At 59.5% G+C, this 115,343-nt stretch carries 94 protein-coding genes, 5 tRNA genes, 3 rRNA genes and 4 pseudogenes (1 of these 106 running past the window's edge); 61 read left to right on the top strand and 45 right to left on the bottom strand.

Annotation, left to right across the window (positions count from 1 at the left end; translation table 11 throughout):
* From glmM to HZ99_RS21800, 13 genes are all read left to right on the top strand, one after another.
* Positions 1-404: the final stretch of a phosphoglucosamine mutase gene (gene glmM / locus HZ99_RS21740; RefSeq protein WP_038445971.1), read on the top strand. The gene continues 934 nt to the left of window position 1, outside the view; 404 of the gene's 1,338 nt are visible here — the last part of the coding sequence; the start codon falls outside the window, past its left edge; its stop codon occupies positions 402-404.
* 66 nt (positions 405-470) lie between these two features.
* On the top strand, positions 471-1,226 hold the full coding sequence (gene tpiA, locus HZ99_RS21745) for a triose-phosphate isomerase (RefSeq protein ID WP_038445973.1): 756 nt from the start codon (positions 471-473) through the stop codon (positions 1,224-1,226).
* A 4-nt stretch (positions 1,227-1,230) separates the two neighbouring features.
* The gene (gene secG / locus HZ99_RS21750; RefSeq protein WP_038445975.1) at positions 1,231-1,614 is read left to right on the top strand and encodes a preprotein translocase subunit SecG; all 384 of its coding nucleotides are present in this window, start codon (positions 1,231-1,233) and stop codon (positions 1,612-1,614) included.
* Positions 1,615-1,635: 21 nt separating this feature from the next.
* Positions 1,636-1,721 (top strand) — tRNA-Leu (locus HZ99_RS21755).
* A gap of 96 nt (positions 1,722-1,817) precedes the next feature.
* Positions 1,818-1,894: transfer RNA gene (locus tag HZ99_RS21760), tRNA-Met, on the top strand.
* 140 nt (positions 1,895-2,034) lie between these two features.
* Positions 2,035-2,493 carry a ribosome maturation factor RimP gene (gene rimP, locus HZ99_RS21765; protein ID WP_032873230.1) on the top strand — a complete coding sequence of 153 codons (459 nt, stop codon included), beginning with the start codon at positions 2,035-2,037 and terminating at the stop codon, positions 2,491-2,493.
* Between the two features lie 59 nt (positions 2,494-2,552).
* The gene (gene nusA, locus HZ99_RS21770; RefSeq protein ID WP_038445977.1) at positions 2,553-4,034 is read left to right on the top strand and encodes a transcription termination factor NusA; all 1,482 of its coding nucleotides are present in this window, start codon (positions 2,553-2,555) and stop codon (positions 4,032-4,034) included.
* A 27-nt stretch (positions 4,035-4,061) separates the two neighbouring features.
* Positions 4,062-6,587 (top strand): translation initiation factor IF-2, encoded by a 2,526-nt coding sequence (gene infB, locus HZ99_RS21775; RefSeq protein WP_038445979.1) that lies wholly within the window; start codon positions 4,062-4,064, stop codon positions 6,585-6,587.
* A 159-nt stretch (positions 6,588-6,746) separates the two neighbouring features.
* The gene (rbfA, locus tag HZ99_RS21780) at positions 6,747-7,142 is read left to right on the top strand and encodes a 30S ribosome-binding factor RbfA (protein ID WP_029298974.1); all 396 of its coding nucleotides are present in this window, start codon (positions 6,747-6,749) and stop codon (positions 7,140-7,142) included.
* Positions 7,143-7,145: 3 nt separating this feature from the next.
* Complete coding sequence (gene truB, locus HZ99_RS21785; protein ID WP_003176136.1) at positions 7,146-8,063, top strand: tRNA pseudouridine(55) synthase TruB; 918 nt, start codon at positions 7,146-7,148, stop codon at positions 8,061-8,063.
* Positions 8,064-8,178: 115 nt separating this feature from the next.
* Positions 8,179-8,448: a 30S ribosomal protein S15 gene (gene rpsO, locus HZ99_RS21790; RefSeq protein ID WP_003177875.1), complete on the top strand. Its 270-nt coding sequence runs from the start codon at positions 8,179-8,181 to the stop codon at positions 8,446-8,448.
* A 194-nt stretch (positions 8,449-8,642) separates the two neighbouring features.
* A complete protein-coding gene (gene pnp, locus HZ99_RS21795; protein WP_038445983.1) occupies positions 8,643-10,748 on the top strand; it encodes a polyribonucleotide nucleotidyltransferase in 2,106 nt (701 codons plus the stop codon).
* Positions 10,749-11,044: 296 nt separating this feature from the next.
* A complete protein-coding gene (locus tag HZ99_RS21800; RefSeq protein ID WP_038445985.1) occupies positions 11,045-11,392 on the top strand; it encodes a BON domain-containing protein in 348 nt (115 codons plus the stop codon).
* Positions 11,393-11,608: 216 nt separating this feature from the next.
* On the opposite strand, the gene HZ99_RS21805 is transcribed toward HZ99_RS21800, so the two are convergent.
* The 14 genes from HZ99_RS21805 to dksA all read right to left on the bottom strand — a co-directional run bounded on the left by HZ99_RS21805 (position 11,609) and on the right by dksA (position 31,449).
* Positions 11,609-14,542, bottom strand: a complete 2,934-nt coding sequence (locus HZ99_RS21805) for a DUF748 domain-containing protein (RefSeq protein WP_038445987.1) — start codon at positions 14,540-14,542, stop codon at positions 11,609-11,611.
* Positions 14,543-14,649: 107 nt separating this feature from the next.
* Positions 14,650-15,666, bottom strand: a complete 1,017-nt coding sequence (locus tag HZ99_RS21810) for a class I SAM-dependent rRNA methyltransferase (protein WP_038445989.1) — start codon at positions 15,664-15,666, stop codon at positions 14,650-14,652.
* A gap of 109 nt (positions 15,667-15,775) precedes the next feature.
* Positions 15,776-16,645, bottom strand: coding sequence for an oxygenase MpaB family protein (locus tag HZ99_RS21815; RefSeq protein WP_038445991.1), 870 nt, complete (start codon positions 16,643-16,645; stop codon positions 15,776-15,778).
* 16 nt (positions 16,646-16,661) lie between these two features.
* The gene (gene acs / locus HZ99_RS21820; RefSeq protein WP_038445993.1) at positions 16,662-18,599 is read right to left on the bottom strand and encodes an acetate--CoA ligase; all 1,938 of its coding nucleotides are present in this window, start codon (positions 18,597-18,599) and stop codon (positions 16,662-16,664) included.
* Between the two features lie 181 nt (positions 18,600-18,780).
* The gene (gene pgi / locus HZ99_RS21825) at positions 18,781-20,445 is read right to left on the bottom strand and encodes a glucose-6-phosphate isomerase (RefSeq protein ID WP_038445995.1); all 1,665 of its coding nucleotides are present in this window, start codon (positions 20,443-20,445) and stop codon (positions 18,781-18,783) included.
* 356 nt (positions 20,446-20,801) lie between these two features.
* Positions 20,802-21,656 (bottom strand): pantoate--beta-alanine ligase, encoded by an 855-nt coding sequence (gene panC, locus HZ99_RS21830; RefSeq protein ID WP_038445997.1) that lies wholly within the window; start codon positions 21,654-21,656, stop codon positions 20,802-20,804.
* A complete protein-coding gene (gene panB / locus HZ99_RS21835; protein ID WP_038445999.1) occupies positions 21,653-22,453 on the bottom strand; it encodes a 3-methyl-2-oxobutanoate hydroxymethyltransferase in 801 nt (266 codons plus the stop codon). The genes panC and panB overlap by 4 nt, the downstream gene beginning before the upstream one ends.
* 362 nt (positions 22,454-22,815) lie before the next feature.
* Complete coding sequence (gene folK, locus HZ99_RS21840; RefSeq protein WP_038446001.1) at positions 22,816-23,301, bottom strand: 2-amino-4-hydroxy-6-hydroxymethyldihydropteridine diphosphokinase; 486 nt, start codon at positions 23,299-23,301, stop codon at positions 22,816-22,818.
* Positions 23,302-23,304: 3 nt separating this feature from the next.
* Positions 23,305-24,702: a polynucleotide adenylyltransferase PcnB gene (locus HZ99_RS21845; RefSeq protein WP_038446003.1), complete on the bottom strand. Its 1,398-nt coding sequence runs from the start codon at positions 24,700-24,702 to the stop codon at positions 23,305-23,307.
* Between the two features lie 713 nt (positions 24,703-25,415).
* On the bottom strand, positions 25,416-26,843 hold the full coding sequence (locus tag HZ99_RS21850) for a sigma-54-dependent transcriptional regulator (protein WP_038446005.1): 1,428 nt from the start codon (positions 26,841-26,843) through the stop codon (positions 25,416-25,418).
* Between the two features lie 22 nt (positions 26,844-26,865).
* On the bottom strand, positions 26,866-29,820 hold the full coding sequence (locus HZ99_RS21855; RefSeq protein ID WP_162473191.1) for a sensor histidine kinase: 2,955 nt from the start codon (positions 29,818-29,820) through the stop codon (positions 26,866-26,868).
* Positions 29,804-29,980: a hypothetical protein gene (locus HZ99_RS28770; RefSeq protein WP_003176118.1), complete on the bottom strand. Its 177-nt coding sequence runs from the start codon at positions 29,978-29,980 to the stop codon at positions 29,804-29,806. Before HZ99_RS28770 ends, HZ99_RS21855 begins: the two co-directional genes overlap by 17 nt.
* Positions 29,981-30,042: 62 nt before the next feature.
* Complete coding sequence (gene gluQRS, locus HZ99_RS21865; RefSeq protein WP_038446010.1) at positions 30,043-30,930, bottom strand: tRNA glutamyl-Q(34) synthetase GluQRS; 888 nt, start codon at positions 30,928-30,930, stop codon at positions 30,043-30,045.
* 84 nt (positions 30,931-31,014) lie between these two features.
* The gene (gene dksA, locus HZ99_RS21870; RefSeq protein ID WP_038446012.1) at positions 31,015-31,449 is read right to left on the bottom strand and encodes an RNA polymerase-binding protein DksA; all 435 of its coding nucleotides are present in this window, start codon (positions 31,447-31,449) and stop codon (positions 31,015-31,017) included.
* 320 nt (positions 31,450-31,769) lie between these two features.
* Here dksA and HZ99_RS21875 point away from each other — a divergent pair, with 320 nt between their 5' ends.
* Together HZ99_RS21875 and sfsA are read left to right on the top strand one after the other, a co-directional pair.
* Complete coding sequence (locus HZ99_RS21875; RefSeq protein WP_038446013.1) at positions 31,770-32,942, top strand: pyridoxal phosphate-dependent aminotransferase; 1,173 nt, start codon at positions 31,770-31,772, stop codon at positions 32,940-32,942.
* A complete protein-coding gene (gene sfsA, locus HZ99_RS21880) occupies positions 32,942-33,655 on the top strand; it encodes a DNA/RNA nuclease SfsA (RefSeq protein WP_038446015.1) in 714 nt (237 codons plus the stop codon). Before HZ99_RS21875 ends, sfsA begins: the two co-directional genes overlap by 1 nt.
* On the opposite strand, the gene HZ99_RS21885 is transcribed toward sfsA, so the two are convergent.
* On the bottom strand, positions 33,652-33,969 hold the full coding sequence (locus HZ99_RS21885; protein WP_038446017.1) for a Rieske (2Fe-2S) protein: 318 nt from the start codon (positions 33,967-33,969) through the stop codon (positions 33,652-33,654). The two genes, sfsA and HZ99_RS21885, sit on opposite strands and share 4 nt — an antisense overlap.
* Before the next feature lie 185 nt (positions 33,970-34,154).
* Here HZ99_RS21885 and HZ99_RS21890 point away from each other — a divergent pair, with 185 nt between their 5' ends.
* From HZ99_RS21890 to HZ99_RS21900, 3 genes are read left to right on the top strand one after another with little or no spacing between them, the layout of a single operon-like run.
* Complete coding sequence (locus HZ99_RS21890; protein WP_038446019.1) at positions 34,155-35,033, top strand: heme/hemin ABC transporter substrate-binding protein; 879 nt, start codon at positions 34,155-34,157, stop codon at positions 35,031-35,033.
* A complete protein-coding gene (locus HZ99_RS21895; protein WP_029298930.1) occupies positions 35,030-36,067 on the top strand; it encodes a FecCD family ABC transporter permease in 1,038 nt (345 codons plus the stop codon). The genes HZ99_RS21890 and HZ99_RS21895 overlap by 4 nt, the downstream gene beginning before the upstream one ends.
* Positions 36,067-36,834, top strand: a complete 768-nt coding sequence (locus HZ99_RS21900) for a heme ABC transporter ATP-binding protein (protein WP_038446021.1) — start codon at positions 36,067-36,069, stop codon at positions 36,832-36,834. Before HZ99_RS21895 ends, HZ99_RS21900 begins: the two co-directional genes overlap by 1 nt.
* A gap of 306 nt (positions 36,835-37,140) precedes the next feature.
* On the opposite strand, the gene HZ99_RS21905 is transcribed toward HZ99_RS21900, so the two are convergent.
* From HZ99_RS21905 to HZ99_RS21915, 3 genes are all read right to left on the bottom strand, one after another.
* A complete protein-coding gene (locus HZ99_RS21905; RefSeq protein WP_038446023.1) occupies positions 37,141-37,413 on the bottom strand; it encodes a TfoX/Sxy family protein in 273 nt (90 codons plus the stop codon).
* Positions 37,414-37,614: 201 nt separating this feature from the next.
* On the bottom strand, positions 37,615-37,959 hold the full coding sequence (locus HZ99_RS21910; protein ID WP_038446024.1) for a pentapeptide repeat-containing protein: 345 nt from the start codon (positions 37,957-37,959) through the stop codon (positions 37,615-37,617).
* Between the two features lie 91 nt (positions 37,960-38,050).
* The gene (locus HZ99_RS21915) at positions 38,051-39,607 is read right to left on the bottom strand and encodes an AAA family ATPase (RefSeq protein ID WP_038448158.1); all 1,557 of its coding nucleotides are present in this window, start codon (positions 39,605-39,607) and stop codon (positions 38,051-38,053) included.
* Positions 39,608-39,724: 117 nt separating this feature from the next.
* Here HZ99_RS21915 and mrcB point away from each other — a divergent pair, with 117 nt between their 5' ends.
* The 17 genes from mrcB (at position 39,725) to HZ99_RS22000 (ending at position 59,035) form a co-directional block, all read left to right on the top strand.
* A complete protein-coding gene (gene mrcB, locus HZ99_RS21920) occupies positions 39,725-42,046 on the top strand; it encodes a penicillin-binding protein 1B (RefSeq protein WP_038446025.1) in 2,322 nt (773 codons plus the stop codon).
* A 16-nt stretch (positions 42,047-42,062) separates the two neighbouring features.
* A complete protein-coding gene (locus tag HZ99_RS21925; protein ID WP_038446026.1) occupies positions 42,063-42,794 on the top strand; it encodes a tetratricopeptide repeat protein in 732 nt (243 codons plus the stop codon).
* Positions 42,794-43,123 carry a YqcC family protein gene (locus tag HZ99_RS21930; RefSeq protein WP_038446027.1) on the top strand — a complete coding sequence of 110 codons (330 nt, stop codon included), beginning with the start codon at positions 42,794-42,796 and terminating at the stop codon, positions 43,121-43,123. Before HZ99_RS21925 ends, HZ99_RS21930 begins: the two co-directional genes overlap by 1 nt.
* A 431-nt stretch (positions 43,124-43,554) precedes the next feature.
* On the top strand, positions 43,555-45,279 hold the full coding sequence (locus HZ99_RS21935) for an acetolactate synthase 3 large subunit (RefSeq protein ID WP_038448159.1): 1,725 nt from the start codon (positions 43,555-43,557) through the stop codon (positions 45,277-45,279).
* Positions 45,280-45,281: 2 nt separating this feature from the next.
* Positions 45,282-45,773: an acetolactate synthase small subunit gene (gene ilvN / locus HZ99_RS21940; protein ID WP_003176102.1), complete on the top strand. Its 492-nt coding sequence runs from the start codon at positions 45,282-45,284 to the stop codon at positions 45,771-45,773.
* A gap of 46 nt (positions 45,774-45,819) precedes the next feature.
* Positions 45,820-46,836 carry a ketol-acid reductoisomerase gene (gene ilvC, locus HZ99_RS21945; protein WP_003194132.1) on the top strand — a complete coding sequence of 339 codons (1,017 nt, stop codon included), beginning with the start codon at positions 45,820-45,822 and terminating at the stop codon, positions 46,834-46,836.
* Between the two features lie 143 nt (positions 46,837-46,979).
* Positions 46,980-47,837, top strand: a complete 858-nt coding sequence (gene pssA, locus HZ99_RS21950) for a CDP-diacylglycerol--serine O-phosphatidyltransferase (RefSeq protein ID WP_038446028.1) — start codon at positions 46,980-46,982, stop codon at positions 47,835-47,837.
* Positions 47,838-47,900: 63 nt separating this feature from the next.
* Positions 47,901-48,914 (top strand): protein-methionine-sulfoxide reductase catalytic subunit MsrP, encoded by a 1,014-nt coding sequence (gene msrP / locus HZ99_RS21955; RefSeq protein WP_038446029.1) that lies wholly within the window; start codon positions 47,901-47,903, stop codon positions 48,912-48,914.
* On the top strand, positions 48,914-49,534 hold the full coding sequence (msrQ, locus tag HZ99_RS21960) for a protein-methionine-sulfoxide reductase heme-binding subunit MsrQ (protein ID WP_038446030.1): 621 nt from the start codon (positions 48,914-48,916) through the stop codon (positions 49,532-49,534). The genes msrP and msrQ overlap by 1 nt, the downstream gene beginning before the upstream one ends.
* Positions 49,535-50,080: 546 nt before the next feature.
* Positions 50,081-51,617 (top strand): 16S ribosomal RNA (locus HZ99_RS21965).
* Positions 51,618-51,699: 82 nt separating this feature from the next.
* A tRNA-Ile gene (locus tag HZ99_RS21970) sits at positions 51,700-51,776 on the top strand.
* A gap of 30 nt (positions 51,777-51,806) precedes the next feature.
* Positions 51,807-51,882 (top strand) — tRNA-Ala (locus tag HZ99_RS21975).
* Between the two features lie 247 nt (positions 51,883-52,129).
* A 23S ribosomal RNA gene (locus HZ99_RS21980) occupies positions 52,130-55,023 on the top strand.
* A gap of 168 nt (positions 55,024-55,191) precedes the next feature.
* Positions 55,192-55,307, top strand: a 5S ribosomal RNA gene (gene rrf / locus HZ99_RS21985).
* Together the 16S, 23S and 5S rRNA genes with 2 tRNA genes alongside form the textbook arrangement of a ribosomal RNA operon.
* Positions 55,308-55,469: 162 nt before the next feature.
* Positions 55,470-56,129 carry a paraquat-inducible protein A gene (locus HZ99_RS21990; RefSeq protein WP_038446031.1) on the top strand — a complete coding sequence of 220 codons (660 nt, stop codon included), beginning with the start codon at positions 55,470-55,472 and terminating at the stop codon, positions 56,127-56,129.
* Entirely contained in the window at positions 56,116-56,739 is a 624-nt protein-coding gene (locus HZ99_RS21995; protein ID WP_038446032.1) for a paraquat-inducible protein A, read from the top strand. Before HZ99_RS21990 ends, HZ99_RS21995 begins: the two co-directional genes overlap by 14 nt.
* Complete coding sequence (locus HZ99_RS22000; RefSeq protein WP_038446033.1) at positions 56,732-59,035, top strand: PqiB family protein; 2,304 nt, start codon at positions 56,732-56,734, stop codon at positions 59,033-59,035. The genes HZ99_RS21995 and HZ99_RS22000 overlap by 8 nt, the downstream gene beginning before the upstream one ends.
* A 158-nt stretch (positions 59,036-59,193) precedes the next feature.
* On the opposite strand, the gene mksF is transcribed toward HZ99_RS22000, so the two are convergent.
* Genes mksF through mksB form a run of 3 tightly spaced genes read right to left on the bottom strand, consistent with a single transcriptional unit; the run spans position 59,194 to position 64,014 of the window.
* A complete protein-coding gene (mksF, locus tag HZ99_RS22005; RefSeq protein WP_038446034.1) occupies positions 59,194-62,034 on the bottom strand; it encodes an Mks condensin complex protein MksF in 2,841 nt (946 codons plus the stop codon).
* Positions 62,031-62,750, bottom strand: coding sequence for an Mks condensin complex protein MksE (mksE, locus tag HZ99_RS22010; RefSeq protein ID WP_038446035.1), 720 nt, complete (start codon positions 62,748-62,750; stop codon positions 62,031-62,033). Before mksE ends, mksF begins: the two co-directional genes overlap by 4 nt.
* A complete protein-coding gene (gene mksB / locus HZ99_RS22015; RefSeq protein WP_029295829.1) occupies positions 62,740-64,014 on the bottom strand; it encodes an Mks condensin complex protein MksB in 1,275 nt (424 codons plus the stop codon). The genes mksE and mksB overlap by 11 nt, the downstream gene beginning before the upstream one ends.
* 228 nt (positions 64,015-64,242) lie before the next feature.
* Between mksB and HZ99_RS22020 the strand changes: the two genes are divergently transcribed.
* The 3 genes from HZ99_RS22020 to can all read left to right on the top strand — a co-directional run bounded on the left by HZ99_RS22020 (position 64,243) and on the right by can (position 66,251).
* The gene (locus HZ99_RS22020) at positions 64,243-64,995 is read left to right on the top strand and encodes a hypothetical protein (RefSeq protein ID WP_051903217.1); all 753 of its coding nucleotides are present in this window, start codon (positions 64,243-64,245) and stop codon (positions 64,993-64,995) included.
* Positions 64,988-65,440: a ribosomal protein S18-alanine N-acetyltransferase gene (gene rimI / locus HZ99_RS22025; RefSeq protein ID WP_005784514.1), complete on the top strand. Its 453-nt coding sequence runs from the start codon at positions 64,988-64,990 to the stop codon at positions 65,438-65,440. The genes HZ99_RS22020 and rimI overlap by 8 nt, the downstream gene beginning before the upstream one ends.
* A gap of 166 nt (positions 65,441-65,606) precedes the next feature.
* Positions 65,607-66,251: a carbonate dehydratase gene (can, locus tag HZ99_RS22030; protein ID WP_029295821.1), complete on the top strand. Its 645-nt coding sequence runs from the start codon at positions 65,607-65,609 to the stop codon at positions 66,249-66,251.
* Here the strand turns inward: can and HZ99_RS22035 are convergent.
* From HZ99_RS22035 to HZ99_RS22045, 3 genes are all read right to left on the bottom strand, one after another.
* Complete coding sequence (locus HZ99_RS22035) at positions 66,248-66,769, bottom strand: SET domain containing protein (RefSeq protein WP_038446037.1); 522 nt, start codon at positions 66,767-66,769, stop codon at positions 66,248-66,250. The two genes, can and HZ99_RS22035, sit on opposite strands and share 4 nt — an antisense overlap.
* 170 nt (positions 66,770-66,939) lie before the next feature.
* Entirely contained in the window at positions 66,940-68,109 is a 1,170-nt protein-coding gene (locus HZ99_RS22040) for a hypothetical protein (RefSeq protein WP_038446038.1), read from the bottom strand.
* A gap of 273 nt (positions 68,110-68,382) precedes the next feature.
* Positions 68,383-69,801 carry a short-chain fatty acid transporter gene (locus HZ99_RS22045; RefSeq protein ID WP_038446039.1) on the bottom strand — a complete coding sequence of 473 codons (1,419 nt, stop codon included), beginning with the start codon at positions 69,799-69,801 and terminating at the stop codon, positions 68,383-68,385.
* 181 nt (positions 69,802-69,982) lie between these two features.
* Between HZ99_RS22045 and HZ99_RS22050 the strand changes: the two genes are divergently transcribed.
* Together HZ99_RS22050 and HZ99_RS22055 are read left to right on the top strand one after the other, a co-directional pair.
* Positions 69,983-71,266 (top strand): MFS transporter, encoded by a 1,284-nt coding sequence (locus tag HZ99_RS22050; protein WP_038446040.1) that lies wholly within the window; start codon positions 69,983-69,985, stop codon positions 71,264-71,266.
* 138 nt (positions 71,267-71,404) lie between these two features.
* Complete coding sequence (locus tag HZ99_RS22055) at positions 71,405-72,301, top strand: cation diffusion facilitator family transporter (protein ID WP_038446041.1); 897 nt, start codon at positions 71,405-71,407, stop codon at positions 72,299-72,301.
* 3 nt (positions 72,302-72,304) lie between these two features.
* Here the strand turns inward: HZ99_RS22055 and HZ99_RS22060 are convergent, their stop codons facing one another.
* The gene (locus HZ99_RS22060; protein ID WP_038446042.1) at positions 72,305-72,979 is read right to left on the bottom strand and encodes a heavy metal response regulator transcription factor; all 675 of its coding nucleotides are present in this window, start codon (positions 72,977-72,979) and stop codon (positions 72,305-72,307) included.
* Positions 72,980-73,162: 183 nt separating this feature from the next.
* On the opposite strand from HZ99_RS22060, the gene HZ99_RS22065 reads away from it, so the two are divergent.
* From HZ99_RS22065 to HZ99_RS22075, 3 genes are read left to right on the top strand one after another with little or no spacing between them, the layout of a single operon-like run.
* A complete protein-coding gene (locus HZ99_RS22065; RefSeq protein ID WP_038446043.1) occupies positions 73,163-74,386 on the top strand; it encodes a TolC family protein in 1,224 nt (407 codons plus the stop codon).
* Positions 74,387-74,403: 17 nt separating this feature from the next.
* Positions 74,404-75,582: an efflux RND transporter periplasmic adaptor subunit gene (locus tag HZ99_RS22070; protein WP_038446044.1), complete on the top strand. Its 1,179-nt coding sequence runs from the start codon at positions 74,404-74,406 to the stop codon at positions 75,580-75,582.
* 18 nt (positions 75,583-75,600) lie between these two features.
* Entirely contained in the window at positions 75,601-78,741 is a 3,141-nt protein-coding gene (locus HZ99_RS22075; RefSeq protein WP_038446045.1) for a CusA/CzcA family heavy metal efflux RND transporter, read from the top strand.
* Between the two features lie 103 nt (positions 78,742-78,844).
* Here the strand turns inward: HZ99_RS22075 and HZ99_RS22080 are convergent, their stop codons facing one another.
* The 4 genes from HZ99_RS22080 to HZ99_RS22095 form a co-directional block, all read right to left on the bottom strand.
* Positions 78,845-80,248, bottom strand: coding sequence for a heavy metal sensor histidine kinase (locus HZ99_RS22080; RefSeq protein ID WP_038446046.1), 1,404 nt, complete (start codon positions 80,246-80,248; stop codon positions 78,845-78,847).
* On the bottom strand, positions 80,245-80,919 hold the full coding sequence (locus tag HZ99_RS22085; protein ID WP_038446047.1) for a heavy metal response regulator transcription factor: 675 nt from the start codon (positions 80,917-80,919) through the stop codon (positions 80,245-80,247). The genes HZ99_RS22080 and HZ99_RS22085 overlap by 4 nt, the downstream gene beginning before the upstream one ends.
* 287 nt (positions 80,920-81,206) lie before the next feature.
* Complete coding sequence (locus HZ99_RS22090; RefSeq protein WP_038446048.1) at positions 81,207-81,401, bottom strand: hypothetical protein; 195 nt, start codon at positions 81,399-81,401, stop codon at positions 81,207-81,209.
* A gap of 186 nt (positions 81,402-81,587) precedes the next feature.
* The gene (locus HZ99_RS22095; RefSeq protein WP_038446049.1) at positions 81,588-82,916 is read right to left on the bottom strand and encodes an OprD family porin; all 1,329 of its coding nucleotides are present in this window, start codon (positions 82,914-82,916) and stop codon (positions 81,588-81,590) included.
* Between the two features lie 259 nt (positions 82,917-83,175).
* Between HZ99_RS22095 and HZ99_RS22100 the strand changes: the two genes are divergently transcribed.
* From HZ99_RS22100 to HZ99_RS29670, 3 genes and pseudogenes are all read left to right on the top strand, one after another.
* A complete protein-coding gene (locus HZ99_RS22100) occupies positions 83,176-83,508 on the top strand; it encodes a DUF2790 domain-containing protein (protein ID WP_038446050.1) in 333 nt (110 codons plus the stop codon).
* Positions 83,509-83,700: 192 nt separating this feature from the next.
* Positions 83,701-84,387: pseudogene (locus tag HZ99_RS29665) on the top strand (PAS domain-containing protein); the annotation flags it as partial.
* Positions 84,388-84,495: 108 nt separating this feature from the next.
* Positions 84,496-84,927 (top strand): annotated as a pseudogene (locus tag HZ99_RS29670) (methyl-accepting chemotaxis protein); the annotation flags it as partial.
* Positions 84,928-84,951: 24 nt separating this feature from the next.
* Here HZ99_RS29670 and HZ99_RS22110 read toward each other — a convergent pair.
* Together HZ99_RS22110 and HZ99_RS22115 are read right to left on the bottom strand one after the other, a co-directional pair.
* On the bottom strand, positions 84,952-85,467 hold the full coding sequence (locus tag HZ99_RS22110; RefSeq protein ID WP_038446052.1) for a GNAT family N-acetyltransferase: 516 nt from the start codon (positions 85,465-85,467) through the stop codon (positions 84,952-84,954).
* A gap of 188 nt (positions 85,468-85,655) precedes the next feature.
* Positions 85,656-86,465 (bottom strand): AraC family transcriptional regulator, encoded by an 810-nt coding sequence (locus tag HZ99_RS22115; protein WP_038446053.1) that lies wholly within the window; start codon positions 86,463-86,465, stop codon positions 85,656-85,658.
* 154 nt (positions 86,466-86,619) lie between these two features.
* Here HZ99_RS22115 and ddlA point away from each other — a divergent pair, with 154 nt between their 5' ends.
* Positions 86,620-87,714: a D-alanine--D-alanine ligase gene (gene ddlA / locus HZ99_RS22120; protein WP_038446054.1), complete on the top strand. Its 1,095-nt coding sequence runs from the start codon at positions 86,620-86,622 to the stop codon at positions 87,712-87,714.
* Positions 87,715-87,799: 85 nt separating this feature from the next.
* Here the strand turns inward: ddlA and ggt are convergent, their stop codons facing one another.
* Positions 87,800-89,644: a gamma-glutamyltransferase gene (ggt, locus tag HZ99_RS22125; RefSeq protein WP_051903219.1), complete on the bottom strand. Its 1,845-nt coding sequence runs from the start codon at positions 89,642-89,644 to the stop codon at positions 87,800-87,802.
* Between the two features lie 274 nt (positions 89,645-89,918).
* Between ggt and HZ99_RS22130 the strand changes: the two genes are divergently transcribed.
* Both HZ99_RS22130 and HZ99_RS22135 read left to right on the top strand, forming a co-directional pair.
* Entirely contained in the window at positions 89,919-91,973 is a 2,055-nt protein-coding gene (locus tag HZ99_RS22130) for a TonB-dependent receptor domain-containing protein (protein ID WP_038446055.1), read from the top strand.
* Positions 91,974-92,222: 249 nt separating this feature from the next.
* A pseudogene (locus tag HZ99_RS22135) lies at positions 92,223-93,119 on the top strand (LysR family transcriptional regulator).
* Here the strand turns inward: HZ99_RS22135 and HZ99_RS22140 are convergent.
* The 4 genes and pseudogenes from HZ99_RS22140 to HZ99_RS22155 all read right to left on the bottom strand — a co-directional run.
* A pseudogene (locus tag HZ99_RS22140) lies at positions 93,077-93,354 on the bottom strand (aldehyde dehydrogenase family protein); the annotation flags it as partial. The pseudogenes HZ99_RS22135 and HZ99_RS22140 sit on opposite strands and share 43 nt — an antisense overlap.
* Before the next feature lie 33 nt (positions 93,355-93,387).
* Complete coding sequence (locus HZ99_RS22145) at positions 93,388-94,581, bottom strand: iron-containing alcohol dehydrogenase (RefSeq protein ID WP_038448161.1); 1,194 nt, start codon at positions 94,579-94,581, stop codon at positions 93,388-93,390.
* Between the two features lie 60 nt (positions 94,582-94,641).
* Positions 94,642-96,120 carry an APC family permease gene (locus tag HZ99_RS22150; protein WP_038446057.1) on the bottom strand — a complete coding sequence of 493 codons (1,479 nt, stop codon included), beginning with the start codon at positions 96,118-96,120 and terminating at the stop codon, positions 94,642-94,644.
* A 601-nt stretch (positions 96,121-96,721) separates the two neighbouring features.
* A tRNA-Met gene (locus HZ99_RS22155) sits at positions 96,722-96,798 on the bottom strand.
* Between the two features lie 442 nt (positions 96,799-97,240).
* Here HZ99_RS22155 and HZ99_RS22160 point away from each other — a divergent pair.
* Complete coding sequence (locus HZ99_RS22160; RefSeq protein ID WP_038446058.1) at positions 97,241-98,458, top strand: MFS transporter; 1,218 nt, start codon at positions 97,241-97,243, stop codon at positions 98,456-98,458.
* Between the two features lie 38 nt (positions 98,459-98,496).
* Here HZ99_RS22160 and HZ99_RS22165 read toward each other — a convergent pair whose 3' ends face one another.
* Entirely contained in the window at positions 98,497-99,048 is a 552-nt protein-coding gene (locus HZ99_RS22165) for an RNA polymerase sigma factor (protein WP_038446059.1), read from the bottom strand.
* A gap of 261 nt (positions 99,049-99,309) precedes the next feature.
* Here HZ99_RS22165 and sctW point away from each other — a divergent pair, with 261 nt between their 5' ends.
* From sctW to sctU, 11 genes are all read left to right on the top strand, one after another.
* The gene (sctW, locus tag HZ99_RS22170; protein WP_038446060.1) at positions 99,310-100,401 is read left to right on the top strand and encodes a type III secretion system gatekeeper subunit SctW; all 1,092 of its coding nucleotides are present in this window, start codon (positions 99,310-99,312) and stop codon (positions 100,399-100,401) included.
* Positions 100,398-102,494: a type III secretion system export apparatus subunit SctV gene (sctV, locus tag HZ99_RS22175; RefSeq protein WP_038446061.1), complete on the top strand. Its 2,097-nt coding sequence runs from the start codon at positions 100,398-100,400 to the stop codon at positions 102,492-102,494. The genes sctW and sctV overlap by 4 nt, the downstream gene beginning before the upstream one ends.
* Before the next feature lie 69 nt (positions 102,495-102,563).
* Entirely contained in the window at positions 102,564-103,469 is a 906-nt protein-coding gene (locus tag HZ99_RS22180) for an FHA domain-containing protein (RefSeq protein ID WP_038446062.1), read from the top strand.
* Complete coding sequence (locus HZ99_RS22185) at positions 103,466-104,824, top strand: FliI/YscN family ATPase (RefSeq protein WP_038446063.1); 1,359 nt, start codon at positions 103,466-103,468, stop codon at positions 104,822-104,824. Before HZ99_RS22180 ends, HZ99_RS22185 begins: the two co-directional genes overlap by 4 nt.
* Positions 104,811-105,236: a type III secretion system stalk subunit SctO gene (gene sctO / locus HZ99_RS22190; RefSeq protein WP_038446064.1), complete on the top strand. Its 426-nt coding sequence runs from the start codon at positions 104,811-104,813 to the stop codon at positions 105,234-105,236. The genes HZ99_RS22185 and sctO overlap by 14 nt, the downstream gene beginning before the upstream one ends.
* Positions 105,233-105,691 carry a type III secretion system HrpP C-terminal domain-containing protein gene (locus HZ99_RS22195; RefSeq protein ID WP_038446065.1) on the top strand — a complete coding sequence of 153 codons (459 nt, stop codon included), beginning with the start codon at positions 105,233-105,235 and terminating at the stop codon, positions 105,689-105,691. The genes sctO and HZ99_RS22195 overlap by 4 nt, the downstream gene beginning before the upstream one ends.
* Positions 105,688-106,710, top strand: a complete 1,023-nt coding sequence (locus tag HZ99_RS22200; RefSeq protein ID WP_038446066.1) for a FliM/FliN family flagellar motor switch protein — start codon at positions 105,688-105,690, stop codon at positions 106,708-106,710. Before HZ99_RS22195 ends, HZ99_RS22200 begins: the two co-directional genes overlap by 4 nt.
* Positions 106,707-107,360, top strand: coding sequence for a type III secretion system export apparatus subunit SctR (sctR, locus tag HZ99_RS22205; RefSeq protein ID WP_038446067.1), 654 nt, complete (start codon positions 106,707-106,709; stop codon positions 107,358-107,360). The genes HZ99_RS22200 and sctR overlap by 4 nt, the downstream gene beginning before the upstream one ends.
* Before the next feature lie 7 nt (positions 107,361-107,367).
* Positions 107,368-107,631 (top strand): type III secretion system export apparatus subunit SctS, encoded by a 264-nt coding sequence (gene sctS, locus HZ99_RS22210; protein WP_038446068.1) that lies wholly within the window; start codon positions 107,368-107,370, stop codon positions 107,629-107,631.
* Between the two features lie 10 nt (positions 107,632-107,641).
* Entirely contained in the window at positions 107,642-108,433 is a 792-nt protein-coding gene (gene sctT, locus HZ99_RS22215; protein WP_038446069.1) for a type III secretion system export apparatus subunit SctT, read from the top strand.
* Positions 108,426-109,523 (top strand): type III secretion system export apparatus subunit SctU, encoded by a 1,098-nt coding sequence (sctU, locus tag HZ99_RS22220; RefSeq protein WP_038446070.1) that lies wholly within the window; start codon positions 108,426-108,428, stop codon positions 109,521-109,523. The genes sctT and sctU overlap by 8 nt, the downstream gene beginning before the upstream one ends.
* Here sctU and HZ99_RS22225 read toward each other — a convergent pair.
* The 8 genes from HZ99_RS22225 to sctJ form a co-directional block, all read right to left on the bottom strand.
* Entirely contained in the window at positions 109,520-109,891 is a 372-nt protein-coding gene (locus tag HZ99_RS22225) for a transcriptional regulator (protein ID WP_404942418.1), read from the bottom strand. The genes sctU and HZ99_RS22225 overlap by 4 nt on opposite strands.
* Positions 109,888-110,091 carry an HrpT family type III secretion system protein gene (gene hrpT / locus HZ99_RS29305; RefSeq protein WP_080727741.1) on the bottom strand — a complete coding sequence of 68 codons (204 nt, stop codon included), beginning with the start codon at positions 110,089-110,091 and terminating at the stop codon, positions 109,888-109,890. Before hrpT ends, HZ99_RS22225 begins: the two co-directional genes overlap by 4 nt.
* Positions 110,088-112,229: a type III secretion system outer membrane ring subunit SctC gene (gene sctC, locus HZ99_RS22230; RefSeq protein WP_038446072.1), complete on the bottom strand. Its 2,142-nt coding sequence runs from the start codon at positions 112,227-112,229 to the stop codon at positions 110,088-110,090. Before sctC ends, hrpT begins: the two co-directional genes overlap by 4 nt.
* 14 nt (positions 112,230-112,243) lie before the next feature.
* The gene (locus tag HZ99_RS22235; protein ID WP_038446073.1) at positions 112,244-112,636 is read right to left on the bottom strand and encodes a hypothetical protein; all 393 of its coding nucleotides are present in this window, start codon (positions 112,634-112,636) and stop codon (positions 112,244-112,246) included.
* A 1-nt stretch (position 112,637) separates the two neighbouring features.
* Positions 112,638-112,856, bottom strand: coding sequence for a hypothetical protein (locus HZ99_RS22240; protein WP_038446074.1), 219 nt, complete (start codon positions 112,854-112,856; stop codon positions 112,638-112,640).
* A gap of 88 nt (positions 112,857-112,944) precedes the next feature.
* Entirely contained in the window at positions 112,945-113,526 is a 582-nt protein-coding gene (sctL, locus tag HZ99_RS22245) for a type III secretion system stator protein SctL (RefSeq protein WP_038446075.1), read from the bottom strand.
* A 2-nt stretch (positions 113,527-113,528) separates the two neighbouring features.
* Positions 113,529-113,765 (bottom strand): hypothetical protein, encoded by a 237-nt coding sequence (locus tag HZ99_RS29310; protein ID WP_235205540.1) that lies wholly within the window; start codon positions 113,763-113,765, stop codon positions 113,529-113,531.
* Between the two features lie 337 nt (positions 113,766-114,102).
* On the bottom strand, positions 114,103-114,897 hold the full coding sequence (gene sctJ / locus HZ99_RS22255) for a type III secretion system inner membrane ring lipoprotein SctJ (RefSeq protein ID WP_038446076.1): 795 nt from the start codon (positions 114,895-114,897) through the stop codon (positions 114,103-114,105).
* Between the last annotated feature and the right edge of the window lie 446 nt (positions 114,898-115,343).

Below are 115,343 nucleotides of genomic sequence, written 5' to 3' on the forward strand. Positions count from 1 at the left end.
CTGAGTTGCTGGAGCGTAACTGGGTCGTAGGTGGGGAGAATTCGGGACATGTCGTGTGCTTCCAGCACACCACTACCGGTGATGCGATCATCGCGGCGTTGCAGGTGCTATTGGCCTTGCGTCGCCGTGAGGAAAGCCTGGCTCAGGCGCGCCAGGCGCTACGCAAGTGTCCTCAGGTTCTGCTCAATGTGCGTTTCTCGGGGGGCGAAAATCCTATCGAGCACCCGGCGATCAAAGAGGCCTGTGAGCGCGTTACTGTCGCCATGGCGGGTCGTGGGCGGGTCTTGTTGCGCAAGTCTGGGACCGAGCCTTTGGTGCGCGTCATGGTCGAGGGCGATGATGAAACACAGGTTCGTGGCTATGCCGAAGAGCTGGCAAAACTGGTAACTGAAGTTTGCGCCTGAATTCGGCTTGCCAGTGTTGATGCGGTTGGGTAACATCTGCGCCCACTTTGACCGACGAGGTACAGCATGCGTCGCACTATGGTAGCTGGTAACTGGAAGATGCACGGTACCCGCGCCAGTGTCGCTGAGCTGGTCAATGGCCTTCGTCACCTGGCCCTGCCGAGCGGTGTCGATATCGCGGTATTCCCGCCTTGCTTGCATATCAACCAGGTGGTTGATGGCTTGAAAGGCAAGTCGATCGAGGTCGGCGCACAGAATTGCGCAGTAGAAGCCATGCAGGGTGCGTTGACCGGTGAGATTTCGCCGAGTCAACTGGTTGATGCGGGTTGTTCCTATGTGCTCGTTGGGCACTCCGAGCGCCGTCAAATGATGGGCGAGCGTGATGGGACGCTCAATCGCAAGTTCGCAGCAGCGCAGGCTTGTGGTCTGATTCCAGTGTTGTGCATAGGGGAGACCCTTGAGCAGCGTGAGTCGGGCAAGACTCTTGAGGTTGTCTCGCGTCAGCTGGGCAGCATCATTGAGGAGCTGGGTGTTGGTGCATTTGCAAAGGCAGTCATTGCTTACGAGCCGGTCTGGGCCATTGGTACCGGGCTGACTGCTACACCGCAACAGGCGCAGGATGTGCACGCAGCCATCCGCGCGCAGTTGGCGGCAGAAAATTCTGAAGTCGCGCAAGGTGTGCGGCTTCTATACGGCGGCAGCGTGAAGGCGGCCAATGCGGTCGAACTGTTCGGCATGCCGGATATCGATGGGGGGCTCATTGGTGGAGCTTCCCTGAATGCAGATGAGTTCGGTGCGATTTGTCGCGCCGCGGGAAACTGAGAAAATGCTGGAAACAGTCGTAGTCGTTTTTCATCTGTTGGGTGCACTGGGCGTTGTTGCTCTGGTATTGCTGCAACAGGGCAAAGGTGCGGACGCTGGTGCGTCTTTCGGGGCAGGTGCTTCAAATACTGTGTTCGGAAGCCAAGGTTCCTCTACCTTTCTTAGTAAGTTTACTGCTATACTTGCCGCCGGTTTCTTCATAACCAGCCTGGGGTTAGGTTACTTTGCTAAAGAGAAAGCTAATGTGCTGACTCAAGCAGGTTTACCAGATCCAGCGGTGTTGGAAGTTCCAAAAGCAAAACCGGCTTCTGATGATGTCCCGGTGCTTCAAGAGCAAAAGTCGGCTACTCCAGCGACTGACGTGCCTCCAGCTCAAGAGCAGAAGTAAGAAGGTTGTAAACGCTGTATTGCCGAGGTGGTGGAATTGGTAGACACGCAACCTTGAGGTGGTTGTGCCCATAGGGTGTAGGGGTTCGAGTCCCCTTCTCGGTACCAATTATCAGAAGAGCCCGCGGTTGCGGGCTTTTTTGTAGGTGGAAGGTTACATTGACCCTGCAAGGGATCGGTCGTATACTTCCGCCCCAGCTTTGTCGCGGGGTGGAGCAGTCTGGTAGCTCGTCGGGCTCATAACCCGAAGGTCGTCGGTTCAAATCCGGCCCCCGCAACCAGTTTTAGCGGAGCCCCTTTTAAGGGGCTTTTTGTTAGCTGGACACTTTCAACGCCGCTGTTCGACGGCGTTTCAAGGATGGGCGTTTCGCCCATTTTTTTATTTTGCACAGCATGCACATACATGCACGAGGGGGTTCAGGTGTCGAGCAAGCTAGAAGAGTTGCAGGCCTTGCTGGCCCCGGTGGTCGTGGCCCTAGGCTATGAATGCTGGGGTATTGAGTTTTCGGCTCAAGGTCGCCACTCAATGTTGCGCGTTTATATCGATAAAGAGGGCGGTGTGCTGGTGGACGATTGTGCCATTGTCAGCCGTCAGATCAGCGGTGTCCTGGATGTTGAAGATCCGATTTCCGTTGAATACACCCTCGAAGTTTCCTCGCCAGGCATGGAACGCCCACTGTTCACTATTGAGCAGTTTGCTAAATATGCCGGTGAACAAGTGAAGATCAAGCTGCGATCTCCCTTTGAAGGGCGACGCAACTTTCAGGGCCTTCTGCGCGGTGTAGAAGAACAGGATGTAGTGGTGCAGGTAGAAGATCACGAGTTCCTGTTGCCGATCGATATGATCGACAAGGCCAACATTATTCCCAGTTTTGACTGAGACGTGCCAGAAACTGCGGATCCCGCGGATCCAATGGCTTGCGAAAGGCGAGGCGTACGATGAGCAAAGAAGTACTGCTGGTTGTTGAGTCGGTATCCAATGAAAAGGGCGTACCGGCAAACGTGATTTTTGAAGCGTTGGAGCTGGCCCTGGCCACTGCTACCAAAAAGCGTTTTGAAGACGAAGTTGATCTGCGTGTGGAAATCAATCGCCACACCGGGGCCTATGAGACTTTCCGTCGCTGGACGGTCGTCGAAGAAGCCGATCTTGATGATCCGGCCATCGAAACCTGGCCAAGCAAGGTTGCGCAAACGCATCCTGGTGCCCAGGTGGGGGATGTCGTCGAAGAAAAGATCGAGTCCATCGAGTTCGGTCGTATCGCTGCACAGACTGCCAAGCAAGTCATCGTGCAAAAGGTTCGCGAAGCCGAGCGCGCCCAGGTTGTTGACGCCTATCGCGAGCGCCTGGGAGAAATCATCTCCGGCACCGTGAAGAAAGTGACCCGCGATAACGTGATCGTCGATCTGGGTAACAACGCTGAAGCGTTGCTGGCCCGTGAAGACATCATTTCCCGCGAAACCTTCCGTGTTGGCGTGCGCTTGCGTGCGTTGCTCAAGGAAATCCGCACCGAGAACCGTGGCCCTCAACTGATCCTGTCGCGTACTGCACCGGAAATGTTGATCGAGCTGTTCCGCATCGAAGTGCCAGAAATTGCCGAAGGCCTGATCGAAGTCATGGCTGCGTCCCGCGACCCGGGTTCTCGCGCCAAGATCGCGGTCCGCTCCAAGGACAAGCGCATCGACCCGCAAGGTGCTTGCATTGGTATGCGCGGTTCGCGCGTCCAGGCAGTATCGGGCGAATTGGGCGGTGAGCGTGTGGATATCGTGCTGTGGGACGATAACCCGGCGCAATTCGTGATCAACGCCATGTCCCCGGCTGAAGTCGCGGCAATTATTGTTGACGAGGATGCCCATGCAATGGACATCGCCGTTGGCGCAGACAATCTGGCCCAGGCCATCGGTCGCGGTGGTCAGAACGTGCGTCTGGCCAGCCAGTTGACTGGCTGGACCCTGAACGTCATGACCGAATCGGACATCCAGGCTAAGCAGCAAGCAGAAACCGGCGATATCCTGCGCAACTTCATCGACGAGCTGGAAGTCGACGAAGACCTGGCACAGGTGCTGGTAGATGAAGGCTTTACCAGCCTGGAAGAGATTGCCTACGTACCGGTGGAGGAAATGCTCAACATCGACGGCTTTGACGAAGACACCGTCAACGAGCTTCGCGCTCGGGCCAAGGATCGCTTGTTGACTAAAGCCATCGCTACTGAGGAAAAGCTGGCAGACGCCCATCCGGCCGAAGACCTGCTCTCGCTTGAGGGTATGGACAAGGATTTGGCGATGGAACTGGCGGTGCGCGGCGTAATTACCCGCGAAGACCTGGCCGAGCAGTCTATTGACGACCTGCTCGACATCGACGGCATTGACGATGATCGTGCCGGCAAGTTGATCATGGCCGCCCGAGCCCATTGGTTCGAGTAATTAGGCGCGGCCTGAGGAGAGAAGTGCATGACGCAAGTCACGGTGAAACAACTGGCCGATGAGGTCAAAACACCGGTAGAGCGCCTGTTGCAGCAGATGCGTGAGGCAGGTCTGCCGCACACCGCCGCCGAGGAACATGTGAGCGACAGTGAGAAGCAATCGTTGCTGACTCACTTGAAAAGCAGCCACAAGGCGAAAGTGGAAGAACCGCGCAAGATTACATTGCAGCGCAAAACGACCAGCACCCTGCGGGTTGCTGGTAGCAAGAGCATCAGCGTTGAAGTGCGCAAGAAGAAAGTCTTCGTGCAGCGCAGCCCGGAAGAAATCGAAGCCGAGCGCAAACGCGAGATGGACGAACGTCGCGCAGTAGAAAATGCTGCCCGTCAGAAGGCTGAAGAAGAAGCCAAGCGTCGCGCCGAAGAAGAAGCGCGTCGCCAGCCTGCTCCTGCGCAACCTGCTGGGACTGACGCAGTCGCTGCACCTAGCGCGCCTGTAGAAGCTGTGCGTGAGGCCGCTCCGGTTGCCGCTGCACCAGCACCTGCCGCTGACGCTCGCAAGCGCGACGAACCTCGTCGTCCGGACAAACCACGTGCCGACGATAACAATCGTCGCAGTGGTGGTGGTGATGGCGAGCGCAAAAACGCTCCACATCGTGCCTCGGTCAAAGAGAAAGCGCCTGCTCCACGCGTTGCTCCACGTACTACCGACGAAGAAAGCGATGGCTTCCGTCGTGGTGGTCGCGGCAAGGCCAAGCTGAAGAAACGCAACGCCCACGGTTTCCAGAGCCCAACCGGCCCTGTCGTGCGTGAAGTGAAGATCGGCGAGACCATCACTGTGGGCGATCTGGCCCAGCAGATGTCGGTCAAGGCTGCTGAAATCATCAAGTTCATGTTCAAACTGGGCACTCCGGCGACCATCAACCAGGTACTGGACCAGGAAACTGCCCAACTGGTTGCTGAAGAACTGGGCCACAAAGTGATCCTGGTCAGCGACACCGCCCTGGAAGATTCCCTGGCCGAGTCCCTGAAGTTTGAAGGTGAAGCCGTTTCCCGTGCGCCTGTCGTGACCGTCATGGGCCACGTTGACCACGGTAAGACTTCCCTGCTCGACTACATCCGTCGTGCCAAGGTTGCAGCGGGCGAAGCCGGCGGCATTACCCAGCACATCGGTGCATACCACGTTGAAACCGACCGCGGCATGGTGACGTTCCTCGACACCCCTGGTCACGCTGCGTTTACCGCAATGCGTGCCCGTGGTGCCAAGGCGACCGACATCGTGATCCTGGTGGTTGCAGCGGACGACGGTGTGATGCCGCAAACCATCGAAGCTGTTCAGCATGCCAAGGCTGCTGGTGTGCCGCTGGTGGTTGCCGTGAACAAAATCGACAAGCCGGGCGCCGATCTTGATCGCATCCGTAGCGAACTGTCGGTTCACGGGGTGACTTCCGAAGAGTGGGGTGGCGACACTCCATTCGTACCGGTCTCGGCGAAGATGGGTACTGGCGTTGACGAACTGCTCGAAGCCGTCCTGTTGCAAGCCGAGGTCCTGGAACTGACCGCTACTCCATCGGCTCCTGGCCGTGGTGTGGTGGTTGAATCCCGCCTCGACAAGGGTCGTGGCCCGGTTGCGACCGTTCTGGTTCAAGACGGTACCCTGCGCCAAGGCGACATGGTCCTGGTCGGTTCGAACTACGGCCGTGTACGTGCCATGCTCGACGAGAACGGCAAGCCAATCAAGGAAGCAGGTCCTGCTATCCCGGTCGAGATTCTCGGCCTGGACGGTACTCCGGACGCTGGCGACGAGATGAGCGTGGTTGCCGACGAGAAGAAAGCCCGTGAAGTGGCTCTGTTCCGTCAAGGCAAGTTCCGCGAAGTCAAGCTGGCCCGTGCTCACGCCGGCAAGCTGGAAAACATCTTCGAGAACATGGGTCAGGAAGAGAAGAAGACGCTTAATATCGTCCTCAAGTCTGACGTCCGTGGCTCCCTTGAAGCGTTGAACGGCGCCTTGAACGGCCTGGGTAACGACGAAGTGCAAGTGCGTGTTGTCGGTGGCGGTGTCGGTGGTATCACCGAGTCCGACGCCAACCTGGCACTGGCTTCCAACGCTGTACTGTTCGGTTTCAACGTGCGTGCCGATGCTGGCGCGCGCAAGATCGTCGAGCAGGAAGGCCTGGACATGCGTTACTACAACGTCATCTACGACATCATCGAAGACGTCAAGAAAGCCCTTACCGGCATGCTTGGCAGTGACGTCCGGGAAAACATCCTGGGTATCGCCGAAGTGCGTGATGTGTTCCGTTCGCCGAAGTTCGGCGCGATCGCCGGTTGCATGGTTATCGAAGGTACTGTGTACCGTAACCGTCCAATCCGTGTACTGCGCGAAGACATTGTTATCTTCGAAGGCGAGCTGGAATCCCTGCGCCGCTTCAAGGATGACGCTTCCGAAGTGCGTGCCGGCATGGAATGCGGTATCGGCGTCAAGAGCTACAACGACGTCAAGCCTGGCGACAAGATCGAAGTCTACGAGAAGGTCCAGGTTGCTCGCAGCCTCTAACTCGCGCACTTCAGGAGCCACATCGCGTATGGGCATGCAAATGCCCCGCGCAGTGTCCGGACTCTAAACGCAACGCCCGGTCTGGCTTTTGTCAGGCCGGGCGTTTGCCGCTTTCAGACCCCACGGGTTTCACCGTGTGGCAGTAACAGGTAACAAGACATGGCAAAAGAATACAGCCGTACCCAGCGTATCGGCGATCAGATGCAGCGCGAGCTGGCCCAACTGATCCGTCGCGAAGTCAAAGACCCGCGCGTTGGCCTGGTCACCATCACCGCTGTTGAAGTGAGCCGTGATGTTGGTCACGCCAAGATCTTCATCACCGTGATGGGCCAGGACAACAGCGAAGAGATCGCGCAAAGCATCAAGGTGCTCAACTCTGCCGCAGGTTTCCTGCGTATGCAGTTGGCCCGTGAAATGAAGCTGCGCAGTGTTCCCCAGTTGCACTTCCACTACGACGAAAGCGTCGTGCGTGGTGCGCACCTGTCGGCACTGATCGAGCGCGCCGTGGCTGAAGACAATCAGCACCCGTCCACACCTGAAGACGCCAAGGAGTAAGCGGTGGCTCAGGTCAAACGTATCCGTCGCAACGTCAGCGGCATCATCCTGCTCGACAAGCCCATTGGTTTTACTTCCAATGCCGCGTTGCAGAAGGTCCGCTGGTTGCTCAATGCCGAAAAGGCCGGGCACACCGGCAGCCTCGATCCTTTGGCCACCGGTGTACTGCCGTTGTGTTTTGGCGAGGCCACCAAGTTCTCTCAATACCTGCTCGATTCCGACAAGGGTTACGAAACCCTGATGCAATTGGGCAAGACCACCACCACGGCTGACGCCGAAGGCGATGTTCTGCAGGTGCGCGACGTGACCGTTGGTCGTGCAGATATTGAGGCTGCCTTGCCTGCTTTTCGTGGGCAAATCAGTCAGATACCGCCGATGTACTCGGCTCTCAAGCGTGATGGACAACCTCTTTACAAGCTGGCACGTGCGGGCGAAGTAGTGGAGCGCGAACCGCGTTCTGTTACTATTGCGCGCTTGGAATTGCTCGCCTGTGAAGGTGACACCGCCCGCTTGGCCGTGGACTGCAGCAAAGGCACCTATATCCGTACCCTGGTGGAAGATATTGGTGAACAGCTCGGTTGCGGCGCGTACGTTGCAGAACTGCGGCGCACCCAGGCCGGTCCTTTCACCCTGGCCCAGACGGTCACGCTGGAAGAGTTGGAAGCCGTACACGCCGAAGGCGGCAACGAAGCAGTTGATCGCTTCCTGATGCCATCGGACAGCGGTTTGCTGGATTGGCCATTGCTGCACTTCTCGGAGCACAGCGCATTTTATTGGCTTAACGGCCAGCCGGTACGCGCCCCGGATGCCCCGAAGTTCGGCATGGTGCGGGTACAAGATCACAACGGTCGCTTTATCGGTATCGGTGAAGTGAGCGAAGACGGGCGCATCGCGCCGCGTCGGCTGATTCGGTCAGAATGACCGAACGAGTGTGGCTGTTAACAGGCACGGTCAACACTCATTTTTAGATACAGGGATTTGTCCCTGGCCTGTTGAAACTGCCCTTTGGGTGGTTTCCTGAAAAAAGGATTGCCTCATGGCTCTCGACGTTCAAGAAAAAGCACAAATCGTAGCTGACTATCAGCAAGCTGTTGGTGACACCGGTTCGCCAGAAGTGCAAGTTGCACTGCTGACCCACAACATCAACAAGCTGCAAGGTCACTTCAAGGCCAACGGTAAAGATCACCACTCCCGTCGTGGTCTGATCCGCATGGTAAACCAGCGTCGTAAGCTGCTGGACTACCTGAAAGGCAAGGATCTGGGTCGTTATCAGACTCTGATCGGTCGCCTGGGTCTGCGTCGCTAATCAGCGATCGCGCTAGAGGTTGGTTGTTTGCCGTGTGCCAGTGGGATTCCCGCTGGCCCATGGCAGGCTCCCAGCCTCAAGTTTTATCTGGATACACGTTTTACCCTGGACAAGGGTTGGGCCGATTCCCGACATTGCCCAAGAATTTCGCAAGAAGACAAGTTCCCCAAGAGCCACAAAGAAGGTAGGACACCGTGAACCCGGTAATCAAAAAATTCCAGTTCGGTCAGTCGACCGTTACCCTCGAGACAGGCCGTATCGCCCGTCAGGCCTCCGGCGCAGTGCTGGTCACCGTTGACGACGACGTCAGCGTATTGGTGACCGTTGTTGGTGCCAAGACCGCTGACCCAAGCAAAGGCTTCTTCCCTCTGTCTGTTCACTACCAGGAAAAGACTTACGCTGCCGGTAAGATCCCTGGCGGTTTCTTCAAGCGCGAAGGCCGTCCTTCCGAAAAAGAAACCCTGACTTCCCGACTGATCGACCGTCCGATCCGTCCGCTGTTCCCAGAAGGCTTCATGAACGAAGTGCAGGTCGTCTGCACCGTTCTGTCCACCAGCAAGAAAACCGATCCGGACGTCGCTGCGATGATCGGTACTTCGGCTGCCCTGGCCATCTCCGGCATTCCGTTCGATGGCCCGATCGGCGCAGCTCGCGTTGCTTTCCACGAAAGCACGGGCTACCTGCTGAACCCGACTTACGAGCAACTGAAAGCATCGAGCCTGGACATGGTCGTTGCCGGTACCTCGGAAGCTGTGTTGATGGTTGAGTCGGAAGCCAAAGAGCTGACCGAAGACCAGATGCTGGGTGCCGTACTGTTTGCTCACGACGAGTTCCAGGTTGTGATCAACGCTGTTAAAGAGCTGGCTGCCGAAGCTGCCAAGCCGACCTGGACCTGGGCTCCTCAGCCAGAAGCCACCGCACTGCTGGGTGCTATCCGCTCCGAGTTCGGCGCACAGATCTCCGACGCCTACACCATCACCATCAAGGCCGACCGTTATGCTCGCCTGGGTGAGCTGAAGGACCAGGTTGTTGCCAAGCTGTCCGGTGAAGAGGGCCAGCCTTCTTCCAGCGAAGTCAAAGCCGCATTCGGTGAAATCGAATACCGCACCGTTCGCGAAAACATCGTTAACGGCAAGCCACGTATTGACGGTCGCGACACTCGCACCGTACGTCCACTGAACATTGAAGTCGGCGTCCTGCCGAAGACCCACGGTTCGGCGCTGTTCACCCGTGGCGAAACCCAGGCCCTGGTAGTCGCGACCCTGGGCACTGCCCGTGACGCGCAGCTGCTGGACACCCTGGAAGGCGAGAAAAAAGACCCCTTCATGCTGCACTACAACTTCCCGCCGTTCTCGGTGGGCGAGTGTGGTCGCATGGGCGGTGCTGGTCGTCGTGAAATCGGTCACGGCCGCCTGGCTCGTCGTTCGGTCCAGGCCATGCTGCCTGCTGCTGACGTGTTCCCGTACACCATCCGTGTTGTATCGGAAATCACCGAGTCCAACGGTTCCAGCTCCATGGCTTCCGTCTGCGGTGCTTCCCTGGCGCTGATGGACGCTGGCGTGCCGATGAAGGCGCCGGTTGCCGGTATCGCCATGGGCTTGGTTAAAGAAGGCGAGAAGTTCGCCGTCCTGACCGACATCCTGGGTGACGAAGACCACCTGGGCGACATGGACTTCAAGGTAGCCGGTACCGCCAAAGGTGTTACCGCGCTGCAGATGGACATCAAGATCAAAGGCATCACCGAAGAAATCATGGAGATCGCCCTGGGCCAAGCCCTGGAAGCGCGCCTGAACATCCTCGGCCAGATGAACCAGATCATTGGTCAGTCCCGCACTGAGCTGTCGGAAAATGCTCCGACCATGATCGCGATGAAAATCGACACCGACAAAATCCGTGATGTTATCGGTAAAGGCGGCGCGACCATCCGTGCGATCTGTGAAGAAACCAAGGCCTCGATCGATATCGAAGACGACGGTTCGATCAAGATCTTCGGCGAAACCAAGGAAGCGGCTGAAGCGGCACGCCAGCGCGTCCTGGGCATCACCGCAGAAGCCGAGATTGGCAAGATCTACGTCGGTAAGGTTGAGCGCATCGTCGACTTCGGCGCATTCGTCAACATCCTGCCGGGCAAGGATGGCCTGGTTCACATCTCCATGCTGAGCGATGCTCGTGTAGAGAAAGTGACCGACATCCTGAAAGAAGGCCAGGAAGTGGAAGTGCTGGTACTGGACGTGGACAACCGCGGCCGTATCAAGCTGTCCATCAAGGACGTAGCAGCAGCCAAGGCTTCGGGCGTTTAATCACTCCCAGGCTTTACGCTGAAAAAGAGGACTCTTCGGAGTCCTTTTTTTATGGCGGCGGGAAAGTGAAGGTAAATCAGCTGTTTAGCCCAAGGCAAAAGCCGCAACTTGCATGCAGGCAGGGTGGGCTTCATGCAAGTTGCACGATTTCGAAAATTGGATAAATTTATAAGCTGTTGAATTTTAAAGAAAATATGTATTGTCAGAAGTTGGCACAGCGCCTGCAACAGTACTGGTAACCCTGCGGCATCAACGTTGAAACGCTGCAGACCTTCGAAAAAACAGGAGTTACTCGTATGAAGAAGTTCGCTATCGCTGCTGCAACTGCCACCGCTCTGACCCTGACCATGGCTAACGTTGCGTTCGCCCAAACTTCCCAGGCTCCAATGGTTGTAGCCGCCGGTGAAGTGACCAAGGCTAAGGAAGCGACCTCCGATACCTGGATCACCACTAAAGTCAAAGCTGATCTGGTAACCGAGAAAGGTATTCCTGGTACCGACATCAAAGTCGAAACCAACAAAGGCGTGGTTTCCCTGTCCTCCACTGTTGCGGTGACCGACGCGCAGAAGACTACGGCAGTCGCCATCGCCAAGAAAATCAAAGGCGTTAAAGCTGTATCGGCCGACGGCCTGAAAGCAGAGTAACGCGTAACAATTGGACTGGACTTAGGCAAGGCGGCCACGAGCGAGGCAGATATCCGCTCAATGCACCTTACAGGTTCATGCGACCGACCACAGGGATGTGGTCACTGCGGGCCCCGGCACTTGTGTCGGGGCCCGTTTTATTGTGGGCAGGAATACATTTTGGCGGGGTTGGCATATCAAATGTAGGAGCTGGCAAGCCAGCTCCTACAAATAGAGTTACTCGGCATCCAGGTGCATTGGCGTGACAACCCGGCCATCTTTCTCTGCCTGCCCGAGGTTGGCATCAATGAAGTACACCCGGTCATCTTCCAGCTGGCCCTTATCGACCAGATAGTCCTTGATCGCACTGGCGCGGTCCTGGCCCAGTTGGCGCAGCAGCACGTCACTGCCACTCCAGAACTTGATCACGCCGTCACGCAGCTTCGCCGAACGTTCATCGCTACCCAGGTCTTTCCACTCTGCCGGCGGCTGTTGTTTCAGTCGCGTGCGATAGATGCCTTCAAGCAGCGGGGCTTTTTCCTTCTCGGGCACTACAAGCAGCGAGGCCTGGGCTGGGACTTTATCGCCGCGGCGCTGGAGGATCTTGTAGTAGTTGTACTGGTATTCGCGCTCAAGCCGCTCAGCTGCCAGGAACGGGCCATCGCTGCTCGCCGCCGCAGTACCTTCGATCTCCAGGCGCAGGGCGGGGCGCTCCTTGAGGGCCTTGGCGAGGCTGTCCAGGGCCGACTCGGCATCTTTGCTCAAGGCGCTGGAGCCTGCGGCGAAGGACACGTTGCCAAGGTCTTCCGAGCCGCCGCCGGTGACCAGCCCGCCAATAAACTTGAATGGCGCGGTTGCCGCACGCACTACCAGGTTACGCAGGGTTTGCCAGACAATCGGCATCACGCTGAATTGCGGGTTGTTCAAGTCGCCGGTCACCGGCAACTCGATGGAGATCTTGCCGTCGGTGTCCTTGAGCAGGGCAATCGCCAGGCGAATCGGCAGGTCTACCGCATCTGCGCTGTCGACCTTCTCACCCAATTGCAGTTGCTCCACTACCACCTTGTTCTCGGCCTTCAACTGGCCCTTGGTGATCACGTAGTGCAGATCCAGGTTGAGCCGGCCCTTGCGGATACGGAACCCGGCGAACTTGCCGGAGTACGGAGTCAGGGTGGTCAGCTCTACGCGTTTGAAGCTGGTGGCGATATCCAGCGCGGCCATTGGGTCAAACGGGTTCACGCTGCCCTTGATGGTCACGGGCGCATAGCGGTCAACCTTGCCCTTGATATCGACGCTGGCCGGCTTGGCCTGGCGACTGTCGATGGTGCCGATCTGGCCATTGAGTTGCTGGATCGCCGTGGCAAAGTTCGGCGTGAGGCTGAAGTCGGCGAAATTGGCCGAGCCATCATTGATCGCGATCTGCCCGATACGGATGCCCAGGGGCTTTTCGTTGCTTGCGCTGGATTTGGCGGCTGATTTGGCGCCACTGTCGGCTGGCTGCGGGATCAGCAGGTCATCGACGTTGGTGGTGCGATCATCATTGATCATAAAGCGGGCATAGGGTTGCAGCAGGTTGATCTTGTCGATCGACAGGCTGTTGCCGTGCTGGTAATTCAAGCCTTCCACCACCAGGCGCTGCCACTTGAGGAAGTCGCGGGTCTTGAGGGTGTCCAGGGTGTGCAATTGGTCCACTTGTGCGCGGCCGGTGATCTGCAGCGCGAGGGGCTCGGTACTCTTGAGGTTCACATCCAGGTTGCTGCCCAGCATGCCGCTACGCAGTTCCAGGCGGATGAATGGGCTGATATAGGACTGGGCAACCCGCAGGTCGATATCCTTGGTGTCGACTTTCAACGTGGCGCTGACCGGGTTCAGGTTGACCTGGCCGCTCGCCTGGATCTTGCCCTGTTTGCCCAGGCCACTGTCGATCTTGAGCGTGAAGGGGCTTTGATTGAGGCTGTCGAAGTCTTGTACATCGACATTCAGCGGGCCCAGTTCCAGCGCTACCGCAGGTTTTACCTGACGATCAGCCAGGTGCACCTGGTAGTTGCGCAGTTGCACATCCTTGAGCAGCACTTGCCAAGGCTTGCTCGGCGCTGTCGGTTCGGGTTTTGGCGAGTCGGCCGTGGCGGGGGCTGTTGCTGGCTCAGGCTTGGCGGCCGGCTTGCTTGGCTGGCTGGCGAACAGTTTCTGCCAGTCCAGTTGGCCGTCGGCTTCGCGGGCGGCCCAGGTTTCGAGCTTGTTACTGCGGATCTTGCCCACAATCACCTGCTGCTTGGCCAGGTCGATCGAGGTTTCGCTGACATCCAGGCGCTCCAGGCGCGCCAGTGGCCGGCCATCCGGGGCCTTGATCGCGAAGGGGGCGATGCTCGCGGAGACGTTGGTCAGGTTCAGTTCGGTTTCTTTGGCCAGGTTCAGCTTGTAGTCGGTGCTGAAGTTGAGCACGCCATCTTCCAGGACCAGAGGCAAGGCGTCCCGCACATAGGGCCACCAGACTTTCATCTTGCCATCCGTGACCTTGAGCTTACCCTCGGAGGCGATCGGCACCAGGCTGAAATTGCCGGTCCAGTCGAGCTGGCCGCCTTCGGGCCCGGCTGCGACCAGGGTCATGTCGGCATTGTCTTCGGGCAGGGTGCTGAGGTTCTTCAGCTCGAAGTCGAGTTTGTCGTAGAGAAACTCGATAGGTTCGCTGGGGCGCACGTCTTCGAAGTGCACGTAGCCGCCCGCCAGCTTGATGCGCTCGATGCGCAGCGGGAAGGGTTTGCTCTCGGGGTCATCGGGTGTCGGTTCGCTCGGCGGCAATTTGAACAGTTGCGCCAGGTTGAGCGTGCCGGCTTTATCGAAGAGGATTTCGGTCTTCGGCTTGTCCAACTGCACATCGGCCAAGTGCAGGGCGCGGGTCCAGAGGCTGTCGATCTGCAAGTTGGCGTAGAGGCGTTCGAAACCCACCTGTTCCTTGCCGGGCTCACCGATTTTCAGGCCCCAGAGGGTCAGCTCCAGGCTGAACGGGTTGAGCTCGATACGTTCGATGCGGGCCGGCACAGTGGCGTAGTTGGCCAATTGTTGGTTGGCCACGCGAAGCGCAATACCAGGCAGAATCAGGAAGCCCAGCAAGCTGTAGAGTGCAAGGGCGGTCAGCAAGGCGCCTGCGGCGCGAATCAATCCTTTGGGCATGGGTGACGCCATCTATGTCGATCAAGAGTGCCTTGGAGTATGGCACGGGTTTACGGTTCCGAAGAACTGCGCCTTTATTACGCCAGGCCAGGCCTTTCAGGGCAATCCTACAACTGTAGGATCAGGGTTTTCAGCGGGGGCTGCTGGTCTTGTGAGGGAAAGTCGGCGCCGGGTGTCATCACTTTCCAGTCACGGACGGGCCGGCCGGCTTTTTCAGCGCAGCGCAAGACCTGCCCGCGCCAGTCATCCATGCTGACTTTTGCCAGGTTGTTGCAGCAGATCAGTACGCCATTGTCGGCAGTGGCCAGCAATGCCGGCTTGAGCAGGCTCTGGTAGTCACGCAGCAGGTCCACGGTGCCGAAGGCGCTCTTGGCCCACGCCGGCGGGTCGAGCAGCACCAGGTCATATTGACGTTGTTCCAGGCGCGGATAGCTCGGCAGTTTTTGCCCGCGACGCTGGGTAATCGGCAGCCCGGCCAACTGACGGATTGCCGGGAAGTAATCGGACTGTACAAAGCCCATGGGCGCCAGTTGCGGGTTCAACTCGCCGTTTTCACGCCCGACGGCCAGGTTGCCTTCGGCGAAGTCCAGGTTGCACACCTCGCGGGCCCCGCCGGCCGCAGCGCTGAGGCCGACGCCGCATGTGTAGGCAAACAGGTTCAGCACGCTTTTGCCGGCGCTGTGTGCCTTGACCCAGCCACGGGTATTGCGCAGGTCCAGGAACAGCAGCGGATCCTGCCCGGGGTGACGACCTCGCACACGATAGTTCAGGCCCCACTCATGGCCGACCAGGTCTTCCAGGGCTGCGGGTTCGGCGCGGTACACCGTGTCTTCGCGGTCGATACGCGAGTTGCCGCGGGAACGGTCGTTATAAACCAACAGTAATTCCAGCCCCAGGTACTGGTTGATCATCAGGTGCAATTGCAGCAGCTCATCGCTGTCCAGGGGCTGGTGAAAGCTCTGTACCATCAACTGCGGGCCGTAGCGGTCGACGGTCAAGCCACCGGCCCCTTCCTGGCTGCCATGGAACAGCCGGTAGCAATCGGTACCTTGGGCATGCAACTCGGCGAGCAGGTCTTGACGGTAATCGAGGGCGGCGCGCAGCGCCTGATTCAGGGACGACATGGAGCGCGCCTTGCTGGGGAATTTAAGCGGGCAAGTTTAACAGTTCCTGTAGGCGCCGGGGCAGGCAGGCTGTTATCGCTGGCGCCAACGCCTACAAGAAGCGGCGTTGTTACAGAAGGCCCATTCGTCTGTGGGCCCTTTGCACCGAGCCATTGCGCATTGCCCAGCGCAGCAGCGGTGCGCTACGTCTGACTCCTGCACGGATCAGTTGGCGTTGCAGCGGGCTTTGTTGTTGATCCAGCATGTCACCCGCCCAGTCCGGCAGCAGGTCGATACCGGCTTGCATCATCAGCGCGCCGAACGGCTTGGCCAGCGCGCTGGGCGCCGGGGCATCGAGCAATAGGCGCAACACTTCACGGCTGCGCTCGTCACACAGCAGTTGTGGGCGAATACGTTGCAGATAATCCGAAATCTCCTGCTTTGAGCGCGGCACATGCCGAGCCCCCAGTTGCTCGGCGACCAGTGCAATCTCGCTGTAGTAGCGGTCCTGATCCCTGGGGGATAAATCCGGGTTTTTGTAGCGCAGGTGCGCCGCGAGAAAGCTGCTGACTTCGGCGACGTGGACCCAGGTCAGCAATTCAGGGTCGCTGGCCGCGTAAGGGCGCCCGTCAGGCGCATGCCCGACCACTTGCAGGTGAATGGTGCGCACCTTTTCGATCAGCCATAACGCATCGCGACGCGAACCAAAGGTGGTACCGGAAATAAACTGCGAGGTACGGCGCAAACGCCCGAGCATGTCCTGGCGAAAGTTCGAATGGTCCCACACGCCGGCCAGCGCCAGGGGATGCAGCGCCTGCAACATCAAGGCGCTGATGCCGCCGATCAGCATGCTGCTGAAGTCTCCATGGACCTTCCAACTGACCGAGCCCGGCCCGAACAGCCCCGGGTCGCCCTTGGGGCTTTCCAGGTCCAGGTTGCCCAGGGACAGGCCCGTCAGGCTCATCAACTGGGACTCGATACGGTTGCGCAGAAATTCCATGGTGGCTTGGGGGCTCCTATCGGTTCAAGCGCTTGTCGATCAGGCCGTCGACTACGCTCGGATCGGCCAGGGTTGACGTATCGCCCAGGCTGTCCAGCTCGTTGCAGGCGATCTTGCGCAGGATTCGCCGCATGATCTTGCCTGAACGGGTTTTGGGCAAGGCTGGTGCCCATTGGATCAGCTCGGGCTTGGCGAAACTACCGATTTCCTTGCTGACCAGTTCCAGCAGGTGTTTTTTCAGCGCGTCGCTGGGCTCGACGCCCTTCATCAACGTGACAAAGGCGTAAATGCCCTGGCCCTTGAGGTCATGGGGATAGCCGACGACGGCGGCTTCGGCCACCTGGTCATGTAACACCAGTGCGCTTTCCACTTCGGCGGTGCCGATGCGATGGCCGGAGACGTTGATCACGTCATCGATACGCCCGGTGATCCAGTAGTCGCCATCCTCGTCGCGCCGTGCGCCGTCGCCGGTAAAGTAATAGCCGGGATAGGGTTTGAAGTAGGTGTCGATCATCCGCTGGGGGTCGCCATACACACTGCGGATCTGCCCTGGCCAACTGGACTTGATCGCCAGGACGCCACTGCCGGCGCCGCTGATTTCCTTGCCCTGCTCGTCGAGCAAGACCGGCTGGACCCCAAACATCGGCTGGGTGGCGCAGCCGGGTTTGATACGCCGCGCGCTGACCAGCGGGCTGAGCATGATGGCGCCGGTCTCGGTCTGCCACCAGGTATCGATAATCGGGCAGCGCTGCTCCCCTACGGCGTTGAAATACCACTCCCAGGCTTGTGGGTTGATGGGTTCGCCGACACTGCCGAGCACTCTCAGGCTGGCCCTGGACGTGTTTTCCAGCGGGCCATGGCCCTCGCGCATCAGGGCCCTCAGGGCGGTGGGCGCGGTGTAGAAAACATTCACCTGGTGCTTGTCGATGACCTGCCAGAAGCGCGAGCTGTCCGGGTAGCCTGGCACGCCCTCGAACATCAGGGAGGTGGCGCCATTGGCCAGTGGCCCGTACACGATGTAACTGTGGCCGGTAACCCAGCCGACGTCGGCGGTGCACCAGAACACCTCGCCTTGGCGATAGTCGAGTACATACTTGAAGGTCATCGCCGCTTGCAGCAGATAGCCGCCGGTGGTGTGCAGCACGCCCTTGGGCTTGCCGGTACTGCCGGAGGTATAGAGGATAAACAGCGGGTCTTCGGCGCCCATCGGTTCGGGCGGGCATTCGCCGCTGACCGCGTCCACGGCCTGTTGATACTTGAGGTCGCGCCCCTCGGTCCAGGCCACAGCGGCGCCGGTACGCGCTACCACCAACACTGTCGTGACATTCGGACAACCGGCCAGGGCTTTATCGACATTCTGTTTCAGTGCCACGGGCTTGCCGCCGCGCATACCTTCGTCAGCGGTGATCACCGTGCGGCAGTCGGCATCGAGAATGCGGTTGCGCAGGGCGTCGGGCGAGAACCCGCCAAACACCACCGAGTGCACCGCGCCAATCCGCGTGCAGGCCAGCATTGCGTAGGCGGCTTCTGCAATCATCGGCATGTAGATACACACCCGGTCGCCTTTCTTCACGCCACGGCTTTTCAGCACATTGGCCAGGCGGCTGACGTTTTGATGAAGTTGGCGGTAGGTGATTTTGGACGATTTTGCAGGATCATCGCCTTCCCAGATAAAGGCCGGCTGGTCGGCGCGTTGCGCCAGGTGACGGTCAATGCAGTTGTAGCTGACGTTCAATTGGCCGCCGGCAAACCATTGTGCGGCGCCGGTGTTGATATCGCAGTGTTGGACGATCTGCCAGGGGGTGATCCAGTCGAGCAAGGCCTTGGCCTGTTCGGCCCAGAAAGTATCGGGCTGCTCGATGGATTGTCGATAGAGGCGCTGGTAGTCCTCTTGACTCAGTTGCGCCGCACGGCGCACGGCATCGGCATGGGGAAACTGGCTGATATCGAACATACAGGGATCCCTCTTCTTGTCATGGATACAAGAGCTCAAGGCGGGGCCCTGTGGGAGCTGGCTTGCCAGCGATAGCATCATCTCGGTACTCAGTGGAGCCGAGGTGAACGCGTCGCTGCAAGCCAGCGCCTACACAGGGGCGCCTGTGCAGGTTCAGTCCCTGATTGTAGTGCCGATCACATCAACCGCGGTGGCGACCGCGGAAGTAGTTGATCAGGCCCTGGGTCGAGGCATCTTCGGCCGAGGTTTCCTCGGCACCTGTCAGGCGGTTGTAGACGCCTTTGCCCAGTTCCTTGCCCAGTTCCACGCCCCATTGGTCAAAGGCGTTGATGCCCCAGATGACGCTCTGCACGAACACCTTGTGCTCATACATCGCCACCAGTGCGCCCAGGCGACGCGGGCTGATCCGCTCGACCACCAGGGTGTTGCTCGGACGGTTGCCCGGGATCACTTTGTGCGGGGCCAGTTTCTGTACTTCGTCTTCGGCCATGCCTTTATCACGCAGTTCGGCTTCGGCTTCGCTGCGAGTCTTGCCGAGCATCAGGGCCTGGCTCTGGGACAGGCAGTTGGCATACAGCCACTGGTGATGGTCGGAGACCGGGTTGAAGCTGACGATCGGCACAATGAAGTCGGCCGGAATCAACTGGGTGCCCTGGTGCAGCAACTGATGGTAGGCGTGCTGGCCGTTGCAGCCCACGCCGCCCCAGATCACCGGGCCCGTGTCGACCGCTACCGGCTTGCCGTCCTGGCGTACGCTCTTGCCGTTGGATTCCATGTCCAGTTGTTGCAGGTGCTTGGTAATGTTGCGCAGGTAATGGTCGTACGGCAGGATCGCGTGGCTCTGCGCGCCCCAGAAGTTGCCGTACCACACCCCTAGCAGGCCCAGTAGCACAGGCATGTTCTGCTCGAACGGGGCGTTCTGGAAGTGCTGGTCCATGGAGTAGGCGCCAGACAGCAGTTCCTTGAAGTTGGACATGCCAATGGCCAGGGCGATAGGCAAGCCGATGGCCGACCACAGCGAATAACGACCGCCGACCCAATCCCACATCGGGAAGATGTTTTCTTCACGGATACCAAAGGCCACGGCCGCCGCGTTGTTGCTCGACACGGCGATGAAGTGGCGATACAGCTCGGCTTCGGAGCCACCCTGGGCCAGGTACCAGGCGCGGGCGGCCTGGGCATTTTTCAGGGTTTCCAGGGTGTTGAAGGATTTCGACGAGACGATAAACAGGGTGGTCTCGGCACGCAGCTTCTGGGTCAGTTCGTGGAACTCACTGCCGTCGATATTCGCCAGGTAGTGGCAGCGCACGCCTTTATGGGCGTAGGACAACAGTGCTTCAGAGACCAGTTCCGGGCCGAGGAACGAACCACCGATGCCGATGTTGACCACATCAGTGATCGGCTTTTCGGTGTAGCCGCGCCACAGGCCGTCATGGATGCGCCCCACCAGATCGGTGATCTGGTTCAGCACTTTATGCACGTCAGGCATGATATTGGTGCCGTTGACCGACAGCTTGTCGCCCACCGGACGGCGCAGTGCGGTGTGCAGCGCCGGACGACCTTCCGAAGAGTTGACCGGCTCGCCGTCGAACAGCGCCTTGATCGCGCCTTTGAGATCCACTTCGTTTGCCAGGCCTACCAGCAGGTCGCGGGTTTGCGGCGTAATCAGGTTTTTCGAGTAATCGAGGAACAGTCCGCAGCTGCTCAACGTGAATTGGGTAAAGCGCTGGGGATCGGCATTGAACGCGTCGCGCATGCTGAAATCCTGCATGGCTTGGCGATGTTGATTGAGCGCTTGCCAGGCGGGCAGAGCGGTAACGTCATGGGGGGTGCGGTAATACGCCATCGCTGCGGGTTTCCTTTTTATTACGGGGACTACTTTTGGGACACTTGAATGTCCGGAACGTCCGGCTTTTATCAAACAGCCACTGAGAAACGACGGGTTCCGGTCGACTGCGTCAACGCCAATGCACAGCGTAGGGCGATTACATTAAACCTAGCGTGTCGATATGTCTTGGCTTTGTCTGCGCGCAGGCCGGTACTTTTTTATACCGGGGCTTTGAGGAACGCTACAAAACCATTGTGGGAGCGGGCTTGCTCGCGATGGCGGACTGTCAGTCTCAAAGTTTTTGCCGACCCACCGCAATCGCGAACAAGCCCGCTCCCACACAAGCCTGTTCGCACATTGGAGTATCGCCAGCTTCAGGCAGGCAGATTGAGGTGCAGGTTGTCGATCAACCGGGTCGCACCCAGGTAGGCGGCGACCAGGATCACCACATCACGATCCTCGGCGGTTGCAGGGCGTAGATGTTGGCCCTGGCGAACTTCCAGATAGTCCATGCGCAGGCCGGCGGCCTCGATGTGCTGGATCTGCTCGGCACGCAGTTTGGTAAAGTCGCGGTCACCGTTCTCAATGGCAGCGGCGATATGACTGAGGCTGCGGTACAGCACCGGAGCGATGGCGCGCTGTTCTTCAGTCAGGTAACCGTTGCGCGAGGACAGCGCCAGGCCGTCCTCGGCGCGCACGGTGGGCTCGCCAATGATCTGGATCGGCATATTCAGGTCGCGCACCATGGCGCGGATCACCGCCAGTTGCTGGTAGTCCTTTTGCCCGAACACCGCGAGGTCAGGCTGGACCATGTTGAACAACTTGCTCACCACCGTCGCCACGCCCTCGAAGTGACCCGGACGGCTGGCGCCGCACAGGCCTTCGGACAATTGCGGCACGCTGACCCGGGTCTGCACGGTCATGCCGCCGGGGTACATTTCGTCAACCGTAGGGGCAAAGAGCAGGTTGCAGCCCGCCACCAGCAGCTTTTCCTGATCGGCGGCGAGGGTGCGTGGGTACTTGTCCAGGTCTTCGCCGGCGCCAAACTGCAGGGGGTTGACGAAAATACTCGCCACCACGAAGTCGGCTTGCTCGGCGGCCCGTGTCACCAGCGTGGCATGGCCGGCATGCAGGTTGCCCATGGTGGGCACGAAGCCAATGCGCTTGCCGGCGCTGCGTGCGTGCGTGACGGCGGCCCGCAGTTCGCGCAGGGTTTTTACGGTATTCATGCAGAGAATCCGTGTTCGATGCCTGGGAAGGTAACGGCTTTGACTTCGGCGACATAGGCGTTCAGTGCCGCCTGGATACTGTCCTGGCCGGCCATGAAGTTCTTCACGAATTTCGGTGCACGACCGGTGAGGTTAAGGCCGAGCATGTCGTGCAGCACCAGGACCTGTCCGTCAGTCGCGCTGCCCGCGCCAATACCGATCACCGGGATTTTAACCGCCAGGGTGATCTCTTCAGCCAGCTCGCTTGGCACGCATTCGAGCACGATCATCGCGGCGCCGGCCTGCTCCAGGGCGATGGCATCGGCACGCATCTGCCGCGCCTGGGCTTCATTGCGGCCCTGCACCTTGTAGCCGCCGAGGATATTCACCGACTGCGGCGTCAGGCCCATGTGCGCACACACCGGCACACCGCGCTCAGCCAGCAGGCGGATTGATTCGGCGAGCCACACGGCACCTTCCACCTTGATCATGTGTGCCCCGGCCTGCATCAGCTTGCCGGCATTCTGGAAGGTCTGCTCAAGCGTTGCGTAACCCATGAACGGCAGGTCGGCGATGATAAAGGCGCCTTCGTTACCGCGCTTGACGCTGGCGGTGTGGTAGGCAAGCTCGTCTGTGGTGACGGGCAGCGTGCTGTCATTCCCTTGAAGAACCATGCCCAGGGAGTCGCCCACCAGTAACACCTCGACGCCGGCCTGGCAGCAGGCCTGGGCGAAGGTGGCGTCATAGCAGGTCAGCATGGCGATTTTTTCACCTTTGAGCTTGAGGCTCTGCAAGGTGGTCAGGGTAATGTCTGGCATGAAAAGGGTCCTCGTTCAGGCGCTTGGAAACAGCGAGTAACGCGCGTGAGTCTTCGTTTATACAGGCGCACTTTCTTCAGAGCAGTGCTTATAAGGCCTGGATTGCGCCCTTCAGCGCCGGGTTGGCGGCAGCGGGACGCCTATAGTCGTGAGGAGAACTCTGGAAGTCAATTGGATGTGTTACCGCATTGTTACGAGTGGGGTGTTACCGCTGTTACTGATGCGATTCAGCAGGCTGGAACACATTTTGGCTAGCGCTGGAGATCAATGTAGGCGCTGGCTTGCCGGCGATGCGGGCGACCCGGTGTGTCAGGTGTGCCGAAGTCATGCTATCGCCGGCAAGCCGGCTCCTACAGGGGGCGTCAGGCTGTAGGGAGGCGTTCCAGGCCGACGAACGGGCATTCGGCGAGCAGGTCATTGAGTGGGCGGCTGTCAGGTAGTTGCAAAGTGGCAGGCGCCAGCTCAGCCAGCGGATACAGCACAAACGCCCTTAGATGCATCTGGTAATGCGGCACCTTCAGGCGTGGCTCATCGATCAGGCGATCGCCAAACAGCAGGATATCCAGGTCCAGGGTGCGTGGGCCCCAGCGCTCAAGGCGTTCGCGGCCTTGGTCGTTCTCGATGGCTTGCAAGGCGTCGAGCAGTTCCAGCGGTGCGAGGGTGCTGTCCAGCGCCGCCACCGCATTGGTGTAGCGTGGCTGGCCGGGCAGCAGGGAATCACTTTGATAGAAGGCAGAAACACCCACGAATGTAGTGTTCGGCAACTGCGTCAACGCCTCGATGGCATTGCGCAATTGCTGCTGCGGGGCCGCGAGGTTGCTGCCCATGCCGATGTAGATACGCTCCACCGCTTATTCGCCAGAGGTATCGGCGGCACTGCGCTTGCGTTTGCTGCCACTGCTGCGGCGGCGTTTTTTCGGCCCCTCGCCAGTGGCTTCGCCTTTGCTGCTGAGCTCACGAATCATCTCGCGACGTTCGCTGTCATTGGCGTCCTGGTAGTCGGTCCACCATTCGCCCAGGCCATCGGTCTGTTCGCCGGCGCTTTCACGCAGCAGCAGGAAGTCATAGCCGGCACGGAAGCGCGGGTTGTCCAGCAGCAGATCGGCACGTTTGCCACTGCGTCGTGGCAGACGTTCCTGCATGTCCCAGATCTCGCGGATCGGCAGGGTGAAACGCTTGGGGATCGCGATGCGCTGGCACTGTTCGGTGATCAGTTCGTGCGCGGCTTCCTGTATTGCCGGAATCGGCGGCATGCCACGGTTCTGCAGGCGCAGCACCCGGGCTGGCAAGGCAGGCCAGAGCAGGGCGGCAAACAGGAATGCCGGGGTGACCGGTTTGTTCTGTTTGATCCGCAGGTCAGTGTTGATCAACGCTTCGCTGATCAGCGTGTGGGTGTATGTCGGATTGTGCTCCAGTGCGTCGGCGCTGGCCGGGAACAGTGGGTCGAACAACTGCAAGTCCACCAGCATTTCAAACGTGTCGGCCGCATGCCCGGAAAGGAACAGCTTGAGCACTTCCTCGAACAGGCGCGCCGAGGGGATTTCCCGCAGCATCGGCGCCAGTTCGCGAATTGGCGCGGCCGTGTGTTTCTCGATACCGAAGTTCAGCTTGGCGGCAAAGCGCACGGCCCGCAGCATGCGCACCGGGTCTTCCTGGTAGCGCTGCGTAGGGTCGCCGATCAGGCGGATCAGATGATTGCGAATATCGTGCACGCCGTTGGCGTAATCGAGGATGCGTTCGCTGACCGGATCGTAATAGAGGGCATTGATGGTGAAATCGCGGCGCTGCGCGTCTTCTTCCAGGGTGCCATACACATTGTCGCGCAGGATACGTCCGCTTTCGTTGCGGGAGGACTGGTTGCTGTCTTCCTCTTCATCGTTTTGCGGGTGGCCTGCGCGGAAGGTCGCGACCTCGATGATCTCGCGGCCAAAGTGGATATGCACCAACTTGAAGCGCCGCCCGATGATCCGTGCGTTGCGAAACTCGGCGCGCACTTGTTCTGGCGTGGCGCTGGTGGCGACGTCGAAATCCTTGGGAGTGATGTTGAGCAACATGTCGCGCACGCAACCGCCGACCAGGTAGGCCTGATAGCCGGCGTTCTGCAGGCGTTCGACGATGTTCACCGCATAACGGCTGAACTGGGCGCGCTGCAGCGAATGTTGATTGCTGTTGAGCACTTCAGGCGTGCTGCGAATGTGTTGCGTACGACGCAAGGGGGAACGGAATGACTGGAACAACTTCTTCAGCATGGGATGCACTGTTTGAAGGAATGTTCGGCCATAACGAAGAATGACCGCATGATGGGCCGGGATTCTAGCATTTAGTCAGGGGATGGTGTAGGAACTAGCTGCACGCGCTGAGTCGGATGCTTAAATGAGGCCGCTTTGACGCTCAAATCGCAGAAACTACAAGGGGAGCCGAAGCTCCCCCAGAAAGTAGTTGCGTGCTCTATTTTTATTATTGGTTTCGGGCTTCTTGTTTTTGTTGATCGCCCTCGTCATGAAGTTTGACTTTCATGACACTCCCAACCGGGAGTCAAGAGCAAACGGATTGCTTTGGTCGCTGTGTTGCTATGATCGATGATCCAACCAGTTCAGGCTCTGCCTTGGGGCAGTTTTTGTTGTTCTCGGCCTGGTTGCGGGGCAAGCCCCAAATGCAACGCCTCTCCAAAAGAATCAGTTAGCTGCGCCTCCGCCGTGTTGTTTTTATTGTGCGTGAGTCGATTCGTCTTATTTTTATTGTGTGTGTACGGTGCTTTTTATTGTTTTTGTACTAAGCATATAGCAGGGGGCGTGCCAACTTTTGCGAGCCCCAGCAAAATCAGGGGGTTGACCGGTTTCTAGGTGTCTGGCGGGCGAAAAAAAGCCGGGGCTTCGTTACCGTAAGCCCCGGCTTTCTGTTACGTGAATATCTGAGGTAACAGTTTTTTCACGTTTAGGGTGTTACCCGATGTGAGTCGGCCTCAGCTTTCGCTGGCAACCCCGGTCTTGCGCCGTGGAATGCCCAGGCGCTGGCGTCGCTCCCAGAGGCACTTGCGGCTGACACCGAGTTTACGTGCCAGCTCCGTCTCGGTCATATGGTCCTGGTGCTCCAGGACGAAGTGTTGGAAGTAGTCTTCCAGTGACAAGTCTTCCGTAGGCTCGTGGCTGGTGTTACTGCCGCCCTGTTGCGGTGCAAGGCCAATGAAGTCGTCATCGTCCAGATCACTCAGTTCAATATCGATGCCCAGCAGCTCGGCAGAGATCTGCGGGCTCTCCGAGAGGATTACGGCCCGTTCAACAGCGTTTTCCAGCTCGCGCACGTTACCTGGCCATGAATAGTGGCGGATGGCCTGTTCGGCGTCGGTCGCAAACGTCAGGTCGGTACGGTTGACCCGTGCGCTCTGGCGCAACAGGAATGCATTGGCAATCTCGTTGACGTCTGCACCGCGTTCACGCAAGGCCGGCAGTTTGAGGGCGATCACGTGCAGGCGGTAATACAAGTCTTCGCGGAACTGGCCGATTTTCGCCAGGCTTTTCAGGTCGCGGTGAGTCGCTGCAATCAGGCGCACATCGACTTTTTGCGACTGTACCGAGCCGACCCGGCGTATCTCACCTTCCTGCAATACCCGCAGCAGGCGCGCCTGGGCTTCCAGGGGCAGCTCACCGATTTCGTCGAGGAACAGCGTGCCGCCGTCCGCCGCTTCCACCAGGCCTGCGCGTCCGGCGCTGGCGCCGGTAAAGGCACCTTTCTCATGACCGAACAGTTCGGACTCGATCAAGGATTCGGGAATCGCCGCGCAGTTCACCGAGATCATCGGTGCCTTGGCACGCTTGGACAGGTTGTGCAGGGCACGGGCCACCAGCTCCTTGCCGGTACCGGACTCGCCCTGGATCAGGACATTGGAGTCGGTGGGCGCAACCTTGCGGATCTTGACGTACAGTTCCTGCATGGGCGGGCAGGAGCCGATGATGCCAATCTCGCCGTTGCTGTTGTCGACCCCGGGTTTATCGCCGGCGGCCTTGCCGGCCGGGCGTTCTGCCGAGGCACTGCTGGCCGATTGGCGGTCGCGCAGGATACGGGCCACCGCCTGGAGCATTTCGTCGTGGTCGAAAGGCTTGGCGATATAGTCCACGGCGCCCATCTTCATCGAGTCGACGGCCGAGCGCAGGCTGGCATAGCTGGTCATGATCAGCACCGGCGTACCCTGGCCCAGCTTGATCAGTTCGGTGCCCGGTGCGCCAGGCAGGCGCAGGTCACTGACGATCAGGTCGAATGTGGGAACGCTGAAGCGTTCCTGGGCTTCCTGCACCGAGCCGGCTTCGCTGACCTGGTACTGATTGCGTTCAAGCAGGCGACGCAAGGCAGAGCGGATAATGGTTTCGTCTTCGACGATCAAAATGTGCGGCATTGATTCAATTCTCTCGACGGTCTCAGTTCACAGCGGACGTCGCTTCGACATGACGCGGCAAGGTCACCCGAATACGGGTGCCGCGTTGGCTTTCGGTGTCAGCCGGGCTGTCGATGGTGATTTGTCCATAATGCTCTTCAACGATGGAATAGACCAGTGCAAGGCCCAGACCGGTACCTTCACCTGGATCCTTGGTGGTGAAGAAGGGTTCGAACAATCGGTCCATGATGTTCTGTGGAATACCGCTGCCTTCGTCTTCGACGATCAGGTCGACCGTGTGCTCGAAGGCCTCGCTCTTGACCCTTACCGCACTGCCGGCCGGTGTCGCGTCGCGGGCGTTGGACAGCAGGTTGATCAGCACCTGGGCCAGGCGTTGCGAGTCGCCGACCACCCAGTGTTCCGGATCGCACAAGTTATAGAACTGTACTTCGAAATTGCGCCGATTCAAGGCCAGCAGCCCAATGGCATCTTGCGCGACTTCGGCCAGGCATACGGCTTCATCGTGATTCTGATGGCCGCCGGCGTGGGCGAAGCTCATCAGCGATTGCACGATGCGCGAGACGCGCTTGGTCTGTTCGAGGATCTGCCCGCTGATTTCGGTGATTTCGCCGTCTTCTTCGCGTTCTTCGCGCAGGTTCTGCGCCAGGCAGGCGATACCAGTGATCGGGTTGCCAATCTCATGGGCCACGCCGGCTGCCAGTCGTCCGATGCTGGCCAGTCGCTCGGAATGCACCAGCTTGTCTTCGAGCATCTGGGTTTCGGTCAGGTCTTCGACCAGCAACACCAGGCCACTGTTACCGGGAGCCAGGGGCTCGTCGATTGCGGCTTTGTGCAGGTTCAGCCAGCGGGTCTGGCCGTCGAGGGCCAAGTGCTGTTTGTGCAAGTGTTCGTCTGGCAGGTTGATAAAACCCAGCAACAGTTCTTTCCATGGATCGGCAATGGTGGTCAGTCGCGAGCCCACCACACGCTGGGCGGCGATACCGGTCAACTCTTCCATGGCCTTGTTCCACATCAGGATCTCCTGATCCTTGGCCAGGGAGCAGACGCCCATGGGCAGTTCCTGCAAGGTCTGGCGGTGGTAGCGGCGCAGGGCGTCGAGTTCGGCGGCAAGGCCGGTGAGGCGCGAGTGGTAGTCCTCCAGCCGGCTCTCGATAAAGTGGATATCTTCGGTGACATAGTTTTCGCCACCGGCCTTGTACGGCAGGAAGGTCTCCACCATGTCCTGGGACACGCTGGGGCCCATCAACCCGGACAGGTTGGCCTCGATACGATCACGCAGGCGGCGCAAGGCATAGGGGCGGCGCTCGTCGAAGGGCAGGTACAGGTCGCGTAGCGCCTGCTCCACCTCCTTTTGTGCGGCCTTGGCACCCAGGGGCTTGGCCAGTTGCGTGGCAAACTCCTGGGGCGACGCCGCATGCAGTTCGCGACGTTGCGGGCGGCGTACGTTATCCACGGCGCAGGCTTCGGCAGCGCTGGTTTCTTCGGGGCTGGCGTTGGTGAACAGGGAGATCAGGGTGAACATCAGCACGTTGGCCGCCAGCGAGGCGATGGCCGCCATGTGCCAACTGGTGTCGTCCAGCACGTAGATCATGTTCAGCAGCGGGATATAGAAGCCCTGCAGATTGCCGACCAGCGGCAACAGCATGGTCACCAGCCACACCAGGATCCCCGCCAGCAACCCGGCGATAAACCCGCGTCGATTGGCCGTCGGCCAGTACAGTACCGACAGCACGCCCGGCAAGAACTGCAAGGTGGCGACGAACGCGACAATGCCGAGGTTGGCCAGGTCCTGCTCGGCTGCCATCAGCAGGTAGAAGCCATAGCCGGCCATGATGATCGCCACGATCAGCGCGCGGCGTGTCCATTTCAGCCAACGGTAGATGTTGCCTTCAGCCGGCGGCTGGTACAGCGGTAGCACCAGGTGGTTGAGGGCCATGCCCGATAGCGCCAGGGTGGTGACGATGATCAAGCCGCTGGCTGCCGATAAGCCGCCGACGTAGGCCAGCAAGGCCAGGGATTTACTGTTGGCGGCGATGCCGATACCGAGAGTGAAATATTCCGGGTTGGTAGTGGCCCCCAGTTTCAGGCCGGCCCAGAGGATCAGCGGCACTGCCAGGCTCATCAGCAACAGGAACAGCGGCAGGCCCCAGCTGGCGCTGACCAGCGAGCGCGGGTTGAGGTTCTCGGTGAAGGTCATGTGGTACATGTGCGGCATGACAATGGCGGAGGCAAAGAACACCAGCAACAGCGTACGCCATGGGCCTTCTTGCAGCGGGGTGTGCAGGGCGGCGAGGGCGGTCTGGTTTTGCAGCAGCCACAGCTCCAACTGCTGGGGGCCGTCGAACACGCCGTACAGTGCGTACAGGCCCACACCTCCGATGGCGATCAGCTTGATCACCGACTCAAAGGCTATCGCAAACACCAGGCCTTCATGTTTTTCCCGGGTGGCGATATGTCGCGAACCGAAAAAAATCGTGAACAGGGTGATCAGCGCACAAAAGCTCAGGGCGACCCGGTGTTGCACTGGCTCATGGGTCAGAATGCCGATGGAATCGGCCACGGCCTGGATTTGCAGGGCCAGCAACGGCAGCACGCCGATCAGCATGAAAATCGTGGTCAGCGCGCCGGCCCAGGTGCTGCGAAAGCGGAAGGCAAACAGGTCGGCTAGCGAAGACAGTTGGTAGGTGCGGGTGATTTTCAGGATCGGGTACAGCAGCACTGGCGCCAGCAGGAAGGCACCAGACACCCCCAGGTAACTGGAAAGAAACCCATAACCGTATTGGTAGGCCAGGCCCACCGTGCCATAAAACGCCCAGGCGCTGGCATACACGCCCAGGGACAAGGTGTAGGTCAGTGGGTGGCGAATGATCGCCCGCGGGATCATCCCACGCTCACTGATCCAGGCCACCCCGAACAGCGCGGCCAGGTAGGCGGCGCTGATCAGCAGCATCTGGGTCAGGCTAAAGCTCATCGGCATCTTTTTGGCTCTGCAGGATGAAGGTCACGACGATCAGGATCAGCCACAGCAGATAGGGGCGATACCAGGCGCCCGTGGCGTCGATCCACCAGTCCATGATGGCGGGAGAAAACAGGTAGATCCCGACGACCAGCAGCAGGACCAAGCGATAGATGTACATGTTGGCCTCTGATTGAAAAACTGCGGCGATGTTAACGGATGGCTGGCAGGCTGCAAGCGCCTTCAGCGCAATTGCGCTTCGGCCAGGGTCTGTGTGCGTGGGATCCGGGAAGCATCCCAGTGGGCAATACCCCAATCCAGCAGTTCCCGTGGGCTGGCGTGGAGCAATTCATCCCCCGGCTGCTGGCCGAGGGCGCGCAAGGCCCTGAGTAGCAAAGGCGTGGTCTGGTCGGGCGTCAACGGCGGGGAGCGATAGGATTTGCCCAGTTTGTTACCGTCCGGCTGGATGATCAGGGGCACATGCAGGTAACGCGGCTGACGCAGGCCCAACAGCTCTTGCAGATACAGCTGGCGGGGGGTGGAGTCCAGCAGGTCGGCGCCACGCACGATATCGGTGACACCTTGCCAGGCATCGTCGAGCACCACCGCCAACTGATAGGCATATAGGCCGTCACGGCGGCGGATGATGAAGTCGCCGACATCGCGCCCCAGGTGTTGTCGGAATTCGCCTTGTACACGGTCGGTGAAATGGTATTCCAGCTCAGGAACACGTAGACGAACAGCCGCATCCTCCAGCGCGTGGCCGGCATTGCGGCACAGGCCAGGGTAAATACCGTTATACGGTTCCAATTGCTTGCGTGAGCAGGTGCAGGCGTAGGCCAGGCCGTGGTTGAACATGTCGTTCAACACTTTGGCGTAGGCATCATGCCGATCGCTTTGTCGGACCAGTTCCCCGTCCCACTCAAAGCCATAGCTTTCCAGGGCATGCAGGATCGCTGCCTGGGCGCCGGGCGCCTCACGGGGTGGGTCGAGGTCTTCCATGCGCATCAGCCAGCGGCCTTGATTGGCGCGGGCGTCGAGATAGGAAGCGAGGGCTGCAACCAGGGAGCCGAAGTGCAAATGGCCGCTGGGCGTGGGGGCGAAACGCCCGATATAGGTAGAGGCTGTCATGGCCTGGATATTACGGGAAAACCGCCAAACCCCAGAAACAAAAATGGAGCGTTTGCACGCCCCATTCGTTCAGCTCGGCAGTGATTACTTACCGACCTGTTTTTCCTTGATTTCGGCCAAGGTCTTGCAGTCTACGCACATGTCTGCGGTAGGACGGGCTTCCAGGCGGCGAATGCCGATCTCGACGCCGCAGGATTCACACCAGCCGTATTCTTCGTCTTCGATCAGTTGCAGCGTCTTGTCGATTTTCTTGATCAGTTTGCGCTCGCGATCACGGGCGCGCAGTTCAAGGCTGAACTCTTCTTCCTGGCTGGCACGGTCGGCCGGGTCAGGGAAGTTGGCTGCTTCGTCCTTCATGTGGTCAACGGTACGGTCGACCTCCTGCATCAAGTCCTGTTTCCATTTCTGCAGGATCTTGGTGAAGTGTTTGCGCATGGGCTCGCCCATGTACTCTTCGCCTTTCGCCTCGATGTAGGGTTCGAAGCCGCTGATGCTCTGTTGCTTTGCTTGGGTGGACATGAATAGACCGCCTCTCACTCTTCTAATCCATTGCGCAGGATTGCAACATCACCGACACCTGCCGGCCCTGCGGCTGCAAGCGGGCGAACTTACCAGATAGATTCGGGGTGCGCTACTCCCGGCTGTCGAGGCTCATCGAGCGCGGGGCTGCAAACTGCTGCGACCCGCCGTGGCCGGGCATACACCGTCTGGAAAGATGATTTTAGTCTTTTTGCAGGCCCTTGCCTGGCTCATCATCGCCGCCAGGCGGGCAATAGAACATGTTTTACCTCACGGGTTCGGTAGAATCCCGATTTTGTCCTCATTGTTAAGGAAGGCTAATGGCTCAGCCCTACAGTGCTCGCAGTCGTGCTATCGAACCTTTTCATGTCATGGCGTTGCTGGCGCGGGCCAATGAGCTGCAGGCCGCCGGCCATGATGTGATTCACCTGGAAATCGGCGAGCCGGATTTCACCACCGCCGAGCCGATCATCCAGGCCGGCCAGGCCGCATTGGCCAGCGGCAAGACCCGCTACACCGCCGCCCGCGGCCTGCCGGAATTGCGCGAGGCCATCAGTGGTTTCTACCGGCAACGCTATGACTTGACTATCGACCCCGAGCGCATCCTGATCACTCCAGGCGGCTCCGGGGCCTTGCTGCTGGCCAGCAGCCTGCTGGTGGATCCGGGCAAGCATTGGCTGCTGGCGGACCCAGGCTACCCCTGCAACCGGCATTTCCTGCGGCTGGTGGAAGGGGCGGCGCAACTGGTGCCGGTCGGTCCCGAGGTACGCTACCAACTGACCGCCGACCTGGTGGCGCGCTATTGGGACCAGGACAGTGTGGGGGCGTTGGTCGCCTCGCCGGCCAACCCGACCGGGACCCTCCTGGCCCGTGATGAGCTGGCCGGCCTGTCCAGCGCCATCAAGGCGCGCAATGGCCATCTGGTGGTGGATGAGATCTATCACGGCCTGACCTACGGCACTGATGCGGCCAGCGTGCTGGAGGTGGATGACGAGGCGTTTGTCCTAAACAGTTTTTCAAAGTATTTCGGAATGACCGGTTGGCGCCTGGGCTGGCTGGTGGCGCCCCCCGCTGCGGTGGGGGAGCTGGAGAAGCTGGCGCAGAACCTGTACATCAGTGCGCCGAGCATGGCCCAGCATGCGGCGTTGGCCTGTTTTACCGCGCAAACCCTGGCGATCCTTGAGGAGCGGCGGGCCGAGTTCGGGCGTCGGCGTGACTTCTTGCTGCCGGCCCTGCGCGAGCTGGGATTCGGTATCGCGGTAGAACCGGAAGGGGCGTTTTACCTGTATGCCGATATCAGCGCCTTTGGTGGCGATGCCTTTGCGTTTTGCCAGCACTTTCTTGAAACCGAGCATGTGGCATTCACGCCTGGGTTGGATTTCGGCCGCTTCCAGGCAGGTCATCATGTGCGTTTTGCCTATACGCAAAACCTCGATCGCCTACAGGAAGCGGTGGAGCGGATTGCCCGTGGCCTGCGGAGCTGGCAAGGCTGATGCGCTTTCATCCTCCCCTTGAAGAAGGCCGGCTGATTCGCCGCTACAAGCGTTTTCTGGCCGACATCGAAACCGTTACCGGCGAGTTACTTACCATCCACTGTCCCAACACCGGCTCAATGTTCAACTGCATGGTTGAAGGCGGGCAAGTCTGGTTCAGCCGCTCCAATGACCCCAAGCGCAAGCTGCCGGGTACCTGGGAGATTGCCGAGACCCCCCAGGGCCGCCTGGCGTGCGTCAACACCGCGCGGGCCAACCCGCTGGTTGAAGAGGCGCTGAATGCCGGGCTGATCACCGAGCTCAATGGCTTTACCGCGTTAAGGCGCGAAGTGCCTTACGGCCAGGAAAAAAGCCGCATCGACTTTCGCCTGGACTACCCCGGTGGCGCGGCTTATGTCGAAGTCAAAAGTGTCACCCTGGGGTTTGACGGCACACCTATCGCCGCTTTTCCCGATGCGGTAACCCAGCGTGGGGCCAAGCATTTGCGGGAGTTGGCACACCTGGCCCGCAGCGGTGTACGAGCTGTGCAGTTGTACTGTGTGAATCTGTCTGGCATCGATGGCGTAAGGCCGGCGGAGGAGATTGATCCCGGGTATGCCGCCGCACTGCGTGAGGCCAAGGCCGCCGGAGTGCAGGTCCTGGCCTATGGTGTGAACATCAGTGCACAGGAAGTCTGTATTGACCGCCCCTTGACTGTGCTGCTCAACGACTAGAGTTGCACCCACAACCCCTGTGCGTCTTCGCGGCCGGGCAGGGGAGTCAGGCTTTGGCCTGCGCAGGGACCGGCCACGCATTCGCCGCTTTCGATCAGAAACAACGCGCCGTGGGTGGCGCATTGGATCATGCTCGCGCTGGGGTCGAGAAAGCGGTCAGGCTGCCATTCCAGCGGGACGCCGCGATGGGGGCAGCGGTTGATGTAGAAATACACCTGGTCTTCGCGGCGCACGACAAACAGCTTGCGACCATCGATATCGAAGCCGCGACTGCTGTCTGGGGCCAGTTCGTGGGAGGGGCACAGAAACTTCATAAGCGTTCTCAGGTGGCGCGGGTCAAGGGGTGTAGAGTGATCCGGGGTTTGCGGGTAAGCCCGGTGCTTGACGTTCAAATGCAAACAATTATCAAATGCCGGTTTCGCCCGTTAGCTGACTGCGTGCTCAGTACAATGCCAGGCGGTCACATGACAGGCTCCATCCCTAGAAAGGAAACCCTTTTATGCGCCTGAGTACCAGCGCTATTGCGCTTGTTGTCGGATTGCTGGTCAACCCCCTGGCGCAAGCCGCGCAGTTGCCTCAACGCTGGGTCAGCGCCGGGGGGGCGTTGTCGGAGTGGGTGACGGCGCTGGGCGGGGAGTCGAAGCTGGTGGGTGTCGATACTACCAGCCAGCATCCGCAGTCGCTCAAGGCGCTGCCCAGTATCGGTTACCAGCGCCAACTGTCGGCCGAAGGGATCTTGAGCCTGCGCCCGCAGATCCTGGTGGGCACCGAGGAAATGGGGCCACCGCCGGTGCTGGCGCAGATTCGCAATGCAGGGGTGCAAGTGGAGCTGTTTTCCGCGCAGCCGGACCTGCCGACCCTGCAAGGCAACCTGCAACATCTGGGCAAGCTGTTGGGGGCCGAGGCCAAGGCTGCGGCACTGTTCAGCAGCTATCAGCAGCAACTGGAAGAGCAAAAAGCGGCCGTGACCCAGGCGCAAACCCGGCAAAAGGCCCCGGGCGTGCTGCTGGTGCTCGGACATGCCGGTGGCAAACCGTTGATCGCCGGCAAGGACACCGCTGCCGATTGGGTGCTGCAACAAGCCGGTGGGCACAACTTGGCGACGCACAGCGGTTACAAGCCGTTTTCGGTTGAGTCCCTGGCGGGGCTGAGCCCAGAAGTCCTGGTGTTCTCCGACCGCGCCCTGAGTGGCGAGGCGGCCCGTGCGGCCTTGTTCAAGGAGAACCCGATCCTGGCGGCCACTTCTGCGGCCAAGACCGGCCGGGTGTTCGAGTTGGATCCCACCTTGCTGGTCGGTGGCCTTGGCCCGCGGTTGCCGGCCAGCCTGCAAGCCTTGTCCGCTGGGTTCTACCCCGCTAAAACCCAAGCTGCCCCATGACCACTCTGGTTAAACCACGCGCCTTGTTTATAGGTTTGAGCCTGTTGTGTGTATTGGCGATATGGCTGTCCCTGGCCTTGGGGCCGGTTAGTCTGCCGTTGCTCGACACACTGCGCGCCGCCTTACGTTTGCTTGGCGTGCCCATAGAGGCTCAGGGCCTGGAGCAGGCTGAACTGATTCTCGGGCAGATCCGCCTGCCACGCACCCTGCTGGGGCTTGCGGTTGGTGGGGTGCTGGCGTTGTCGGGTGTGGCCATGCAGGGGTTGTTCCGTAACCCATTGGCCGACCCAGGGTTAGTTGGCGTGTCCAGCGGCGCTGCGTTGGGGGCGGCGGTGGCCATCGTCGGCGGTGCGGCTTTTGGTGGTCTGCCGGACGCCGTGGGGCCGTATCTGCTGTCGCTGTGTGCATTTTTGGGGGGCTTGGGCGTGACCGCCTTGGTCTATCGCCTGGGACGACGCGACGGCCAGACGAATGTTGCGACGATGCTGTTGGCCGGCATCGCCTTGACCGCCCTGGCGGCCTCGGCGGTGGGCCTGTTCACCTACCTGGCGGATGACGCCACTTTGCGTACCCTGACGTTCTGGAACCTTGGCAGTCTCAATGGCGCCAGTTATTCGCGACTGTGGCCGTTGCTGCTGGTCAGTGCTGGCGTGGCTCTGTGGCTGCCACGCCGGGCCAAGGCGCTCAACGCTTTGCTCCTGGGGGAGTCGGAAGCCAGTCATCTGGGGATCAATGTCGAGGGGCTCAAGCGCGAGCTGGTGTTTTGCACGGCCCTAGGAGTGGGCGCGGCGGTCGCTGCCGCGGGGCTGATTGGTTTTGTCGGGCTGGTAGTCCCGCACCTGATGCGGTTGCTGGCGGGGCCGGATCATCGCGTGCTCCTGCCGGCCTCGGTGCTGGCGGGCGCGAGTTTGTTGCTATTTGCCGATCTGGTGGCTCGCCTGGCGCTGGCGCCGGCAGAGCTGCCCATTGGTATTGTTACCGCCTTTATCGGTGCTCCGTTTTTTCTATACCTGCTGTTGCGAGGACGCGCCTGATGCTGCGAGTGGAAAACCTGCAGATCCGTCGCGGTCGTAAAACCGTACTGGCCGATGTGAGCCTGGATCTCAGGCCCGGTGAAGTATTGGGCGTGCTGGGCCCCAATGGCGCCGGTAAAAGCACATTGCTGGGCGCGTTATGTGGGCAATTGCGCCCGGATGAAGGGCAGGTCTGGCTGGACGACCGTGAGCTCAAGGATTGGCAGGGCGCGCAACGGGCGCAGCGGTTGGCAGTGCTGCCCCAGGTGTCGACCCTGGATTTCGCTTTTCGCGTCGAGGAAGTGGTGGGCATGGGGCGTTTACCCCATCAGACCGGGCGGGTACGCGACGATGAAATCATCGAAGCTGCCCTGCAGGCCGCCGACGTGGGGCACTTGAGCGGGCGCAGCTACCTGGCCCTGTCCGGCGGCGAGCGCCAGCGCGTGCACCTGGCGCGGGTACTGGCGCAACTCTGGCCGGGCGAAGCGGGGCAGACCTTATTGCTGGACGAGCCGACCTCAATGCTCGACCCGTTGCACCAGCACACCACCTTGCAGGCTATCCGCAGCTTTGCCGACCGCGGTGCGGCCGTGCTGGTGATCCTGCACGACCTGAACCTGGCGGCGCGTTATTGCGATCGAATCCTGCTGCTTGAGGACGGTCGTCCCCATGCCCTGGATACACCGGCGCAAGTATTGCGACCGGATTTGCTCAAGACGGTATTTGGTCTGGATGTGCTGGTGCAGCCGCATCCTGAGCTAGGTCATCCATTGATCATCGCCCGCTGAAGTTGCACCCAACCCTGTAGGTGCCGGCAAGCCAGCTCCTAGCAGGGGATGGCGCCAGGTGCCCGGGGCATAAATCCCAGGCAAAAAAAGACCCGGCAAGAGCCGGGTCAAATAACCGTGATTAGCCTGATGAGGAGATAATCTGAGAGTCCGAACCAATGGTCTTTCAGTTATCGGCTGATCTCGCGATCAGTTGTGATAATCATAACGATTCTCATTTGAGAGTCAACAATTGTTTTTGCGGCTCTTGGAAGTTTCCTCAAACGCCTGTTTGGAATCTTCGTAAACACTGGGCTTGCGACCTTTTCAACTTTTGCTGCGTACCGACAGCGCTTCCAATTGGCGATTCAGCGCCTCCTTGCGCTCGGTTGGAATATCGTTCCAATGCACATCCATCAATGCGCCTTCGATGGCATACAACAGGACTTTGGAAGCCCGGAAACCGCGGGTGCGTACCGCCCGGTAGGCGTCTACTGCGCCCAGTCGGCGCAGGTCCGAAGCGCTATGGATGCCCACCGCATGCAGCCATTGCGCCGAGGTCTTGCCAAGGTTTTTCAGGTGTTGCAGCTCATCATTCATCAAGCCTCCTTGCGACGGCCGAATGGTTCGGTGGGTATCGTGACCAGGCAAGCCTGAAAGGAGTGTAGCGCTCAGTAGGAAAAGCGTAGTTCTTTGCTCAGAAACGATGTAAATGCTTCTAAGGCTGGCGCTGGAATGTTGACGCCGACAGGCGAAAGCCCCCAGCCCGCCTTGCGTGCAGCCGGGGGGAGAGGTGTGTTGTCAGCGAGTGCGGTAACGCAGGCGGGTACCGAAATTGACCGACATAAGGATCTCGTCAGCGCTCAGTTCGGGTGGAAAGTAAGCGCCCGAAATCTGCGCATGGGCCAGGCTGGCGCCTTCCAGTGAGCAGTCGCGCAGGTCCAGGCCACGCAAGTCGGCTGAACGGAAGTAAGCATCGGTGAAATCCACGCCCCCGGCGTCCAGGTCACGCAGGTCGAGCCCTCGGAAGTCGCCACCGCGCATGTCAATGGGACCCTCCTTGGGGCGCTCCTGATTGAAGCCGCGGATGTCATCTTTATGCAGCAGCGCGTAGAGCGGGGTATCAAGCAGCTTCGGCTGGCCCATGGCGGCATCTCCTGTTGGACTTATGATGCCATTATAGTGCCACTATTTATGGCCGTGAGCTGTTAACGGCTTCACGGCCAGGAAATATTTCTTACAGCCCTGGCAGGCGTTGGCGAACATGGGCAACCAGCGCGTCCAGCGTCCCGCTTTCATTGGTCTCAACCCGCTTGCTCAGCAGCAGTTCTTCGGTACTTAGGGGATCGCGACTGGCCTGCTGCTGTTCAATGACCGCCAAGGTGGCGTCAGACGGATCGTTTTTATCTGCCTGACGTTTCGCCAGCCAACTGGCAATAACGGCCTGTGGTGCATTGCAATCCAGGATCAGGAATGGCGCGCCAGTGGCTTCTGCGACTTTGGCGGCAGCGTCGCGTTGTTCATGCTTGAGGTAGGTCGCATCCAACACCACAGGGAAGCCTGCGCGCAGCACGGTTTCGGCGAGGGTATGCAGGCGGGCGTACGTTGCCGCGCTGGCGTGCGAGGCATAGATCCCGGCTTGTGGGGTGTTCTCGACCTGCTGCTCGCCAAACAGGCGCTTGCGTTCTACATCGGAGCGCAGGCGGATGGCTCCCAGTGCATCGACCAGGCGCATCGCCACATGGCTTTTGCCGGTTGCCGATACGCCATGGGTAATTGCCAGGAAGCGCGAGGGGATGGTGCTGTAGCTTTCGGCCAGGTTGGCGTAGTTGCGGTATTGGCGCAGGGTGGTCGCTCGTTCGACCGGTGTCGCCTCGGGCGGCATGCTGAACAGCGCGACTTTGGCGCGGACCAGCGCACGGTAGGCTTTATAGAAATTCAGCAGTTCCAGGCTCTGGTAATCGCCGGTCAGCTCCAGGTATTGGCTGACAAAACGCCGGGCCAGGGACTTGAGGCCACGGTCTTCCAGGTCCATGGCCAGGAAACCGGTGTCGGCGCACACGTCGGTGAAGCGAAACGGCTCGTTGAACTCGATGCAGTCGAAGATCACCGCGTGCCCGTCGATCATGGTCGCGTTGCCCAGGTGAATATCGCCATGGCACTCGCGGATAAAACCATTGAGCTTGCGTTGCTCCAGCAGGGGCTTGAGGCGTTCAAAGCTGCTCTGGGCCCAGGCTTGCAGTGCTTCCAGTTGGGCTAGGTCGGCCTTGTCGCTGAGGAACGGGCGGATCTGCTCGAAGTTCTGCCGTACCGGCGCCATCACCTCGTCTGGGGTTCCGGCCGGGTGCGCCTCGGGAACCTTTGGGGCGTTCAGGTGGAAATGGGCAATCTGGCTGGCCATTTCATCGATGTGGCCGCTGGTCAGCTCGCCGTTGGCCTGCAAGGTGCTCAGCAGCTGGCTTTGCGGGAACTGGCGCATTTTCAACACATATTCGATGGCCGGGCCTTCGCCGCCCAGTTGCGGAGCTTCAACGTTGCCGGTAATCGGCAACACCTCAAGATACAAATCCTGTGTCAGGCGTTGGTTGAGGCGCAGTTCTTCGTTGCAGAAGTGAGCGCGGGCGTCCAGCTGGGTAAAGTCGAGGAAGCCGAAGTTCACCGGCTTCTTGATCTTGTAGGCATAGGGGCCGGTGAGCAGGACCCAGGAAATATGGGTTTCAATGACTTGAAACACTTCGACCGGATGAGGAAACAGGGCCGGGTTTTGCAGGGCGGCAATCAAGGGCTGGCTCACGGGCGATCCTTCGGAGTCTGGAAAAATAATGGAGCGCATTATGGCCGCTCAAGTCGGTCATGCAAACCGCCGTCCGGTTCATGTTGATCATCAATAAAATGCGTATAATCCGCCGCCATGACTCGTACCCGATCTCCCCGTACCCGTAAAAAACCTCCTTCTCGCAGCCTGCGCCCCTGGCTGGGCTGGGCGCTCAAGCTTGGCCTGGTTGGCCTGGTGGTGATCGCCGGCATCGCGGTATACCTCGATGCCGTGGTCCAGGAGAAATTCTCTGGCAAGCGCTGGACCATCCCGGCGAAGGTCTACGCTCGCCCGCTGGAGCTCTTTACCGGCCAAAAGCTGAGCAAGGCTGACTTCCTCACCGAACTCGATGCGCTGGGTTACCGGCGCGAAGCCGTGGCCAACGGGCCAGGGGCGGCGGCGGTCAGTGGCAATACCGTGGACTTGAACACCCGGGGTTTCCAATTCTATGAAGGCCTGGAAAAGGCGCAGCCGGTGCGCGTGCGTTTCTCGGGGGACTACGTGGCTGAGCTTTCCGCACTCAACGGCGGCAAGCTGCCGGTGGTGCGTCTTGAGCCGTTGCTGATCGGCGGGATTTACCCGAAGAACCTCGAAGATCGCATCCTGATCAAGATCGATCAGGTTCCACCGTACCTGCTGGAAACCCTGGTTGCGGTCGAAGACCGGGATTTTTACAGCCACTGGGGCGTATCGCCCAAGTCCATCGCCCGCGCCATCTGGGTCAACACCTCCGGTGGCCGGATGACCCAGGGCGGCAGTACGCTGACGCAACAATTGGTGAAAAACTTCTACCTGACCAGTGAACGCAGCCTGACCCGCAAACTCACCGAAGCCATGATGGCGATGTTGCTGGAACTGCACTACAGCAAGCAGGAGATTCTGGAGGCCTACCTCAACGAGGTGTTCGTCGGCCAGGATGGCCAGCGCGCGGTGCACGGTTTCGGCCTGGCCAGCCAGTTCTTTTTCGGCCAGCCGTTGTCCGAGCTCAAGCTGCATCAGGTGGCGTTGCTGGTGGGCATGGTCAAGGGACCGTCCTATTACAACCCTCGCCGTAACCCGGAGCGGGCCCTGGAGCGTCGCAACCTGGTACTCGACGTCCTCGAGCAGCAGGGCGTAGCCACGGCTGAACAGGTCGCCGCCGCGAAGAAGATGCCCTTGGGCGTCACTACCCGTGGCAAGTTGGCCGACAGTTCATTCCCAGGCTTTATCGATCTGGTCAAGCGCCAGTTGCGCGAAGACTATCGCGATGAGGACTTGACCGAAGAAGGCCTGCGGATCTTCACCAGTTTCGACCCGATCCTGCAGATGAAGGCCGAAGCCTCGGTCAGCGATACCTTCAAACGCTTGGCTGGGCGCAAGGGCTCGGACGAGGTCGAGGCGGCCATGGTCGTGACCAATCCGGAAACCGGTGAAGTCCAGGCCATGATCGGCAGTCGTCAGGCCAGTTTCGCCGGTTTCAATCGTGCACTGGATGCCGTGCGGCCGATTGGCTCGCTGATCAAGCCGGCGGTGTACCTCACTGCGCTGGAAAAGCCGAGCAAATACACCCTGACCAGTTGGCTCTCCGACGAAGCATTCTCGGTCAAGGGCGCCGATGGCCAGGTGTGGAAGCCGCAGAACTATGATCGTCGCTCCCACGGCACTGTGTTCCTGTATCAGGGCCTGGCGCATTCCTACAACCTGTCCACGGCGCGGCTTGGTCTGGAGCTGGGTGTGCCGAATGTGCTCAAGACGCTGGCGCGATTGGGCGTGAGCCGCGAGTTCCCGGCCTTCCCGTCGATGTTGCTGGGTGCGGGGGGCTTGAGCCCGATGGAAGTGGCAACCATGTACCAGACCCTGGCCAATGGCGGTTTCAATACGCCGATGCGCGGGATCCGCAGTGTCTTGACGGCGGAAGGGGAACCGCTCAAGCGCTACCCATTCCAGATCGAGCAGCGTTTTGATCCGGCCTCTATTTACCTGATCCAGAACGCCATGCAGCGAGTCATGCGCGAAGGTACGGGGCGGTCGGTCTACAGCGTGCTGCCGTCCAACCTGACGCTGGCCGGCAAGACCGGTACCAGTAACGATTCCCGTGACAGCTGGTTCGCCGGCTTCAGCCAGGACCTGCTCGCGGTGGTCTGGCTGGGGCGCGATGACAACGGCAAGACACCGTTTACCGGCGCGACCGGCGCCTTGCAGGTCTGGACCAGCTTTATGCGCAAGGCGGACCCGCTGCCATTGAACATGCCGCAACCCGACAATATCGTTCAGGCCTGGATCGACCCCCATACCGGCCAGGGCTCCGATGCCAACTGTCCGGGTGCGGTGCAGATGCCGTATATTCGCGGCAGTGAACCGCCAGCCGGCGCTGCGTGTGGGGGCTTGCCCACAGACGCGGATTCGGTGATGGATTGGGTCAAGGGCTGGATGAATTAAGCAAAGAGGATTTCAAGTGAACAAGTGGTTGATTCCAGCTGTTACAACATTGGCTTTGCTCAGCGGTTGCTCCACCGTGCAGCGCGGTTCCATCCCGGTGGTGGATTCCGGCACAGCCGTTTCCAATAATGATCGGATCTCGGCCAACGGCGGCTTTCGCCAGACCGTGACCACGCGTCCGAACCCTGCCACGACCCGGGCTGTGCCACAGGATTCCGGGGTCGTGGTGATGGTTCCGGGCGGTGGCGCAACCGCGTCTGCACCCATCAGCTCCGCGCCATGGACGCCGGGCCCGATCACACCGGGGCCGTCGAGCTCTGCGCCGATTGATACCGCGCCGGTCAACCAGGGCACCTACAACATGCCGTCGACGCCGAGCGGGATTCCATCGGCCAATGCTGGCGGTCTGTCTGCCGACGAGCAGTTGGACGGCCCGGTCCTGGCCTTGCTCACCACTGCGCAGCAACAGCAGGCCGGTGGCGACTTGAATGGCGCATCGTCGAGCCTTGAGCGCGCCCAGCGTGTCGCGCCACGTGAGCCACAGGTGCTCTACCGCCTGGCGCAAGTGCGCATGGCCCAGGGTGATGCGCCACAGGCTGAGCAGTTCGCCCGTCGTGGCTTGACCATGGCCAGCGGTCGTCCTGACCTGCAGGCCAGCCTGTGGGCCTTGATTGGGGATGCGCGTGCTGCGCAAGGCGATGCCGCCGGTGCCGCCCAGGCCCGGCAAAAGGCCAAGGTCAGTCTCTGATGGATCCTCGTTTTCCGGCGATTGCCGAACAGCTGTTGCTGATTGAGCGGGAACTGCGCCTGGCGGGCTGGTGGGATGCGGTGTCCCCCGGTGCCGAAGCGCTGAGCAGTGTTGAGCCGTTTTCCGTCGATACCCTGGATTTTCATCAGTGGTTGCAGTGGATCTTCCTGGTCCGAATGAAACAGATCCTCGAACAGGACCTGCCGCTGCCCAACGCGTCAGGCATCCTGGAGATGGCCGAGATGGTCTATGCTGATCGCCCCCGAGAGAGCCTTGGCCTGCGGTCTGCGCTGAAAAAGTTCGACCAACTGATTGTCGACGCTCGTTAATTGCCTGACTGTCGGGTTTTCCGGCAGTCTTGCGCACATTTCTACCGCTTGACGACATTCATGCGAGTTTTATCCCTCCTCTGACCCCTTTCTTCTACGTTCTCATGCGCTTAGTTGGAAAAAAGCGCAATTATTGCTTGACTTGAAGGGGCTGAAACAGAAGAATCCAAAGTCCGCTGTATCGGGACTGCCAGAAGCAGGCCCGCTCAGCAGATCATGAGGCGCACATCCGCGCCGACCTGTTACACCCGCAACGCGTTACCTCGCGCTGGGTGGGAAAAGCCCGCAACACTTGGGACGATCCCAATACTTGCTCAGTCAGTGCTGACGTAGTCGGCGACCACCGTCGCTCATGCTCTGTTGAGAAGTAAACCTATTAAGACCCGTCGGTTTTCAACGGACGGTATTCTGGCGTTTTAGAGGTGAACAACGTGGAGCTTTTATCTGGTGGTGAGATGCTCGTCCGCTTTTTGCGTGACGAAGGCGTCGACTATATCTACGGGTACCCAGGTGGTGCTCTGCTGCATGTCTACGACGCGCTGTTCAAGGAACCGGCTGTCAACCACATCCTGGTTCGCCACGAACAGGCCGCGACCCATATGGCTGACGGTTACGCCCGTGCCACCGGTAAAGCCGGCGTGGTGCTGGTAACGTCCGGCCCAGGCGCAACCAATGCCATTACCGGTATCGCGACTGCGTATATGGACTCTATTCCGATGGTGATCATTTCCGGCCAGGTGCCCAGCACCATGGTCGGCACCGATGCATTCCAGGAAACCGACATGATCGGTATCTCCCGGCCGATCGTGAAACACAGCTTCATGATCAAGCATCCGTCGGAGATCCCGGACGTCATGAAAAAGGCCTTCTACCTCGCACAGTCCGGTCGCCCGGGGCCTGTGGTGGTCGATATCCCGAAAGACATGACCAACCCGGCGGAAAAATTCGAATACGTCTTCCCGAAAAAAGCCAAGCTGCGTTCCTATAGCCCGGCCGTTCGTGGGCACTCGGGGCAAATCCGCAAGGCGGCAGAAATGCTCCTGGCGGCCAAGCGCCCGGTACTGTACTCGGGTGGCGGCGTAATCCTGGGCGGTGGTTCCGCACCGTTGACCGAACTGGCCAAGATGCTCAACCTGCCGGTGACCAACACCTTGATGGGGCTCGGCGCCTTCCCGGGTTCGGATCGTCAGTTCGTCGGCATGCTCGGCATGCATGGTAGCTACACGGCCAACCTGACTATGCACCACGCCGACGTGATCCTGGCCGTGGGGGCGCGGTTCGATGACCGGGTGATCAACGGCGCGAGCAAATTCTGCCCGAATGCCAAGATCATCCACATCGACATCGACCCGGCATCTATCTCCAAGACCATCAAGGCCGACGTGCCGATTGTTGGTCCTGTGGAAAGCGTATTGACCGAAATGGTCGCTGCGCTCAAGGACATCGGCGAGGCGCCGAACAAGGAGTCTGTTGCCAGTTGGTGGAAGCAGATCGACGAATGGCGCGGTGACCGCGGCCTGTTCCCTTACGACAAGGGCGATGGCAGCATCATCAAGCCGCAGACCGTGATCGAAACCCTGTGCGAAGTGACCAAGGGCGATGCCTTTGTGACCTCCGACGTGGGCCAGCACCAGATGTTCGCCGCGCAGTACTACAAGTTCGACAAGCCTAACCGCTGGATCAACTCCGGTGGCCTGGGCACGATGGGCTTTGGTTTTCCTGCCGCCATGGGGGTGAAGCTGAGCTTCCCGGATGTGGACGTGGCTTGCGTCACCGGTGAAGGCAGCATCCAGATGAACATCCAGGAGCTGTCGACCTGCCTGCAATATGGTTTGCCGGTGAAGATCGTCTGCCTGAACAACGGTGTGCTGGGCATGGTGCGCCAATGGCAGGACATGAGCTACAACAGTCGTCACTCCCATTCCTACATGGAGTCGTTGCCTGACTTCGTCAAATTGGTTGAAGCCTACGGCCATGTCGGCATGCGCATCACTGATCTGAAGGATCTCAAGCCGAAGATGGAAGAGGCGTTCGCCATGAAGGATCGCCTGGTGTTCATCGACATTCAGGTCGACACCAGCGAGCACGTCTACCCGATGCAGATCAAAGACGGCTCAATGCGCGATATGTGGCTGAACAAGACGGAGCGAACCTAATCATGCGGCACATTATCTCCCTGCTTCTGGAGAACGAACCAGGCGCTCTGTCTCGTGTGGTCGGCCTGTTTTCGCAGCGCAACTACAACATCGAAAGCCTGACCGTGGCCCCGACCGAAGACCCGACCCTGTCGCGTCTGACGTTGACCACCGTGGGCCATGACGAAGTGATCGAGCAGATCACCAAGAACCTCAACAAGCTGATCGAAGTGGTCAAGCTGGTCGACCTGTCGGAGAGTGCTCACATCGAGCGCGAGCTGATGCTGGTCAAGGTCAAGGCCACGGGCGCCCAACGTGCCGAGATCAAGCGCACGACCGATATTTATCGCGGGCAGATCGTCGATGTAAGTGCCAGCGTTTATACCGTGCAACTGACCGGTACAAGCGACAAGCTGGACAGCTTCATCCAGTCGATCGGGACGGCCTCGATTCTGGAAACAGTACGCAGCGGTGTCACCGGGATTGCCCGTGGCGACAAAGTGCTCAGCATCTAACCCAATTAGCGAATGGCCTTACGGCCTGGATATATAGAGGAACCTCATGAAAGTTTATTACGATAAAGATTGTGACCTGTCGATCATCCAGGGCAAAAAAGTCGCCATCATCGGCTACGGCTCCCAGGGCCACGCCCAGGCGTGCAACCTGAAAGACTCCGGCGTTGACGTAACTGTTGGCCTGCGCAAAGGCTCGGCCACTGTTGCCAAGGCAGAAGCCCACGGCTTGAAAGTGACTGACGTGGCTTCCGCTGTTGCAGCTGCCGACCTGGTCATGATCCTGACCCCGGACGAATTCCAGTCCTCGCTGTACAAGAACGAAATCGAACCGAACATCAAGAAAGGCGCCACCCTGGCCTTCTCCCACGGCTTCGCGATTCACTACAACCAGGTTGTGCCACGCGCCGACCTCGACGTGATCATGATCGCGCCGAAAGCACCAGGCCACACCGTGCGTTCCGAATTCGTCAAGGGTGGTGGTATTCCTGACCTGATCGCGATCTACCAAGACGCCTCGGGCAACGCCAAGAACGTTGCACTGTCCTACGCCGCCGGCGTTGGTGGTGGCCGTACCGGCATTATCGAAACCACCTTCAAGGACGAGACTGAAACCGACCTGTTCGGTGAGCAAGCCGTTCTGTGCGGTGGTACCGTTGAGCTGGTCAAGGCCGGTTTCGAAACCCTGGTTGAAGCTGGCTACGCGCCGGAAATGGCCTACTTCGAGTGCCTGCACGAGCTGAAGCTGATCGTTGACCTCATGTACGAAGGCGGTATCGCCAACATGAACTACTCGATCTCCAACAACGCTGAATACGGCGAGTACGTGACCGGCCCGGAAGTGATCAACGCCGAATCCCGTCAGGCCATGCGCAACGCCCTGAAGCGTATTCAGGACGGCGAGTACGCCAAAATGTTCATCAGCGAAGGCGCAACCGGCTACCCTTCGATGACCGCCAAGCGTCGTAACAACGCCGCTCACGGTATCGAAGTCATCGGCGAGCAACTGCGCTCCATGATGCCGTGGATCGGTGCCAACAAGATCGTCGACAAAGCTAAAAACTAAGTCGAGTGTGTCGAGGGAAGACGCGGCCTAGGCCGCGTTTTTTCGTTTGAGGGCCGGTTCTGGTATAAAGCTGCATCGTTTGCAGGCGAACACTCGCTGCAAGTGTCTGTCGAATTTTTTCACACCGTTGCAAGGTAAAGTCCATGAGCGAACGTCCCGAAGAGCCAAAGCAGGCCTCTGACGCCGAAAGCCTGCTGCCGATCGATGAGCATGTCGAAGAAGGGCATGATGCGGAAGGCCGCAAGGTCCGGCATCGTGGCATCTATCTTCTGCCCAACCTGTTCACCACGGCGAACCTGTTTGCCGGCTTCTACTCCATCATCAACTCCATGAGTGCCCAGAGCGCACTGGCGGCGGGTGATGCGGCGAGTGCCAGCAAGTACTTCGGTTTTGCTGCCATTGCAATCTTCGTGGCCATGGTGCTCGACGGCCTTGATGGGCGCGTGGCACGGATGACCAATACCCAAAGCGCCTTCGGTGCCGAGTACGACTCGCTATCGGACATGGTTGCCTTTGGTGTCGCGCCTGCGCTGTTGGCGTTTGCCTGGGCGCTGGGCGATATGGGTAAGGTCGGCTGGATGGTCGCCTTCATCTATGTGGCGGGCGCTGCGCTACGGCTGGCGCGTTTCAATACTCAGGTGGGTACTGCCGACAAGCGTTACTTCATTGGCCTTGCCAGTCCGGCCGCGGCAGGTGTGGTGGCCGGTATTGTCTGGGCGTTCAGCGACTACGGTATCCAGGGGTCGAAGATGTCATTCCTGGTGGCCTTGATGGTGGCGGCGGCCGGCATGCTGATGGTCAGCAACATCAAATACAACAGCTTCAAGGAGTTCGACCTCAAGGGGCGCGTGCCTTTCGTGGCGATTCTTGTGGTGGTACTGGTGTTTGCGGTGGTCTTCAGTGATCCGCCGCGGATCCTGCTGCTGGCGTTCCTGGTGTATGCGGCTTCGGGGCCGGTTCAGTACCTGTTGCACCTGCGCCGGGACAAAACGTTGCCTTAATGTAATTTCCCCCATACTCCGCAGTCTATTGGTGCATCAGTTCTCCAATGCTGCGGAGTTGCCATGTTAATCAAGTTTCCCAAAGCGTCCGACTGTCGCGAATCGGATGTCACCCCAGAATCCCTCTATTTCTCTCGCCGCAGTTTGCTCGGTGGTGCGCTTGCCGGCATTGCTGCCAGTAGCTTGCCGCGTTGGGCGAGTGCGGCAGACACTGCGCGTTATGCGGATGTCGAGCCAGGAAAGGCTCCCGGCTGGTTTGTCGAGAAACTTCCTGGCACGCAATGGCAGGCGGTAACGGTAAAAGATGAAGCTATCACGCCGTTCAAGGATGCGACCCATTACAACAACTTCTATGAGTTCGGTACCGACAAAGGTGACCCGGCGGCGAATGCCGGTTCGCTCAAGACTGAGCCATGGAGCGTCGTGATTGATGGTGAGGTCGCAAAACCAGGGCGTTATGCCTTGGAAGATTTCATGAAACCGTATCAGTTGGAGGAGCGGATCTACCGTCTGCGCTGTGTCGAGGCGTGGTCCATGGTCATTCCGTGGATAGGCTTTCCTATATCGGCTTTGCTTAAACAAGTTGAGCCGACCTCCAAGGCCAAGTACATCCGCTTTGAAACCCTCCGGGACCCCAAGAGCATGCCAGGACAGCGCTCGAGTTTTGGCTTGATCGACTGGCCTTATGTAGAAGGGCTGCGCTTGGATGAAGCGATGAATCCTTTGGCGATTCTGGCTGTGGGCATGTATGGACGGGAGCTGCCCAACCAGAATGGCGCGCCGTTGCGTTTGGTGGTGCCGTGGAAGTATGGCTTCAAGAGTGTGAAGTCCATCGTGCGGATCAGTCTGGTGAGTGAGCAGCCGAAGACTACCTGGCAGAGCATTGCGGCGGATGAGTATGGGTTTTATGCGAATGTGAATCCTACGGTCGATCATCCGCGCTGGACCCAGGCGCGGGAACGGCGCCTGCCCAGTGGTCTATTCAGCCCGAATGTCCGTGAGACGCAGATGTTCAATGGCTACTCGGATGAGGTTGCCTCTCTTTATGCTGGCCTTGATCTGCGGAAGAACTACTGATGCGCTACCCCATCTGGCGCGTCGGCGTTTTTATAGCGGCGGTGGTGTGGCCTCTGTACTGGTTGTATGAGGCTTGGCGTTTCGCTTTGGGGCCTGATCCGGGCAAAGTATTGGTTGATCGCCTTGGGCTGGGAACGCTGATCCTGTTGCTGGTCACGCTGGGAATGACACCGTTACAAAAGCTGAGCGGCTGGGCGGGGTGGATCGCTGTGCGTCGGCAGTTGGGGTTGTGGTGCTTTGCTTACGTGGTGCTGCACCTCGCGGCATATTGCGTATTTATCCTGGGGTTGGATTGGTCGCAGTTGGGTGTTGAGCTGCGCAAGCGGCCCTACATTATAGTGGGCACGCTGGGTTTCCTGTGCTTGCTGGCATTGGCGGTGACATCCAATCGTTACAGCCAGCGCCGGCTGGGCGCCCGCTGGAAGAAGCTGCATCGCCTGGTTTATGTGATTCTTGGGCTTGGTTTGCTGCATATGTTGTGGATCGTGCGGGCGGATTTAAAGGAGTGGGCTATCTATGCTTCTATAGGGGTGCTGCTTCTGGTGCTGCGAATCCCGCCTGTGATGCGTCGAATCCCTCGCCTTATTGCTAGAAAAGCACCTTCTGTAACAAAAGTGTAATTAGTCCTTGACCGCAGATTCTGCAAGCCTATAATTCGCCCCACTTCCGGCGCAGTCGAAACGGAAAACTCTTTGGTAAACAAAGAGTTATGCAGGATTCGACAGCGAGGCGCTTCAGTTCATCGAAGCCCGGAAGGAGTGGGTAGGGCAGGGTTGTTTGGCTCTATCGACGTTTCGATCTTCTCGGTCGAAAGCGGAGAAAAAGAGGTGTTGACAGCAGCGTGTAACGCTGTAGAATTCGCCTCCCGCTGACGAGAGATCGAAAGCGCAAGTGGTTGAAGTTGTTGAGGAAATCCTCGAAAACTTCTGAAAATAACCACTTGACAGCAAATGAGGCTGCTGTAGAATGCGCGCCTCGGTTGAGACGAAAGATCTTAACCAACCGCTCTTTAACAACTGAATCAAGCAATTCGTGTGGGTGCTTGTGGAGTCAGACTGATAGTCAACAAGATTATCAGCATCACAAGTTACTCCGCGAGAAATCAAAGATGTAACCAACGATTGCTGAGCCAAGTTTAGGGTTTCTTAAAAAACCCAAAGATGTTTGAACTGAAGAGTTTGATCATGGCTCAGATTGAACGCTGGCGGCAGGCCTAACACATGCAAGTCGAGCGGTAGAGAGAAGCTTGCTTCTCTTGAGAGCGGCGGACGGGTGAGTAATGCCTAGGAATCTGCCTGGTAGTGGGGGATAACGTTCGGAAACGGACGCTAATACCGCATACGTCCTACGGGAGAAAGCAGGGGACCTTCGGGCCTTGCGCTATCAGATGAGCCTAGGTCGGATTAGCTAGTTGGTGGGGTAATGGCTCACCAAGGCGACGATCCGTAACTGGTCTGAGAGGATGATCAGTCACACTGGAACTGAGACACGGTCCAGACTCCTACGGGAGGCAGCAGTGGGGAATATTGGACAATGGGCGAAAGCCTGATCCAGCCATGCCGCGTGTGTGAAGAAGGTCTTCGGATTGTAAAGCACTTTAAGTTGGGAGGAAGGGTTGTAGATTAATACTCTGCAATTTTGACGTTACCGACAGAATAAGCACCGGCTAACTCTGTGCCAGCAGCCGCGGTAATACAGAGGGTGCAAGCGTTAATCGGAATTACTGGGCGTAAAGCGCGCGTAGGTGGTTAGTTAAGTTGGATGTGAAATCCCCGGGCTCAACCTGGGAACTGCATTCAAAACTGACTGACTAGAGTATGGTAGAGGGTGGTGGAATTTCCTGTGTAGCGGTGAAATGCGTAGATATAGGAAGGAACACCAGTGGCGAAGGCGACCACCTGGACTGATACTGACACTGAGGTGCGAAAGCGTGGGGAGCAAACAGGATTAGATACCCTGGTAGTCCACGCCGTAAACGATGTCAACTAGCCGTTGGGAGCCTTGAGCTCTTAGTGGCGCAGCTAACGCATTAAGTTGACCGCCTGGGGAGTACGGCCGCAAGGTTAAAACTCAAATGAATTGACGGGGGCCCGCACAAGCGGTGGAGCATGTGGTTTAATTCGAAGCAACGCGAAGAACCTTACCAGGCCTTGACATCCAATGAACTTTCTAGAGATAGATTGGTGCCTTCGGGAACATTGAGACAGGTGCTGCATGGCTGTCGTCAGCTCGTGTCGTGAGATGTTGGGTTAAGTCCCGTAACGAGCGCAACCCTTGTCCTTAGTTACCAGCACGTAATGGTGGGCACTCTAAGGAGACTGCCGGTGACAAACCGGAGGAAGGTGGGGATGACGTCAAGTCATCATGGCCCTTACGGCCTGGGCTACACACGTGCTACAATGGTCGGTACAGAGGGTTGCCAAGCCGCGAGGTGGAGCTAATCCCATAAAACCGATCGTAGTCCGGATCGCAGTCTGCAACTCGACTGCGTGAAGTCGGAATCGCTAGTAATCGCGAATCAGAATGTCGCGGTGAATACGTTCCCGGGCCTTGTACACACCGCCCGTCACACCATGGGAGTGGGTTGCACCAGAAGTAGCTAGTCTAACCTTCGGGAGGACGGTTACCACGGTGTGATTCATGACTGGGGTGAAGTCGTAACAAGGTAGCCGTAGGGGAACCTGCGGCTGGATCACCTCCTTAATCGACGACATCAGCTGCTCCATAAGTTCCCACACGAATTGCTTGATTCATTGAAGAAGACGAAAAGAAGCAGCCCGAAATTGGGTCTGTAGCTCAGTTGGTTAGAGCGCACCCCTGATAAGGGTGAGGTCGGCAGTTCGAATCTGCCCAGACCCACCAATTTTGTGTGGGAAACGCCTGTAGAAATACGGGGCCATAGCTCAGCTGGGAGAGCGCCTGCCTTGCACGCAGGAGGTCAACGGTTCGATCCCGTTTGGCTCCACCACTACTGCTTCTGTTTGTAGAAAGCTTAGAAATGAGCATTCCATCATTGTGATGGTGAATGTTGATTTCTAGTCTTTGACTAGTTCGTTCTTTAAAAATTTGGGTATGTGATAGAAAGATAGACTGAACGTTACTTTCACTGGTAACGGATCAGGCTAAGGTAAAATTTGTGAGTTCTCTTAATTGAGAAATTCGAATTTTCGGCGAATGTCGTCTTCACAGTATAACCAGATTGCTTGGGGTTATATGGTCAAGTGAAGAAGCGCATACGGTGGATGCCTTGGCAGTCAGAGGCGATGAAAGACGTGGTAGCCTGCGAAAAGCTTCGGGGAGTCGGCAAACAGACTTTGATCCGGAGATGTCTGAATGGGGGAACCCAGCCATCATAAGATGGTTATCTTGTACTGAATACATAGGTGCAAGAGGCGAACCAGGGGAACTGAAACATCTAAGTACCCTGAGGAAAAGAAATCAACCGAGATTCCCTTAGTAGTGGCGAGCGAACGGGGACTAGCCCTTAAGTGGCTTTGAGATTAGCGGAACGCTCTGGAAAGTGCGGCCATAGTTGGTGATAGCCCTGTACGCGAAAATCTCTTAGTCATGAAATCGAGTAGGACGGAGCACGAGAAACTTTGTCTGAATATGGGGGGACCATCCTCCAAGGCTAAATACTACTGACTGACCGATAGTGAACTAGTACCGTGAGGGAAAGGCGAAAAGAACCCCGGAGAGGGGAGTGAAATAGATCCTGAAACCGTATGCGTACAAGCAGTGGGAGCCCACTTTGTTGGGTGACTGCGTACCTTTTGTATAATGGGTCAGCGACTTATTTTCAGTGGCGAGCTTAACCGAATAGGGGAGGCGTAGCGAAAGCGAGTCTTAATAGGGCGTCTAGTCGCTGGGAATAGACCCGAAACCGGGCGATCTATCCATGGGCAGGTTGAAGGTTGGGTAACACTAACTGGAGGACCGAACCGACTACCGTTGAAAAGTTAGCGGATGACCTGTGGATCGGAGTGAAAGGCTAATCAAGCTCGGAGATAGCTGGTTCTCCTCGAAAGCTATTTAGGTAGCGCCTCATGTATCACTGTAGGGGGTAGAGCACTGTTTCGGCTAGGGGGTCATCCCGACTTACCAAACCGATGCAAACTCCGAATACCTACAAGTGCCGAGCATGGGAGACACACGGCGGGTGCTAACGTCCGTCGTGAAAAGGGAAACAACCCAGACCGTCAGCTAAGGTCCCAAAGTTATGGTTAAGTGGGAAACGATGTGGGAAGGCTTAGACAGCTAGGAGGTTGGCTTAGAAGCAGCCACCCTTTAAAGAAAGCGTAATAGCTCACTAGTCGAGTCGGCCTGCGCGGAAGATGTAACGGGGCTCAAACCATACACCGAAGCTACGGGTATCACCCTCGGGTGATGCGGTAGAGGAGCGTTCTGTAAGCCTGTGAAGGTGAGTTGAGAAGCTTGCTGGAGGTATCAGAAGTGCGAATGCTGACATGAGTAACGACAATGGGTGTGAAAAACACCCACGCCGAAAGACCAAGGTTTCCTGCGCAACGTTAATCGACGCAGGGTTAGTCGGTCCCTAAGGCGAGGCTGAAAAGCGTAGTCGATGGAAAACAGGTTAATATTCCTGTACTTCTGGTTATTGCGATGGAGGGACGGAGAAGGCTAGGCCAGCTTGGCGTTGGTTGTCCAAGTTTAAGGTGGTAGGCTGGAATCTTAGGTAAATCCGGGATTCTAAGGCCGAGAGCTGATGACGAGTTACCCTTTGGGTGACGAAGTGGTTGATGCCATGCTTCCAAGAAAAGCTTCTAAGCTTCAGGTAACCAGAAACCGTACCCCAAACCGACACAGGTGGTTGGGTAGAGAATACCAAGGCGCTTGAGAGAACTCGGGTGAAGGAACTAGGCAAAATGGCACCGTAACTTCGGGAGAAGGTGCGCCGGTGAGGGTGAAGGACTTGCTCCGTAAGCTCATGCCGGTCGAAGATACCAGGCCGCTGCGACTGTTTATTAAAAACACAGCACTCTGCAAACACGAAAGTGGACGTATAGGGTGTGACGCCTGCCCGGTGCCGGAAGGTTAATTGATGGGGTTAGCTAACGCGAAGCTCTTGATCGAAGCCCCGGTAAACGGCGGCCGTAACTATAACGGTCCTAAGGTAGCGAAATTCCTTGTCGGGTAAGTTCCGACCTGCACGAATGGCGTAACGATGGCGGCGCTGTCTCCACCCGAGACTCAGTGAAATTGAAATCGCTGTGAAGATGCAGTGTATCCGCGGCTAGACGGAAAGACCCCGTGAACCTTTACTATAGCTTTGCACTGGACTTTGAATTTGCTTGTGTAGGATAGGTGGGAGGCTTTGAAGCGTGGACGCCAGTTCGCGTGGAGCCATCCTTGAAATACCACCCTGGCAACTTTGAGGTTCTAACTCAGGTCCGTTATCCGGATCGAGGACAGTGTATGGTGGGTAGTTTGACTGGGGCGGTCTCCTCCTAAAGAGTAACGGAGGAGTACGAAGGTGCGCTCAGACCGGTCGGAAATCGGTCGTAGAGTATAAAGGCAAAAGCGCGCTTGACTGCGAGACAGACACGTCGAGCAGGTACGAAAGTAGGTCTTAGTGATCCGGTGGTTCTGTATGGAAGGGCCATCGCTCAACGGATAAAAGGTACTCCGGGGATAACAGGCTGATACCGCCCAAGAGTTCATATCGACGGCGGTGTTTGGCACCTCGATGTCGGCTCATCACATCCTGGGGCTGAAGCCGGTCCCAAGGGTATGGCTGTTCGCCATTTAAAGTGGTACGCGAGCTGGGTTTAGAACGTCGTGAGACAGTTCGGTCCCTATCTGCCGTGGACGTTTGAGATTTGAGAGGGGCTGCTCCTAGTACGAGAGGACCGGAGTGGACGAACCTCTGGTGTTCCGGTTGTCACGCCAGTGGCATTGCCGGGTAGCTATGTTCGGAATAGATAACCGCTGAAAGCATCTAAGCGGGAAACTAGCCTCAAGATGAGATCTCACTGGAACCTTGAGTTCCCTGAAGGGCCGTCGAAGACTACGACGTTGATAGGTTGGGTGTGTAAGCGCTGTGAGGCGTTGAGCTAACCAATACTAATTGCCCGTGAGGCTTGACCATATAACACCCAAGCAATTTGCTTGCCTGAAGCTGAAAAGCCCAAGAGCACCAGATTGCGGTGTGTGAAGACGAAACGAACCGAAAGTTCGAATGCACAAGACACCGACTCTATTACATACCCAATTTGCTGAAGCGAGGCCGTTTGGTCACGACTCAGTACCCGAATTTCTTGACGACCATAGAGCATTGGAACCACCTGATCCCATCCCGAACTCAGCAGTGAAACGATGCATCGCCGATGGTAGTGTGGGGTTTCCCCATGTGAGAGTAGGTCATCGTCAAGATTAAATTCCGAAACCCCAATTGCGAAAGCAGTTGGGGTTTTGTTTTGGGCGCTCGAAAAGTTACCTGCGATTGCTATCACTTCATCCAGACAAATTTGCACAGTTATTTCTGAGTCAGAACATTAGAATAGGCGCCTGATCATTTTAGACTTAGAGCCCTATATGTCCGACCCGGTTGATACCCCACAGGTGTCCGACCTACCGCTGGAGGACCTGGTCGCCTGTCACGAGTGCGACTTGCTGATGCGCAAGCCAGAGCTTGCGCACGGTGAAAAGGCCCTGTGCCCGCGCTGTGGTTATGAGATGTACGCCCACCGCTACAATGTCGTCGAGCGCAGCCTGGCCTTGGTGATCGCAGCGTTATTGCTGTACATCCCGGCGAACTTTCTACCCATCATGCAGCTCGACCTACTCGGGCAGTCCTCAGAGGACACGGTCTGGAGCGGTGTAGTCGCCCTGTTCAATACCGGCATGCAAGGTGTCGCGGTGGTGGTGTTCCTGTGCAGCATGGGCATTCCATTGCTCAAGCTGTTCTGCCAGCTCGCGGTGTTGCTCAGTATTCGCTGGAACATAGGCCGCAGTTACGGTCTGTTGCTATACCGCATTTATCACCATCTGCGCGATTGGGGGATGCTTGAGGTCTACCTGATGGGTGTGTTGGTAGCCATCGTGAAGTTGGCCGATATGGCCTCCCTCAGCGTAGGCCTGGGACTGGCCTGTTTTGTCAGTCTGCTAATGGTTCAGGTACTGCTGGAGGTGGTCATGTCACCTCATCAGATCTGGCAAGCATTGTCCGGGGAGGACGAACATGCGGGCGATTGATGCTGGCATTCTGATCTGTACCGAATGCCACGAACTGAACAGGCAGGACCCGGACACCGACGAGCAGACCTGCACCCGTTGCGGTGCGCTGGTCCACGCACGTCGGCCGAACAGCCTGATGCGCACCTGGGCATTGCTGATTACCGCTGCGATTCTGTATATCCCGGCTAACCTATTGCCTATCATGACGATCAACTCCCTGGGGCAGGGTGCGCCGAGCACCATCATGGCCGGCGTGATCGAATTGGTTCAGCACGGTATGTTCCCGATTGCGGCGGTGGTATTTGTCGCCAGTATCCTGGTGCCAACCTTCAAGCTGGTGGGTATCGCACTGTTGTTGTTCTCGGTGCAACGTCACCAGCCACTTTCTGCTCGACAACGCATTATCATGTACCGCTTTATCGAATTCATCGGCCGCTGGTCCATGCTGGATATCTTCGTGATCGCCATTCTGGTGGCGGTCGTTAACTTTGGGCGACTTGCCAGTGTCGAGGCCAATCTCGGCGCCGTGGCGTTCGCCAGTGTGGTGATCTTGACGATGCTTGCCGCAGTAACTTTCGATCCCCGACTGATTTGGGATAACACGGAGTCGGACGACGACCATGACTGATTTGCCAAAGGCTAAAACCCGCCCCGCTTCGAACTGGTCGGCCATTTGGGTACTGCCCTTGATCGCCCTGGTGATCGGCGGCTGGCTTGGATGGCGCGCCTACACCCAGACGGGGATCGAGATCCAGGTTCGCTTTGAAAGCGGTGAAGGCATCCAGATCAACAAGACTGAAGTGGTCTACAAAGGCATGCCCGTGGGTAAGGTCAAGGCTCTGGCCCTGGATGACGAGGGCAGTAATCGTGGGGTGATTGCCACCATCGAGATGAACAAGGAGGTCGAGCAATACCTCAAGGCCAATACACGTTTCTGGCTGGTCAAGCCAAGCGTCAGCCTGGCCGGGATTACCGGCCTGGAAACCCTGGTCTCAGGTAACTACATCGCCGCCAGCCCCGGCGACGGTGAGCCCTCGCGCAAATTCAAGGCGCTCTCGGAAGAACCCCCCTTATCCGACGCCAAGCCCGGCCTGCACCTGACCGTCAAGGCCGAACGGCTCGGCTCGCTCGACCGTGGCAGCCCGGTGTTCTATAAGCAGATCCAGGTCGGCCAAGTCAAAAGCTACTTGTTGTCCGCCGATCAGAACACCGTTGAGATAAAAGTCTACATCGAGCCGACCTACGCCAACCTGGTGCGCAAACACACGCGCTTCTGGAATGCCAGCGGCATCAGCATTGACGCCAACCTGTCCGGGGTAAAAGTGCGCAGCGAGTCCCTGGCCAGCATTGTCTCCGGTGGTATCGCCTTCGCCACGCCGGAAAACCGCAAGGACAGCCCGCCCACCGATCCAAGCCTGCCGTTTCGCCTTTACGAAGATTTCGATGCCGCCGCAGCCGGTATCCGGATCAAGGTCAAGCTCAGTGACTTCGAGGGCCTGCAAGCCGGCCGTACACCCGTGATGTACAAAGGCATTCAGGTCGGCAGCCTCAAGGCCCTCAAGGTGGACTCGGACCTGTCCAGTGCCAGCGCCGACTTGACCCTCGACCCATTGGCCGAAGATTACCTGGTGGAAGGCACGCAATTCTGGGTGGTCAAGCCTTCAATTTCCCTGGCCGGCATCACCGGCCTGGAGGCCCTGGTCAAGGGCAACTACATCGCCATCCGTCCCGGCGACAAAGGCGCCAGCCCCCAGCGTGAGTTCGTGGCCCGGCCCAAGGCACCACCGCTGGACCTGCGTTCCCCAGGCTTGCACCTGGTCCTGCTCACCGAGAGTCTTGGCTCCCTGGAAGTTGGTAGCCCGATCCTCTACAAGCAGGTCAAGGTCGGTTCGGTACAGAGCTATCAGTTCTCGCGCAAGCGCAAGCAACTGGTGATCGGCGTGCATATCGAGAAGGAATACGAAGGCCTGGTCAATGGCTCGACGCGCTTTTGGAACGCCAGCGGCGTGACCCTCACCGGCGGGCTCACCGGCGGTATCCAGGTCAAAAGCGAGTCCCTGCAAAGCCTGATGGCCGGCGGTATCGCCTTTGAAACCCCAGAGCCGAATGTACCGCTGAGAAATCGCATTCCACGTTTCCGCCTGTTTGCCGATCACGAAGCCTCCAGGCAGCGTGGAACGCTGATCACGATCAAGGTTGACCGCGCCGATGGCTTGCGGGCCGACACGCCGATCCGCTTCAAAGGCCTGGATGTGGGCAAGATTGAAAGCGTTGACCTGAGCGCGGACATGCAATCGGTGATGCTCAATGCGCGTATCACTGAGGTTCCTGAGCGGATCGCCCGTGCCGGCAGCCAGTTTTGGGTAGTCAAGCCTGAACTGGGCTTGATGAAGACCGCCAACCTGGAAACCCTGGTTACCGGTCAGTACATCGAAGTCCTGCCCCCGGTAAAAAGCACCGCCCCACAAAAGAGCTTTGTCGCCCTGGCTCAACCGCCCGAGAGCAACGTGCGGGAAGCCGGCTTGAGCCTGGTACTCAGCGCTGCCCGCCGTGGTTCATTGAAAGTCGGTGTACCGGTTACCTACCGTGAAGTCACGGTAGGCAAGGTGACCGGTTACGAGTTGGGCAGTACGGCTGACCGTGTATTGATCCATGTGTTGATCGAGCCCAAGTACGCACCGTTGGTTCGCGGTGGCAGCCGATTCTGGAACAGCAGCGGCTTCGGCCTGGATTTCGGTCTGTTCAAGGGTGCGACAGTGCGCACTGAGTCCCTGGAAACCCTGGTCCAGGGTGGTATTGCCTTTGCGACACCAGATGGCGAGCGCATGGGTAATCCGGCGCTGCCTGAGCAGACCTTTCCGTTGTTCGACAAGTTTGAAGATGAGTGGCTGATCTGGGCGCCGAAGATCCCCCTGGGTAAATAAATCCAGGCGTCACAAAAAAGGCCGCGATCCAAAAGATCGCGGCCTTTTTATTGTTTTTGTAGGAGCCGGCTTGCCGGCGATAACGCCCACCCGGTCGGTGCCGGACTCAAGGGGTTCATCGCCGGCAAGCCGGTTCCTACAGGTTGCGTTGCAACCGATCAGACTTCATCCAGCTCCGGCTCATCTGCTTGCACATTCACCGTCGCCTTCACCGCGTCATGCCGGCGAATGTACTTCCAGTCCGCCTCATCGATGTAGATCCCGTTCGGCCCGCTGCCGCCTTCCAGATCGATTGCCACCTGGGCGGAGACCTGCGGCTTCACACTGGCCAGGATCGGTACGAAGCCCAACTGCAGGCTGGTCTCCAACAGCGCTGCCTGGTTCTTCTCGTCGATATCCGCTGCCTCGTCGAGGTAGTACGGCAGGCGCACACGCCCGGCCTGGTCGCGGTCCATCAGGTGCAGCAACAAGTACATGTTGGTCAGCGCCTTGATGGTCATGGTGGTGCCGTTGGACGCAGCGCCATCGATGTCGGTGTGAATGATCGGCTGGCCATTGACCTTGGTGATCTCGAACGCCAGCTCGAACAGGTCCTTGAGTCCCAACTGGTTATGGTTGGCGGCGACCAGGCGCGCCAGGTACTCCTTGGCCTCTTCGTTCTTGTTGTCCTGCTCGGCGCTCTGGCTGAGGTCGAACACCGAGAGCGTTTCGCCTTCCTCATACTGACCGGCACTGTGGATGATCTGGTCGATATGCTTGAGCGCTTCCTTGTTCGGCGCCAACACGATACGGAAGCTCTGCAGGTTGGATACCTGGCGCCTGTTGATCTCGCGGTTGAACAGGGCCAACTGGTGCTCAAGGCTGTCGTAGTCGCTGCGAATATTGCGCAGGGTCCGCGCGATATCGGTCACTGCCGCACGGCGCGCCTTGCCCAGGGTCAGGGCCTCATCGGTACGGTGTGCATAAGCATTGATCAACAGGTGCAGGCGACGCTCCATATCGTCTTCGCTGTCGAACTTGGCCACGCCCTTGAGGCGCACCTGGGCATACAGCGCGTCAATCTGGCCGTCGGCACGTAGCAAACCCTGCCAGCTATCCTGGTAGTCATTGAGCAGCGGCAGCAGGTTGTCCATGGAGTCGTCGACTGGGTCCATGAATGGTGTGCCGAACGGTAAGTCAGCTGGCAGCAGCTGGCGACGGCGCAGGGCATCATCCAGGGTACGTTGCTTGGCTTCCATATCACCGATCTGCCGCCCGACCAGTTGCAGCTTGGCTGACAGTTGTTGCACCCGTTCGGTAAACGCATCGCTGGAGCGTTTCAACTCGTCCTGCGCGGCTTCCATCTGCGCCAGGCTCTCCAGTTTTTCGCCTTCCTCGGCGCTCAGGGTCTGGCTGCGGCGGAAGTCCTCCAAGGCTTTTTGCGCGTCCAGCACCTGCTGGTACAACGCTTCAGTCTGGGTTTTGCTCGCCGCCCGGTCAGAGGCCACCGCTTGCTGGGTTTTAAGTTGCTTGAGTTCTTTTTCCAGGCGTTCCTTCTGGTCGCGCAGCGCCGCGCGATCGGCCAGGGCCTGCAAGGCAGGCGGCTCGATGTGCGAGATGTCGATGGACAGCCCCGGCACTTCAAAGCGTTCACCCTTGAAGCCATCGAGGATCAGTTCCAGGGATTTCACCCACTGGCCGTCTTCATCCAGGGTGATGCCATGCTCGCCCAGCGGCAGGCTGAACAGCGAACTGTTGAACAGCCGCATCAGGCGCTCGACGTCCTGCTGTGAGAATTCTTCCCGTAGTTTGGCGTAGCTGTTGTTGTCGGCGTGATCGAGTTGCTGTTTGACCGACTTCAGGCGTTTTTCCAGGTCGCGCAGGCGTTCATCCAGATCCTCGGCGCTGAACTGTCGAGATTGCGCCAGGGCGCCGGCCAATTCGTCGTGGGCATCTTTGGCCGCCAGCAGTTGCTGCTCCAGGACCTTGACGTCATCGACCAGGGCAAAGCGGTGTTTGAGCACTGACAACTCGCCCAGCCAGCGTTGAATACCGCTGATTTCCCGCTCCAGGCGCATCAGCTCCTGGGTCCCACCGCGCTGATCGTTCTGCAGCGCGTCCTGCTCGTTGCGGTAGTGTTCGGCCTGGATCGTCAGCTCTTCCTTGCGCGCACTGGCGTAGTCCGACCAGGTGCCCAGCAGAGAATCGAGCAGCGGCGACAGGCGATGCAGTTTGCCCCGCAGGATGTCGCGCTGTTTCACGCCATTGGCCAAGGCTTCGACCAATGGGCCTGCGGCGACCAGGGAGTTGTAGTCCTGCTCCATGCGTCGCACATCACGGAACGCCTCTTCGCACGCAGCGATGTAGTCCACGCTGCCAGAGCGCAGGCTGTGCTCGAATGCATCGAGGAACAGCTGCTTGAGCTTGGCCGCGGTGATTTCGCGCATGTGCAGCAGGTTGATAAACAGTGCGCGGAAGGTCTTCAGGCTCTGCTCGCTGGTGGAGCGCAGCGGAATCAGGGTCAGGTCCAGGGGGATCGAAGTATGGCCACCCACCAGCAAGCGCCGCAGTTCGTCCGGCTTGAGTTCATAGGCCTTCAGGCCTTCGCGCTCAAGGTTGGTGAACAGCTCTTTCTGACGCAGGCAGGTGTCGTTTTTCTGGTAATGGGCCAGGTCCAGCTTGCCGGCGTAGGCAAAGAACTGGTGACCGAAACCACCGCCCGGGCCGCGACCGACCACACCAATCACGTGCGGGCCGTGGGGCAGGGACACTTCGACCAAGATATAGCTGGTGTCAGTGGCAAAGTAGAAGCGCCGCGATTGCTCCAGGGTGTACTTGCCGAAACTCATGTCCGACATGCGCGCCAGGATCGGGAACTGCAAGGCGTTGATCGAAGCCGATTTGCCGAGGTTGTTCGCGCCATACACCGACAGCGGTTCTTCCAGCGGGAACAGGCCCAGGCTGTAGCCAGCGGTATTCAATAGGGCGAAGCGGCGAATGCCGTAGCGTTCCTTGCTCATGCATCGGTCTCCTGTTCTTCGGCAATGGCACGGGCCAGGGCGTCTTCTTCGCTTTCATCGGCGCTTTCTGCTGCAAATTCGCTCAAGTCCAGCGGGTCATCGGTCTGCAGCAGCTTTTCATCGCTGTCTTCGTCGATGATCACCGGCGCCGGCAGCGGTAGCACGCTGTGCAGGCTGGCCGCCAGGTCGCGGTCGGCCTGGACCGACAGGCAGACGTCGAGGAAACGGTGCATCGGCGGCAGGAAGCGGTAGACACCGTTTTCTTCACTGGCAAAACCAAGCTGGGTCATGCGGCGCATGATTTTTTCTTCCAGATCCTCGACGGTCTGCACTTCGGCCTGGATAAACAGGTCACGGTACTTCTCCAGCAGCGATGGCAGCTCTTCGCGCCCCAGGCTGCCACCGTCGAGTACGGCAATCGGGTCACGGCCCTGGTCGGCCAGGTGCTCGACAATGATGAAGGTGAACAGCGCCAGGCGCTGTGCGGTCTTGTTCACTTGCGCAGCGGCCACGGCGGTGTCCGGCACGAAGTAGTAGAAACCCCGGGTATCGCACACCAGCTCAAAGCCCAGGGCCTTGAACAGCGTGCGGTACTGGTCCTGGAAGTTCGACAATTGCGCGTACAGCTCCGGGTCGCGGCGGCTGACGTGGTAACCCTTGAACAGCTCGCGAAAGATCGGCGCCAGCTGGGACAGTTCGGATAGATCAAGATGCATGAGGAGTGCTCGCAGAGTGCTCGGCCGCGTCGCTGGCCGGGAGCAGGGCGAATGAGCGCAGGCTGACCTGGTGCTCGTGAGTGTGGTAATCCCGGCGTTCCAGGCGCTCGCGCTTGAAACGCTTCTCCCGCGACAGGCGCGAGAACCAGTACAGCAACTCGTCGGTGGCACCGTCCGGTTCCTGTTCCAGCAGCCAGGTCATCAGGTCTGGCATCGGCAGGGCGTCTTCGCAACGCTCCAGCATCTCCTTGACCGTGCGCGGCGCACGCTGGGCTTCGCCCTTGTGGGATTTGTGGGCCTTGGGGAAGCGCGCAGGCTTGGGCTCGAAGTTCGCCAGGGCATACACATAGGCTTCCACCTGGCTGGCACTGCCGAGAAAGGTACTTTGCGGCCGGGTAAACATCGGCATCGCCGCCTGCGGCACGGCGTCCAGGCCCTTGCGCCGGATCGCCGACAGGGCCAGTGCCGCGCCACGGGTTACGGCGTTGTGCCGGCGTGCTTCTTCGCGCAGCGGCAGCAGCAGTTCCCGGGCATGGCGCAAGGTCAACTGAGCGCTGGTCTGCATTTCGAGGATGCGCGCGTGGGTGCGCAGCAACATATCGTCGTCCACCAGGTGGCCCAGGCGTTGCTGCTCGGTGAGCATGCGCAGCAGCACATTCTCCACCTTGCGCACGCCTTGCTCGAAGGCGCCGTCGGCGTTCACCAGTTGAATCATCGGTTCGACGTATTCGTCCCAGGTCGCCAGGACCTCGGCATAGCGCTGGCGCAATGGAATCTGCCGGTCGCTGGTCTTGGCGCGGTCGGCCACGGCGGCGAGGGCCTGTTCGTCATTGGCGAGTTTTTTCAGCACGTCGCGCACGCGCATGTCCAACAGCCGCAGTTGGCGGGCCAGGTCATGGCCGTCGCGGATGTCGAAGGCATCCTGGATGTAACCGGCCAGGCGCTCGAGATGGCGCAGGTAGGCTTCGATTTCCAGGCACAGGCCTAGCCGGTGCTCCTTGCGAAGATAGGCCAGGAAATCATGGATCTGCGCGTTGAGCTCGAAGCGGTTCGGGCTTTTGGCGACAGGCACCAGGATATCCAGGCGAATCCACACGTCCAGCAGGCTGGTGATGTCCTGTGGCGTGCTGTCCAGTTGTTGGGCGGCCAGTTGCGCGCGCAACTCGCCAAGGCTCAGGGTGCCTTGGTCGAAGTGTTCGCACAGTGGCTCAAGCAGGGCCCAGTGTTCGGCGAGGGCGCGCAAGACGCGCTTGGGTTCGATCATCGGAATGGCCGGCTGGTTGGCGATTAAAAGCAGCGATTGTACTGCATCAGGCGCGGGATTTATCCACAGCCGGTCAGGGCGCCTTCGCGATGGGCCGTCAGGAATGCAGGGAAAATCATCAACGGTGGGCGATCATCGTCGAAGGGCGGTAGAATCGGCGCTCTTTAGTTATCCACAAGTGACCGAGCCTTGCTTATCGAGTCCCGACGCCGCGCTTACTTGGCCGCCATGCAGGTGGTCAACTGGCTGCCGCGCACCGAATTGCCCTTTGCCGCCCCGTCGCGGCCCGAACTGCTGCAGGCACTGGAGCCGTTGGAGCCATTCGACGCCTCGGGTGAGGAAGCGGCACCGCCGGTTGCGGTGCTCACGCCCACGGCTGAGGCGCCCGTGCGGCCATCGGAGCGGGTCAAGATCGAAGTGCCGCGCCCTTCGACGGCGCCCAAGCCCACGGCAGTGGCCGACGATGCCCCGGCCCCGGTGGCCAAGGCCCCCGTCGTGCCGCCACCGCGTTTTGCCCTGCAACTGCTGCGGGCCGGGCGTTGCCTGCTGCTGGTCGAATTGCCCACCGGCGAGCGTTTTCAGGCGCGGGACCCGGCCTACCTGCTGCTCAAGGACATGCTGCGCGCCGCCGGCCTGCCTGACAGCCCGCAGATCGTCGGCGAGCCCGTGCGCTGGCCGCTGCTGGTGCGCGGCAATATGGACCAGGGCCCGGACGCCGCGCGTGATTTCGTGCAAGGCTTTGTCTCGGCCCGCCTGGAAGATGAACCCTGTGTCTGCCTGTGGCTGATCGGCCTGCCTGCCGTGCGATTTGCCGGCGAAGCCGATGCCCAGGCCTGGTACCGCGAGCTGCAGGTCGAAGGCCTGGGCTCGGTCTGGGCCTTGCCGGGCCTGGAATTATTAATGGAAGAGCCACAGCGTAAGGCTGATGTCTGGCAAGCCATGCGCCGGCTGATGGCGCGCTGGAAAACAACCGATGAGTGAGGCTTTATCCTTCCGCCCGATGACCGAGGCTGACCTCGACGCCGTGCTGAAAATCGAATACGCGGCGTTCAGCCACCCCTGGACCCGAGGCATCTTTCTCGACGGGCTGGGCAAGTACCAGATCTGGCTGATGTTCGAAGGCGAGCAACAAGTAGGCCACGGCGTGGTGCAGATCATCCTTGATGAAGCGCATTTGCTGAACATTACCGTCAAGCCGGAAAACCAAGGCCGCGGCCTGGGCCTGGCACTGCTTGAACACCTGATGTCCCGCGCCTATGCCGCCAGCGCCCGGGAGTGCTTCCTGGAAGTGCGCGACAGCAATACTGGCGCCTTTCGCCTGTACGAGCGCTATGGCTTCAACGAAATCGGTCGGCGCCGTGATTACTACCCGGCTGTCGGTGGTCGTGAAGACGCAGTCGTCATGGCCTGCACTCTGGTCGACTAAACACACAACCCCCTGTAGGCGCTGGTGTGTCAGCGGTTGCCGTCTATCGGGTCAATATCGGCCCAACTCACCTCCCCCCAAAGACTCAAGCTAATTTGCATGGGGCGTGACCTGGGCGAGAGGTTGTCAGTCACAAAACTGCGCATCATTCCTGAGGCTTTCCCTGATGAACGAACTACAAGACCTGCTTGATAACAACGAACGCTGGGCGGATGCGATCAAACAGGAAGATCCCGAATTCTTCGCCAAGCTCGCCCGTCAGCAAACCCCGGAATACCTGTGGATCGGCTGCTCGGATGCCCGGGTGCCGGCCAACGAGATCGTCGGCATGTTGCCAGGCGACCTGTTTGTGCACCGCAATGTGGCCAACGTGGTGCTGCACACTGACCTCAATTGCCTGTCGGTGATCCAGTACGCTGTTGATGTGCTCAAGGTCAAACATATCCTGGTCACTGGCCACTATGGCTGTGGCGGCGTGCGCGCCTCGATGCAGGACCGCCAGTTCGGCCTGATCGACGGTTGGCTGCGTTCGATCCGCGACCTGTATTACGAGAACCGCGAAGTGTTGGCCCAGTTGCCCACCGAAGAAGAGCGCGTCGACCGCCTGTGTGAGCTCAACGTTATCCAGCAAGTGGCCAATGTCGGTCATACCAGCATTGTGCAGAACGCCTGGCACCGCGGGCAGAGCCTGTCGATCCACGGTTGCATCTACGGGATCAAGGACGGCCGCTGGAAAAGCCTCAACGCGACCATCACCGGCTTCGAGCAACTACCGCCGCAGTACCGCCTGCGTCCGATAGAGGCGATTTAATAGCGTTTGCGCTGGCGCCACTGTTCCATAAACAGCTGGCCTTCGGCGTTCAGCGACTCTTTCATGCCGGTGATCCAGCCCCGGCAGTTGCCGGCGCCGCACCGGCACGAGAACTGCTTGAACAGCGCGTCTTCGGTGCTGGCGTAATCCATCGTCAGCAGCGTGCCGGGGCGAATGGCCTGGATCGACCATAGCTCCAGCTCGCTGATGTCCAGGAACACGTTCGGATCGCATGAATGCAGGAGCAGGCCGCTGAACCACGGGTCGTACAGGTGGATGCGCGAAGAGACCTGCAGGGTATGCAAGCGCCGCTCACCCAGGGCGTGCCCGGAGATTTTGGCGATGCGTACACGGCTGTCGAAGGCAACCTTGGCCTTGATCCCGGTTCCGCGGCCTTTGCGGGTGCGCACCACCTCGAAGTGTTGGGACGAGGGGTAACCTTTCTTGGCCAGCAGCGTAGCGAAGGGATAAAGACAGTCGCTCGCAGCCAGCCCCTCTTCCATGATCTGGGTTTTCATAGCGCTCCTTGTCGGGCTGCATCGACCTCCTGATGTGGAGCTGACTGCCAGCCATGCAGCAAATGGGCACGGCCCAAGGTTTACGCAAAAAAGCGCCGATATCTACTGTCAAATCTGACAGTAGATATCGGCGCTTTTTTGCGTAAACCAATACGGGTGAGGGAAGGTGCCTAGAGGACCGGCACCGCGGCAGATGCTTCTGGCAGTGCGCTTTTCAGGCGCTTGAGTTGCGCTGTGATCGGTGGGCTGGTGCATTTTTCCTTGGCCTGGTCGGCGGGCAATTCGCGCACCGAGGTGTAGAACAATTCACAGGTCTGCTCCTTGCGTGTTACCTGCCAGGTATTCATGCAGCCCTTGAGCAACACATTGGGGTCGCTGGCGGGTTTCTGGCCCATTCCAGCCTGCCAGCACGCTGCGCTCAGGTCCTGGGCCATGACTTTCAAGCCGGCCTCGTCGGCCTTCTGTTCGTCACCGTCGTAGCTGTCCGGGTTGGCGGCGTACCAGATGTAGCTGGGGTGATTGGCCCCCAGCACTGCGACTTTGCTGCCTTCGGCCGGGCTGATCTGCACCAGGCCCAGTACCCCGAGGGCTTGCCCATACTGTTGCTGGATCCAACTGCGTACCGGCGCGCCGAAGGCGACCATTGGCAATGAGCCAGCAGGGTGCAGACTCAGTTCCCGGACAATCCGGGTCTGGTACTCGGTGAAATAGCCGTAGACACCCTCCAGGTCCTTGCCGGCCGAGGAGGGCGCGGCAATGGGGGCGATATCTATGATGGTCTGGTACTCCGGCGTCTGGGCCGCCGGTATGCCATTGGCCGTCAACAGCGTGGCCCAGCGGTCGGTGGTAGCCGACTCCAGATAGTCCTGATAGTGGGTCAGGGAGTAGTCCGGTGGGAAATGCATCAGCTCGATGCTTTTGCGGTTTTCCAGGGCCATGCCCAGCGGCAGGAACAGGTACCAGCTGAATTGCCACTTGCCGTCGCGGTTGAGCCTGCTGGCGCCTTCGTAGGCCAGGTCGGCGGTATTGAGCAATGAGGTCAGGGGCTGGCCATAGCCATCGGGTACCCCGCTAAAGTGGGCGCGTACCTGGTCCTGTCGGGTTTTCACGCTGACCCTGGCCCGGCTGTAGCCATCGCGTTGCAGGCTCTGGGTCAGATAATGCTCGACGGTCTGTTCCAGCGTCAGCGGCCGAAAGCAGATCACACTGCAATTGTTGGGGTAGGCGAACAATCGTGTGACCCGTTGTGCAGTGCCCAGATCAAGTTCGACATCGGCCTGTACGAACGTGCTCACAGTGAGTGCGGCAAAGGTGAAGGACAGCCTGGTCAGTTTGAACATGTGTGTTTCCTTGTCAGCTAAAGCCCGTCTACGCGGGATGAATGCCCACCCTCACACAGTAGCGGCTGACCGGGAAAATGCGTCGGGAAATGTGGTTTTTTGCATGGGCTGTGATGCCTTAGGAAGAGGGCAAGAAGCTCAAACAAGGCTGCGTGGCTCCACGCCTTGGGGCGCTTGACGAGATTCTCCAGAGGCGCCGCCCGTACAAGCCTGAGATGACGTTCACTAAGCAGGCGCGCACCCGTCGCAACGACAGGTGCGGCCCGCACTGACTTAAGGCATCACCGGTGGCATATATTTCAATGTCGTCCCCAGCGCCCAAAGCAAAAACAGCACCAGTGGCGTGTGCACCAGCAGTTGCACAAACGAAAACCCGATCAAGTCCCGCGCCTTCAACCCCAGTACGCCGAGTAACGGCAGCATATAGAACGGGTTGATCAGGTTCGGCAGGGCCTCGGCAGCGTTGTAGATCTGCACGGCCCAGCCCAGGTGATACTGCAGGTCATTGGCCACCTGCATCACATACGGCGCTTCGATAATCCACTTGCCGCCGCCCGATGGGATAAAGAACCCCAGTACCGCCGAGTACACGCCCATCAGCAGCGCATAGGTGTCGTGGGACGCGATGGACGTAAAGAAGGTCGAGATATGGTGCGCCAGGGTCTGGCCGTCGCCGCCCTTGACCACGGTCATCAGGGCCGCGATGGAACCGTACAGCGGGAACTGGATCAACACCCCGGTGGTGGTCGGCACCGCACGTGCGACCGCGTCGAGGAAACTGCGCGGGCGCCAGTGCAGCAAGGCTCCGACCATGATGAACAGGAAGTTATAGGTGTTGAGCCCCGAGATAGCGCTGATCGCCGGTTTGGTCGAGAACTCGTGGAACAGCCAGCCGGCAGCCAGCAGCGCCAGCAAAATGGTGAGCAATGGGCTGTGTTCCAGCCATTCCCCCGGGCGGCTTGGCGGCTGTGGCTTGGGCAGATTGAAGGCCGGGTCCACACCACAGGCCTTGGCATCACGGGCCGAGTTGGGGCCGGGTGCGGTGACATAGGCGATGACCAGCGACACCACGATCAGCGCCAGTAACAGCACGCCTGATTGCCACAGAAAGATCGTATCGGTGAAGGGAATGGTGCCGGTGATCGCCAGGATCGACGGCGGCAGGCTGGCCGGGTTGGCCTGCAATTGCGCGGCCGATGACGACAACCCCAGTGCCCAGACGGCGCCCAGGCCCAGATAGGCCGCCGCACCGGCCGCGCGATAGTCCATGCGCAAATCCGTGCGCCGTGCCAGCGCCCGCACCAGCAGCCCGCCGAACACCAGGGACAGGCCCCAGTTGAGCAATGAGGCAACCATTGAGATCAGCGCCACCCAGGCCACGGCGGAGCGGCCGTTTTTCGGGATGCGCGCCAGGCGATCGATCAACTTCACGGCAGGCGGCGAACTAGCCACCACATAGCCGCCGATCACCACAAAAGCCATCTGCATGGTAAACGGGATCAGGCTCCAGAACCCATCGCCAAAGGCCTTGGCGGCGTCGGTGGGCGTGGCGCCCATGCCCAACGCGGCCACGGCGACAATGATCACGGCCAGGGCGGCAAACACCCAGGAATCAGGAAACCAGCGTTCGGCGAAGTTCGAGCAACGCAGGGCAAAGCGGGCATAGCGGCTTTCTTCGATAGGATCGGCCACGTTATTTACCTCTTGTATTTATTATGGGGCGGATTGCGGGCATCTTGGCCCACGGCCATTTATTTGGGAATGTTGTTATTTTCATGGATCAATGAGTAAACCGAATATATCCGCTGCGATTGCCAGGATCCGGCCCAGCTCATAACCTGCACGCCATTTTGTCTGCCTGCCGAGCTTCTCCATGACCGCCACCGCTTATCCACAGGCGCAGCGTTTTTCCCGCTCCGACTACAAGACCCTGGGCCTGGCCGCCTTGGGCGGCGCCCTGGAAATCTACGACTTCATCATCTTCGTGTTTTTCGCCCTGACCCTGAGCCAGCTGTTCTTCCCCCCGCAAATGCCCGAATGGCTACGCCTGCTGCAGAGTTTCGGGATATTCGTCACCGGCTACCTGGCGCGACCGCTGGGCGGCATCCTGATGGCGCACTTCGCCGATCACCTGGGGCGCAAGCGGGTGTTCAGCCTGAGCATCCTGATGATGGCCTTGCCGTGCCTGCTGATCGGGATCATGCCGACCTACGCGCAAATCGGCTATTTCGCCCCGCTGATACTGCTGGCGCTGCGGGTTCTGCAGGGCGCGGCGGTGGGCGGGGAAGTGCCCAGCGCCTGGGTCTTCGTCGCCGAGCACGCGCCGGCCAACCATCGCGGTTATGCCTTGGGGTTCCTGCAAGCCGGGCTGACCTTCGGTTACCTGTTGGGGGCGTTGATGGCGACCTTGCTGGCACAGATGTTCACGGCTGAACAAATCCTCGATTACGCCTGGCGCTTTCCGTTTCTGTTGGGCGGTGTGTTTGGCGTGATCGGCGTCTGGCTGCGCCGTTGGCTCAGCGAAACCCCGGTGTTCCTGGCCATGCAGGCGCGCCGCCAGGCCGGCGCCGAACTGCCGCTGCGCACGGTATTGCGCGACCACCGCCAAGCCTTGCTGCCGGCCATGTTGCTGACCTGTGTGCTCACCTCGGCAGTGGTGGTGCTGGTGGTGATCACGCCGACCATGATGCAGAAAACCTTCGGCATGAGCCCCAGCCACACCTTCGCCCTGAGTGCCTTGGGCATCGTCTTTTTGAATATCGGTTGTGTATTGGCTGGCCTGCTGGTCGATCGTATCGGTGCCTGGCGCGCGGTGTTGGTCTACAGTCTGTTGTTGCCAGTGGGCATTGCCGTGCTCTACGCCAGCCTGATCGCCGGTGGCGTGTGGCTTGGCGCGGCCTATGCCATTGCGGGGTTGGGTTGTGGGGTGGTGGGGGCGGTGCCATCGGTGATGGTCAGCCTGTTTCCAGCGTCGGTTCGCGTGTCGGGGATTTCCTTTACCTACAATATTGCCTACGCGTTGTGGGCGAGCACCACGCCTCTGCTGCTGATTGCGCTGATGCCCACCAGCCCGTGGGTTTGCGTCGGGTATTGCGTGGTGATGGGGGCGGTGGGGGTGGCCAGTGCATTGCGGTTTGGCCAACAACCGGCTTTTTGAAGGTCCCGCCTTACAAGTGTGGGAGCGGACGCTTGGTTAACGTCCTGCTGGCCGCAGCATGACAATAATGAAATCCATACCGAAGGTTTCCATTTATCGCTCTATGATCAGCGGACATACCCCCCACGAGGACATTCCATGAGTGCAGGACACAACCACGCCACCGTACGCGCAGGCCACGAACGCAAGTTATGGCTAGCCCTGGGGCTGACCGGCAGTTTTATGATTGCCGAAGTGATCGGTGCCTTTGTCACCGGCAGCCTGGCGCTGTTGTCCGACGCCGCGCACATGATGACCGACACCCTGGCCCTGGCCATCTCCCTGGTGGCGATCCAGGTCGCCAAGCGCGCCGCTGACCGCAAGCGCACCTTTGGCTATGCCCGTTTCGAGATCCTGGCGGCGGCGTTCAATGCGCTGCTGTTGTTCGGGGTGGCGTTCTACATTCTCTATGAGGCGTACCAGCGTTTGCAGGCGCCGGCCGAAATCCAGTCCACCGGCATGTTGGTGATTGCCGTGCTGGGGCTGATCGTCAACCTGATCTCCATGCGCCTGCTCAGCACTGCCAGCGATGAAAGCCTGAACGTCAAGGGCGCCTACCTGGAAGTCTGGAGCGATATGCTGGGCTCCATCGGTGTCATCCTGGCGGCGGTGGTGATCATGTTCACCGGCTGGGCCTGGGTCGACTCGGTGGTCGCCGCCGCGATTGGTTTCTGGGTCTTGCCAAGAACCTGGACATTGCTCAAGGAAAGCATGAACGTGCTGCTGCAAGGCGTACCGGGCGGGATTGATATCGATGGCGTGGAGCAGGGCATTCGTGCTGTGCCTGGGGTCAAGGATGTGCACGACCTGCATATCTGGGCCCTGACCAGCGGCAAGAACGTGCTCAGTACCCACCTGGTGGTGGACTCGGCACTGGGGTCAGAGCAACAGATCCTCGCCCAGGTAACCGAGTTGCTGCATGAAAAATTCGAGATTTCCCACGTCACCATCCAGATCGAAGGCGAGGGCTTTCATCCGGAGCCGATCGCGCACTGACCGCTATTCGCGGTCTTCCAACACGTAGCCGACCCCGCGCAAGGTGTGTATCAACTTGCGCTCGAACGGGTCGTCGATCTTCGCGCGCAGGCGGCGGATCGAGACCTCGACCACATTGGTGTCGCAATCGAAGTTCATGTCCCACACAAACGAGATGATTTGCGTGCGCGACAGCACGACACCGCTTTGGCGCATCAGCAGGTGCAACAAGGCGAACTCCTTGGTGGTCAGGTCAATGCGCTGACTGCCGCGAAAGGCCCGGTGGCGGCCCTGGTCCAGTTCCAGGTCGCCCACCCGCAGCACGTCCGGCACGGCGGCCTCGACGCTGCGGCGCATCAGGGTACGGACCCTGGCCAGCAATTCGGGAAACTCGAAAGGTTTGACCAGGTAGTCGTCGGCCCCCAGTTCCAGGCCCTTGATCTTGTCGGCCAGACGCCCTTGGGCGGTCAACATCATGACGCGGGTGTTGCTGGTCTGGCGGATCCGCTGCAGTACATCCCAGCCGTCCATCAGTGGCAGGTTCACATCCAGAATCACCAGTTCATAAGCGTGTTGCCGGGCCAGGTGCAAACCGTCGGCACCGCTGGCCGCGCAGTCCACCACATAGCCACTTTCGCTCAGTCCCTGATGCAAGTAATCGGCAGTTTTCAGTTCATCTTCGATAACCAGGATTCGCATGTCGAGCGTGCCTCGGGGCAGGGGAAAATATCTGCATGTTGCCGCGAAGGTTAAAGCAAAAGCCCGGGCCAGAGCCTTTGCTAACGGATTTGTAATGTTCTGGCCACCCCTCTGATAAGTGACGAAAGTTACATTGCCCCTGCTTGGATCAATCCGCCAACTCATGGGTGTGGAACGCTTGTTATGCCAACGTTTTTAAGAACAATTGTGTGCTCCGTGGTGGGGGTATTGGCGATGGCCCAAGTGGCAAGCGCCCAGACCCTGACCCTCGAATCCGCCATGCAAAGTGCCTTTGCCGATAACCCGGACCTGGCCGCCGCGCAATGGGAAATCGACATTGCCCAGGGCGGACGGCAGCAGGCCGGCCTGATCCCCAACCCGGTGGCCTCCTGGGACGCTGAAGACACCCGTCGCAGTACCCGCACCACCACCGTGAAGCTGAGCCAGACCCTGGAGTTGGGCGGCAAGCGCGGGGCGCGGATCGATGTGGCCGAGCGGGCACAAGATGCCGCCGCCCAGGAACTGGAACAGCGCCGCAATCTGCTGCGGGCCGAGGTCATCGACGGCTTTTATGGTGCGCTACGGGCCCAGGAACGCCTGGAGCTGGCCCAACGCTCGATGGCGCTGGCCGAGCGTGGCCTGGTGGTTGCCAATGGCCGGGTCACGGCGGGCAAGTCGTCGCCGGTCGAAGCCACCCGTGCGCAGGTGCAACTCTCGGAAATCCGCCTTGAGCGCAGCCGCGCCGAGATCGGCGTAACGGAAGCCTATCGCCGGCTGGCAGCGATCACCGGCAACGCCACGACCACTTTCCAGCGGGTCGAGGCTGGCGCTTCGGCCATTCCGGCCCTGCCATCCACCACCCAACTGTTGTCACGCCTGGAGAACACCGCCGAACTGCGCCTGGCTGAGCTGCAGATCCAGCAGCGTGAAGCCGGCCTGGGCCTGGAAAAGGCCCAGCGGATTCCCGACCTGGATGTGTCCATCGGCAGCCAGTACGACGCCAGCGTCCGCGAGCGGGTCAACCTGGTGGGGGTGTCGATGCCGATCCCGCTGTTCAATCGCAACCAGGGCAATGTGCTGGCCGCCAGCCGTCGCGCCGACCAGGCGCGAGACCTGCGCAACGCTACTGAACTGCGCCTGCGCACCGAAACCCGCCAGGCCCTGGACCTGTGGGCGACCGCCAACAGTGAAGTGCGCACCTTCAACCAAGTGATCCTGCCCGCAGCCCAAAGCGCGGTGGACAGCGCCACCCGTGGCTTTGAGATGGGCAAGTTCAACTTTCTCGATGTGCTCGACGCCCAGCGCACCTTGATTGCTGCCCGCACCCAATACCTCGCCGCACTCGCCCAGGCCACCGATGCCTGGGTGCGCATCGAACGGATTTACGGCGACCTCGCCCGCATTTGATCTTTCAGGAGCTCCCCATGAACAAAAAACAAGGCCTGGCTTTGGCCGTCGCAGTGGCCATTGCCCTCGGGACGATGGTGTTTTGGCCGACCACCAGCGTTGCACCTCCGGCCCCGGCCCCAACGGCGGCTGAGAGCACCGAAGCACCGGCGCAAGAAGAGGAGGAGGAGGGCGCGCTGGTGCTCAATGAGCAGCAGATCCAGGCCGCCGGTATTCAACTGGCCAAGGCCCAGCCCCGGCAAATCAGCACACTGCTGTCGTTGCCGGGTGAAGTGCGATTCGACGAGGACCGCACCTCCCATATCGTGCCCCGCGCTGCGGGCGTGGTGGAGTCGGTCAAGGCCAACCTCGGGCAGAAAGTGAAGCAGGGCGAGCTGTTGGCGGTGATCGCCAGCCAGCAGATTTCTGATCAGCGCAGTGAGTTGGCGGCCAGCGAGCGGCGGGTCGAGCTGGCCCGCACCACCTTCCAGCGCGAGCGCCAGTTGTGGCAGGACAAGATTTCCGCCGAGCAGGATTACCTGCTGGCGCGCCAGACCCTGCAAGAAGCCGAGATCGCCCTGAACAACGCGCGGCAAAAAATGAACGCCCTGAGTGGCAGCACTGTGTTGGCCGGCGGCAATCGCTATGAGTTGCGTGCGCCGTTTACTGGCGTGGTGGTGGAAAAACACCTGGGCGTCGGCGAGGTGGTGAGTGAGACCAGTGCCGCGTTCACCCTGTCGGACCTGTCCCAGGTCTGGGTCACGTTTGGTGTGTTTCCCAAGGACTTGAACAAGGTCCAGGTCGGGCGGCCGGTGAAGGTTACTTCCACGGAACAGGGCACCGATGTCATGGGCACCGTGGCCTATGTCGGCAACTTGCTGGGCGAGCAGACACGCACCGCAACGGTTCGGGTCTCCGTACCCAACCCCAACGACTCGTGGCGCCCCGGGCTGTTCGTGACGGTGCAGGTGGCAACAGACAGCTACGCGGCGGCGGTCACCGTGCCGGTGGAGGCGATCCAGACCGTGGAAGACAAGCCGTCGGTGTTTGTGCGCACCGCCGAAGGTTTCGTCACCCGCCACGTTGAGCTGGGGGTCACTGAAAACGGCTTTGTCGAGGTGCGCCAGGGCCTGGAGGCCGGCGCCCAGGTGGCGACTGCCGGCAGTTTCGTCCTCAAGTCCGAGCTGGGCAAGGCTTCGGCCGAGCACGCCCATTGATCCTGCGAGTGATTCCCCATGTTTGAACGTCTGATTCAATTTGCCATCGAGCAGCGCATCATCGTGCTGCTGGCGGTGCTGTTGATGGCCGGTGTCGGCATCGCCAGCTACCAGAAACTGCCGATTGACGCAGTGCCGGACATCACCAACGTCCAGGTGCAGATCAACTCGGCGGCGGCCGGTTTCTCACCGCTGGAAACCGAGCAACGCATCACCTTCCCTATCGAAACCGCCATGGCCGGCTTGCCGGGCTTGCAGCAGACCCGTTCGCTGTCGCGTTCGGGGCTGTCCCAGGTCACGGTGATCTTCAAGGATGGCACCGACCTGTTCTTCGCCCGGCAACTGGTCAACGAGCGCTTGCAGGTGGCCCGCGAGCAACTGCCGGAGGGCATCGAAACGGCGATGGGGCCGATTTCCACCGGGCTTGGAGAAATCTTCCTGTGGACCGTGGAGGCCGAGGACGGCGCGCGCAAGGAAGATGGTTCGCCCTACACGCCAACGGACCTGCGGGTGATCCAGGACTGGATCATCAAGCCGCAGTTGCGCAATGTGCCTGGCGTGGCCGAGATCAATACGATTGGCGGCTTCGCCAAGGAATACCAGATCGCCCCGGACCCCAAGCGCCTGGCGGCCTACAACCTGACCCTGACCGATCTGGTGACGGCGCTTGAGCGTAACAACGCCAACGTCGGCGCCGGTTACATCGAACGTAGCGGCGAGCAGTTGCTGATCCGTGCGCCGGGGCAGGTGGCGTCCATCGACGACATCGCCAATATCGTGATCAGCACCGTCGACGGCACGCCGATCCGCGTGCGCAATGTGGCCCAGGTCGATATCGGCCGTGAGCTGCGTACCGGTGCGGCGACCGAAAATGGTCGCGAAGTGGTACTCGGCACAGTCTTCATGCTGATCGGCGAAAACAGCCGCACCGTGTCCCAGGCGGTGGCGAAAAAGCTCGAAGAGGTCAACCGCTCGCTGCCCGAAGGGGTGGTGGCGGTCACCGTCTATGACCGCACCAACCTGGTGGAAAAAGCCATCGCCACCGTGAAGAAGAACCTCTTCGAAGGCGCGCTGCTGGTTATCGTGATTCTGTTCCTGTTTCTCGGCAACATCCGTGCGGCGCTGATTACCGCGATGGTGATTCCGCTGGCCATGCTGTTCACCTTCACCGGGATGTTCACCAACAAGGTCAGCGCCAACCTGATGAGCCTCGGCGCGCTCGACTTCGGGATTATTGTCGATGGCGCGGTGGTGATCGTGGAGAACTCCATTCGGCGCCTGGCCCATGCGCAGCAGCGCCATGGCCGCTTGCTGACGCGCAGTGAGCGTCTGCACGAGGTGTTCTCCGCCGCCAAGGAAGCGCGCCGTGCGCTGATCTTTGGGCAACTGATCATTATGGTGGTGTACCTGCCGATCTTTGCCCTGACCGGTGTTGCCGGGAAAATGTTCCACCCGATGGCCTTCACCGTGGTCGTGGCATTGCTCGGCGCGATGATTTTGTCGGTGACCTTCGTTCCGGCGGCCATTGCACTGTTCGTCACCGGCAAGGTCAAGGAAGAAGAAAACTGGGTGATGCGCAATGCGCGCCGGGGCTATGCGCCGGTGCTGGATTGGGTCATGGCGCACCGTACCGTGGCGTTTGGCATGGCGTTGTTGACCATCGTGGTCTCCGGTGCCGTGGCCAGCCGCATGGGCAGCGAGTTTATCCCCAGCCTCAGCGAGGGTGACTTTGCCCAGCAAGCCATGCGCGTGCCGGGCACCAGCCTGACGCAGTCGGTGCAGATGCAGGAGAAGCTGGAAAAAACCTTGATGGAGCAGGTGCCGGAAATCCAGCGGGTGTTTGCCCGTACCGGTACCGCGGAAATTGCCTCCGACCCGATGCCACCGAACATTTCCGATAGCTACCTGATGCTCAAGCCCAAGGACCAGTGGCCGGACCCGAAAAAATCCCGCGAAGCCCTGATCGCCGATATCCAGCGTGCCAGTGCGATTGTGCCGGGCAGCCAGTACGAATTGTCGCAACCGATCCAGCTGCGCTTCAACGAGCTGATCTCCGGGGTGCGCAGTGACGTGGCGGTGAAGGTGTTTGGTGATGATCGGGACGTTCTGAACAAGACCGCCGGGGAAATTGCCGAAACCTTGAAGAAGCTCAACGGCGCCTCGGAAGTGAAGGTGGAGCAGACCTCCGGCTTGCCGGTGCTGACCATCAATATCGACCGCGACAAGGCCGCACGGTTTGGCCTGAATGTGGGGGATGTACAAGACACCATCGCGATGGCCGTGGGTGGGCGCAAGGCTGGCCTGCTGTACGAAGGCGACCGCCGTTTCGATATGGTGGTGCGTTTGTCGGATACCCTGCGTACCGATATCGAGGGCCTGTCACGGCTGTTGATCCCGATTCCGGCGCTGGCCAGCAATACCTCGGGCCAACTGGGCTTCATTGCCCTGTCGCAAGTCGCCAGCCTGGACCTGGTCCTGGGTCCGAACCAGATCAGCCGCGAAAACGGCAAGCGCCTGGTGATTGTCAGTGCCAACGTGCGTGGGCGTGATATCGGTTCGTTCGTCGCGGAAGCGGAAAAGGCGCTGGTGCAGCAGGTGAAGATTCCTGCCGGCTACTGGACCACCTGGGGCGGCCAGTTCGAGCAACTCAAGGAGGCCTCCGACCGTCTGCGGGTAGTGGTGCCGGTGGCGTTGCTGCTGGTGTTTGGGTTGCTGTTCATGATGTTCAACAACCTCAAGGACGGGCTGTTGGTATTCACCGGGATCCCCTTCGCCCTGACGGGTGGGATCATGGCGCTGTGGTTGCGTGATATCCCGTTGTCGATTTCGGCGGGGGTAGGGTTTATCGCGCTATCGGGGGTGGCGGTGCTCAATGGCCTGGTGATGATTGCGTTTATCCGCAACCTGCGCGAGGAAGGACGTTCGTTGTCAGTGGCCATCAATGAAGGGGCCTTGACCCGCTTGCGTCCGGTGTTGATGACAGCGTTGGTGGCGTCCCTCGGGTTTATCCCCATGGCTCTGGCCACTGGTACCGGCGCAGAAGTGCAACGACCGCTGGCGACGGTGGTGATTGGCGGGATTATCTCTTCGACATTACTGACGTTGCTGGTACTGCCTGCGCTCTATCACTGGGCTCATCGTCGTGATGAAGAGGCCTGACAGACCCACCGCTATCGCCGGCAAGCCGGCTCCTGCAAAACTATGCAGGAGCCGGCTTGCCGGCGATGACGCCCAGCACAACGCTGCAGCGTCATGGTTGACATCAATCGCGGGCAAGCCCGCCCCCATAGGGGAAGACCAACGTGAACAAGGTAACGTCACCCGGAACACTACTGACCTCAGCCTGGCCCTGGTGCAGGCTCATGATCGAACGCACGATCGCCAGCCCGAGCCCGGTGCCGCCTTCGGTACGGGCGCGGCTGTTGTCGGCGCGGTAGAAGCGCTCGAACAGGTGCGGCAGGTGTTGCGCTTCAATCCCCGGGCCCGGGTTGCTCACGGCCAGTGTTACATGCTGGTCACGGGTGTCGACCTGCAAAGCAATGCCGGAGCCGTGTGGGCTGTGGCGGATTGCGTTGGACAGCAGGTTGGAAATGGCCCGCTGGATCATCAGCCGGTCACCCTGGACCCAGGCGTCGCCGACCAGGTTCAAGCTCAATGCTTTGTCTTCGGCGCTCAAGGCAAACAGCTCCATGACCCGCTGTGCTTCGTCCCGCAGGTTCACTTGGGTAAACGAGGCCCGCGCGGCTGGATGGCTGACCTGGGCGAGAAACAGCATGTCGGCGACGATTCGCGCCAAACGGTCCAGCTCTTCGGTGCTGGATTCCAGCGCCAGTTTGTACTCGTGCGGCTCACGGGCGCGGGACAGGGTCACCTGGGCCTTGCCCATCAGGTTGGTCAAGGGGGCGCGCAGCTCATGGGCCAGGTCGTCGGAGAATTGCGACAACTGCTGCACACCGGCATCCAGCCGATCGAGCATCACGTTGATGCCCCGGGCCAGCTCGCTGAGTTCCCGGGGCAGATTCTCGATGCTCAGGCGGTGGCTCAGGTCCTGGGTGGTGACTTTGCCGGCGACGCCGCTGAATTGCTGCAATGGCGCCAGCCCTCGCTGCACCAGCCACCAGGCGCCGATGCCGATCAGGATCAGCAGCAGCGGAAGGGCAATCACCGTGGAGCGCAGGTAGGCGCTGAGCATTGCCGAATCGTCGGAGCGATTCAGGGACAGCAACACCCGCACGCTCTCCCCCGTGCGCAGGCGCATCAGGCTCGATGCGCTGAGGATCTGATTGTCGCGCTCATCGGTCCAATTGAGAAAGCTCAGGGTTTTACGGGCGGCAAAGTCCAGCAACAGGGGCTTCTGGGGCCTGGCGCCGACACTCAGCAGCACCGCACTGGACGGCGCGGGGCCGATGATGGTCAGGTAGAAATTATCGTGGCCCATCACCAGGTCCAGCAGCGAATGGGGCCGGGCACTGATGTCTTGAGGGTTGAGGTCCTGGAGCAGGCTGTGCTGGATCTGCTCCATCTTGCTTTCCAGGCCCTTGCGCGCGAGGTTTTCCAGCTCATGGGTAAGGGCCAGGTACGCCAGGGTCGCCAGCAGCAGTACCAGGCCGGCGCCCATCAGGCTGACGGTCAGCCCCAGGCGCATGGATAAGCTGCCGGTTCTCATTGGCGTGCTTCCAGTACGTAACCCACGCCACGAATGGTATGGATCAACTTGACGTCGCTCTGGTCATCGACCTTGGCCCGCAGCCGGCTGATCGACACCTCGACCACATTGGTGTCGCAGTCGAAGTTCATGTCCCAGACCAGTGAGATAATCTGCGTGCGGGTCAGCACTTCACCGCTCTGGCGCATCAACACCTGCAGCAGCGCGAACTCCTTGGTGGTCAGGTCGATGCGCCGCGTACCCCGGTATGCGCGATGGCGGCGCGGGTCCAGCTCCAGGTCCGCGACCCGGAAAACTTCCGGCATTGCGATCGGCTCGCTGCGCCGCAGCAATGTGCGGACCCGGGCCAGCAGCTCGGGAAACTCAAAGGGTTTGACCAGGTAGTCATCGGCGCCCATGTCCAGGCCCTTGATCTTGTCGGCCAGGCGGCCACGGGCGGTGAGCATCATCACCCGCAAGGTGGTGTCGCGGCGCAGCTCTTCGAGAACTTGCCAGCCATCCTTGCCAGGCAGGTTCACATCAAGGATCACCAGTTCGTAATGGTGTTGCCCGGCCAGGTGCAGGCCATCGATGCCGCTGGCGGCACGATCGACGACATAACCGCTCTCGCTCAAGCCTTGATGCAAGTAGTCGGCAGTTTTTGGTTCGTCCTCAACCACAAGGATACGCATGCAGATTGACCTCTTACTGATAAGCGAACAGGAAGCTGGAGCTACGCGGGATAGGGCTGTAGTCCCAGATGTAGGAAAATTCTGAGCCTTGAAGCTACTTCAGGGTCAAGGCGCATCCCGAGCAATCGCGCTGTTTGGGCACAAGTACGACGATTGGGCACCAGGGACGGGGGGATGATTCCAACGAGCGGGCAAAAAAAAGCGCCCGTAAGGGCGCTAAAAATTCATCTCCTTCCAAAGGAGCTCCAAAACAAGCTTCAAGAGATGAATATGCTCGGGTGCGCCGCTCAGATGTCCTTTGGGGCCGGAGTATCCGAGGGCGCTGGCGTTTGCTTGGCCACGGTTTCGTTGCCGTGGATCTGTTGCTGTTGCTGGCGGAACTCGGCCAGCAACTGGCGTGAACGCTCGCCACCATCGTCAGCCAGTGCGGCGGTGGAGGCAAAACTGATTAAGGCGGTGAATAAAATAGGCAGTGGCTTCATTAACTTTCTCCGCAAAAGACCCGGGCCGTTAGTTACAAAAAAGCTCCGAGGCCGGTCGATGCAAGTAGTATATGAAGTACAACTTAACGGGAGCGTGAAGCGCATATTACAGTTTTGACAGACTGCCAATTGTGAAGAAGTGCTAGTCAACGGCAAGTGAATGTAAGCACTTGCCGTTGAGTTCTATCAGAGGATGGCCAGCGGGTACTCCACGATCAACCGGAATTCTTCCAGGTCTGATTCAAAGGCACTTGAGCGCACCGTTGCCTGGCGAATGCGTATGGACAGATCCTTCAAGCTGCCGCCCTGGAACACATACTTGGCCTCGATATCGCGCTCCCAGCGGCGTTGGTCGGTGAGCGGGTCACCCAAGGCGTCGCGGCGCATGTACACCGAGTTGGCGTTGCTGTAGTCCGCGCCAGTGCCTTTGCCATAGCGGGTCATGAACGACAGGCCCGGAATGCCCAGGGTCTGCATGTCCAGGTCATAACGCAGGGCCCAGGAGCGCTCCTTGGGCGCGTTGAAGTCGCTGTACTGGATCGAGTTGTCGAGGAAGATCGAGTCCGACTGGCGCAGGTAGTCGAAGTCATTGTTGCCGTTGTTGCGTTGGTGCGACAGGGCCAGCCGGTGGGCGCCGACCTTGATCCCGACCTTGGCGCTCCAGATATTGTTGTTGAGCTCGCCCAGGAGTTTTTTGCCCTCGTCCTGGGCGTTGTAATAGTTGAAGCCGGCAAACATCGCCACCTCGTCCGTCAGCGGGTAATTGACGGCTGTACCGAAGTAGTACTGGTCCCAGGCGTCCTTGAGACGGCTGCTGTACAGGCTCAGGCTCCAGTGCTCATTGGCCTGGTAGTCGCCGCCGAAGTAGCCGATCCAGGGCGAATTCACATTGCCGGCATAAAATGTCGCAAAGCCCTCACGCATGCCGCTTTGGGTCGGCTGGCTCATGGCGTGCAGGCGCCCGCCTTGCAGGGTCAGGCCTTCCAGGCTGGTGTTTTCCAGGGTGACACCGCGAAAACTTTCCGGCAGCAGACGCGAGTCGCCGTAATACACCACCGGGGTTTGCGGGAAGACGTCGCCGACCTTGATCACGGTATCGAGCAGGCGCATTTTCACCGCGCCGCCGAGTTTGCTGTAGTTGTCTTCCGGGCGATTGTCGCTGTCCACCGGCAACATGCCGAAGGAGCCCTTGCCGCCACTGCGGCCGGTGCCGGAGTCGAGCTTGAGGCCATACATCGCAAACGCGTCCAGGCCAAACCCGACGGTGCCCTGGGTGAACCCTGACTCGAACTTGCCGATCAGGCCCTGGGCCCACGCCTCCGAATAGCCGTTGCCCGTTGGGCTGGACTGGCCTTTGCGGTCATCACGGTTGAAGTAAAAGTTGCGCGCCAGCACGTTCAGCGTACTGCCTTCGATGAAACCCTCGGGCTTGTCTTGCGCAGCCATACCCGCCAACGGCGTAGCGCCGGCGAGTGCTGCGATGATGGAAATAGAAAGTGTGTGTCTAGTGCGCATGTATCGCTCCTCGGTGTGGCAGCTATTAGCTTTATTAGTCGCCTGGGGCGTTCTTATTGGTAGAGGCGGCCCTGACCCAGGGCGCCCGGCTCAATAGTTGCAAACGGGAGATAACGCGGAGGTTGCTTTAAAATTACAATTTTGCAAGTTAAATAGAATCTGACGGATACGTAATCTTCGCGTGAACCTTCTGACAGGGTGCGTTAGTTACTCTTGGCTCTGAACTTTCAGTACTTTGAAATCAGACGAGGGCACTCTTATGAAACGGTTGACACTGGTCTTGGGCGCGGCGGTTTTTTCTCTTTCCCTGGGGGCGATGGCTGAAGTAGGTGGCGATCGCGAGATTGCTCAATTGATGCAACAGAACCAGCAGGCCATGAACCGATACGCCAACCAGCAGGGCAAGCCGGCGCCCGAGGTGTTGGCCTATCGCTATGGTATGAAGCTGGATATTGCCAAGGTGGTCAGCGTCACGCCGCCGATTCGTGCCTGTAAGGTTGTGCCTTCGCGCATGACCTACGAAGACTCTGGTGGCACCCTCAGGACCCTTGAGTATCAGGTCATGGGCTTGTGCCGTAACAACGGCAGTTGAGGACTGAAAAAATAGTTGAGCTGGGGGCTCAAGCACTCTTCAGAAAACGCCAGCAGCGCCGATGGTTAGACAAATCACTATTCTCTACCCTCCGGTGCCCCCATGTTCAATACCCGCTTGAAACAGGAGCTGTCCGCTCTTCGCGAAGAATTGTCCAGCCTGCAGCAGGTCAAGGAGAGCCTGGAGAGTGAAATGCTGGCCCTGAGCCTGGACCCTGAAGGCCGGATCGAGGCGGTCAACCAGAACTTTCTCGAAGAAATGGTCTACAGGTCCGGTGACCTGCTGGGGCATGCCATCCATGGGTTTGTACCGGAGCATGTGAAACACGACGAGTTCCAGCAACGCTTTAACAACGCCCTGAGCCGTGGCGAGCATTTTGCCGGCACCGTGCGCCTGTTGCGTGGCAACGGCAAGGAGGCGTGGTTGCGCTCCATCGTACAGCCGGTGCGTGGCGCGGATGGGCGCATCAAGCGTTTTTCGGTGTATTCCAGCGACCTGACCCGCACGATCGAGGCGTCCCGCGAGCACGAAAACCTGATCACCGCGCTGGTGCGGTCCACGGCTGTGATCGAGTTCGACCTCAATGGCAATGTGCTGGTCGCCAACGACCGTTTCCTGCAAGGCATGGGTTACAGCCTGGCGCAGATCCAGGGCAAGCATCACCGCATGTTCTGTGAACCCCAGGACTACAACAGCGCCGACTACCAGGCGTTCTGGAAACGTTTGAACGGCGGTGAGTTTGTCGCCGGACGCTTCAAGCGCGTTGACGCCCACGGTCGCGAAGTCTGGCTGGAAGCGTCCTACAACCCGGTGCTGGATGCCAACGACCGACTGTATAAAGTAGTCAAGTTCGCCACGGTGATCACCGACCAGGTCAATCAGGAGCGCGCGGTGGCCGAGGCCGCCAACATTGCCTACAGCACTTCATTGCAGACCGACAACAGCGCCCAGCGCGGTACCGCCGTGGTCACCCAGGCGGTGGAGGTGATGCGCGACCTGGCCAAGCACATGGAGCAGGCTGGCGAGGGCATCGAGGCTCTCAATGCCCAGTCCCAGGTGATTGGCAGTATCGTCAAGACCATCAGCGGGATTGCCGAGCAGACCAACCTGCTGGCGCTCAACGCCGCGATTGAAGCGGCCCGTGCCGGTGAACAGGGGCGCGGGTTTGCAGTGGTGGCCGATGAAGTGCGGCAGTTGGCGTCGCGGACCAGCAAAGCCACTGAAGAAATCGTCGGCGTGGTGCGTCAGAACCAGGACATGGCCCGTGATGCCGTGGCACTGATGACCGATGGCCGCCTGCAGGCCGAGCAAGGCCTGTCCCTGGCGGCAGAGGCGGGCACGGTGATTGTCGAGATCCAGGACGGCGCGCAGAAAGTGGTGAGTGCGGTTGGCCAGTTTGCCAATCAGTTGTCCACCTAGGCCCCTCGCTCAAGGCCGCCAGCGTCAGGGGGCGTGGACCTCGAACAGCAACAGATCGAACCACTGCCCATCGAGCAGGAACGCCTTGCGTGAATGGCCGTACTGGGTAAAGCCGCTGCGCTGCAACACCCGCAGCGAGCCAGGATTCTCTGGGCGTACCGTGGCCTCGATGCGCTTGAGGGCGTGCTCGCCAAAGGCTTTCTGCAGGCCCAATGCCACGGCTTGTCGTGCCAGGCCGCGCCCGGTGAACTCGGCGCCCATGCGGTAGCCCAGAGACGCCGAGTGATAATAGCGACGGCGCACCTGGGTGAAGTTGAGCCTTCCCACCAACACGCCGTTTTCGCGGATCAGGTACTGATAGGCGCGATCTTCACTGGCCTCCAGCAGGGCACTCTCGATAGCGCGCTGCACCCCCTCGACGTTGTAGTAGGCCTCGGGCCGGGCATTGATCCACCGCTCGAAAAACGCCCGATTGTCCAGTTCGAACGCCAGCAATTCGTTCACGTCATCCCACTGTGGGGGCGTCAATGTCAGGTTCATCCCTGGAAAACCTCATGGTGGTGGTGGCGCACCTTTCTTCTCACACCCGGGTTGCCGGGTTCAAGTGTTGCCTGCCATTACGCCTGGAACCCTTGTGAGAGTGGGCTTATCAGTCAACCCGTTTTCTGACTGATGCGCCGCCATCGCGGGCAAGCCCGCTCCCACAAAAACCATCCCCATGCAGTGGGTCAGCGGCCTAGCATCCTCACCCAGCGCGACGGCGGGATGCCGAAGGTGCTGCGAAATTGCCGGGTCATGTGGCTCTGGTCGGTAAAGCCGGCGATCAGCGCCGCATCCACCAAGGACTGGCCCTGACCCAGCAAGTTGCGCACCAGATCCAGGCGGCGCATGGTCAGGTAGCGATAGGGGCTGGTACCGAACAGCAGGCGAAAGTCCCGCGACAAGGCCCAGCGATCCCGCCCGCAGTGCGCGGCCATTTCATCCAGGGTGATGCTGCGTCCCAAGGCGCTGTGGATAAACTCCCGGGCCCGTTCGGCGGCCTGGTAATCAAAGGTCCTGCGGCTGGCACTGATGCCCGATGCATTGTTCAGGGCATGGGCCAGGTCGAACAAGGCGTCCTGCTCCTGCATCGGGTCCAACGGGCAATCGAGCTGCTGCACAAAGGCCCGGCAGGCGCGGTACAGCCACGGGTCGTTGGACAGACCATTGCGGATAAAGGGCAACGGCTTGCCGCCCAGGATCTGCTGGATCAGCGCCGGCTCCACATAAATCATCCGGTACTTGAAACCTTCATCGCTGCCGGCCCAGCCGTCGTGGACCTCGTCAGGGTGGATCACCATGGTCGCGCCCGGCAGGCTGTGGGTCTGGCTGCCGCGATAGTGAAAGCTCTGCACGCCGAACAGGGTGTGGCCTATGGCGTAGGTATCGTGGCGATGAGGGTCGAAGCCGAACCCGGAAAAATACGCTTCGATCCGCTCCAGGCCACTGGCATGGGGCGCGCGGTGCAGCCAGTCGATGTTCGCGGTGGGTTTGCCCATGGGATGTTTTTCGAAAGATGTCGGATGGAGTTACGTTAACTGAGTCTGGGGCGGCTGTCTGCCGGGGTCTTGTACGATTGTGCGCGCTCGCAACGCTGGCGAATGGCTGACGGCCCGTGGTAATAAGCCTTACTTTTTACAGTGAGGCCGGGTCATGAGTCAGTTGCGGGTAGGTATTATTTTTGGTGGGCGTTCGGCCGAGCATGAAGTGTCGTTGCAGTCAGCACGCAACATCGTCGACGCCCTCGACCGCACGCGCTTCGAGCCGGTGCTGATCGGCATCGACAAGGCTGGCCACTGGCACCTCAATGACACCTCGAACTTCCTGCTCAACCAGGAAAACCCCACGCTGATTGCCCTTAATCAATCCAACCGCGAACTGGCGGTAGTGCCGGGCAAGACCAGCCAGCAACTGGTGGAAACGTCGGGCCAGGGCTTGTTGGAGCATGTCGATGTGATTTTCCCCATCGTCCACGGCAGCCTCGGCGAAGACGGTTGCCTGCAAGGTTTGCTGCGTATGGCGGACTTGCCGTTCGTGGGTTCTGACGTGCTGGGTTCGGCGGTGTGCATGGACAAGGACGTCAGCAAACGCCTGCTGCGCGATGCCGGTATCGCTGTGGCGCCGTTCATGACCCTCAACCGTGGCAATGCGGCACGCACAACCTTTGACCAGGCCCGGCAAAAGCTCGGTTTGCCACTGTTCGTCAAGCCGGCTAACCAGGGCTCTTCGGTGGGCGTGAGCAAGGTGGCTGATGAAGTCGAATACGCGGCGGCCGTTGAGCTGGCCCTGGGATTCGATGAAAAAGTGTTGGTGGAGTCGGCCGTCAAAGGCCGGGAAATCGAATGTGCGGTGCTGGGCAACGAGCGTCCCATCGCCAGTGGTTGTGGCGAGATCGTGGTGCGTGGTGGCTTCTATTCCTACGACAGCAAATACATCGACGACCAGGCCGCGCAAGTGCTGGTGCCGGCGGATATCAGCGCCCAGGACAGCGAGCGCATTCGTGCCCTGGCGGTAGAGGCCTTTGAAGTACTCGGTTGCGCGGGTTTGGCGCGGGTTGATGTATTTCTGTGCGAAGACGGTGAAGTGCTGATCAACGAGGTCAACTCATTGCCAGGGTTCACCCGCATCAGCATGTACCCCAAGTTGTGGCAGGCGGCGGGGATGAGCTACAGCGAACTGGTCAGCCGCCTGATTGAGCTGGCGCTGGAACGGCACGGGGCGCGCAAGGGGCTGAAGATCAGCCGCTGAGCCTATCGCCGGCAAGCCGACTCCTGCACGCACTGTAGGAGCCGGCTTGCCGGCGATGGCGCCCGTAACGCGACATCTCCCTTCGTCAGTCGCCCAGCGCTTCACCCTCGCGCCGCGGATCTGCGCCGCCGCTCCAGCTCGCCTTACCCTGGGTATCGCGCACCCGCACGATGGCCTGGGTGCCGCTGGTCATATCGATCTCGCTCAAGGCGTGCCCTTTGTCCTTGAGCGCCGCTTTCACCATTGGGCTGAACAGCCCTCGCTCCAGTTCGGTCGCGCCGTTACGGCTGCCGAAGTTGGGCAGGCTGATGGCGGCTTGCGGGTCGAGGTTCCAGTCGAGCATGCCTACCAGGGATTTGCTCACGTACTCGATGATCTGCGATCCGCCTGGAGAACCGACCGTAGCCAGTAACTCGCCACTTTGGCGGTCGAACACCAGAGTCGGTGCCATGGACGAGCGTGGGCGTTTGCCCGGCTCGATACGGTTGGCCACTGGCTGGCCGTTTTCCTCGGGGACAAAGGAAAAGTCCGTCATCTGATTATTCAGCAGGAAGCCCTGGACCATCACATGGGAACCGAACGCGGCTTCGATGGTGGTGGTCATCGACACCGCGCCGCCCTGGTCATCCACGGCCACCACTTGGGAGGTGGAAATACGCAGCGGCGAGCGATCCGGGGCATAGGCCACCTGAACCCCCGCGGGTTGGCCAGGCTTGGCCACGCCCATGCTGCGTTCGCCGATCAAGGTGGCGCGGCTGGCCAAGTAGCCGGGAGAGACGAGGCCCGCGACCGGCACCGGGACAAAGTCCGTATCGGCGACGTACTGCGCACGGTCGGCGTAGGCCAGGCGGTCGGCCTCGGCAATCATGTGCACAGCGTCGGGCGCCGGCTCCAGGCCGGCCGCTGTGGCGCTCTTCACGGGTTTGAGCGGCGCCAGGGCCCAGCGTGGGCCGCGGGCTTCGAGGGCCTGCAAGGTGCCGAGGATCTGCGCAATGGCCACCCCGCCCGAAGAGGGTGGCGGCATGCCGCACACTTGCCAGCGCTTGTAGTCGGTACACAGTGGTGTGCGTTCCTTGGCGCGATAGCCCTTCAGATCGTTCAGTGCAAGACGGCCGGTGTTTTGATGGCCCTGGACCTTGCGTGCAATCTCCTCGGCGATCGGGCCCTGGTAAAGCGCGTCGGGCCCTTCCTTGGCGATACGTTTGAATACATTGGCCAGCGCGGGGTTTTTCAACAGAGTGCCGGTGGCTTTCGGGCTGCCGTCGGCGTTGAGAAAGTACGCTGCCATGTCGGGTGACTGGCCGATAAAACGGTCGGCGGCGAGCAGGCTGTGCAGGCGCGCAGAAATCGCAAAGCCTTGCTCGGACAACTGGATCGCCGGGGCAAACAACTGCGCCCAGGGCAGGCGGCCGCTTTGCTCGTGAGCCATCTTCAACGCCCGCAGCACACCGGGGGTAGCGACCGAGCGGCCACCGATCTGCGCCTGGGCAAACTCCATCGGTGTGCCATCGGCATTGAGCAACATGTCGGCCGTGGCGCCGGCCGGTGCGGTTTCACGACCGTCATAGGCCCGTACCTGCTTGCCATCCCACAGCATGATAAAGGCACCACCGCCGATTCCCGAGGACTGCGGTTCCACGAGCGTCAGCACCGCTTGCATGGCGATGGCGGCATCAATGGCCGAGCCACCCTGGCGCAGGATGGTCCGCCCGGCTTCGGCCGCCAGCGGGTTGGCCGCAGCGGCCATATGGCGCTCGGCGTGGCGTACGCTCATGTCGGTGCGGTACCCCGAACCCAGCTCAGGGGCGGGCGGCAAGCCTGGGCTGCTGGTGCTGTTGCAGGCGGCGAGGCTGAGGGCGGCGGCGATCACTGAAAGGCGGGTGAAATGCTGCAAGCGTAGGGTGGAAAGCACGCGCTGAACTCCGTTCATTTTGAGAATGATCTGTTGTTCCGGGGGATGTCTTGCGGGTAAATCGCACCTGGCAGATATCTGCGGGGAGGAGGGAGGACACTAACAGTGGGGAGACAGGAGCGTCAAAAGCCGAGTTGCTGCGTGGCCCAGACCGTACAGCGAACGCGATGTCAGGGCGGCCAAAGGGAGCGTTTTTTTCACCCTTGCTTCTAAATGATAAGGATTTGCATTACGCTTTGCGACCTTCAGTGCTCCATCTTGGTGCATATTGGCTCAACAAGGACTGTTTGCAATGACGAATCCCCCCTACCTTTTCAGCGCTCTTTTCCTGGCCGTCGGCGTGATGATCGCCACCCCGGCGTTGCAGGCGCAAGAGATTGGCGAGGTCGATAAACAGGCCGTCACCGAACTCGATACCTCGTTTGTCACCGCCACCGGCGGTGCTACGGACCTGCGTGATGCGCCGGCCAGTGTCAGCGTCATTACCCGCGAAGAAATCGAGCGCCAGCCGGTGTACGACCTCAATACCCTGCTGCGGCGTGTTCCCGGAGTCACCGGTGGTTTCGGCCCGGTGGGTGAACAATCGAAGATCAAACTGCGCGGCCTGGACGACAAGTACACCTTGATCCTGGTGGATGGCAAACGCCTCGGCGGTTCGGGAGACTTGAGCTATCGTCGCGACCTGGCGCGCCAGGACCTGAACTGGATCACCCCGAACATGATTGAACGCATCGAGATCGTGCGCGGGCCCATGTCTTCGCTGTACGGCTCGGATGCCATGGGCGGGGTGATCAACATCATCACCCGCAAGGTATCGAGCACCTGGAGCGGTTCGGCCAACGTCAACACCACGATTCCCGAAGACTCCGACCGTGGCCAGACCACCCAGACCAGCCTCAATCTGTCTGGGCCATTGACCGAGTCCGTGGGCCTGCGCCTGGGGGCCAACCTGACCCGGCGTGCTGCCGATGAGGTCACGGCACGCCTGGATAAGGATGGCGAGTTCATGTACGGCGACGGTGCTGGCGGCGCCAAGGACCACAGCGTCAACGCCTTGCTCGATTGGAAGATCAACGATGAGCAGAGCCTGTCGTTCGAGGCCGTACACGGTGTAGAGCGGTCCTGGTCGAGTAAAAAGACCTTTGGCGATTGGGGCGAAACCATCGGTGGCAGCTTCGGGCCTGGCCGTTTGATTCGCGACAGTTACTCGGTGTCTCACAGCGGGGACTGGAGCTTTGGTACCTCGAAAGTGGACCTGTACCTGAACAAGTTCAAGAACGATATCGATTGGGGCAAATCCAGCGCCGAAGAGAAAATCGCCGAAGGCAGCCTGAACATTCCGTTTGAATGGCTGCTCAGTCAGCGCATGACCGTGGGCGGGCAGTGGAAGCGTGAGGAACTGACCAACAGCGACACCCTGGGCACGGTGCCGGTGGACTATCAAGGTGCTGCGGTCTCTGGTTCTTCGCTCAAGGGCGACTACTCGGCCGCGTTTATCGAAGATGAGTTGTACCTGCTCGACAACCTGGCCCTGACCCTGGGTAACCGTTTTGACCACAGTCAGGACTATGGCAACCACAACAGCCCGCGGGCGTACCTGGTCTACCATCCGCATCCGGACTGGACCGTGCGTGGTGGTGTGTCCAAGGGGTTCCGCGCGCCAAGCCTGAAAGAGGGAAGTGCCGGTGCCGCCACCGAATCCGGCGGTCGCGGTTGCGGCTCGTTGAAGCCCCTGGGGTATGTGAGCGGCAGTTGCTGGATGGCCGGTAACCCGAACCTGTCGCCAGAGACCAGCGTCAACAAGGAGATGGGCGTGTCCTTCGACCGTGACGGTTGGGAGGCCAGCCTGACCTACTTCCACACCGACTTCGAAGACAAGATCGAATACGCACCATTGGGCCAGTTCCAGGGGCGTTGGTGGACCATGCTGGAAAACGTCGAGAAAGCGCGCACCCGTGGCTGGGAGGGCTCGGCTCGCGTGCCGCTGACCGGCTCACTGGACTGGCGCACCAACGCCACCTACATGTTGGAGAGCAAGAACCTGTCCACCGGCGAAGACCTGATCAGTGCGCCGAAGCTGTCCGCGTTCAGTGCGCTCAACTGGCAAGTCACCGACAAGCTCAATACCGAGCTTTCGGCGCAGCATGTCGGCAAACAGCGGGGAGTGGGCAATGATTTCGTCAAGTCGTACACCACCTACGACCTGACCGCGAACCTGGCCGTGACCAAATGGCTGACCTTGAATGGCGGCGTGCAGAACCTGTTGGATGAAGATGCGCGTGATGGGTCAACGACGTTTTATGTGCCGGGCCGTGCGTTCTTTGCCGGGGCGACGACTTACTTTTGAAGCGTGGCTGTGCCGTGTCCTGCGGGCGAGCGTTGCTCGCGGGCTTGCGCTCGAAGATTTCTGCGGGCATAAAAAAGCGGCTTGCCTTTGGGTAAGCCGTTTTTAGTACTGGGTGGTCAACAGAATCGGCCAATGTCTGCCGTTGTGGTACCTCGCAGACAGGCAGTTTCAGTCACCCATTGCGTGTCCCTGCCCATGTTCGTGCCTGGCGGTACGTGCGAAAGACTTTCCAATCTATCGAGAAACACTGTGCTCAGAAACTTTACGGACATGGATTTGCGGCTGCTGCGTATTTTTTCCATCGTGGTGAAATGCGGCGGGTTCACGGCTGCCCAGGCTGAATTGAACATGAGCCAGTCGAACATCAGTACGCACATTTCCGGCCTGGAAAAACGCTTGGGGTACCGTATTTGCGAGCGGGGAAAGGGCGGCTTTCGCTTGACTGAAAAAGGCCAGAGGATTCTCAAGGCATCATCGGTATTGTTCGGGGCGATGGATGCGTTTCGCAATGAAGCCCAGGATCTTGCCGGGCTGCTGGTGGGGGATTTATACCTGGGCCTGGCAGACAATATCGCGACCTTGCCGACATCACGGATCGATGCAGCCATCGCACGGTTTTATCAGCGTGAGCACGACATGCACTTGCACATCTTCGTGAACTCGCCTATCGAACTCTAACTGGCGGTGATAGATGGGCAACTGGATGTCGCCATTTCCTACTTCAGCCGCCCATTGCCGACCTTGAACTACCAGGCGCTGTACACGGAGGAAATCGGCATTTTCTGCGGTCAGGCTCACCCGCTGTTTAGCGTAGAGGCACCGAGCTTGGAACAGCTCAAGGCCTGCGACTGGATCCGCCATGGTTTCCTGCCGGCCGACCAAGTCCTGCCCATTGCACCGGGTCGTACTTCAGCCACAGCGCACCACATGGAGGCGGTCGCCCACGGGGTGTTGGCCGGGACTCACCTGGGGTATCTCCCGGCGCATTACGCCCTGCCCTGGCTGCGAAGCGGGCAAATGCGCGCCCTGCATCCAGCGACGCTGCGCTATGAGGTACAGCACAGCATGATCACGCATGTGGGGCACCCGCAAAGCGAAGCCGTTCAGGCGTTCATCGCCGACCTGTTGATCGAGCATGGGCTGTGAGTTAGATGTCTGCCAAGGCATCTCGTGACATGTTTGACCGAGGACCGAGTTCGCGGCCGATACCGCTGCCCTTGGTTCCTCCCCGGGACGTTGCCACGAAGACCGCCTGAATCGGGTTGATCCAGGCGTGACCGACTTCCAATGCATGGGCCGCGCGTTCGGCGCGAACCAGGTCAGCGCTGATCACCGTGGCCACAAGCCCGAGACGGCTGTCGTTGGCTAACGCCAGTGCCTGTCAATCAGTGTCCGTTGAGGCACTGGGCGTTACTCATGCTGACATTCCTGGCAGGACGCCATGTACGGCGTTGCGAAAAATCTGGCTGTAATCGGCCGCACTGAGGGCACAGGCATTAGTGTCCGAAGAGGAGATATCGGCGAGCGCCTGTTCCCCGACCCATGTCGCAGCCTCTGTATCGAGTCCGATTTCACTCAGTGAATGAGCAATCCCCAGGCGTTGGCGCAAGTGCAGCACCCAGTCGAGAAAGCCGTCGAAATCAGGTTGTTTCAATTCCAGGTAGCGCGCCAGTCGCGCAATGTCTTCACTGATCGCTTGCCGATTGGCGACCAGCACGTAGGGCAGCAGGATCGCATTCAAGAGGCCGTGATGTTTGTGATAGCGCGCGCCCAGAGGGTGGGCCAGGGCGTGCACGCCGCCCAGGCCTTTTTGAAACGCCACGGCGGCCATGGCGGACGCCACCAGCATGCCTTCGCGCGCAATCATGTCCTGGCCGTCGCGATGGGCGTCGCACAGATGCTGCTGGATCAGGCGAATGCCTTCTACCGCGATACCGCAGGACATTGGGTGATACAGCGGAGAACAAAAGGCTTCAATGTGGTGGGTCAGCGCATCCATGCCGGTGGCGGCGGTCAGCGCGGGTGGCAGGCCACGGGTCAGGATCGGATCCAGGATCACGCTTGCCGGCAGCAATTGCGGGTGACTGATCACGCGCTTGATGTTCTGTTCGCTCAGGGTCAGCACCGCTTCACGGCCCAACTCCGACCCCGTACCCGCGGTGGTGGGCAAGGCGATCAGTCGGGGAAGGTCCAAGTGTGGAAAGTCCGCCAGGGACGGGTAGTTTGCAATGACATTTGACCATTGGTATCGGTCGAGGCCTTGCTCGTCAACAGTGGCCAGGCTGATGCCTTTGGCGGCGTCCATGGCACTGCCGCCGCCCAGGGCGATCAGTGAATCGTGCTTGCCTGCCTTGAACGCTGCTACGCCTTTGGCGACATCGTCCAGGCTTGGGTTGCTGTCAATGTCGCTGAACACGGCGAACGTAATGTCGGCCTGCAGCAAATGCTCCCGAATCAGCGCCATGGGCTCCAGCGCCAGCATGCCAGGGTCGGTGACCAGCAAGGGGTTGAGCATGCCCAGCAATTTGCAGCGCTCAGCCAATACATCCAGGGCACCGGGCCCACAGAAGATCTCTGTGGGGTAGTTCCAATAGTGAAGTGAGGGCATAAGAAACTCCGGGTCGGCAAGGTCCATGACTCATGGGCCTCACACGACAATTCGAGGGCGTTAATCGGTATGCAGTTGACGGTGGGTACGCAGGTAAGGCTTGGCGTGAAACAAGTAGATCAAGCCCAGCACCGCGAGGATCGAGAACACCAGAATGACTGCCCAGACCTGGAACCACGGCGCTCCGGGTGGCGCGAGTGACGCCCGTGGCCAGGCGACGTTGATGCTTTCGAACACCAGCCATAAGAACGCGATGAGATTGACCGGCATGCCCCAGCGACCAAGGCTGAAAGTTCCTGGCTCGGCTTTCCATTTACCTTTGAACCGAGCGAGCAAGGCGCAGGTGACGACAATCAGAAACACCACGAAGAAGCCGCCGCTGCCAAAGGCGATCAGCGTGCCGACGGCCGTTGCATTCAACCCCAGCGCCAGGCCGAAGCTGGCGAAGAGAGTACTGAAGAGCATCGCGGCAAAAGGAACTTTGCGTTTATCCACCCGGCGCAGCACCGCAGAGGCGGGCAGCATCGAATCGCGCGCCATGCCGAACACGGCGCGACCGATGTAGGTCTGTACAGATACGACGCAAGCAATGAACGCTATTAGAACAATGCCGACGAACGGCCGCTCGGCCCAGCCGCCAAATGCCTCGACGACAGCGGGTGTCACCGGGTCGATGACTTGGCCCGAGACCATGCCAGCGGTATTGGTGTAGGACAAGGTGACGGCGAATGCGGTGAGCATCACGGTCAGGCCGACCAGAATCATTGAACGCAAGATCGCACGGGGCGTTGAGGTTCGAGCATCAGCTGTTTCTTCTGACACCTGTGAGCAGGCGTCGAAACCCAGAAATGCCCAGCCACCGACCGCCATGGCCGTCAAAAAACCCGAAAGGTATGAGCCTTCGCTACCCTGGGTCGACGTCAGGCCTTCGAACAATAACGAAAACGAATGGTTGCGGAAAAACACCAGCAACAAGACACCAATGCCAATAGACGCAATCGCCTCGGCAATGATGCCCGCATTTACAAAGTACTTGAGAGGGTTGATGCCGAACAGGTTGACACCCAGGCCTAACAGGAGCAACACGGCGCCGCTGAACACTTGGGCATTCGCCGCCGGCGGCTCGCCGGTGAAAAACAACCACAGCCAGAATCCGCCCAGATAGGACACGGTGGTCAGTGAGGCCAGCGCGGAAGCCAGGTACATGAACCCGGTGAACCAGGCCCAACGCTCGCCCGCCAGGCGTTTGACCCATTGATAGCAGCCGCCTGCGAGCGGGTACTGCGAGGCCAGTTCGGCATACACCAGCGCCACCAGCAATTGCAATGCTAGGCACAGCGGTATGATCCAGACCCAGGACGGGCCAGCACTCATCGCGCCCAGCGACATAACCGAATAAATCCCCACCACCGGAGAGATTGTGGCGAAACCGACGGAAAACGAGGACCAGAGCGACAGGCCGCGGTGCAGTTCTTGGGCATAGCCTTGACTGTGCAGCAGCGATTCATCGGCGTTAGTCCGGGAGTGCGCAGAGGTCATTGTCCACCTCCAACAGCAGCGTAATGACCGGCACGTCTACGTGCGAGGGTAGGTGACATAGAAATTCCTTAGTCGGCAGACAGATTATTTTTAGGATCGCCTGACGCAGGCGTTCCGCCGAAACGGTCATCCTTTGTTCAAGGAGAGCACGCAGCTTAAAACAGCCAAACATTGATAAAAATGCACATGTATGTAGGCTGGGTTTTGGATTTTTATATGTTTGGCCGTTCGGCTTGACCCCGAAATACAGCCCAGTGTTGTCTAGCTCGGCCTCAGGCTCCAGGCTGGAAAGTGTCGTGCCAGTGGGAGTCGCTTGATGTCGGTGTGCTTCGTCCAGAACGTCTCCTCACCCAGTTTGCTAAAGGGCGAGTATGTGTTGTCTTAGGCAACGTAATGCTCAGAACGATCGGAGATCAGATTATGACGGACAGGGCTTTGGCGCCGGATCAAGAGCTATGGCGTTCATGGACGCCCGCGGAGTTGGCTGCTCGCCTGAACAAGGGGGGAGATAAGGAGAGATAGCCAGAAACAAGAAAGCCCGCACGAGGCGGGCTTCTTGAGGTGATTCATAGACTGCTGTAGACGTCTATGGATCGGTACTTGGTGGCTACACAGGGACTTGAACCCCGGACCCCAGCATTATGAATGCTATGCTCTAACCAACTGAGCTATGTAGCCAAGTGGCGCGCATTATTCGCGTAGAACGGAAAGGCGTCAAGCGCTTTTTTTGAAAATTTATCTACGCTATCAACTGTTTAAGGAAAAACGCTGGGTAAGGCGACCGGTGGCTGGGGGGTTGCGCCATCCTCGACGTCACTAAAATCTTCTGCAGGCGCTGACGTGCCTGCGATACAGACGCCTCGGCCTGTCTGTATTACCAAGGTGATGCCGTCGCAGGCAAGCCCGCTCCTGCATGGGGTCGCACCGCGCAAAGGTTGGTGCGTAGAACGTCCCTTACATTAATTAAAGGGGTTCATCTTGCCGGTTCTTTACACGGCATGACCGCTGCATCGATTCATCTACTCGTTAGCCTGCTAACGGGATAGCCTTCCTGCCCCAATAAGTGGCACATTGTCACACCTGCACCTGTGCATCCATCTGCTGTACGGAAACGTTCCTCATGGCTCTTACCAATTCCCAGCCTTCAGTGGCTACGACACCGGCCGCCGCGCAATCCAGCCCCTTAGTGATGTCTATCATCGGCGCGGTGGCGCTGGCGCACTTGATCAATGACTTGATCCAGGCGGTGCTGCCGTCGATCTATCCGATGCTCAAGGAAAGTTATGGCCTGACCTTCACCCAGGTCGGCCTGATTACCCTGACGTTCCAGCTCACGGCCTCGTTGCTCCAGCCCTGGGTGGGGTATTACACCGACCGCCATCCCAAGCCGTTCCTGTTGCCTTGTGGGATGATTTGTACGCTGATCGGGATTTTGATGATGTCCCAGGTCGGCAGTTTCCCGCTGATCCTGCTGGCGGCGGCGTTGATCGGTATTGGCTCCTCGACCTTTCACCCGGAGGCGTCCCGCGTGGCACGTCTGGCGTCGGGTGGGCGGTATGGCCTGGCGCAATCGACCTTCCAGGTGGGCGGTAACGCGGGTTCGGCGTTTGGTCCGTTGCTGGCGGCGGCAATCATCATTCCGTTTGGCCAGGGCAATGTGGCCTGGTTCGGTTTGTTCGCGGTGTTCGCCCTGGGGGTGCTGTATGCGATCAGCCGCTGGTACCGCAACCATTTGAACCTGTTCAAGCTCAAGCAGGGCCAGGCCGCTACCCATGGCCTGTCGAAAAACCGCGTGCTGGGTGCACTGGTGGTGCTGGGGCTGTTGGTGTTTTCCAAGTACTTCTACATGGCCAGTTTCACCAGCTACTTCACCTTTTACCTGATCGAGAAGTTCGACCTGTCGGTGGCCAGCTCCCAGTTGCATCTGTTCCTGTTCCTCGGGGCGGTGGCGGCAGGGACGTTCTTTGGCGGGCCGATTGGTGACAAGATCGGCCGTAAGGCTGTGATCTGGTTCTCGATCCTCGGCGTTGCACCGTTCACTCTACTGCTACCCCATGTCGACCTGTTCTGGACCAGCGTGCTCAGTGTGGTGATCGGCTTTATCCTGGCGTCGGCGTTCTCGGCGATTGTGGTGTACGCGCAAGAATTGGTACCGGGCAATGTGGGAATGATCGCCGGTGTGTTCTTTGGCCTGATGTTCGGGTTTGGCGGGATTGGTGCGGCGTTGCTGGGTTACCTGGCGGACATCCACGGCATCGAGTACGTGTACACGCTGTGCTCGTTCCTGCCACTGCTCGGGGTGCTGGCGATTCTGTTGCCGCGTTCGAAAAAAGCTTGAAACCGGGAGGTTGGCCCTATCCCTGGGCGATACCTCTCCTACTGGAACGGGTGAGATTTTGTCGCGCGTTTCAGCTGCTCCCGGGCCCGGGACAGGCGGGAACGGACGGTACCAATCGGGATCGCCAGGGCATCGGCGGTGTCCTGGTAGCTGCCGTCGGTTTCCAGTGAGGCATACAAGGTGTTGCGCATTTCCGGTGGCAGGTGCTGGATGGCGTTGAGTGTGCTTTCCAGCCGGCGACTGATTTCAAACTGGCTCGCCAGATCCTGTTCCTCGTTGTGTCCATGGGACAGCGACTCGTCAAACTCGCAATGCACTGGCTTGGCATACAGCCGGCGAAAGTGATTGCGGATCAAATTCAGCGCGATCCCGCACATCCAGGTGCTCAGTGACGCCTGTGCGCTGAAGTGATGCCGGTTGCGCCATGCCTCCAGGTACGTCAGTTGCAGGATATCGTCCGCATCCTCCGGGTTCAGTACGCGTTTGTGAATGAACCTGCGCAGGCGTTTGTGGTGGTCGTCGGACAGATCTTGGATGGATTGATTTGAGTCACGGGGAAGGTTAACTAAAACACTGATAGGGATATCCATGATTTTTCCTCAGGGTATAAGCAGTCGAAATGGTTTCGACGAGAACCCTGTTAGCACCGCTTGTGCCAAACGGAAAAAATCAATATCTATTTGATAATTAAAGTGAAATATCTTGTTTTAGGTGTTTTTTTTGCAAGGGCTTGCGCAAAGTTGCAAGAGGTTGTGCAGGTATTTTCATCGTTCAGGCGCAGAGGATGAAGATGGAACCGTATTGGGCGTTCCAGCCACACAAGGATACGAATCTCTTGTACTGGCACTCCCATGAAAATCGATCCCAATCTTGATGTGCATAGTTCCCAGAACCTAGGCCAGCCTGCGCCTTCACGGATTGATGGTGGGCAACCGCCTCAGATAAACGTGCCCGTTGCTGACGATCTCAGTGCGCTGTTCGCTCAAGAAGTTGAGCTTAACGGCAAGTCGCTGGGCCGCCGCCAACTGGGCTTGCGCACTCCGCCCGGCGAGCAACTGGCTCAGCTCTATGAGCAGTTGGGTCATCCGGCCGAGGCAAAAATGGCAACCATCGCCCGCAATGTCAGGGTTCAACTCTTGCTTGGTGCTGGCGTCGGCAAGTTGATGGATATCACCGGGAACGACCCGGCGCGGGCCTATGTAGTGCTCAAGTATGTGGTTGGGCAGGCAGACACCGAGGGGCGCACTTCGGAGGCCACCCTGGCACGAAGTTCGCTGGCTGATCTGGAGGCTCTCTACAAGCCGCAGATCCAGGCGGGACTGAACACCGCGATGAGCTTGCAGGCGGGCAGTGATGACCCGCAATTGCGCCAAGCTGTACGCCGCATGTATTACGACAGCGTGGTCATGACCCCGTCACTGGCTACCCTGATGCAGTTGTTGTTGGGGCTGTTCGGTGATAAGGAGTTTGAGTCCGGGTTGAAGCTGATGCGCCGGGCCCTGGCCGATGATATTGCTGCGCAGAGCTCGTCGGTCGACCGGGGGCAGTTACGTGCCTTGATGTTGGGTTTGAATGACAGTAGCCGCTTGAGTAGCGTGTTGGCAGGCTGCAAGGACCTGATCGGGCAACTCGTTTTACTGTATCCAGGGTTGCATCACGATCCTGTGACCCTGTTGCAGCGCTTGCTGGGGTATGCGGCAAGCGGCATTGCACTTCAGGAAATCAGGCTCTTGGCCCGAGACTTGGGCGGAGAAGACCTGGCTCACCAGTTGAGTGCCCTCAGCGCTGCTCTCCCCCAGATCAAAATACTCCCCATGGCATGGTGGTGTGATGCAAGAAGGCGTGAAGAGGCGCTGAGCAGCTTCAAGCAGGTGCTCTATGAGTATGCAACGCTCGAGCGAGGCTCCCGAGATGTGCGCACTTGGCCGGGAATCAAGGCATGAGTGCATTGCGGGCAATCAACAGCGTACTGTTGAAGGTTGCACAACGCGCCGAGGTGCTGGGCGCGGTGGTGGTCATGGCCATTGTGTTTATCTTTATCGTGCCGTTGCCCACCTGGCTGGTGGATATCCTGATTGCTCTGAACATCTGTATCTCGTGCCTGCTGATTGTTTTGGCGTTGTACTTGCCGGGCCCACTGGCCTTTTCCTCGTTCCCGTCGATTCTGCTGCTGACTACGATGTTTCGCCTGGCGTTGTCGATTGCTACCACGCGCCTGATCCTGCTGGAACAGGACGCCGGTGACATCGTCGAGGCGTTCGGCAACTTTGTGGTAGGCGGCAATCTGGCGGTGGGGTTGGTGATCTTCTTGATCCTGACCCTGGTCAACTTCCTGGTCATCACCAAGGGCTCGGAGCGGGTCGCGGAAGTGGCTGCACGCTTCAGCCTGGACGCGATGCCCGGCAAGCAAATGTCCATCGACAGCGACCTGCGTGCCGGCCTGATCGATGGTAACCAGGCCCGGGACAAACGTGAGCAACTGTCGCGCGAAAGCCAATTGTTCGGGGCCATGGACGGAGCGATGAAGTTCGTCAAGGGTGACGCGATTGCAGGGTTGATCATTGTGGTGATCAACTTGCTGGGTGGTTTTGCCACCGGCATGTTCCAGCATGGCATGAGTGCCGCCGACTCCATGGCGCTGTACTCGGTACTGACCATTGGCGATGGCCTGATCGCGCAGATTCCAGCCCTGCTGATCTCGCTGACCGCCGGCATGATCATCACCCGGGTAGCTCCGTCTGGCCGCAACAAAGGCAGCAACAACATGGGCGCCGAAATTGCCCGGCAGATGACCAGCGAGCCCAAGAGCTGGATGATTGCTTCGGTCGGCATGCTCGCTTTCGCGACGTTGCCGGGGATGCCCACGGTGGTATTTATCCTTATCTCGCTGATGACCGGCAGCCTGGGTTATGTCCTGATGCGCCGACGCCAGCGCGAGGAACAGTCGCAGGAACCGGCCACCGATAGTGTGCCCCCCGAGCAGAACGGTGAGGAGGATCTACGTGGCTTTGATCCGTCACGGCCATACCTGTTGCAGTTTCCGCTGGCCCTGCAGGATAGCTCGTTGGTAACGCAAGTCATCCACGGGGTGCGCCAGAGCCGCAACAGCCTGGTCACCCAGATTGGCTTGACGCTACCGCCGTTTGAAGTCGAGTTTGCGCCGGCGTTGTCCGACGATGAGTTTCGCTTCTGCGTGCATGAAGTGCCGATGTTGAAGGCCACGTTGGGGCACTGGGTGGGTGTGGAGTTGGCGGCACTGCCGGCCGAGCATGAAGGCGGGAACAGGGGCCTGGTCGAGCGCGATGAACAGGACTGGGTGTGGTTTACGCCCGACGACCCGCTGCTTGCCGATGAACACTTGGCGCGTTCGACGGCGTTCAATCTGCTCCAGGAACGTATGCAGCGCGCGATGCTGCTCAGCGGCCCACAGTTCCTTGGGATCCAGGAGAGCAAGGCGATTCTCAGCTGGCTTGAGTTCAATCAGCCTGAGTTGGTGCAGGAGCTGCAGCGAATCATGCCTCTTTCGCGGTTTTCATCGGTACTGCAGCGCCTGGCCGGTGAAGGCGTACCGCTGCGGGCCGTGCGGCTGATTGTCGAGGCGCTGATCGAGCACGGCCAGCATGAGCGTGAACCGGAGGCCCTGGCCGACTATGCACGCATTGCCCTCAAGGCGCAGATTCTGCACCAGTACAGCGAAGCCGACGGCCTGCATGCCTGGCTGTTGTCACCCCATACCGAAAACGTGCTGCGCGATGCCCTGCGCCAGACACAGACAGGGGTGTTCTTTTCCCTGGATAACGAAAGCAGTGCGGCGCTGATCAGCCTGCTCAAGCAAGCCTTTACCGTGCGCCCCAAGAGTAAAAGCGTGCTGCTGGTTGCGCAGGATTTACGCAGCCCCTTGCGCACCTTGCTGTTGGAAGAGTTCAACCATGTACCGGTCCTGTCGTTTGCAGAGCTGAGTGCGTCGTCCAAGGTCAAGGTGCTGGGGCGCTTTGATCTCGCCCAGGACAATCTGTTACTTGAGGAGGTGGCATGAGGGCGATATGGGTTCTGGCGCAGACTCCAGAACAGGTCGCTTTCGTTCCAGCAGCCATGAGGCCAGGCGATGTTTGAGCTACGAGTGCTTGATGGTTCGCGCCAGGGAGCGGCGTTGCCGTTGTTTGGCGGGCAATGGAGTATCGGTGCCCATCCGGATGCAGACCTTGCGTTGTATGACGAAGGGATTGCCGAGCGCCATGTGGTGCTGCGGTGTATCGAGCAGTGCTGGTCGGTCCAGGCTCAAGAGGGGTTGGTGCGGGCCAATGACGGTCGGCTTTTGGCGCAAATTGCCGACCTGGCATTGGACGCCCCTTTTTCTATTGGCAACATTCGACTGTGCGTCTCCCTGGCTGACCAGCCTTGGCCGCAAGCCCCGGCTGTGGCACCCAGTGCGTCAGCAGCCAGGCCTGGCACTGAGGCTATACCGGCACTGACGTTGTCGTCGATATCCGGCACGCAGCAGAAGCGCTTGCTCAGCCTGGCGGTGGTGATCGCGGCCATCATCATGGGGGTGGGCCTTGCCACGACGGGAGAGCATGAGGCCCAGGCGTCGTTGATGCCGTTGCCGAGCCAGAAAAGCGAGCTGGGCTCACCCTACGAGGTTCGTCAACAACTGTTGAAAATGCTCAACGAGCGTGAGTTGGGTAATCGGGTCCGCCTGCAGGTAATCAATGGTCAGGTGACGCTCGAAGGGGATGTTGCCCAGGAAGATGTGGGGTTGGTGTCGCGCATGCTCAGTCGATTTGGTGAGCAATTCGAGACTCCCGTGTCAGTGATCAGCCGGGTCAGGGAGCGTAGCGTTGTGCTCCCGTTCAAGATTTTGCAGATTGTCGGCGGGCCTAATGGCCATGTGGTTCTGGATGAAGGCAGCCGGCTGTTTGTCGGGGATGAAGTGGATGGCTTGCGGCTGGTCCTGATTGATAACAGCAAGGTGGTATTCGACGGTGTGCAGCGTTATGAGGTGCGCTGGTGAGTACCGACGTGCAGGCACGCCTGGAGGCCTGGCAGCAGGATCGATCGCAGGCGCTGGTCAATTTTGCGCCGGTCTCGGTGCGTGGGCGTATCCAACGCGTCAACGGCATGTTGCTGCAATGCCGCTTACCCCACGCGTGTATCGGCGATTTGTGCCAGGTTGAAAAAACCACGGGCGACCACATGCTGGCCGAGATCATCGGTTTCGATCAGCAGGACGCGGTGCTCAGTGCCCTGGGCAATCTTGAAGGCGTACGGGTGGGCGCCAGTGTCGAGCAGTTGGGCGTCTCACACCGGGTGCGTGTCGGCGATGAGCTGCTGGGCCAGGTGCTGGACGGCTTTGGGCGCCCGATTACCGGGGAGGGGGCCAGCGCCTTTGTCCAGGCGCACGCCGAGGACACCAGCCTGGTGTTGTGCGAGGCGCCCTTGCCCACCGAACGCCCGCGCATCAACCGTGCCTTGTCCACCGGGGTGCGTTCGATCGATGGCCTGTTGACGCTCGGTGAGGGCCAGCGTGTGGGCCTGTTCGCGGGGGCTGGCTGCGGCAAGACGACCTTGCTCGCCGAGATCGCCCGTAACGTCGACTGCGATGTCATTGTGTTCGGCTTGATTGGTGAGCGGGGCCGCGAATTGCGCGAGTTTCTCGATCACGAATTGGATGAGCAACTGCGGGCCAAGGCGGTGTTGGTGTGTGCTACGTCCGACCGCTCAAGCATGGAGCGAGCGCGGGCCGCTTTCACCGCGACCGCACTGGCCGAAGGCTATCGACGCAAGGGCCAACGGGTCCTGCTGCTCATCGACTCCCTGACTCGTTTTGCCAGGGCCCAGCGTGAAATCGGCCTGGCGGCTGGCGAACCGCTGGGGCGCGGGGGCCTGCCTCCGTCGGTGTACAGCTTGCTGCCGCGCCTGGTGGAACGGGCAGGGCTGACCCGCGAAGGCGTGATCACGGCGATCTATACGGTGCTGATCGAGCAGGACTCCATGAACGACCCGGTGGCCGATGAAGTGCGCTCGCTACTGGATGGTCATATCGTCTTATCCCGCAAGTTGGCCGAGCGCGGCCACTATCCGGCAGTGGATGTGCTGGCCAGCCTTTCGCGGATTCTGAGCAACGTCGCCGAACCTGCGCATATCCAGGCCGGCACGGCACTGCGCCGCCTGCTTTCGGCGTACCAGCAGATCGAGCTGATGCTCAAGCTGGGCGAATACCAGCCCGGCAACGACGCCTTGACCGACCTTGCGGTGGACAGCCGACAGGCGGTGGATGGTTTTTTGCGCCAGGACTTGCGCGAACCCGCGCCGATGACCATGACACTCGACCAACTGATGAGCCTGACAACCCATGTCCCTTACTGAAATCGATACCTTGCGGCGCCTGCGCCGGCATCGGGCAGACCGTGCCGAGCGCGCGTTGAGTGAGGCCAAGCGGCACCAGCAAGCGTTGCTGGGGCAAATCCAGCAGGCGCAGCAAGCGCTTGAGCAGGCCCGCCTGCAGGAAATCCAGAAAACCGCAGAACTGCTGGAGAAGCACCAGGGGCAAGTGCTCTCGTTGTCCCAGCTCAAGGCCTGGGGTACTCAGGAACGCACCTTGTCTGCCGGGACCCGGCGCGAAGAAGGGCAATTGCATGAGCTGCATGGCCGGCGGGAGCAGCAGGTGGTGCAGATCGCCAGTGCGCAGAAACGCGTGAGCCAATGCCTCAAGGAGGTCGAGAAACTTCAGGATTTGTCGGTTTTATTGGCTCAGGAAGGAACGCAGGAAGAAATATGACGCAAGTTTCAGCAAGCAAACCCGAACGCCCGCGCCTGCGTGAGCCTCGGGACGACAGGGAACCGGTGATGGCGTGGGGCATGGCCGGGGAATCGGGGCAGTTGTTTACTCAACTGCTGGGCGATACCGAAGAGGGGGCCGGCTACGCATCATCGACCGCGGGCGCTGCGGTGTCAGCCAATATCTTGATGATTGAAGCCATGACCAGCCAGTTGCTCCCCCACATCCGTGGAGGAGGGCAATGGCCGCTGCAGGCGTTGCTGCATCTGCCGCGCCTGGGACGGATCAGCGCCAGCGTGCGCCGTGAACAAGGCACCTGGAGCATTGAGCTGGCGGCAGAGCAGGAGCATACCGCGCGTTGGCTCGGTGGCGTGCGGCAATCCTGCCAGACAAAACTGTGCGAGGCATTAGGACAGCCCGTCGATTTGCATCTGGTGCACGTGGGCGCTGCATGATCATGCCGGCTTTAGCCATTCCTTCGATCAGAAAAAGCACGGTTGCGGCACGTCTTCGACTGGGGCGCGGGCTGAGTCTGTCGTTCCAGGTGGCAGACCGCCACGGTGAGCTATTACTTGAGCCCGGGCGGGCGCCCAGGGGCTCCGGCCCGATTTATTTCGAAAGCGCACGTGGCCTGCTGGCGTTCAGCGAGCCGGGGCCAATGTTCAGCTTGTTGGGGGCGTGTCCAGTGACGCTGGCCGCCGCCGGCAACGATCCGGACTCCTGGTTTTGGGAACTGTTCCAGCACCATTTGAGCCCGCAGATACGCTCGCTGTTCGGTTACCTGAGGCTGCAGCCCTCCCCAGGAAAACTGACCTTCGGCTGCCGGCTTACGGTGACGCTGGGAACGTCCAGGGTTGTGGGGTACCTGTTACTGGCCCCCGAGAGTTTGTTTGCCCTGTGCGAGGCCGGCCGCTGGAAACCGACAGCCAAGCCGTTGCTGCCTTCATTTCAGTTGGCGATTGCCGTGACATTGGGGCGCCTGCAACTGCCCATCACGCAATTGCGTCGCCTGCGCGAAGGTGACGTGCTGGTGCTGGAGCAGGCCTTTTTTGATGTGCAGGGCACAGGTCAGTTGCGCATAGGCAGGCATCGGTTGCATGGGTGCATTGACGATGAGTCTGGAGCTATGTGCCTGACGCTAATATCTATCGAGGAGATGTCTGTGGACGAGGAATTTTCAACCCAATACTACCCAGGGCATGACGAGGACGATCTTGATGAGCCCGTGGTGGATGTGTTTGGCCACGAGCCTTTCGACGAGCTGAGCATGGTCTTGAACGTGCGCTGTGGCACCCTGAACTTGACACTTGGGGAACTACGCAATCTTGCCCCGGGCGCTGTGTTGAGTATCGCCGGATATGCGCCAGGCATGGCCGGGCTCTATTACGGTGATCGACCGATTGGCTTGGGCCAGTTGGTGGAGGTAGACGGGCGCCTCGGGCTGCAATTGTCTCGCGTGGTGTTTGCCCGATGATACTCCAGGGGCTCGATCCCGTTGTCCTGGCGGTATTTCTCGGCACATTGGCCTTGATGCCCATGCTGTTGATCATTTGTACGGCGTTTCTAAAGATTGTCATTGTGCTGATGATCACGCGCAATGCCATTGGTGTGCAGCAGGTGCCGCCCAGCCTGGCTGTCAACGCTATAGCATTGGCGGCGACGTTGTTCATCATGGCCCCGGTGGGCTATGAAATTGCTCAGAATGTGAAGACCTCGCCGGTGGACCTGAGCAATGTCCAGACATTGCAGGCCACGGGACTGGTGGCCATCGAACCGTTGCGCGCGTTCATGGCACGCAATACCGACCCGGATGTGCTGACCCATTTATATGAAAACAGCGAGCGGCTGTGGCCGCCTGAAATGGCGCAAAACACGCAACGCAACGACTTGATTCTGATGGTTCCGGCTTTTGTCATATCGCAATTGCAGGCGGGCTTCGAGATTGGGTTTCTGATCTATATCCCGTTTATCGTCATCGACCTGATTGTCTCCAACCTGTTGTTGGCGCTTGGTATGCAGATGGTCTCGCCCATGACCATTTCACTTCCCCTGAAGTTGTTGCTGTTTGTCCTGGTTTCCGGTTGGTCCCGGTTACTCGACAGCCTGTTCCTTTCCTATCTTTGAGTGACCTATGGAACCGATCGTACTGTTCAAGCAGGGCCTGCTGCTGGTGGTGGTGTTGTCGGCACCGCCGTTGATCGTCGCGGTGGTCGTCGGTGTGTTGACGTCATTGGTCCAGGCGCTGATGCAGATTCAGGATCAGACATTGCCCTTTGGGATCAAGTTGGTTGCTGTGGGCATCACGTTAATCCTGACGGGCCGCTGGATTGGTATCGAGTTGATTCAACTGATCAACCTGATGTTCGACATGATTGCCCGTTCGGCGCTGCACTGAGGTCGCACAGGTGCTTTTATATCTTGAGTTTCTACCCAGCCTGCTGATCAGCATGGCGCGCATCTACCCTTGCCTGTTCCTGGTGCCTGCATTTTGTTTCCAGCATATCCGTGGCATGCCCCGGCATACGATCGTGATGGTCATCGCATTGATGCCAGCGCCGGGCATTCATGCGGCTCTTATGGACAAGGATTACTCTGCACTGATGCTCAGTGGGCTGGCCCTCAAGGAGGCGGGCCTGGGGTTTTTGCTCGGGGTTCTGCTGTTCATGCCCTTCTGGATGGTTGAGTCGGTAGGCGCGTTGCTCGATAACCAGCGTGGCGCTCTGTCGGGCGGGCAACTCAACCCCTCGCTGGGGCCGGATGCCACCCCGCTCGGGCATCTTTTCAAGCAACTGGCGATCTTTCTGTTGATGGTGACCCTCGGGCTGGGCGCGTTGACCCAGGTAATCTGGGACAGCTATCTGATCTGGCCCCCTACGGCCTGGGTACCGGTGCCGGCCGTCAATGGTTTGAGCGTGTTCCTGAGCCTGCTCGGCGATACCTTTATGCACATGATGCTCTACGCCTCGCCGTTTATCGCGGTGCTGTTGCTGCTGGAGTTCGGCTTTGCCCTGCTGGGGCTGTACAGCCAACAACTGCAAGTATCGACCCTGGCGATGCCGGCCAAGAGCCTGGCAGGCCTGGCCTTTCTAATCCTGTATTTTCCCCTGTTGGAGGATTTGATCGCCGGGCGCATGGGCCTGCTGTCAGACCTCAAGCACTCCCTTGGCCTGATGATTCGGGGCGGGGAAAATGAGTGATTCAGGCGAGAAAAAACACGCGGCGACCCCCAAGAAACTCAAGGACCAACGCAAGAAAGGCCAGGTCGCGCAGAGTCAGGACGTGGCCAAACTGTTGGTGCTCACCGCGATCAGCGAGATCGCCTTGTTCACCGCCGAGACCAGCCTGCAGCGTTTCCAGCAGTTGATGGCGCTGCCGTTTTCGCGCATGGGCCAGCCGTTTGTTCGCGCCCTTGAAGAAGTGCTGATGGACGGCCTGGTGGTGTTTTTCTCGTTCGGCCTATTGATGTGCGGGGTGGCAATTGCGGTGAAGCTGATAAGCAGTTGGATGCAGTTCGGCATACTGTTCGCCCCGGAAAGCCTGAAGCCGGATTTCAACCGCCTCAACCCGCTCAGCCAGCTTAAACAGATGTTTTCCGCCCAGTCGGTGATCAACCTCTTGATGGGGCTGGGCAAGGCGTTGCTGCTCTCGCTGATCCTGTATGTGGTCATCACCCCTTCATTGCAGGTGCTGATCAACCTGGCTACCAGCGACCTGCAGAGCTATATCGTGGCGCTGATTGCCTTGTTCCGTCACTTGCTGCATGCCTGCCTGGGGGTGTTGCTGGTGCTCGCGCTGATCGACCTGGCCATGCAGAAATACTTCTTTGCCAAGCGTATGCGCATGACCCAGGTGGAGGTGGTCAAGGAGTACAAGGACATGGAGGGCGACCCTCACGTCAAGGGCCAGCGCCGCTCCCTGGCCTACCAGCTTGCCCAGGAAGAGCCGAAGGTCAAGCTGCCCAAGCTGGAAGAGTCCGACATGCTGGTGGTCAACCCGACGCACTTTGCCGTGGCGCTGTACTACAGGCCCGGCAAAACGCCGCTGCCGATGCTGGTGGACAAGGGCACGGACGCCCAGGCTCGCCAATTGATTGGCCGGGCCAAGGCTGCCGATGTGCCGGTGATCCAGTGTGTGTGGTTGGCGCGTATGCTGTATGAGCGAAAGCTGGGCGCGCCGATTCCCAGGGAAGCCTTGCAGGCAGTGGCGCTGATCTACCGTACCCTGCGTGAGCTGGATGACGAGGCCAAGCGCCAGACCCTGGAGTTGCCGGAACTTGCGCGCCGCTAGGGTGCGCGGTACACATCCAGTGTTTCGAGCTTGGCCAGCGAGAGCATACGGCCGATGATGTCATCGACTGATTGGTCGTTGGGCGCCAGCGCATGCCAGATCACCAGGCAGCCCTTGGTATCGAGATAGACAAAACATCCATCGAACACCACCGCGTGGGCAAAGCGCCGCTCCAGCACCCGTTCCAGCTGGCCGGCTTGCAGCGCCTCAGGCGCAATCTGCAAGGCCAGGCCAGGCTTCCGGCTCGCATTCAGGCGGCACAGGCCGATGCCCGTGCACAGGGGCTGGTAAGCGACGTTGCCGCTCACCAGGTTGTCCAGAAATACCTGGCGACGCACATCATCGTCGGGTAGTCCCATGGTTGTCATTGCTCCAGAGAGATCGTCTGATAGTCCGCCCTTTCGCCCGATGGGCCGGGTTCGACTCGCATCTGTGGCGGCCACCAAACCACCAGCTTGCCAGCGCTCGATTGCGGTCGCGAGCAGGAGTCGCCTTTGCACGTCGGTGTACAACCCGTCATAAGCAGTACCAGGCTGAGGAGCGTGACGCAGGAGAGTCGCTGTTTCATGGCGTAGTCTTCCGTGTAGGGGTGAGCAGAGAGGGGCGGGACACACCGATATGTTCATCTTTCACCACCGGGCGCATGGCGATAAATACCTCCGCCTCTTCACCCGGCTTGAGCCAGGCCCGTGGCCAGACACTCACGGCCAGGGTCTGGGAGTTACTGCATTCGTTCTCGTCGATGCGCACGTTGCGGTTGAACTGGTTACGCATCACCACCACCGCTACGTTGAACTGCGGGCCGGCGTACCACTGGCTGCGCTCGGTATTGAGCGCCAACAGGTCACGGGTGCTGCACAAGGTGTTCAGTCCCAGCGGTATGGGCGCGGCCTTGAATGTGTTGGGCACTTGCCCGGTCGCCAGGTAGGCGAGCGCACGGGTGATGTCGCTGCGCTTGATCACCGGCTGGTGCTCGGCATAGCGCCTGGCCAAGGGTTTGAGGGCTGCCTGCAGTTCCACCTGGTCTTCCTGGGGCAGGTAGCGTGACGGGTCGGCCTGGTCGCCGATCACGCGTGGGGTCAGGATAAACAGGCGTTCGCGGCGGTTGTTCTTGCGCTCGGTGGCGGAGAACAGCGTCTTGCCCAGCAAGGGGATATCGCCCAGCACTGGCACTGTGTTCCGTCTATCGACGCTTTCGGTGACATGGAACCCGCCGACCACCAGCGAACGTTTTTCCGCCATTACCGCCTGGGTGCTGACCTTGCCTCGGAGTACATCGGGGCCGATGCGTTCGGGGTTGGTTTCGTCGAAGTTACCGTCCTCAATGTCCACCGCCAAGTGGACCTGATGGCTGCCGCGGGAGGTGATAACCCGAGGTACCACCTGGAAACTGGTACCCACGGTGATGGGCAAGATGGTCGCGTTTTCGACGCCTGCGGTCAGGTATTGGGTGCGATTGAAGTCGATCACCGCAGGCTGGTTTTCCAGGGTCAGCACCGATGGATTGGACACCATGGTCGCCAGTCCCTTGGCCTCCAGAGCACGTATATCGGCGTAGAAACGGTCGCGGTTTTCGATCGACAGTTGTGATGAGGTGCCCGGTGCCATATTCACACCCGCGCGAAAGCGGCTGTTCTGAAAACCCCAGTTGACCCCGAACTCGCGCAGCTGCGTGCGCTCGATATCGAGGATGATGGCATCGATCTCCACCAGTTTGCGCGCCACATCAAGCTGGGCAATCAGCTCGCGATACATTGCCTGGCGCTCCGGCAGGTCATAGATCAGCACGGTGTTGTTGCGTACATCCGCTTCGACACGGATCTTGCCTCTTGCCACCGGAGCCCTGGCGGTGAGCGACATGCCTGGATTCATCTGCCCAAGGGAGGCAGGTGCGCCGAGCATCTGGTCCAGCATCGGATTGCCCAGGCGGGGGAGGACCGGGGTGACAGGCGAGGGTTGGGCTGACGAGCCAGGTCGCGGATTCATCGACGAGAGGATGGTGTTGTCCCGAGGCTCCAATAACCCTCGCAACATGCTGGCCACCCCCGGTATGAGCAATTTTTCGCCGCGATAGTCGATCGGGCGATCTGCCGCGTTGGCGAACTTCAGCGGGAAAGTCAGCACACTCTGTTTTTCGTCAGGGGATTTGCGCTGGCTGCTGAACTGTTTGATCTGATCGATATAGCGCTTGGGGCCTGACACCAGCACCACGCCATCGTCGGGTAGCTCGCCCCAGCCGAAACGGCTATCGAGCAGGCCAATGTCGGTCAAGGCCTGCTTCAAGTCAGCGACGGTTTCGGATGAGACCTCCAGGCGTGCGGACTCCTGCTGGTCCAGGGTGCTGATGTACAGCGTATTGTTGTACATGTACCACTGGAAGCGGTGCTCTACTCCCAACCGGTCGAGCATTGACTGCGGAGTATTGGCGCGTATCTTGCCATTGACGTTACCTTCGAGCAGGCCGTCGATCTGCAATTGTGTGCCAAAGGTTTGGGCGAAGTCCTCCAGTACATCGCGTACCGGTTTATGTTCGGCTTCATAGGCATAGGCGGTGTTTTTCCATTCGGCGGGGATCGCGGCGAGCGTGCTATGCAGAGGCATCAGCAACCCGAGCAACACCAGCGGGCATCGCCAATGGGCTCTTGTTCGGGTTTCAGTGGGCGAGACGGTACGCAAGCGAATACGCTTGTGGTTCTTGTTGTTCATGGGGCGTTCTCTGATTAGTGCGGCAGCAGCCGTAGCGAGGTAGGAGTGAACTTCTGCGTTGACCTGGCAAAGCGTGCGACCACCGCACGCCAGGTGTCGCGTTGGTTGAGCAGGGACTCGATACCATCAAGCAATTGTTTTTCACTGTGCCCGGCGTGTAGGCATTGAACCAGCCAGAGTGTGCCGCAGCCTGGTGCCTGGCTGAGCGCGCCGTGGAAGTGATCCAGGCTGGCGCCTCCTGGCCGCATCCAACTGGCCAGGAGTGATTTGTCAGGTCGACTGCGGGTCAGTTGCACACTCAGCAGCAGTATTTGCGCATGGCGTCGCAGGTTGATCTCATCGTCGCCTTCAAACACGATGAGTTGTTCTTGGCTGCTGTTCAGCCATTGAGTAATTAGATCGCTCAATTTACTGGAAACTTTCAAAAGTGGTCTTGAGCATCATGTGGTTGGCGCGACCTTGCTCATGATAGGCCATGTCCGAGAAGAAAATATGTTCTGATAGTTTGTAAAACAGTTCGGCGTCTCCCCCCAGTTCTATTGCGTCTTTGGCACTGGCTTCAAGATCTTTTTGTACTTTGTTGCCTGTGTGTAAAAGTTGGCGTGACAGGTCACTGAAAAAGTTCATAAGTTTTCCTCTTGTGTACGATTGTCGTGGTGTTAATTGGCTACTCAGTTCCTTTGTGTAATGAGTTGTGTGTAACGACATGTTGCTTTCAGAGGCTGGGTCTTAGGGTTGAAAGTGCTTCGAGCATCGAACTCCAACTGATGTAATAGTCGCCTTCGTCTGTTTTAAGTACGAGTGTTTGAGGCTTGAGCGTTTCGTCAGGCAGCAGGCGCCAGGCCGTGGCGCCATGGCGGGCAAGACAGCGTTTTGCTTCTTCAATTTCATGCGGATGGCAAAATAGCGTCGCGTTGACCTCGGGGACCAGGCTTGCCAGCAGTTGTTTGATCATGGCAGCCAGGCGTCTGGAATCCGGCGTGTCGTCAAGCAATAAGCGAATGGCCTGGATGGCGATTGAGGTTGCGTGCTGTTCAAGATCGTCACACATCTGCTGCCGGTCGATTTTCCAGCGGTTCAGTTGAGCATCGGCGCGTTGCCAGAACTCAAGGGAAAGCTTGTGCAAGTGCGCCTCGGATTGCTCTTTAGCCAGGTTCAGTATTTCATTTGCTTGGGCCCGGGCGCGGCTCAGCAACTGGTCGGCCTGGACATAATCGGCAAGGGTTTCCCTTGGGATCAGGGCTTGCGGCGGCCTTTGGGCGTCCGCACACAGGGTGATTTTGCGTCGGGCCAGCATTGTTATGCTCCTTGCTCGTGCGAGCCAGGGGAGGTGGTATCGTGGGTCGTTGCGGTGGCGCGCCAGACAACGGCTTGCCACAGGGTGTTGAGCCGGCTGTTGCTGTGTTCGAGGGATAAGGTGGTTTTTTCCATTTCTATCACCCGCTCACAGGGAAAGCGCAGTCGAAGACGTTGCCACGTAGCGGGGTTCAGCCAGGTACGCAGCAGTTGCAACGGGTCATCTTTGTATAAAAGCATGTCAGGAGGCAGCGCCTTGGAAAGCCCTATGCACCATTGGTGGTGGCTTTTGCTTAGCGGGGCGGCATCTTCGGGGCGACAGGTACTCTGAAGCAGCGCGAGCATCAAGTTGAGTTGTTCCGTTGAGGCAAGCGCCAGTCGTACTTCTGTGGGGTGAGGCGCAGGGGGCAGGCACGGAGCGATGGCCGCAATGGCGCTTGGCACCAGGCTTGCCATGCGCTCAAGCGCATCAATGGCAGGGAACCTGTCAGGGGATCTCCAGGATTGATGTGAAGGTTTCCAGGGGAACGCCCACCAATGTGCCCAGGCTAGATGGTCACTTATCGAGTAAGGGGCTCTAGGTGTCATGGGAACGCGCGGCGGGTTGCTCAGGGGGGAGCGTTCGTTGCTGTTGTTGGCGGTAGCGCAAGAACAGTAGGGTGGCTACTGCCAGCATCAGTCCCAGTAACGATAATGAAACGCTTGAGCGCCAAAAGCCGAGGTTCTCCCCAGGCACCAGGAAAGGCCCGAAATAGACCAGGCGTTGTTGCTCCTGATACGTAGTGGCGGGTACGAATATCACCGTGAGTTTCTGCGGGTTTTCTTCCGCACTGGTCATGCCGGGAATACTGCTCGCTACCAGTCGACGGACACGTGCACGGATATTGTCGGGATCAAGGCGCGGATCGTGCTTGATGAACACTGAAGCCGATGCGGGCTGGATCGGTTCTCCCGGTGCGATGCGCTCGGGCAGTACAACGTGTACGCGCGCGACAATCACCCCATCTATCTTAGATAGAGTGGCCTCAAGCTCCTGGGACAACGCATAGATGTAGCGGGCTCGCTCTTCCAGGGGTGTTGAGATAACACCTTCTTTACGAAACGTCTCGCCTAGCGTGGTGCGGGCGGTTCGAGGCAGGCCGGCAGCGTCCAGCGTACGTACGGCACGGCCAATGTCGATTGCATCGACAACCACTACAACGCCATCTTTTGCGGGGACTTTCTGGGCGCGGATATGTTTGTCTGCCAGTTCCGCAATAACTTCATTGGCCTCTTGTTCGGAGAGTTTGCGATGGAGTTCAACACGGTCACTACAGCCGCTCAGAATAAACGTCAGAGATAAAAAAAACGCGATGGGCAAGAAGCGGTTCATTGTCTGCTACTGCAAGTTACAGATTTTGTCGATGCATTGGGTAGTCTTGCCAAGGCTCTTGACCAGGATCTGTGAAAGAAATAACGAATTGGAAAGTTGATTGGGGAATTTGGTCAGTTCGCTTTTATCTGCGTTTTTGCTTATTGACCTCAAGCTTCTGGATATACGATCTGTTGATTTGACCAGTTGATTGGATGCTTCGAGCAAGATGTTCGATCCGCTTGGACTGGCTGTCGCGCGTGTCGGCGACGCTGAGTGTTCAAGTGTCGAGGTAAAAAAATCGATATCTGCTTTTGAGGTTGAAAAGTCAGAGGTGGCGTTAGAAGTTCTTAGACCATTGTATCCAGATGAAAAACGCTCCATTTCCTTTATTTGCATATAAGACCTGCTGTGTGATTTTACGTTGGAGGAATAGTGGAGGGGGGCGCAGCTTCACTCGGCGTAAG

Origin of the sequence: Pseudomonas fluorescens (assembly GCF_000730425.1) — a bacterium.
Lineage (GTDB): Bacteria > Pseudomonadota > Gammaproteobacteria > Pseudomonadales > Pseudomonadaceae > Aquipseudomonas > Aquipseudomonas fluorescens_X.

Excerpts from the sequence above, each read along its gene's own strand:
- tpiA (WP_038445973.1), top strand. The coding sequence starts at position 471 with ATGCGTCGCACTATGGTAGCTGGTAACTGGAAGATGCACGGTACCCGC.
- secG (WP_038445975.1), top strand. The coding sequence starts at position 1,231 with ATGCTGGAAACAGTCGTAGTCGTTTTTCATCTGTTGGGTGCACTGGGC.
- nusA (WP_038445977.1), top strand. The coding sequence starts at position 2,553 with ATGAGCAAAGAAGTACTGCTGGTTGTTGAGTCGGTATCCAATGAAAAG.
- infB (WP_038445979.1), top strand. The coding sequence starts at position 4,062 with ATGACGCAAGTCACGGTGAAACAACTGGCCGATGAGGTCAAAACACCG.
- rbfA (WP_029298974.1), top strand. The coding sequence starts at position 6,747 with ATGGCAAAAGAATACAGCCGTACCCAGCGTATCGGCGATCAGATGCAG.
- rpsO (WP_003177875.1), top strand. The coding sequence starts at position 8,179 with ATGGCTCTCGACGTTCAAGAAAAAGCACAAATCGTAGCTGACTATCAG.
- HZ99_RS21800 (WP_038445985.1), top strand. The coding sequence starts at position 11,045 with ATGAAGAAGTTCGCTATCGCTGCTGCAACTGCCACCGCTCTGACCCTG.
- HZ99_RS21805 (WP_038445987.1), bottom strand. The coding sequence starts at position 14,542 with ATGCCCAAAGGATTGATTCGCGCCGCAGGCGCCTTGCTGACCGCCCTT.
- HZ99_RS21810 (WP_038445989.1), bottom strand. The coding sequence starts at position 15,666 with ATGTCGTCCCTGAATCAGGCGCTGCGCGCCGCCCTCGATTACCGTCAA.
- HZ99_RS21815 (WP_038445991.1), bottom strand. The coding sequence starts at position 16,645 with ATGGAATTTCTGCGCAACCGTATCGAGTCCCAGTTGATGAGCCTGACG.
- acs (WP_038445993.1), bottom strand. The coding sequence starts at position 18,599 with ATGTTCGATATCAGCCAGTTTCCCCATGCCGATGCCGTGCGCCGTGCG.
- pgi (WP_038445995.1), bottom strand. The coding sequence starts at position 20,445 with ATGGCGTATTACCGCACCCCCCATGACGTTACCGCTCTGCCCGCCTGG.
- panC (WP_038445997.1), bottom strand. The coding sequence starts at position 21,656 with ATGAATACCGTAAAAACCCTGCGCGAACTGCGGGCCGCCGTCACGCAC.
- panB (WP_038445999.1), bottom strand. The coding sequence starts at position 22,453 with ATGCCAGACATTACCCTGACCACCTTGCAGAGCCTCAAGCTCAAAGGT.
- HZ99_RS21845 (WP_038446003.1), bottom strand. The coding sequence starts at position 24,702 with ATGCTGAAGAAGTTGTTCCAGTCATTCCGTTCCCCCTTGCGTCGTACG.
- HZ99_RS21850 (WP_038446005.1), bottom strand. The coding sequence starts at position 26,843 with ATGCCGCACATTTTGATCGTCGAAGACGAAACCATTATCCGCTCTGCC.
- HZ99_RS21855 (WP_162473191.1), bottom strand. The coding sequence starts at position 29,820 with ATGCCGATGAGCTTTAGCCTGACCCAGATGCTGCTGATCAGCGCCGCC.
- HZ99_RS28770 (WP_003176118.1), bottom strand. The coding sequence starts at position 29,980 with ATGTACATCTATCGCTTGGTCCTGCTGCTGGTCGTCGGGATCTACCTG.
- gluQRS (WP_038446010.1), bottom strand. The coding sequence starts at position 30,930 with ATGACAGCCTCTACCTATATCGGGCGTTTCGCCCCCACGCCCAGCGGC.
- dksA (WP_038446012.1), bottom strand. The coding sequence starts at position 31,449 with ATGTCCACCCAAGCAAAGCAACAGAGCATCAGCGGCTTCGAACCCTAC.
- HZ99_RS21875 (WP_038446013.1), top strand. The coding sequence starts at position 31,770 with ATGGCTCAGCCCTACAGTGCTCGCAGTCGTGCTATCGAACCTTTTCAT.
- sfsA (WP_038446015.1), top strand. The coding sequence starts at position 32,942 with ATGCGCTTTCATCCTCCCCTTGAAGAAGGCCGGCTGATTCGCCGCTAC.
- HZ99_RS21885 (WP_038446017.1), bottom strand. The coding sequence starts at position 33,969 with ATGAAGTTTCTGTGCCCCTCCCACGAACTGGCCCCAGACAGCAGTCGC.
- HZ99_RS21890 (WP_038446019.1), top strand. The coding sequence starts at position 34,155 with ATGCGCCTGAGTACCAGCGCTATTGCGCTTGTTGTCGGATTGCTGGTC.
- HZ99_RS21895 (WP_029298930.1), top strand. The coding sequence starts at position 35,030 with ATGACCACTCTGGTTAAACCACGCGCCTTGTTTATAGGTTTGAGCCTG.
- HZ99_RS21900 (WP_038446021.1), top strand. The coding sequence starts at position 36,067 with ATGCTGCGAGTGGAAAACCTGCAGATCCGTCGCGGTCGTAAAACCGTA.
- HZ99_RS21905 (WP_038446023.1), bottom strand. The coding sequence starts at position 37,413 with ATGAATGATGAGCTGCAACACCTGAAAAACCTTGGCAAGACCTCGGCG.
- HZ99_RS21910 (WP_038446024.1), bottom strand. The coding sequence starts at position 37,959 with ATGGGCCAGCCGAAGCTGCTTGATACCCCGCTCTACGCGCTGCTGCAT.
- mrcB (WP_038446025.1), top strand. The coding sequence starts at position 39,725 with ATGACTCGTACCCGATCTCCCCGTACCCGTAAAAAACCTCCTTCTCGC.
- HZ99_RS21930 (WP_038446027.1), top strand. The coding sequence starts at position 42,794 with ATGGATCCTCGTTTTCCGGCGATTGCCGAACAGCTGTTGCTGATTGAG.
- ilvN (WP_003176102.1), top strand. The coding sequence starts at position 45,282 with ATGCGGCACATTATCTCCCTGCTTCTGGAGAACGAACCAGGCGCTCTG.
- ilvC (WP_003194132.1), top strand. The coding sequence starts at position 45,820 with ATGAAAGTTTATTACGATAAAGATTGTGACCTGTCGATCATCCAGGGC.
- pssA (WP_038446028.1), top strand. The coding sequence starts at position 46,980 with ATGAGCGAACGTCCCGAAGAGCCAAAGCAGGCCTCTGACGCCGAAAGC.
- msrP (WP_038446029.1), top strand. The coding sequence starts at position 47,901 with ATGTTAATCAAGTTTCCCAAAGCGTCCGACTGTCGCGAATCGGATGTC.
- msrQ (WP_038446030.1), top strand. The coding sequence starts at position 48,914 with ATGCGCTACCCCATCTGGCGCGTCGGCGTTTTTATAGCGGCGGTGGTG.
- HZ99_RS21990 (WP_038446031.1), top strand. The coding sequence starts at position 55,470 with ATGTCCGACCCGGTTGATACCCCACAGGTGTCCGACCTACCGCTGGAG.
- HZ99_RS21995 (WP_038446032.1), top strand. The coding sequence starts at position 56,116 with ATGCGGGCGATTGATGCTGGCATTCTGATCTGTACCGAATGCCACGAA.
- HZ99_RS22000 (WP_038446033.1), top strand. The coding sequence starts at position 56,732 with ATGACTGATTTGCCAAAGGCTAAAACCCGCCCCGCTTCGAACTGGTCG.
- mksF (WP_038446034.1), bottom strand. The coding sequence starts at position 62,034 with ATGAGCAAGGAACGCTACGGCATTCGCCGCTTCGCCCTATTGAATACC.
- mksE (WP_038446035.1), bottom strand. The coding sequence starts at position 62,750 with ATGCATCTTGATCTATCCGAACTGTCCCAGCTGGCGCCGATCTTTCGC.
- mksB (WP_029295829.1), bottom strand. The coding sequence starts at position 64,014 with ATGATCGAACCCAAGCGCGTCTTGCGCGCCCTCGCCGAACACTGGGCC.
- HZ99_RS22020 (WP_051903217.1), top strand. The coding sequence starts at position 64,243 with ATGCAGGTGGTCAACTGGCTGCCGCGCACCGAATTGCCCTTTGCCGCC.
- rimI (WP_005784514.1), top strand. The coding sequence starts at position 64,988 with ATGAGTGAGGCTTTATCCTTCCGCCCGATGACCGAGGCTGACCTCGAC.
- can (WP_029295821.1), top strand. The coding sequence starts at position 65,607 with ATGAACGAACTACAAGACCTGCTTGATAACAACGAACGCTGGGCGGAT.
- HZ99_RS22035 (WP_038446037.1), bottom strand. The coding sequence starts at position 66,769 with ATGAAAACCCAGATCATGGAAGAGGGGCTGGCTGCGAGCGACTGTCTT.
- HZ99_RS22040 (WP_038446038.1), bottom strand. The coding sequence starts at position 68,109 with ATGTTCAAACTGACCAGGCTGTCCTTCACCTTTGCCGCACTCACTGTG.
- HZ99_RS22050 (WP_038446040.1), top strand. The coding sequence starts at position 69,983 with ATGACCGCCACCGCTTATCCACAGGCGCAGCGTTTTTCCCGCTCCGAC.
- HZ99_RS22055 (WP_038446041.1), top strand. The coding sequence starts at position 71,405 with ATGAGTGCAGGACACAACCACGCCACCGTACGCGCAGGCCACGAACGC.
- HZ99_RS22060 (WP_038446042.1), bottom strand. The coding sequence starts at position 72,979 with ATGCGAATCCTGGTTATCGAAGATGAACTGAAAACTGCCGATTACTTG.
- HZ99_RS22065 (WP_038446043.1), top strand. The coding sequence starts at position 73,163 with ATGCCAACGTTTTTAAGAACAATTGTGTGCTCCGTGGTGGGGGTATTG.
- HZ99_RS22070 (WP_038446044.1), top strand. The coding sequence starts at position 74,404 with ATGAACAAAAAACAAGGCCTGGCTTTGGCCGTCGCAGTGGCCATTGCC.
- HZ99_RS22075 (WP_038446045.1), top strand. The coding sequence starts at position 75,601 with ATGTTTGAACGTCTGATTCAATTTGCCATCGAGCAGCGCATCATCGTG.
- HZ99_RS22080 (WP_038446046.1), bottom strand. The coding sequence starts at position 80,248 with ATGAGAACCGGCAGCTTATCCATGCGCCTGGGGCTGACCGTCAGCCTG.
- HZ99_RS22085 (WP_038446047.1), bottom strand. The coding sequence starts at position 80,919 with ATGCGTATCCTTGTGGTTGAGGACGAACCAAAAACTGCCGACTACTTG.
- HZ99_RS22090 (WP_038446048.1), bottom strand. The coding sequence starts at position 81,401 with ATGAAGCCACTGCCTATTTTATTCACCGCCTTAATCAGTTTTGCCTCC.
- HZ99_RS22095 (WP_038446049.1), bottom strand. The coding sequence starts at position 82,916 with ATGCGCACTAGACACACACTTTCTATTTCCATCATCGCAGCACTCGCC.
- HZ99_RS22100 (WP_038446050.1), top strand. The coding sequence starts at position 83,176 with ATGAAACGGTTGACACTGGTCTTGGGCGCGGCGGTTTTTTCTCTTTCC.
- HZ99_RS22110 (WP_038446052.1), bottom strand. The coding sequence starts at position 85,467 with ATGAACCTGACATTGACGCCCCCACAGTGGGATGACGTGAACGAATTG.
- HZ99_RS22115 (WP_038446053.1), bottom strand. The coding sequence starts at position 86,465 with ATGGGCAAACCCACCGCGAACATCGACTGGCTGCACCGCGCGCCCCAT.
- ddlA (WP_038446054.1), top strand. The coding sequence starts at position 86,620 with ATGAGTCAGTTGCGGGTAGGTATTATTTTTGGTGGGCGTTCGGCCGAG.
- ggt (WP_051903219.1), bottom strand. The coding sequence starts at position 89,644 with ATGAACGGAGTTCAGCGCGTGCTTTCCACCCTACGCTTGCAGCATTTC.
- HZ99_RS22130 (WP_038446055.1), top strand. The coding sequence starts at position 89,919 with ATGACGAATCCCCCCTACCTTTTCAGCGCTCTTTTCCTGGCCGTCGGC.
- HZ99_RS22145 (WP_038448161.1), bottom strand. The coding sequence starts at position 94,581 with ATGCCCTCACTTCACTATTGGAACTACCCCACAGAGATCTTCTGTGGG.
- HZ99_RS22150 (WP_038446057.1), bottom strand. The coding sequence starts at position 96,120 with ATGACCTCTGCGCACTCCCGGACTAACGCCGATGAATCGCTGCTGCAC.
- HZ99_RS22160 (WP_038446058.1), top strand. The coding sequence starts at position 97,241 with ATGGCTCTTACCAATTCCCAGCCTTCAGTGGCTACGACACCGGCCGCC.
- HZ99_RS22165 (WP_038446059.1), bottom strand. The coding sequence starts at position 99,048 with ATGGATATCCCTATCAGTGTTTTAGTTAACCTTCCCCGTGACTCAAAT.
- sctW (WP_038446060.1), top strand. The coding sequence starts at position 99,310 with ATGAAAATCGATCCCAATCTTGATGTGCATAGTTCCCAGAACCTAGGC.
- sctV (WP_038446061.1), top strand. The coding sequence starts at position 100,398 with ATGAGTGCATTGCGGGCAATCAACAGCGTACTGTTGAAGGTTGCACAA.
- HZ99_RS22180 (WP_038446062.1), top strand. The coding sequence starts at position 102,564 with ATGTTTGAGCTACGAGTGCTTGATGGTTCGCGCCAGGGAGCGGCGTTG.
- sctO (WP_038446064.1), top strand. The coding sequence starts at position 104,811 with ATGTCCCTTACTGAAATCGATACCTTGCGGCGCCTGCGCCGGCATCGG.
- HZ99_RS22195 (WP_038446065.1), top strand. The coding sequence starts at position 105,233 with ATGACGCAAGTTTCAGCAAGCAAACCCGAACGCCCGCGCCTGCGTGAG.
- HZ99_RS22200 (WP_038446066.1), top strand. The coding sequence starts at position 105,688 with ATGATCATGCCGGCTTTAGCCATTCCTTCGATCAGAAAAAGCACGGTT.
- sctR (WP_038446067.1), top strand. The coding sequence starts at position 106,707 with ATGATACTCCAGGGGCTCGATCCCGTTGTCCTGGCGGTATTTCTCGGC.
- sctS (WP_038446068.1), top strand. The coding sequence starts at position 107,368 with ATGGAACCGATCGTACTGTTCAAGCAGGGCCTGCTGCTGGTGGTGGTG.
- sctU (WP_038446070.1), top strand. The coding sequence starts at position 108,426 with ATGAGTGATTCAGGCGAGAAAAAACACGCGGCGACCCCCAAGAAACTC.
- HZ99_RS22225 (WP_404942418.1), bottom strand. The coding sequence starts at position 109,891 with ATGACAACCATGGGACTACCCGACGATGATGTGCGTCGCCAGGTATTT.
- hrpT (WP_080727741.1), bottom strand. The coding sequence starts at position 110,091 with ATGAAACAGCGACTCTCCTGCGTCACGCTCCTCAGCCTGGTACTGCTT.
- sctC (WP_038446072.1), bottom strand. The coding sequence starts at position 112,229 with ATGAACAACAAGAACCACAAGCGTATTCGCTTGCGTACCGTCTCGCCC.
- HZ99_RS22240 (WP_038446074.1), bottom strand. The coding sequence starts at position 112,856 with ATGAACTTTTTCAGTGACCTGTCACGCCAACTTTTACACACAGGCAAC.
- sctL (WP_038446075.1), bottom strand. The coding sequence starts at position 113,526 with ATGCTGGCCCGACGCAAAATCACCCTGTGTGCGGACGCCCAAAGGCCG.
- HZ99_RS29310 (WP_235205540.1), bottom strand. The coding sequence starts at position 113,765 with ATGCTTTTATACAAAGATGACCCGTTGCAACTGCTGCGTACCTGGCTG.
- sctJ (WP_038446076.1), bottom strand. The coding sequence starts at position 114,897 with ATGAACCGCTTCTTGCCCATCGCGTTTTTTTTATCTCTGACGTTTATT.